Origin of the sequence: Larkinella bovis (assembly GCF_042655385.1) — a bacterium.
GTDB lineage: Bacteria > Bacteroidota > Bacteroidia > Cytophagales > Spirosomataceae > Larkinella > Larkinella bovis.
This window is the reverse complement of record NZ_JBHSMA010000001.1, coordinates 1,326,446-1,441,788: the sequence shown is the minus strand read 5'-3', so window position 1 is coordinate 1,441,788 and position 115,343 is coordinate 1,326,446. Positions and strand designations below refer to the sequence as shown.

General features: G+C 53.8%; 86 protein-coding genes and 2 pseudogenes (2 of these 88 running past the window's edge). 37 read left to right on the top strand and 51 right to left on the bottom strand.

What is annotated here, in order from left to right:
• The 3 genes from ACFPMF_RS06005 to ACFPMF_RS05995 all read right to left on the bottom strand — a co-directional run.
• Nucleotides 1-2,192 carry the 5' portion of an alpha-glucuronidase family glycosyl hydrolase gene (locus ACFPMF_RS06005; protein WP_379842132.1) on the bottom strand. It extends 190 nt beyond the left edge of the window, so only the first 2,192 of its 2,382 coding nucleotides appear in the window; its start codon is at nucleotides 2,190-2,192; its stop codon lies beyond the left edge, outside the window.
• Nucleotides 2,193-2,312: 120 nt separating this feature from the next.
• Entirely contained in the window at nucleotides 2,313-4,184 is a 1,872-nt protein-coding gene (locus ACFPMF_RS06000; RefSeq protein WP_379842130.1) for a hypothetical protein, read from the bottom strand.
• Nucleotides 4,185-4,377: 193 nt separating this feature from the next.
• Nucleotides 4,378-5,517, bottom strand: a complete 1,140-nt coding sequence (locus ACFPMF_RS05995) for an acyltransferase family protein (RefSeq protein WP_379842128.1) — start codon at nucleotides 5,515-5,517, stop codon at nucleotides 4,378-4,380.
• Nucleotides 5,518-5,607: 90 nt separating this feature from the next.
• Between ACFPMF_RS05995 and ACFPMF_RS05990 the strand changes: the two genes are divergently transcribed.
• From ACFPMF_RS05990 to ACFPMF_RS05970, 5 genes are read left to right on the top strand one after another with little or no spacing between them, the layout of a single operon-like run.
• Nucleotides 5,608-8,187, top strand: a complete 2,580-nt coding sequence (locus ACFPMF_RS05990; RefSeq protein WP_379842126.1) for a family 20 glycosylhydrolase — start codon at nucleotides 5,608-5,610, stop codon at nucleotides 8,185-8,187.
• Between the two features lie 53 nt (nucleotides 8,188-8,240).
• Complete coding sequence (locus tag ACFPMF_RS05985; RefSeq protein ID WP_379842124.1) at nucleotides 8,241-9,491, top strand: MFS transporter; 1,251 nt, start codon at nucleotides 8,241-8,243, stop codon at nucleotides 9,489-9,491.
• A 55-nt stretch (nucleotides 9,492-9,546) separates the two neighbouring features.
• Nucleotides 9,547-10,710 (top strand): AraC family transcriptional regulator, encoded by a 1,164-nt coding sequence (locus ACFPMF_RS05980; RefSeq protein WP_379842122.1) that lies wholly within the window; start codon nucleotides 9,547-9,549, stop codon nucleotides 10,708-10,710.
• Nucleotides 10,711-10,755: 45 nt separating this feature from the next.
• Nucleotides 10,756-11,220 (top strand): DUF1440 domain-containing protein, encoded by a 465-nt coding sequence (locus tag ACFPMF_RS05975; protein WP_379842120.1) that lies wholly within the window; start codon nucleotides 10,756-10,758, stop codon nucleotides 11,218-11,220.
• 12 nt (nucleotides 11,221-11,232) lie between these two features.
• A complete protein-coding gene (locus ACFPMF_RS05970) occupies nucleotides 11,233-11,928 on the top strand; it encodes a 3-keto-disaccharide hydrolase (protein WP_379842118.1) in 696 nt (231 codons plus the stop codon).
• A gap of 71 nt (nucleotides 11,929-11,999) precedes the next feature.
• On the opposite strand, the gene ACFPMF_RS05965 is transcribed toward ACFPMF_RS05970, so the two are convergent.
• Nucleotides 12,000-14,333: a hypothetical protein gene (locus ACFPMF_RS05965; RefSeq protein ID WP_379842116.1), complete on the bottom strand. Its 2,334-nt coding sequence runs from the start codon at nucleotides 14,331-14,333 to the stop codon at nucleotides 12,000-12,002.
• A gap of 95 nt (nucleotides 14,334-14,428) precedes the next feature.
• Nucleotides 14,429-15,664: a DegT/DnrJ/EryC1/StrS family aminotransferase gene (locus tag ACFPMF_RS05960; RefSeq protein ID WP_379842114.1), complete on the bottom strand. Its 1,236-nt coding sequence runs from the start codon at nucleotides 15,662-15,664 to the stop codon at nucleotides 14,429-14,431.
• A gap of 257 nt (nucleotides 15,665-15,921) precedes the next feature.
• Between ACFPMF_RS05960 and ACFPMF_RS05955 the strand changes: the two genes are divergently transcribed.
• Nucleotides 15,922-17,205: a hypothetical protein gene (locus ACFPMF_RS05955; RefSeq protein WP_379842112.1), complete on the top strand. Its 1,284-nt coding sequence runs from the start codon at nucleotides 15,922-15,924 to the stop codon at nucleotides 17,203-17,205.
• A 237-nt stretch (nucleotides 17,206-17,442) separates the two neighbouring features.
• Nucleotides 17,443-18,807, top strand: a complete 1,365-nt coding sequence (locus ACFPMF_RS05950) for a sensor histidine kinase (protein ID WP_379842110.1) — start codon at nucleotides 17,443-17,445, stop codon at nucleotides 18,805-18,807.
• A 21-nt stretch (nucleotides 18,808-18,828) separates the two neighbouring features.
• Here the strand turns inward: ACFPMF_RS05950 and ACFPMF_RS05945 are convergent, their stop codons facing one another.
• From ACFPMF_RS05945 to ACFPMF_RS05895, 11 genes are all read right to left on the bottom strand, one after another.
• On the bottom strand, nucleotides 18,829-19,617 hold the full coding sequence (locus tag ACFPMF_RS05945) for a glycerophosphodiester phosphodiesterase (protein WP_379842108.1): 789 nt from the start codon (nucleotides 19,615-19,617) through the stop codon (nucleotides 18,829-18,831).
• A gap of 6 nt (nucleotides 19,618-19,623) precedes the next feature.
• Nucleotides 19,624-21,417, bottom strand: a complete 1,794-nt coding sequence (locus ACFPMF_RS05940) for a purple acid phosphatase family protein (RefSeq protein ID WP_379842106.1) — start codon at nucleotides 21,415-21,417, stop codon at nucleotides 19,624-19,626.
• A 71-nt stretch (nucleotides 21,418-21,488) separates the two neighbouring features.
• On the bottom strand, nucleotides 21,489-22,898 hold the full coding sequence (locus ACFPMF_RS05935; RefSeq protein WP_379842104.1) for a PhoPQ-activated pathogenicity-related family protein: 1,410 nt from the start codon (nucleotides 22,896-22,898) through the stop codon (nucleotides 21,489-21,491).
• Nucleotides 22,895-24,148 carry a hypothetical protein gene (locus ACFPMF_RS05930; RefSeq protein WP_379842102.1) on the bottom strand — a complete coding sequence of 418 codons (1,254 nt, stop codon included), beginning with the start codon at nucleotides 24,146-24,148 and terminating at the stop codon, nucleotides 22,895-22,897. Before ACFPMF_RS05930 ends, ACFPMF_RS05935 begins: the two co-directional genes overlap by 4 nt.
• 212 nt (nucleotides 24,149-24,360) lie before the next feature.
• Nucleotides 24,361-26,001: a SusD/RagB family nutrient-binding outer membrane lipoprotein gene (locus tag ACFPMF_RS05925; protein ID WP_379842100.1), complete on the bottom strand. Its 1,641-nt coding sequence runs from the start codon at nucleotides 25,999-26,001 to the stop codon at nucleotides 24,361-24,363.
• Between the two features lie 18 nt (nucleotides 26,002-26,019).
• Nucleotides 26,020-29,436: a SusC/RagA family TonB-linked outer membrane protein gene (locus ACFPMF_RS05920; RefSeq protein ID WP_379842098.1), complete on the bottom strand. Its 3,417-nt coding sequence runs from the start codon at nucleotides 29,434-29,436 to the stop codon at nucleotides 26,020-26,022.
• Between the two features lie 173 nt (nucleotides 29,437-29,609).
• A complete protein-coding gene (locus tag ACFPMF_RS05915; RefSeq protein WP_379842096.1) occupies nucleotides 29,610-31,304 on the bottom strand; it encodes a SusD/RagB family nutrient-binding outer membrane lipoprotein in 1,695 nt (564 codons plus the stop codon).
• Between the two features lie 27 nt (nucleotides 31,305-31,331).
• A complete protein-coding gene (locus ACFPMF_RS05910) occupies nucleotides 31,332-34,928 on the bottom strand; it encodes a SusC/RagA family TonB-linked outer membrane protein (protein ID WP_379842094.1) in 3,597 nt (1,198 codons plus the stop codon).
• A 122-nt stretch (nucleotides 34,929-35,050) separates the two neighbouring features.
• Nucleotides 35,051-36,091, bottom strand: coding sequence for a FecR family protein (locus tag ACFPMF_RS05905; RefSeq protein ID WP_379842092.1), 1,041 nt, complete (start codon nucleotides 36,089-36,091; stop codon nucleotides 35,051-35,053).
• A 181-nt stretch (nucleotides 36,092-36,272) separates the two neighbouring features.
• Complete coding sequence (locus tag ACFPMF_RS05900; protein WP_379842090.1) at nucleotides 36,273-36,812, bottom strand: RNA polymerase sigma factor; 540 nt, start codon at nucleotides 36,810-36,812, stop codon at nucleotides 36,273-36,275.
• Nucleotides 36,813-36,993: 181 nt separating this feature from the next.
• Entirely contained in the window at nucleotides 36,994-38,388 is a 1,395-nt protein-coding gene (locus ACFPMF_RS05895) for a purple acid phosphatase family protein (RefSeq protein WP_379842088.1), read from the bottom strand.
• A 159-nt stretch (nucleotides 38,389-38,547) separates the two neighbouring features.
• On the opposite strand from ACFPMF_RS05895, the gene ACFPMF_RS05890 reads away from it, so the two are divergent.
• The 5 genes from ACFPMF_RS05890 to ACFPMF_RS05870 all read left to right on the top strand — a co-directional run bounded on the left by ACFPMF_RS05890 (nucleotide 38,548) and on the right by ACFPMF_RS05870 (nucleotide 47,709).
• Nucleotides 38,548-40,800 (top strand): ligand-binding sensor domain-containing protein, encoded by a 2,253-nt coding sequence (locus tag ACFPMF_RS05890; RefSeq protein ID WP_379842086.1) that lies wholly within the window; start codon nucleotides 38,548-38,550, stop codon nucleotides 40,798-40,800.
• 57 nt (nucleotides 40,801-40,857) lie between these two features.
• On the top strand, nucleotides 40,858-41,925 hold the full coding sequence (locus tag ACFPMF_RS05885) for a polysaccharide deacetylase family protein (RefSeq protein WP_379842084.1): 1,068 nt from the start codon (nucleotides 40,858-40,860) through the stop codon (nucleotides 41,923-41,925).
• 3 nt (nucleotides 41,926-41,928) lie between these two features.
• Complete coding sequence (locus tag ACFPMF_RS05880; RefSeq protein ID WP_379842082.1) at nucleotides 41,929-43,140, top strand: sialidase family protein; 1,212 nt, start codon at nucleotides 41,929-41,931, stop codon at nucleotides 43,138-43,140.
• Between the two features lie 36 nt (nucleotides 43,141-43,176).
• Nucleotides 43,177-45,390, top strand: a complete 2,214-nt coding sequence (locus ACFPMF_RS05875; protein WP_379842080.1) for a ligand-binding sensor domain-containing protein — start codon at nucleotides 43,177-43,179, stop codon at nucleotides 45,388-45,390.
• A gap of 99 nt (nucleotides 45,391-45,489) precedes the next feature.
• Entirely contained in the window at nucleotides 45,490-47,709 is a 2,220-nt protein-coding gene (locus ACFPMF_RS05870; RefSeq protein WP_379842078.1) for a hypothetical protein, read from the top strand.
• Nucleotides 47,710-47,853: 144 nt separating this feature from the next.
• Here ACFPMF_RS05870 and ACFPMF_RS05865 read toward each other — a convergent pair.
• The 8 genes and pseudogenes from ACFPMF_RS05865 to ACFPMF_RS05830 all read right to left on the bottom strand — a co-directional run.
• Nucleotides 47,854-48,021: pseudogene (locus ACFPMF_RS05865) on the bottom strand (helix-turn-helix domain-containing protein); the annotation flags it as partial.
• A 3-nt stretch (nucleotides 48,022-48,024) separates the two neighbouring features.
• Nucleotides 48,025-48,507, bottom strand: a pseudogene (locus ACFPMF_RS05860) (SDR family NAD(P)-dependent oxidoreductase); the annotation flags it as partial.
• 196 nt (nucleotides 48,508-48,703) lie between these two features.
• Nucleotides 48,704-49,477: a toxin-antitoxin system YwqK family antitoxin gene (locus ACFPMF_RS05855; RefSeq protein WP_379842076.1), complete on the bottom strand. Its 774-nt coding sequence runs from the start codon at nucleotides 49,475-49,477 to the stop codon at nucleotides 48,704-48,706.
• 134 nt (nucleotides 49,478-49,611) lie between these two features.
• Nucleotides 49,612-50,730: a glycoside hydrolase family protein gene (locus tag ACFPMF_RS05850; protein ID WP_379842074.1), complete on the bottom strand. Its 1,119-nt coding sequence runs from the start codon at nucleotides 50,728-50,730 to the stop codon at nucleotides 49,612-49,614.
• Nucleotides 50,731-50,831: 101 nt separating this feature from the next.
• Nucleotides 50,832-51,215 (bottom strand): OmpH/Skp family outer membrane protein, encoded by a 384-nt coding sequence (locus tag ACFPMF_RS05845; protein ID WP_379842072.1) that lies wholly within the window; start codon nucleotides 51,213-51,215, stop codon nucleotides 50,832-50,834.
• A 141-nt stretch (nucleotides 51,216-51,356) separates the two neighbouring features.
• Nucleotides 51,357-51,521: a lmo0937 family membrane protein gene (locus tag ACFPMF_RS05840; RefSeq protein ID WP_379842070.1), complete on the bottom strand. Its 165-nt coding sequence runs from the start codon at nucleotides 51,519-51,521 to the stop codon at nucleotides 51,357-51,359.
• A gap of 275 nt (nucleotides 51,522-51,796) precedes the next feature.
• Nucleotides 51,797-53,431, bottom strand: a complete 1,635-nt coding sequence (gene groL, locus ACFPMF_RS05835) for a chaperonin GroEL (protein WP_379842068.1) — start codon at nucleotides 53,429-53,431, stop codon at nucleotides 51,797-51,799.
• Nucleotides 53,432-53,533: 102 nt separating this feature from the next.
• Nucleotides 53,534-53,827 (bottom strand): co-chaperone GroES, encoded by a 294-nt coding sequence (locus ACFPMF_RS05830; protein WP_134034078.1) that lies wholly within the window; start codon nucleotides 53,825-53,827, stop codon nucleotides 53,534-53,536.
• A 310-nt stretch (nucleotides 53,828-54,137) separates the two neighbouring features.
• Here ACFPMF_RS05830 and ACFPMF_RS05825 point away from each other — a divergent pair, with 310 nt between their 5' ends.
• On the top strand, nucleotides 54,138-54,869 hold the full coding sequence (locus ACFPMF_RS05825; protein WP_379842065.1) for a hypothetical protein: 732 nt from the start codon (nucleotides 54,138-54,140) through the stop codon (nucleotides 54,867-54,869).
• Nucleotides 54,870-54,958: 89 nt separating this feature from the next.
• Nucleotides 54,959-56,077, top strand: coding sequence for a DUF2911 domain-containing protein (locus ACFPMF_RS05820; protein WP_379842063.1), 1,119 nt, complete (start codon nucleotides 54,959-54,961; stop codon nucleotides 56,075-56,077).
• A gap of 222 nt (nucleotides 56,078-56,299) precedes the next feature.
• Here ACFPMF_RS05820 and ACFPMF_RS05815 read toward each other — a convergent pair whose 3' ends face one another.
• From ACFPMF_RS05815 to ACFPMF_RS05805, 3 genes are all read right to left on the bottom strand, one after another.
• Nucleotides 56,300-57,169, bottom strand: coding sequence for a GNAT family N-acetyltransferase (locus tag ACFPMF_RS05815; RefSeq protein WP_379842061.1), 870 nt, complete (start codon nucleotides 57,167-57,169; stop codon nucleotides 56,300-56,302).
• A gap of 41 nt (nucleotides 57,170-57,210) precedes the next feature.
• Nucleotides 57,211-57,750 (bottom strand): cupin domain-containing protein, encoded by a 540-nt coding sequence (locus ACFPMF_RS05810; protein WP_379842059.1) that lies wholly within the window; start codon nucleotides 57,748-57,750, stop codon nucleotides 57,211-57,213.
• A 102-nt stretch (nucleotides 57,751-57,852) separates the two neighbouring features.
• Nucleotides 57,853-59,028 (bottom strand): S8 family serine peptidase, encoded by a 1,176-nt coding sequence (locus ACFPMF_RS05805; RefSeq protein ID WP_379842057.1) that lies wholly within the window; start codon nucleotides 59,026-59,028, stop codon nucleotides 57,853-57,855.
• 206 nt (nucleotides 59,029-59,234) lie between these two features.
• Between ACFPMF_RS05805 and ACFPMF_RS05800 the strand changes: the two genes are divergently transcribed.
• From ACFPMF_RS05800 to ACFPMF_RS05775, 6 genes are all read left to right on the top strand, one after another.
• Nucleotides 59,235-60,308, top strand: coding sequence for a plastocyanin/azurin family copper-binding protein (locus ACFPMF_RS05800; RefSeq protein WP_379842055.1), 1,074 nt, complete (start codon nucleotides 59,235-59,237; stop codon nucleotides 60,306-60,308).
• An 11-nt stretch (nucleotides 60,309-60,319) separates the two neighbouring features.
• Complete coding sequence (locus tag ACFPMF_RS05795; protein WP_379842053.1) at nucleotides 60,320-61,843, top strand: PQQ-dependent sugar dehydrogenase; 1,524 nt, start codon at nucleotides 60,320-60,322, stop codon at nucleotides 61,841-61,843.
• 142 nt (nucleotides 61,844-61,985) lie between these two features.
• Nucleotides 61,986-64,799 carry a leucine--tRNA ligase gene (gene leuS, locus ACFPMF_RS05790; RefSeq protein ID WP_379842051.1) on the top strand — a complete coding sequence of 938 codons (2,814 nt, stop codon included), beginning with the start codon at nucleotides 61,986-61,988 and terminating at the stop codon, nucleotides 64,797-64,799.
• A 42-nt stretch (nucleotides 64,800-64,841) separates the two neighbouring features.
• Nucleotides 64,842-65,645, top strand: a complete 804-nt coding sequence (locus ACFPMF_RS05785; RefSeq protein WP_379842049.1) for an exodeoxyribonuclease III — start codon at nucleotides 64,842-64,844, stop codon at nucleotides 65,643-65,645.
• Nucleotides 65,642-66,310 carry a nicotinamide riboside transporter PnuC gene (gene pnuC / locus ACFPMF_RS05780; protein WP_379842046.1) on the top strand — a complete coding sequence of 223 codons (669 nt, stop codon included), beginning with the start codon at nucleotides 65,642-65,644 and terminating at the stop codon, nucleotides 66,308-66,310. Before ACFPMF_RS05785 ends, pnuC begins: the two co-directional genes overlap by 4 nt.
• Nucleotides 66,307-66,828 carry an AAA family ATPase gene (locus ACFPMF_RS05775; protein WP_379842044.1) on the top strand — a complete coding sequence of 174 codons (522 nt, stop codon included), beginning with the start codon at nucleotides 66,307-66,309 and terminating at the stop codon, nucleotides 66,826-66,828. The genes pnuC and ACFPMF_RS05775 overlap by 4 nt, the downstream gene beginning before the upstream one ends.
• Here ACFPMF_RS05775 and ACFPMF_RS05770 read toward each other — a convergent pair.
• On the bottom strand, nucleotides 66,820-67,434 hold the full coding sequence (locus ACFPMF_RS05770) for a 3'-5' exonuclease (protein ID WP_379842042.1): 615 nt from the start codon (nucleotides 67,432-67,434) through the stop codon (nucleotides 66,820-66,822). The genes ACFPMF_RS05775 and ACFPMF_RS05770 overlap by 9 nt on opposite strands.
• Before the next feature lie 158 nt (nucleotides 67,435-67,592).
• Here ACFPMF_RS05770 and fumC point away from each other — a divergent pair, with 158 nt between their 5' ends.
• Nucleotides 67,593-68,996, top strand: a complete 1,404-nt coding sequence (gene fumC, locus ACFPMF_RS05765) for a class II fumarate hydratase (RefSeq protein ID WP_379842040.1) — start codon at nucleotides 67,593-67,595, stop codon at nucleotides 68,994-68,996.
• A 119-nt stretch (nucleotides 68,997-69,115) separates the two neighbouring features.
• Nucleotides 69,116-69,982, top strand: coding sequence for a glycerophosphodiester phosphodiesterase family protein (locus ACFPMF_RS05760; protein WP_379842038.1), 867 nt, complete (start codon nucleotides 69,116-69,118; stop codon nucleotides 69,980-69,982).
• A gap of 80 nt (nucleotides 69,983-70,062) precedes the next feature.
• On the opposite strand, the gene ACFPMF_RS05755 is transcribed toward ACFPMF_RS05760, so the two are convergent.
• The 3 genes from ACFPMF_RS05755 to ACFPMF_RS05745 form a co-directional block, all read right to left on the bottom strand.
• Entirely contained in the window at nucleotides 70,063-71,658 is a 1,596-nt protein-coding gene (locus tag ACFPMF_RS05755; protein ID WP_379842036.1) for a GNAT family N-acetyltransferase, read from the bottom strand.
• Nucleotides 71,659-71,746: 88 nt separating this feature from the next.
• Nucleotides 71,747-72,778: a threonine aldolase family protein gene (locus ACFPMF_RS05750; protein WP_379842034.1), complete on the bottom strand. Its 1,032-nt coding sequence runs from the start codon at nucleotides 72,776-72,778 to the stop codon at nucleotides 71,747-71,749.
• A gap of 126 nt (nucleotides 72,779-72,904) precedes the next feature.
• Complete coding sequence (locus ACFPMF_RS05745) at nucleotides 72,905-73,441, bottom strand: outer membrane beta-barrel protein (RefSeq protein WP_379842032.1); 537 nt, start codon at nucleotides 73,439-73,441, stop codon at nucleotides 72,905-72,907.
• A gap of 219 nt (nucleotides 73,442-73,660) precedes the next feature.
• Between ACFPMF_RS05745 and ACFPMF_RS05740 the strand changes: the two genes are divergently transcribed.
• Nucleotides 73,661-74,533, top strand: coding sequence for a sterol desaturase family protein (locus ACFPMF_RS05740; RefSeq protein ID WP_379842030.1), 873 nt, complete (start codon nucleotides 73,661-73,663; stop codon nucleotides 74,531-74,533).
• 70 nt (nucleotides 74,534-74,603) lie between these two features.
• On the opposite strand, the gene ACFPMF_RS05735 is transcribed toward ACFPMF_RS05740, so the two are convergent.
• Nucleotides 74,604-74,915, bottom strand: a complete 312-nt coding sequence (locus tag ACFPMF_RS05735) for an N-acetyltransferase (RefSeq protein WP_379842028.1) — start codon at nucleotides 74,913-74,915, stop codon at nucleotides 74,604-74,606.
• A gap of 331 nt (nucleotides 74,916-75,246) precedes the next feature.
• Here ACFPMF_RS05735 and ACFPMF_RS05730 point away from each other — a divergent pair, with 331 nt between their 5' ends.
• Together ACFPMF_RS05730 and ACFPMF_RS05725 are read left to right on the top strand one after the other, a co-directional pair.
• Complete coding sequence (locus ACFPMF_RS05730) at nucleotides 75,247-75,963, top strand: membrane or secreted protein (protein ID WP_379842026.1); 717 nt, start codon at nucleotides 75,247-75,249, stop codon at nucleotides 75,961-75,963.
• Nucleotides 75,964-75,998: 35 nt separating this feature from the next.
• Entirely contained in the window at nucleotides 75,999-77,078 is a 1,080-nt protein-coding gene (locus ACFPMF_RS05725; RefSeq protein ID WP_379842024.1) for a dipeptidase, read from the top strand.
• A 12-nt stretch (nucleotides 77,079-77,090) separates the two neighbouring features.
• Here ACFPMF_RS05725 and ACFPMF_RS05720 read toward each other — a convergent pair whose 3' ends face one another.
• Nucleotides 77,091-77,660 carry a DUF4126 domain-containing protein gene (locus ACFPMF_RS05720; RefSeq protein WP_379842022.1) on the bottom strand — a complete coding sequence of 190 codons (570 nt, stop codon included), beginning with the start codon at nucleotides 77,658-77,660 and terminating at the stop codon, nucleotides 77,091-77,093.
• 125 nt (nucleotides 77,661-77,785) lie between these two features.
• On the opposite strand from ACFPMF_RS05720, the gene ACFPMF_RS05715 reads away from it, so the two are divergent.
• Nucleotides 77,786-79,546 carry an ABC transporter ATP-binding protein gene (locus ACFPMF_RS05715; protein WP_379842020.1) on the top strand — a complete coding sequence of 587 codons (1,761 nt, stop codon included), beginning with the start codon at nucleotides 77,786-77,788 and terminating at the stop codon, nucleotides 79,544-79,546.
• A gap of 94 nt (nucleotides 79,547-79,640) precedes the next feature.
• Here ACFPMF_RS05715 and ACFPMF_RS05710 read toward each other — a convergent pair whose 3' ends face one another.
• The 6 genes from ACFPMF_RS05710 to ACFPMF_RS05685 all read right to left on the bottom strand — a co-directional run bounded on the left by ACFPMF_RS05710 (nucleotide 79,641) and on the right by ACFPMF_RS05685 (nucleotide 85,355).
• On the bottom strand, nucleotides 79,641-79,910 hold the full coding sequence (locus tag ACFPMF_RS05710; RefSeq protein WP_379842018.1) for a hypothetical protein: 270 nt from the start codon (nucleotides 79,908-79,910) through the stop codon (nucleotides 79,641-79,643).
• Between the two features lie 108 nt (nucleotides 79,911-80,018).
• Nucleotides 80,019-82,580, bottom strand: a complete 2,562-nt coding sequence (locus ACFPMF_RS05705) for a penicillin-binding protein 1A (protein WP_379842016.1) — start codon at nucleotides 82,578-82,580, stop codon at nucleotides 80,019-80,021.
• Nucleotides 82,581-82,813: 233 nt separating this feature from the next.
• Nucleotides 82,814-83,302, bottom strand: coding sequence for a peptide-methionine (R)-S-oxide reductase MsrB (gene msrB / locus ACFPMF_RS05700; RefSeq protein WP_379842014.1), 489 nt, complete (start codon nucleotides 83,300-83,302; stop codon nucleotides 82,814-82,816).
• A gap of 193 nt (nucleotides 83,303-83,495) precedes the next feature.
• Complete coding sequence (locus ACFPMF_RS05695) at nucleotides 83,496-84,368, bottom strand: anti-sigma factor (RefSeq protein ID WP_379842012.1); 873 nt, start codon at nucleotides 84,366-84,368, stop codon at nucleotides 83,496-83,498.
• Nucleotides 84,368-84,913 carry an RNA polymerase sigma factor gene (locus tag ACFPMF_RS05690; protein ID WP_379842010.1) on the bottom strand — a complete coding sequence of 182 codons (546 nt, stop codon included), beginning with the start codon at nucleotides 84,911-84,913 and terminating at the stop codon, nucleotides 84,368-84,370. The genes ACFPMF_RS05695 and ACFPMF_RS05690 overlap by 1 nt, the downstream gene beginning before the upstream one ends.
• 163 nt (nucleotides 84,914-85,076) lie before the next feature.
• Nucleotides 85,077-85,355 (bottom strand): hypothetical protein, encoded by a 279-nt coding sequence (locus ACFPMF_RS05685; RefSeq protein ID WP_379842008.1) that lies wholly within the window; start codon nucleotides 85,353-85,355, stop codon nucleotides 85,077-85,079.
• A gap of 135 nt (nucleotides 85,356-85,490) precedes the next feature.
• Between ACFPMF_RS05685 and lysA the strand changes: the two genes are divergently transcribed.
• Both lysA and ACFPMF_RS05675 read left to right on the top strand, forming a co-directional pair.
• Complete coding sequence (lysA, locus tag ACFPMF_RS05680; RefSeq protein WP_379842006.1) at nucleotides 85,491-86,750, top strand: diaminopimelate decarboxylase; 1,260 nt, start codon at nucleotides 85,491-85,493, stop codon at nucleotides 86,748-86,750.
• Nucleotides 86,751-86,827: 77 nt separating this feature from the next.
• The gene (locus ACFPMF_RS05675; RefSeq protein ID WP_379842004.1) at nucleotides 86,828-87,541 is read left to right on the top strand and encodes a YebC/PmpR family DNA-binding transcriptional regulator; all 714 of its coding nucleotides are present in this window, start codon (nucleotides 86,828-86,830) and stop codon (nucleotides 87,539-87,541) included.
• 15 nt (nucleotides 87,542-87,556) lie between these two features.
• On the opposite strand, the gene ACFPMF_RS05670 is transcribed toward ACFPMF_RS05675, so the two are convergent.
• Nucleotides 87,557-87,796, bottom strand: a complete 240-nt coding sequence (locus ACFPMF_RS05670; protein WP_379842002.1) for a hypothetical protein — start codon at nucleotides 87,794-87,796, stop codon at nucleotides 87,557-87,559.
• Nucleotides 87,797-88,029: 233 nt separating this feature from the next.
• On the opposite strand from ACFPMF_RS05670, the gene ACFPMF_RS05665 reads away from it, so the two are divergent.
• Entirely contained in the window at nucleotides 88,030-89,412 is a 1,383-nt protein-coding gene (locus ACFPMF_RS05665) for an esterase/lipase family protein (protein ID WP_379842000.1), read from the top strand.
• Nucleotides 89,413-89,510: 98 nt separating this feature from the next.
• On the opposite strand, the gene ACFPMF_RS05660 is transcribed toward ACFPMF_RS05665, so the two are convergent.
• The 3 genes from ACFPMF_RS05660 to ACFPMF_RS05650 all read right to left on the bottom strand — a co-directional run bounded on the left by ACFPMF_RS05660 (nucleotide 89,511) and on the right by ACFPMF_RS05650 (nucleotide 95,177).
• Nucleotides 89,511-92,393 (bottom strand): T9SS type B sorting domain-containing protein, encoded by a 2,883-nt coding sequence (locus ACFPMF_RS05660; protein WP_379841998.1) that lies wholly within the window; start codon nucleotides 92,391-92,393, stop codon nucleotides 89,511-89,513.
• Nucleotides 92,394-92,564: 171 nt separating this feature from the next.
• A complete protein-coding gene (locus ACFPMF_RS05655) occupies nucleotides 92,565-93,551 on the bottom strand; it encodes a glycosyltransferase family 2 protein (RefSeq protein ID WP_379841996.1) in 987 nt (328 codons plus the stop codon).
• Nucleotides 93,552-93,692: 141 nt separating this feature from the next.
• Complete coding sequence (locus ACFPMF_RS05650; protein WP_379841994.1) at nucleotides 93,693-95,177, bottom strand: circularly permuted type 2 ATP-grasp protein; 1,485 nt, start codon at nucleotides 95,175-95,177, stop codon at nucleotides 93,693-93,695.
• 216 nt (nucleotides 95,178-95,393) lie between these two features.
• Here ACFPMF_RS05650 and ACFPMF_RS05645 point away from each other — a divergent pair, with 216 nt between their 5' ends.
• Nucleotides 95,394-96,950, top strand: a complete 1,557-nt coding sequence (locus ACFPMF_RS05645; protein WP_379841992.1) for a DUF5723 family protein — start codon at nucleotides 95,394-95,396, stop codon at nucleotides 96,948-96,950.
• Nucleotides 96,951-96,960: 10 nt separating this feature from the next.
• On the opposite strand, the gene ACFPMF_RS05640 is transcribed toward ACFPMF_RS05645, so the two are convergent.
• The 7 genes from ACFPMF_RS05640 to ACFPMF_RS05610 form a co-directional block, all read right to left on the bottom strand.
• Nucleotides 96,961-98,535 carry a hypothetical protein gene (locus ACFPMF_RS05640; protein ID WP_379841990.1) on the bottom strand — a complete coding sequence of 525 codons (1,575 nt, stop codon included), beginning with the start codon at nucleotides 98,533-98,535 and terminating at the stop codon, nucleotides 96,961-96,963.
• A 122-nt stretch (nucleotides 98,536-98,657) separates the two neighbouring features.
• Entirely contained in the window at nucleotides 98,658-99,623 is a 966-nt protein-coding gene (locus ACFPMF_RS05635; RefSeq protein ID WP_379841988.1) for a hypothetical protein, read from the bottom strand.
• 358 nt (nucleotides 99,624-99,981) lie between these two features.
• On the bottom strand, nucleotides 99,982-101,382 hold the full coding sequence (gene hslU / locus ACFPMF_RS05630) for an ATP-dependent protease ATPase subunit HslU (RefSeq protein ID WP_379841986.1): 1,401 nt from the start codon (nucleotides 101,380-101,382) through the stop codon (nucleotides 99,982-99,984).
• Nucleotides 101,383-101,520: 138 nt separating this feature from the next.
• Nucleotides 101,521-102,540, bottom strand: coding sequence for a type IX secretion system protein PorQ (gene porQ, locus ACFPMF_RS05625; RefSeq protein WP_379841984.1), 1,020 nt, complete (start codon nucleotides 102,538-102,540; stop codon nucleotides 101,521-101,523).
• A 69-nt stretch (nucleotides 102,541-102,609) separates the two neighbouring features.
• Nucleotides 102,610-103,332 carry a hypothetical protein gene (locus ACFPMF_RS05620; protein WP_379841982.1) on the bottom strand — a complete coding sequence of 241 codons (723 nt, stop codon included), beginning with the start codon at nucleotides 103,330-103,332 and terminating at the stop codon, nucleotides 102,610-102,612.
• A 3-nt stretch (nucleotides 103,333-103,335) separates the two neighbouring features.
• Nucleotides 103,336-104,100: an LVIVD repeat-containing protein gene (locus ACFPMF_RS05615; RefSeq protein ID WP_379841979.1), complete on the bottom strand. Its 765-nt coding sequence runs from the start codon at nucleotides 104,098-104,100 to the stop codon at nucleotides 103,336-103,338.
• Between the two features lie 44 nt (nucleotides 104,101-104,144).
• Entirely contained in the window at nucleotides 104,145-104,687 is a 543-nt protein-coding gene (locus tag ACFPMF_RS05610) for an LVIVD repeat-containing protein (protein ID WP_379841977.1), read from the bottom strand.
• A 101-nt stretch (nucleotides 104,688-104,788) separates the two neighbouring features.
• Here ACFPMF_RS05610 and ACFPMF_RS05605 point away from each other — a divergent pair, with 101 nt between their 5' ends.
• The 7 genes from ACFPMF_RS05605 (at nucleotide 104,789) to ACFPMF_RS05575 (ending at nucleotide 115,081) form a co-directional block, all read left to right on the top strand.
• Nucleotides 104,789-106,345 (top strand): acyl-CoA carboxylase subunit beta, encoded by a 1,557-nt coding sequence (locus ACFPMF_RS05605; protein WP_379841975.1) that lies wholly within the window; start codon nucleotides 104,789-104,791, stop codon nucleotides 106,343-106,345.
• 165 nt (nucleotides 106,346-106,510) lie between these two features.
• Entirely contained in the window at nucleotides 106,511-107,092 is a 582-nt protein-coding gene (locus ACFPMF_RS05600; RefSeq protein WP_379841973.1) for an RNA polymerase sigma-70 factor, read from the top strand.
• Between the two features lie 109 nt (nucleotides 107,093-107,201).
• Entirely contained in the window at nucleotides 107,202-108,278 is a 1,077-nt protein-coding gene (locus tag ACFPMF_RS05595; RefSeq protein ID WP_379841971.1) for a FecR domain-containing protein, read from the top strand.
• A gap of 74 nt (nucleotides 108,279-108,352) precedes the next feature.
• Nucleotides 108,353-110,329: a peptidase associated/transthyretin-like domain-containing protein gene (locus ACFPMF_RS05590; protein ID WP_379841969.1), complete on the top strand. Its 1,977-nt coding sequence runs from the start codon at nucleotides 108,353-108,355 to the stop codon at nucleotides 110,327-110,329.
• Nucleotides 110,330-110,463: 134 nt separating this feature from the next.
• A complete protein-coding gene (locus tag ACFPMF_RS05585; protein ID WP_379841967.1) occupies nucleotides 110,464-112,821 on the top strand; it encodes a TonB-dependent receptor in 2,358 nt (785 codons plus the stop codon).
• Nucleotides 112,822-113,013: 192 nt separating this feature from the next.
• Nucleotides 113,014-114,102 (top strand): M42 family metallopeptidase, encoded by a 1,089-nt coding sequence (locus ACFPMF_RS05580; RefSeq protein ID WP_379841965.1) that lies wholly within the window; start codon nucleotides 113,014-113,016, stop codon nucleotides 114,100-114,102.
• Between the two features lie 184 nt (nucleotides 114,103-114,286).
• On the top strand, nucleotides 114,287-115,081 hold the full coding sequence (locus ACFPMF_RS05575; protein ID WP_379841963.1) for a DUF2490 domain-containing protein: 795 nt from the start codon (nucleotides 114,287-114,289) through the stop codon (nucleotides 115,079-115,081).
• Here ACFPMF_RS05575 and ACFPMF_RS05570 read toward each other — a convergent pair.
• Nucleotides 115,078-115,343: the 3' end of an outer membrane beta-barrel protein gene (locus ACFPMF_RS05570; RefSeq protein WP_379841961.1), read on the bottom strand. 2,605 nt of this gene lie beyond the right edge of the window; 266 of the gene's 2,871 nt are visible here — the last part of the coding sequence; its start codon lies off the right edge, out of view — the gene reads right to left on this strand; its stop codon occupies nucleotides 115,078-115,080. The two genes, ACFPMF_RS05575 and ACFPMF_RS05570, sit on opposite strands and share 4 nt — an antisense overlap.

The window sequence follows — 115,343 nt, the reverse complement described above, 5'->3', positions numbered from 1 at the left end:
CGGAACCGTCCGGTATAGGCGATGCGCATCCGGTACGAAGCCGCCGGGTCCAGTTCAGTATACGCAATTTTTAGCGGTTGGTCGTATAGCGTTTTCGCTTGCTTCATCCAGACGCGTGGCGTAATCTGGCCTTTGAAACCGGTTGCTTTGATTTCGTCTACCCATTCAACGCCAACCAGGCCGACGCCAAAACCGATGCGGGGGCCGAGCAGACTACCGGGGTCTTTCTCCCAGGGTTCGCCCGGAACGACGCGGTGCCAGCTTTCCGGCGCGCCGAAATGATCGTAAAAACCGCCGGGACCGGGGTCGGTGCGGTGGAGCATTTCGCTGATTTTCGAAAGGCGGGCTTTCTCGTCAGTCAGTTTTTCAACCCTGGCGAACTGATCGAACAGCCAAGGCATATCGTTGAGCGGAATGTCGATGTTGTCGATAAAATTACCCCGGCCCGACATCGCACCGTGCTTTTCGATGGTCAGCTGCGCCCCGATGCTTTTGAATAGCGAATCGGCCAGGGCGAAACATTTCGCCCGGAGGTCGGGCCGGATCGGTTGTTTCCAGGCTTTTTCCAGAATGGTTTTGGCCTGTTGAATGGCCGGCAACGACCCGGTTTTTTCGGCCTGTGTCAGTCGGTCGCGGGCCTGTTGTTCCAGCTCGGTTTCATACAGTAACCGCCGTTGCGTGTACGCATCGAAATAGGCCCGAATCAGTCCCATCTGAAACCGGGGATTCTGCTGGACTTTTAGCGGGACTTGTTTTTCCAGCGCCTGCCACTGCATCAACGTTTGTGGAATGGCCTGGTTGGTTAACAAACTGCCCCGCCAGTTTTCCTCCAGCGACATCACCGCACGGACAAACGGTTCGGTGAAATCCGGGCCAATGAACAGACGGGCGTAGTCGCGCAGGGTTTCGACGACCGGCGTTTCGGGGTTCCAGTCCTGCGAGCTCCAGACAAACTTGTTTACATCGTCATTGGTACCTTCGGAGTAGCTGATGCTGCCGTTTCCGAACTCATCCAGGCTGTTGTGAATTAACTTTTCGTCGTGCGGGCGGGGGTTGATGGTTTCCCGACCCGCAGTCATCGACCAGGTCAGGTCCCAGTGCGGAACCGGGTATTGCGAGCTGTAGTTGTGCGTGATGTCGGGATAATGCCGGATGGGAATCGACGGGTTGACAAGCTTCCTGATTTCCTGAACGGGCAGCTTGACCCACGGCCCAAAAACCACCCCGCCGAACCACGGATAACCGCTGTTCACGTGTTTGAAAAAGGCATTGAACCAGGCCTGGGTGGGGCGGAAAACCTGCGGGGAAACCCAGATTTTAGCGTTGGGATGGTATTGCTGCAACAGGGCGGCTTCCTTTTCCAGCCAGCGAAACATTACATCGGGTTCCAGGTCGCCGGGATCACCCCCCGGAACAAAAACCGCATCCAGTTTCGGGAGGGCGGCAAACACTTCCTTCCGTTCGTTCAGCTCCTTCCGGACTGAATCCGGATGAACATAATCGCTGCCCATGTTGGGATACCACATCCAGACGTCCAGACCGTATTCCTGGCAGATCCGGGATTGTTCCCTGATCATTTTGATCGCGGGCAGTTTCATGTGCGGGCTGGTCGCGTCATCGTCCGTACGCGGGGGCACGATTTCGAAGCTATTGGCCCCGAATAACGCCAGATCCCGAATGTACTGATCGAACTGCGCCACCGAAAACGCATCGTACGCGTTGGTTTTCGGTCGATATCCCAGTTGATGCCCCCGGATTGGATAGCGTGGACTGGTGGATACCGTGGCTTTCTGGGAAATCAAAAACTGACCGGGTCGCATTTCGGCTTTTCGCAGTAATTGCCCCACGCCGTAGAGTAAACCACGGGCATCTTTCCCGATGATGAAAACCTTCTTTTCGTTTTCCAGTACCAGCAGTTTGAATCCTTCCTTTTCGATGGCGGGGAGGGCATCCAGTGCGGTCCGGATGGGGGCGGGTAGGCTGGTTAATTGGTTTTCCGTAGAAAGAAAAATCGTGGGTTGGCCAGCAGCCGGTTGTTTTTGGGCGATGGACAAGCGGATCTGACTGCGCTTTTCCACTTCCTGCTGCAACACCTCCAACGTTCGCAGTCGGATTTTGGGGTCTTTTACCGGACTGTAAATCTGGGCTTTGGCCAAATCCATCCCATCGGCCTGCGTCGGGTTGGATAGCAAGCTAAAAAAGAAACCAAATAGGCACCAAAATAGGGTTAACTGACGCATGTGATTTTGTTCTGGGAAGGATTTAAATGTTCGCTCTGTCATCTCCTGACGACGGAGCGGTGATGAAATACATTACTTGCTGGTGCTGATCCGTACGTCATCTACGTAGAACAGCGCGGGCGAAACCGGTTCATCGGCTCCCGGCAGAGGAGGTTCTGGGTCTTCATTCGGCGTTTTTCGGTTGGGCAAATTCCGGTAGGGTCCCGTCCGGATCGACAGGCGTTCCACCGACTTCACGGCTTCGGCCAGCGCGGCTTTTTCCAGAACGGTTTTCCCGTCAATCGCCAGGTCGTAGCTACCGTTCAGGCTGGCGTTGACGCGGAAGCCAACCTCATACCATTTTCCGGCCTGGTAAGTCTGGATCACTTTTTCCTGGCTACCATTCGTGACGACGATGTTTCCTTTTTCGTCAAACCGCAACCGGACCGGGCGGTTTCCGTAGCGATCCGTCAGATCGATTTCCAGCGTGCCGGTATTGTTCTGGGCCGCCCGGATTTTTAGTTTGGTTTCAATGCGGTTTCCTTCTTCAAAGACCCGAATGGCACGAGCGTAATCATAGGGGTCTTTGTCGGATAACTCGAGGCATTTGCCGGTTCCGTTCGGGCTATTCACCACCGTCACCGGTGCCCATTGCGGGGCGTAGATATTCCAGTCGGTGACCCCGCCGTTGAGCGTCAGTCCATCAAAGTTGTCGGCTACCGGTCCCGAAACCGTGTATCGGATGGGCGTTGGTACGCGGCTAACCCAGATGTCTTCCTTGTTCATGCTGTAGGTAAGCCACATGTCGTTGCCGGGCGGATTGCCGTTGCCTTCTTCAATACCCCGCGTATAACACGGGCCAAAATCTTTCCAGCGACCGAAAAACCGCCGGGGCGGCACTTCGCCCTGCACAATCAGCATGTTATCGTAGAGAATGCCATCATCGCCGGAAACGACAATCAGCGGAAACCGGTGCTCATTGTATTCGGTCGGGTTATAGCAAATAGCGTAGCGACCATCCTCTGTCCGCTGGCCCCACTGCTTCCCGCCCGCCATTACAAAGGTCGGTACCTTGACGGGTTTGGAAAAGGTTTGCCCGTTGTCGGAGGACAATCCACTGTGCGACCATTTCCACAAGGCAACGGTTTTTCCGTCTTTACGGCGGTAATACGAGAGTGCTTCGCGGCCTTCTTTTCCGTTGTAAAAACCGTCTAATCCCCGGTCTTCATCCCACCACTGAAAAGTCATCAGTTTGTCGGATAATAGGGCGTTGCAGGCGTCGATAAAACCGGCATCCGGAGATTTTTTATAGAACGGATAACTCGTATTGGTCTCGTTCCACTGCACGCCATTGACGGTTTTGTGGCTGGTGTAGCGGATGAAGTAAATCGGGCCGTATGAGCCGTCTTTGTAAGCTTCCCGCACCACGCGCCCGATTCCGCCTTCCTTGAAGGGATCTTCGGCATGGCCGTAAAACGCCAGCACCAGCAGTCGGCCATTGGGGGCGACGTAGAAACCCATGCGCTGGTGCATCATGTAACCGTTGGAGCTATCGGGGATCTGGACACCCTTGGGGGGTACATAAGGCGGAAAAACGACCGTGGGTTTGGACCACTGCCGCCCGTCTTTTGACGTCGTGATCAGGGTTTGGCCCGGCGAAATGTGTTCGTCGACGGGGTTGCTGAGGTATTGCTGGTAAAAAGTGTTGTTCCAGTAGCAGAGATTGGGGGCATGGTTATAGGTCCAGCCGTGATCGTCGGCCCATTCGGCGTGCGTACGGTTTACCCGAACGGTTTGCCGGCTTTCCACGCCGATGGCGTACCGCAGGCGACCTTCGTGAACCGTCGGATCGACGGTTTCGCCACCAACGTAGCGAACCGGTTCGGCGGGGCTACCGGTTTGGGCGACCGCGCTCAGGTGGGTTAGTAACGAAAAGAAGAGGATGTGGGTGGTTTTAGGAAACATCAGGCAAGGGTTATTGAGTCAGGGGGTAAATCCGGAAGCCTACGCGCCGGATTTCGGGTTGGGTAGCCAGCCATCAGTCTGCCCGATGAGGAAATCGATCGGGCGGTTTTCAGGCGGACCATCCAGGTGGTTCGGCGGCTTCTCTGATTTTCCGTCGCTGGAATGGTTGGTTCATAAAGCCGACCAGCAGGAATCAGAGCTTGATAAAAATCTTTTTTCGGTACAGCATATACGCCGGGATAAAATTGACCGCTACAAAAAACAGGGCATAGCACATGCTGCTAAACCGGGGGTCGAACCCCAGGCTGGTGATGGATCGGACCGCGTGTTCATTCAGGGATTGGCCGCCGAATTTCAGGTAATAGAAGATGATCGAAAGCAGGTCGGCCATGACATAAACCGCAATGGCATTGGCCCCGAAGATAATACCCGGTCTGGTTCCGCCGGTTCGGCCCAGAATATCAACCAGAAAGTAGACGGCGCCGAGCAATAGGGCCGCAAAACCAGACGTAATCAGGACGAAGGAACTCGTCCAGAGGTTTTCGTTGCAGGGAAAAGTCAGGTGCCACAGATAACCGGCTGCCGCCGTAAATAAACCGACTGTCATCAGATAGGCCACCTTCTCCAGTTGGCTTAGGCCGCTGATCAACAGCCGACCGGCCAACAAACCGGTAAGGCCGGAAACCACCGACGGAAAGGTGCTGAGGATGCTTTCGGGATCCCAGGTGCCTTGCCACATGCGCCCGGGCAGGTAGAGATTGTCGAACCAGGCCACGAGGTTGATCCCTGGCTCCAGCATCACTTTCCCGTACCCCGGCGTTGGAATCTGGGTCACCGCCAGCCAGTAGGCGACCAGCGTCACGATGCCGATCCAGAGTTGCTGTTTCCAGTTGGTATTCAGAAAGATAACGGAGCAGATCAGGAAGACGAACGCGATGCGGTGTAGCGTGCCGGTCCAGCGCAGATTGCTAAAATCGAAGGTCGGCAACAGGTTGAGAAACATTCCGACCGCAAAGATTTTGAGGGAACGCACGATAATCCTTCGGTACAAACCGCCCTTTGGGGCTCCGCTTTCCAGCCGTTTGGAGTAGGCAAAAACGATCGACACCCCAATAATGAACAGGAAAAACGGCGCAATCAGATCCGTGAACGAGAGGCCATTCCAGGTCGTATGCTGAAGCGGATGATACACGTGTTGACCGTCGCCGGGGAAGTTTACCAGCAGCATGGCTGCAATTGTAAAACCGCGAAGCGTATCGAGCGAAATCAACCGATTGGGACCGGAAGACAGCACCTCGGTTGGAGGGATCGATTGATTCGTTGGGGTAATCATCGAAGGAGAAATCTTGAAAAAGTCTTTGAGTGCCAGTGGTATTTTTAATACTGGATTCCGTATTATTAAGGCTACTTAACTGCCCCCCACATGCGTAACTTTTTTTGTCTCACGGCTTTTTTTGCCGTTTTATCTCTTCTAAATGGGTGTAAATCATCCAAAAATGAAGCGAAGGAAATCACCGTCACCTGGGAGCTGGTGAGCAATTTTACCGATGTTCCCAACGGATTCGAAGCCCGGTTTAATCTCGTCAACAACGGCGAAATGACGCTGGATGATAAAAACTGGGCGTTGTTTTTCAATATGTCGCCCCGGCCCATTCTGGCGAACAAAACCCCGCAGCCCGCGACCGTTCAGCACATTAATGGCGACTGGTACAAAATGACCCCGAACGCCGGTTTTTCACTGGCGTCCGGCAAATCAATTGAGGTGCGGTATACGGGAACGGAAGCCATCATCAAACTGACCGACGCGCCCATGGGCCTGTACTTTGTTTTCTACGACAAAGACGGGAAAGAAGAAAACATCGTCGAAGTTGCCAATTTTCAGGTGCTGCCGTTTGTTCGGAAAGACCAACAACTGCGGGGTAAGGACGATCAGGTGCCGCTCCATACCGCAGCCAAACGGTATCAGGACAACCTGGCGTTGAACCTGTTGGGGGCCGACCAACTCCAGAAAATCGTTCCTTCGCCGGTTAAAATGACCGCCGGAGCGGGTACGTTGACCCTCGATAAAAATTATACAATCTATTACGGAACCGGACTGGAGAATGAGGCCAAACTGCTGAGTCAGAAGCTGAAAAGCGTAACCGGTACGGATTTTACGCTCAAGAATACAGCGCCGACCGGCCCGGCTATTTCCCTGCAAACCGGCGCGGTTTCGGTGAACGGGGTGGCCAAAGAAGCCTATAAGCTGGACATCAACGCGAAGGGTGTGACCATTACCGGTAGCGATGCCGCCGGTGTGTTTTACGGTATTCAGAGTTTGCTGGCGCTGGTGCCGACCGAAAACTACCTGAAACCGGCGGCCAGCGTTGCCCTCGGTTTTGTGCAGGTCGAAGATGCGCCCCGGTTCCAGTTCCGGAGTATGCACCTGGATGTGAGCCGGAATTTCCAGACCAAAGAAACCGTGCTGCGGTGGCTGGATTTGCTGGCGTTCTATAAAATTAACCATTTCCTGCTGTATACCACCGAAGACGAAGGCTGGCGGCTCGAAATTGACGGTTTGCCGGAACTGACCCAGGTGGGTGGCCAACGGCAGCATGCTCCGGGCGGCATGGCCGATCCGGTTTTGCACCCGTCGTACGGATCGGGGCCGAAAGCGTATGATGACACCAAACACGGCAGCGGGTTTTACACCAAAGCCGATTTTATCGAAATTCTGAAATACGCCAAAGAGCGTCATATCAAGGTCATTCCGGAACTGAATTTCCCCGGCCACGCCCGGGCGGCCATCAAGTCGATGGAAGCGCGCTACAATCGGTTGATGAAGGAAGGCAAGGAAAAGGAAGCGAACGAATACCGTCTGATCGACCCCGACGACAAATCGGAATACCTGTCAGCCCAGGCGTATAAAGACAATGTGGTGAGCGTAGGGCGGGAGTCGACCTACCGGTTTTACGAAAAAGTGGTGGACGAGATATCCAAAATGTACGCGGAAGCCGGCCTGAAACTGGATACTTTCCACGTCGGAGGGGACGAAGTGGCCGAAGGTGCCTGGACGAAATCGCCCCAGGCGGCTCAGTTGCTGAAGGAAAACCCGTCCATCAAGGATCCGAAAAACTTACAGGCCTACTTTATGGGCAAGCTTCTGGAGCGGCTCGAAAAACGGAATCTGACGATCCACGGTTGGGAAGAGGTGGCCCTGCTGAAATCACCCGACGGAAAATACCTGCCGAACCCGGCTTTTGTCGGCAAAAAAGTGGTTCCCTACATCTGGAACAACATCTACGACCTCGATCTGGGCAACCGCCTGGCGAATGCGGGTTACCCGGTGGTGCTGTGTAACGTCACGAACTTCTACTTCGACCTGGCCTATAACAACGATCCGCAGGAACCCGGTCTCTACTGGGGCGCTTTTGTCGATACCCGGGCCAACTGGGCCTTTGCTCCCTTCGATATGTTCAAGACCACGTACACAACCTCGATGGGCCAACCGCTGAATTTTGCCGGTCTGGAAAAAATGAAACCGGAAGCGCGCAAAAACGTCATCGGTCTAGAATCGCAACTCTGGTGCGAAACCGTTAAGGGGCGGGATATGATGGAGTATTACTCACTGCCCAAACTACTGGGCTTTGCCGAAAGTGCATGGGCGGCCGAGCGTTCCTGGGAAACCATCGAGAACCGGGAGACCCGCGAGAAAGCCATTCAGACGGGCTGGAACCGCTTCGCCAATTCGCTGGCACAACGGGAACTGCCCCGGCTGGCGGTCCTCAATGGAGGCTACAACTACCGGTTGCCGCTGCCAGGCGCTATCGTCGAAAATGGCCAGCTGAAAGCGAACATCGAATACCCCGGTCTGAGCATTCGCTACACGACTGATGGGTCGGAACCTACGGCCGAATCGCCCCTGTATACGGCCCCAGTGAATGTTTCGGGCAAGGTGAAGCTGAAAAGTTTCGATGCCGCCGGGCGGTCCAGCCGAACCATGTCGCCGGATGACGTAAAATGAGTTAGTGGAGGCCGGGCAACCGGCCTCACTTAGTTTGTAAAATAACGGTTGCTATGAAGTCTAACCCGCTGATTGTCATTCTTATATTTCTTATTTTCTTTGTTATTTCCTTTCTGACCAATATCCTGGGGCCGATCATTCCGGATATTATTACCAGTTTTAACCTGAGCATCGGGCTGGCGGGTTTTCTGCCGTTTGCCTTTTTCGTGGCCTACGGGGTCATGTCGATTCCGTCGGGGATTCTGGTGGAGAAATACCGCGAAAAACCGGTGCTGCTCGGCGCGTTTTTTCTGGCCTTTCTGGGAGCTTTACTATTTGCACTAATCCCCGGTTTTTCGATTGCGCTGTTTTCGCTGTTTCTGATCGGGCTGGGCATGGCCATGTTGCAGGTGGTGATCAATCCCTTGCTGCGCGTGGCCGGGGGTGAAGCGCAGTTTGCCTTCAATTCCGTCATGGCTCAGTTATTTTTCGGGGCAGCATCCTTTCTGAGTCCGTTGCTATACAGCTACCTGGTGAGCAACGTCCATTCGGGCAGCACGTCGGGACTCGTTGCGGTTTTTGACCAGCTGGTTCCCGCGAACCTCAAATGGGTCTCGTTGTATTGGGTTTTTGCGGTGACGGCCCTGTTGATGGTCGTGGTGATTTATTTCGTCCGGTTTCCGAAGGTGGAGTTGAAAGATGACGAACGGATCGATACCGGAAATGCCTTCAAAGATTTGCTGGGCAACAAAACCGTCTGGCTGTTCTTTGCCGGAATCTTCTCGTACGTCGGAACCGAACAGGGCATTGCCAACTGGACCTCGCAGTTTCTGCAAACCTACCACGGTGTTGACCCGGCCACCACCGGCGCTACGGTCATTTCCTGGTTCTGGGGACTGCTTACCATTGGCTGTCTTCTGGGCTTGCTGTTGCTGAAGATTTTCGACAGCCGGCGGGTGTTGATGCTATTTGCCGCCGGAGCTATCCTTTCGCTGCTGGCGGGCCTGTTTGGACCGGAGGAGATGGCCATCTATGCGTTTCCGATGACCGGTTTTTTTGCTTCGGTCATGTGGTCGATCGTGGTTTCGCTGGCACTGAATTCAGTGCCCCACCACCACGGAACCTTCTCGGGCATTCTCTGTACCGGGATTGCGGGTGGTGCCGTGGTGCCGCTCGTTGTCGGTGGTCTGGCCGAATTGCTGGGGCTGCGGTTGGCGATGTTGTTCCTGCTGATTACCTTGGGCTATATTTTCAGTATCGGAATCTGGGCAAGGCCGCTGGTAAACAATGCTACGGTGAAGAGCTTGAAAGAGCTGTTTGCGTAGCGTAATAGTTATTTCGCGGGCGGTCTCGTCTGCGAAATAACCTGTTTTTACCGTCATGTATAAGATCATCCTTCTCATTGATTTTGCCGAAGATTACAGCAAAAACCTGCTGAAGGGCGTGACCAAATATTCGCGTGAACACGGCCCCTGGGTGTTTTGCCGGATGCCGTTGTTTTACCGCGAAACGATCGGCATCAAGGGCATTTTGCAGTGGGCGCGAGAATGGGGGGCCGACGGGATTATCGGACAGTTTTACAACGACAACGAAGTTTCCGAATTTATTCAGGCCGGAATTGCTGTGATTGCGCAGGATTTTAAAGAACGGTTTGACGAAATTCCGAACATTACCGGAGCTTACCACGAAGCCGGGGCGATGGCGGCCGATTATTACCTGAAAAAAGGATTTACGCAGTTCGCCTTTTACGGTTTCCGGGATATTGTCTGGTCGCGGGAGCGGGCCGAGGGGTTTGAAACCCACCTCAGAAAATCGGGCTTCGAAGTCCATACTTTCGAACACACCAAGGCACAATCCAGTGAACTCTGGTATTATAAGCCCAGTGCGTTGAGCCAGTGGCTGCAATCGTTGCCGAAGCCAATTGCCATTATGGCCTGCGATGATCGCCAGGGGCAGCACATCACGGAAGCGTGTCGGCAAACGGGAATTCGAATTCCGGAAGAAGTGGCGGTGCTGGGCGTCGATAACGACGAAACGATCTGTGAGCTGTCGGACCCACCGCTGTCGAGCATTGCGCTGGATGCAGAAAAAGGGGGGTATGATTCCGCCAAACTGCTCGACCACATGATTCGAACCGGCGTGACTAATTTTTACGATATCGTGGTCAAACCCATGCAGGTCGTTACGCGTCACTCGACCGATATTTACGCCACCAACGATCATTACATTGCGTCATCCCTGAAATACATTCACCAGAACATCGACAAGAATCTTGAGGTCGATGAGGTGGTCAAACAGGTGCCGTTATCGCGCCGGGCGTTGGAAAAGCGGTTTTTTACGATTACCGGTTATCCGATTTATAAATATATCTTTAACCTCCGGATCGAGAAATTTACCCAGAAATTGCTGGAAACCGATATGACGGTTTTCGAAATTGCCCTGGATATGGGCCTGACCGACAGCAAGAATATTGCCCGGCAGTTCCGGCAGGTGAAAGGGTGTACGCCCATCGAATTTCGGAATAAGTACCGGGCGGGGAAATAGCGGTTTTTCCCTGATAAACTCGGTGTAACGAACCATTCAGACACCATGGCAGCAACGACTACCTCACCGTTCAAGTCCATTCTGCTGGCGGGATTCATCGCCGGCACCCTGGACATTACCGCGGCCATTACCATTCTGGGAAAGATGAACGCGCCGGGTGTTCTGCGCTTCATCGCCAGCGGTTTTTTCGGGAAAGAAGCCTTTACGGGTGGCTCCGAGATGGTGTGGGTCGGTTTGTTCTTCCACTTCCTGATTGCTTTCTCGTTTACAATCGTTTATTATCTGATTTTTCCTTTCGTACCGCTTTTTCGCCATCACCGGATTTTGAGCGGATTGCTGTACGGTATGTTTGTGTGGGGTATTATGGATTTGGTGGTTGTTCCCCAGACGAAGATTCCCCGTGCATCCCTTCAATGGGAGGGGGCCTTACTCAACATGGCGATTCTCATGGTTTGCGTTGGCCTGCCGATTTCGTTTTTTATTTCCCGTCACTATTCCTTTAAACGTTAACCCTTTTTCACGATGCCTTGCTTTTTATCCCTGTTTATTGCGTTCTTTTTGTCAGTAAATACCTCCTCAAATGTGCCGACAAAGCAATCCGGCTGGATCTGGTTATTCAATGGCTCCAACCTGAATGAATGGGTGAGCGCCAAAACCGGGCAGACGCCCCAACAAGGCTGGACGATTGCCGGCAAAACATTGATTGCCAATCCTGGCGGTGATAAATCGAAGCGCGGAGGGGATCTGGTGTCGCGCCGGAAATTCGCCAGTTTTGAATTGCAGTTTGAATTTAAACTCGGTCCGGGCGCCAACAGCGGCTTGAAGTATTTCGTCAAAAAATACCCCGATGGGGCCTGGCTGGGCTGCGAATACCAGATGATCGATGACGTGGGGAATAAAGACATTGCCGCCGACCAGGACGACAAACGCCGGACCGCCGGCCTGTACGAATTGTTTGCGCCTTCGGTTCGGAAGCTGAAACCGATCGGGGAATGGAACGAAGGCCGGGTTCTGGTGAAGGGAAATCACGTCGAACACTGGCTGAACGGCACGAAAGTCGTTGAGTATGAGCGCGGAGATCAGCGGTTTTTAGCCGCTAAAGCCCAAAGTAAATTCAAAGCCATCGAGGATTTTGGCACTATGAAAGAAGGACATTTACTCCTTCAGGACCACGGCGACGAAGCGGCCTTCCGCAATATCCGGATTCGGGAGTTGTAGAACCGGTTTACGGTTTTCAGTTTTGGGGACGCGCCGATTGGACTCAGAGAGCCCGATCGGCGCGTCTGATTTTACTGCTTCAGCAGCCAGATATCCGAAATTTTGGAATGCTGTCGCCAGTTCAGGTGCGACTCTTCCGGTTCGTCGAATGTCACGGAAATCTTGCCGTCCTGCGTGAGCGACAGGGGCACAATCCATTCCTTGAAGGCTTCCATCTCCTTGTTGTATACCGTCGGTTTCAGGCGTTGACCGTCGACCCGCAGCAGGGCGTCACCCAAACCGGCTACCCGGATGATGTAGCGGGCGCCCGGTTCGAGGTTGTCGTATTCCAGGGCCGGATTGTTCTGAAACGTCTGCGTGGAAAGCCGGGTGCGGCTGAAACCGTTGTCCCACCAGGCAATGTCGGTGGCATCGTCGGTTATCGTTTTCACACGGGGGCTTTTGCTGGCGGTCGATACGTCGTCGTAATAGCTGCCGGCGCCGGGGTTTTCCCAGGTAGCGATGACACGGGTCCGCTCCAATTGCTCCTTAGGCGTTTTCATGGCACGGATTTTCTTGAATTCATCGGCCAGCCACCAGCGGTTGTTGAGCGGGAAATTCACGAAATCGAGGAATGCCCCCCGCTCATACCCCTTCGCTTTGTATTTGGCAACGCTGGTTTGCAGGCCGATCGACGCGAACAGGTCGGCGCATAACGTTTCAATTTTCTTCCGCAACTCGGGCGAAACCGGTTCCGAGTCCGCCTTGTTTACCATCGCAAGCGCCTGATTCAGGGCGTTTTCCAGATTCGATTCGGTCGCCTGGGCCAGAATGCTGTTGGCATTCTTTTCCAGGCCCTGTTCGTACACCAACCGTCGACGGGTGTAGGTGTCGTAATACGCCCGCAGCACGAGCATTTGCCAGCGCCAGTTCGATTTCATCAGGGCCGGGTGGGCAGTTTCGAGAGTTTTCCAGAAGGCAAAGGTGGCTTCTACTCCGCCGTTTGAGGCCAGCGGCCCTTTCCAGTTGTTCTCGAGGGCCAGAATGCCGTCAGCCGCCGATTTTTCGACTTGCCAGCTAAAGAAAAACCGGGCGTATTCGTTGAGAATTTCGTTGACCTCCCTGGTCGGATCCCAACCCCGCATGCTCCAGATCACTTTGTTGACATCATCGTGGCAGCCGTCAGAATACGACACAAAGCCGTCGGTGAACGGCGCGTACTTGCCGTGAATACCGGCGAAGAAAACCGGACGGGGGTTGATGGCTTCGCGGCCCAGCGTCAGCGCGTAGGCTTGATCCCAGCGTTCAACTGGAAACTCACTGCGAACGTTGTGCGTCAGGTCCGGGTATTCGCGGTGCTGGTAGTTTTTTGGAAGCCGGTAGCGGGTTTCGGCCATCGGCGGGCTGCTCGGACCTGACACCACGCCCTGCAACCAGGTGGGCTTGTGTTCGGCCAGGTAGCGATAGAAGTAGTCAATCTGCTCCGTGTTAAAACCCTGGAGGGAAATCCAGATTTTAGCCTTGGGGTGGTATGGCATCAGTTTGCCGTGCAAGTCTTTCAGGAATGCCATCACCTCGCGCGGGTGGTTGTGGCCGGGATCACCACCGGGGAAAAAGATATGATCGAGTCGCGGGCAGGCCTTGTAAAAAGCCTCGTGCTTCTGGACCTCGGCACTTCGCCTGGCTTGGTCGGTGAGGTCAAATTCCGCGGGGGTCCAGACCCAGTAATCCATGTCGTATTTCTGGCATAACTCGCCCATCCGGACCATCATCTCGTCCGTAGAAATCGGAAAGTGCGGGCTCGCTTTTTCTTTTTCGTGGAACGGAATTCCTTCAATGGCGTTGGTGCCGAAAATGGCCAGCTCCCGGTAATACTGGTCAAACTGCGCGACGGTCCAGGCGTCGTAGGAATTCGCCGTGGTTCGGTAGCCAAGCTGGTGGCCGCGAATCGGGTAGGCAGGGGCGGTGGCCACTTCGATTGGGCTGCTTAATTCCAGCCGTTTGTTGTCCATCTTCAGATTCCGGAGCAGCCAGCCGGAACCGAACAAAATGCCCCGGGCATCGGCACCCAGCACCCAGACCGTCGTTCCTTTGGCGGTGGCCTCGGTCACGATTCGGTAGCCTTCCGGTTTTTGTTCCGGCAAATTAAACCCGGTTCGGGCCGGAACGGTTTTTCCGGCGACTTCCTTATCCGACGAAAGCGCCAGGACAATAACCGAACCGCTGGGCCAGGATGTAGTCTGTTTCAGGGAGGTAGCCGTTCGTTTCGCAATTTCTTCCGTCAGCATCTGCGGAGCGGTGCTTCGCATGGGGGCCGGAATGGAGGGCGAAACGAGAATAACCGAATTTTTCAGGTCGATGGGTTGGGCGGAAAGCCGGAACGCAAGGGTAATAAGGATAAGACTGGTAATAAATCGAACGATCATCGGGGTTGGGAAAGAAATAGATTGTTACCCAGGGGCGATCAGAGGACATCAGAGGTAACCGGAGAAAGGCCCTGATAAACTCTGATATTTACTGATTAACCCTGTGTAACAACCCGTTGAATTTTACGAATTGCTTCAGCAAAAGCCTGCATGTCATCCTGGCTGCCCAGCATGGCGTGTTGGAAAATCCAGACCGCTTCCTCACGGCACGCGCGTTCGGACACCGGGCAAAATACTGTGGTATAATCCACCGAGTCGGGAATGGCGTAACACATGAAATTTTTGTTCTGGAAAACCGGCTGCTTATAAAGCGGATGCGGATAACCCGTGGAACAGGGGACGCCTTCAGCGGCCAACCGGGCCACGAATTCCTGCCGGGAAAGACCACCAAAGGCCGCGGCATCGTATTTGAAAATGTACAGATGGTAACAATGCCGGATTTCTTCCATCCTTCCGCTGAGGGGTGAAAGGCCGTCAATCCCGGAAAGAAGTTCGCTCAGATACCGTCCGTTGTTGTTTCGCAAAACGGTTTGGTCTTCCAGGCGTTGGAGTTGCTGCGAAAGCAAAACCGCCTGCATTTGCGTGATGCGGTAATTGCAGCCGGGGTTGAAATGGTCGTACCACTGGTGGCCCTCCATCCGGCCGACGTTGCGCAGCGAAGCCATCATCCGGTACAACTTTTCGTCGTTGGTCACCACAATCCCGCCTTCGCCACTCGTCAGGTTTTTCGACGACTGAAAACTGAAACTCCCCGCGTCGCCAATGGAGCCGAGTTTACGACCTTTGTATTCCGCTCCGTGGGCGTGGGCGGCATCTTCAATCACCCGGAGGTTGTGCCGCCTGGCGATGTCCATAATCGCATCCATGTCGCAGGCCAGACCGGCAAAATGAACGGGGATGATTGCCTTCGTGCGGTCAGTAATAGCGGCTTCAATGGCGTTCGGGTCGAGGTTGTACGTAGCTGGGTCGATGTCCACAAAAACCGGTACGCAGTTGACTTCCAAAACTGTTGAGGCCGTGGCAATGAATGTATAGGGCGGAACGATGACCTCGTCGCCGGGGCGCACCCCGCAGGCCATCAGCGCCAGCCGGAGCGAAACCGACCCGTTGACGCAGGTAACCGCGTATTTCGTGCCGCAGTAGGCCGCGAATTCCCGTTCGAAAGCAGCCACATAGTCACTACAATCGGGGTTACCCCATTTTCCGCTGCCTACAACCTCGGCAACGGCCTGCACGTCACTTTCGTCGTAAATCGGCCAGGGGAAGGTCGATTGAACGGTTTTTTCTCCGCCGTCGATGGCCAGAATCTCTTTGAATACTTGCTTTTCCATGCTCTTCGAAGGGTGGTTTATGGATTCGGGATACCGTTATTGGCCTACCGCATTTTTGTTTTCACAGCGAATGATCTGATTCAAAAAGTAAACCCGGATAATCAGACCATAACCGTAAACCGAATACTGAAAACCGAAACCCTACTTTGCTACAGTACGATGGCCAGCGGTTTTCGGGCTATTGAAACGGAGAATTTTTCTGGGGAATAGTCCATTTTCAATTTCCTGCCGTATTACGCCCAAACCCTTTAACCTTTATGAATGTCAAGTTATTATCCAAAAGCCTGCTGGTAGCAGGGATGTCGATGGGCACAGCCTGGGCCATTCGCGGCCAGTTTGGACACGAGCAGGGCGCTGCCTGGGCGGGAAGCATTGGGGCACTCGCCGTTTTACTGGTTGCCAAGCGCGCGGACTGGTATTCACGGTTTTTTCAGGCGGCTTTGGCGGGTGCCATTGGCTGGGGCCTGGGGGGGCTCATGAGTTACGGCATTGTGGTGGGGTATGGTCGGGGTGTCGATTTTATCAATGTCTATTACGGGTTGCTGATGTTATTTGTCATCGGCGCTTTACACGGATTTCTTGGGGGGGGCTTGTTCGGGCTGACGCTGGCCAATTCGCGGCAAAAGCGGGTACCCTGGCACCAATTGATCGTTGAAATGCTGGCGGGCGGCTTTATCGTCTATTATTTTCTGATTGAAGCCTGGGGGTGGCTGATGACTCCTCCGCGTTCCGAAATGTGGGCTGCCTGTTTGGGGATGGCTCTGGCGCTGGCCTGGTTTTTATCCCGACACCAGCAAAAATCGGCCTTGCGCGTGGCGGTTTTTGCGTCTCTGGGAGCCGGTTTTGGCTTTGCTCTCGGCAACTTCCTGCAGGTGATGGGGCACGTGGCCCAGATCAAGTTTAATTTCTGGAATGTGATGGAGTATTCGATCGGTTTTTTTGGCGGGGGCGGCATGGCCTATGGCACGTTTACCTCCAACTGGGAACCCGTCGAAGATCGTCAGAAAAAAAGTACGATCTGGTTTCCCCTGTTGATGGTGGCGCTCTTTATTCCGTTTGTGGTATGGGAGCAGAGCTTCAAACTGAAGAAACTGATGGACAATTACGGCAAAATCGTGTCGGGGGATGCGTCCGAATTAATCTGGGGAGTCAAGCTGGCCGCTCTGGGGCTGGTATTGCTGACCAGCGCCATCTGGTTTATGAAGTATTACCGCAACAAGACGGGTCACTTACTTACCTACGACTATCAGGAGGTTCGGACGTTCTTTATCGGACATTTTGGTTTATATACCTTCTACAGTTTATTGATTACCGGAGCCATCATCAGTACCTACCGGATCGAGCAGTACTTATACATCGTCAATTTGCTGGTGGTGTGGGCCCTGATCGGGAAAGCGAACCCCGGTTTTTCGAACCGGAACATTTATACCGGACGCTGGGCGGTCGGCCTGGGAGTGGTTCTTATTTTTATCGCCTTGCTTACCCTCGTCGCCATTAATTCCCACGAGGGATTGAAAGGGAGTCATTTGCGGTTTGAATAAATCCGCCGACGAAAACCTGCGCAAAAAGACAGTCCGGCTACCTGAGTCGGGCTGTCGTCCTTCTGGGGCGACGTCAGCAAGCAATCGGGGGATTCCACCTTACAGTTGAATGAGTTTGAGGGTTTGTGCTCGGGTGGCGGTGTTCGCTCGGAGTTACCCAACCCGCTCAGCGGAAGACCCCATCCGGTTTCCACCGACACGTGTTGCCCTGCACCCGGGCTGAACACTGAATTCGAAATGCCATTTTTGTTGGTATCTTTACCAGACAAATGCGAGATAAAAGACTGGGTGAAAGCTGGTAAGGAAACGTTTAACAAGCTCTTTGGGAGTCCCGACGAGTTCACACTCGAAGGCCGTATTTTCCATGTAATCTGCGTACTGGTCGTTGCCGTAATGGGCTACAATGTCCTGTTCAGCTTCCTGTTTGGGTTACCCGAAACCGGATGGATTTGCCTGTTTCTTTTTCTGGCCGGTTTTTACATTTACTACCTGTCCCGCATTCGAAAAAAGATTGTCCTGGCTATTTCGCTATCCGGTTTTCTGGTGACGATTATGTTTGGCGTCAACTACTTTTACAACGGGGGCATGGTCGGGGCGTCGCTGCTGAGTTTCACGATCACCCTGTTTCTGCTCCTGATTGTCGGACCCGCCCGACACGCCGTTTTCTGGACGGTTTTTAATGCCGTTGTTGTCATTGGCTTGATGGCGGTTGAATATTTCTACCCCAACAGTATCGTTGAGTCTTATCCCGACCGGCTGGCACATACCATCGATCTGGCCTCAACGTATCTGATCAACGTTTTCTTTTTGTACGTCGGCACCCTCTTTTTTACCAAAGCCTATAAACAGGAACAAAAACGGGTCGAGGAACGGTCGGTCGTGCTGGAACGGCTGAATGCGGAGAAAAATAAGTTGTTTTCCATCGTCTCCCATGATTTACGGTCGCCCCTGGCTTCCGTACAGCAGTATTTTGAAATCCTGAACGAAGTTGATCTGGAGTCTGACGAACGGAAAAAGATCGAGTCGGAATTGCTCAGCAGCATTAACTACACCCAGGATATGCTGTTCAACCTGTTGTCGTGGTCGAGCAGCCAGATGAAAGGCACCACAGTTTCGCTGGCGCCGGTCAATGTTTACACCTGTCTGCAACCCGTCATCGAAATTTATCGACCGCTGGCGGCCAAAAAGGAGATTAAACTGGATTTCCGGGCTGATCTGACGACGGAAGTGCTGGCGGATGCCGCCATGCTTCAGCTAATTATTCGGAATCTGGTGGGAAATGCGATTAAGTTCACAACGACCGGCGGTTTGGTTACGATCGACGTCGTTCTGGAAGGGAAAAAGTGCCTGTTCTCGGTCAAAGACAACGGTCGCGGGATCCGGAAAGAAGAGATCGCGCACGTTTTTTCGCTGAAAGCCCAGCCCACCTTTGGAACCAACCAGGAACGGGGCGTCGGGCTGGGGCTTTTCCTGTGTAAAGAATACGCCGAAGCTCAACACGGGACGATCTGGCTGGAAAGTACGCCGAATGTGGGGACGACATTCTTTTTGGCTTTGCCAGCGGCTGGAAATGGCCTTAGCCCCTTATCCATATCAAAATGAGCGCTCCCGGCTGATCCGGTTTTATTTTTCGGTTTTCAGCGCCTGGTTTACCCGCAGTACAAAATCCGTCTGGATCACATCAACGCCGAGTTGGGCGGCTTTTCGATATTGGTCCGCATTCTCGAAAAAGCCCAGCGCATCCGAAAAAACCTGAATGCCCCGCGCGTGAATTTGCTGCACCAATTCGCTGGTCAGGGCCGTCCAGCGTACATCGAAGGCATACGGGTTGAGTTTTTCAATCTTGGCCGGTAGTTCGTCCGCATTTTTGAGCGCCGGCATCCGCTTGCCCTGCGGAAAAACCGCCTTCAACGCCAGCAGAAACTCATCGGGACCGTAAAAAACCGCATCCCTGAGAAGGCCGAATTCCGCCAGTTCTTCGACCAGGGGTTTGGGCAGAACCTCCTTGCAGTCCACGTACAAATGAACCTTCCGGGGGCTGTTCTGGTTCCAGTCCCGCAGTAGCTGGCAGACTTCTTTCAGCGTTGGAATCCGCTCTTTCGCTACCGTCTCCCCAAACCCTTTTCCGGCCGACAACTGCTTTACTTCGGCCAGCGTCAGGTCCCGGATCGGCCCCGAACCGCTGGTGGTGCGGTCGAGATTGCCATCGTGGAGAATGACCAACTGCCCGTCTTTGGTAGTTCGAACGTCGATTTCAAGGTAACTGACCGGCAGCGCGAGCACCGCCCGGAAGGTCGCCAGCGTGTTTTCGGGTAGGCCGGGTACCGAACCCCGGTGGGCCGAAATCCGAGTTTGGGCGATAGCCGGAAGTTGGCATACCGCCCAAACGAAAAGAAGAAAACGATACCGCATCGCGATTTACTTCGTGATTTTCAGCGCATCTTTTACCTGACCATCTTTGTCATAAACCGTATACACCAGCGTCTTTCCGTCGATTTTCATGTGCTGGTAGAACGGCCCGTTCTTGTATCGAATCTGGGCGTAATCCGCATCCGGCCATACCTTGTGGTCGCTCGGAATCCCGATTGAAATGGTGTAAATGGTGCCCTGAGCGGGGGAGGAAACCGGTTTTTCGGCAAACATCGGTTTGGTGCGCTGGTAGTAATGAACGTGCCCGCTCATTACCATATCGACATGGTATTGGTCGAACAGGCTGCACCATTCCTTCCTAATATCGGTGTAATCTTCCTCAAAAGTATAGGGCGGAAAATGAAAGAAGGCAAACTTCCAGACGGCTTTCGAACGGGACAGCTGCTCCTTAATCCAGGCAGTTTGCGACTCGGTGGGCGAGGTGGCGTCGATCATCAGAAAGAGCGCATTCTGATAGGTAAACGCGTACGTCTGTTCCGCCGGCACATCCGGTTTTTGTGGGCCGTTTTTGGGTAGACTAAACATTTCCTGGTACATCCAGGCGCCCAGCCCATCCTGGCTGTCGTGGTTGCCGGGAATCGGCATCAGCGGTTTTTGCCGGAAGATACCGCCGGAATGCTGCCAGAGGTCGTCCCATTCGTCACGGTGCAACCCGGTGCTGACCAGATCTCCGGCGATGGAATAAAAGGCAATTTCCGGATGGCGTTGCAGCGTCTGCTGGGCCATCGCGCCCCAGTCCGGTGATTTGTGCGTGTCGCCAAACCAGATGAATGAAAAGGCTTCGGGCGAAGCCGCCTGGGTCTGGAAGGTTGCCGGGTTAGACCATAAACCGGTTTTGGAACCGACCTGATAGCCGTACGTACTTCCGGGCTTGAGGCCGGAAAGCTGGGCCGTAAACCGGTTGACGTAGCGATCATTCTGCAACAAACGATCTTCCATCTTAAAAACAGTGGCCGTCGCTGAAAGCGTATCGTTCGAACCGGTTTCCCAGTATTTCACCAGTCCGTCGGAAACCGAAGGGCTGGTTCGCCACTGAAGATCCACGCTGCGGGACGGATCTCCACTCCAGGTCAGCAAGACCTGATCCGGTTTTTCGGACGAGGGCGTAGCGGTTTTTCGAAACGCACCGATCAGGTGGGCTTCCCGCGCCCGGCCCCGAATCGTCTGAAAAAGGGTTTGCCCCCGCAGCGATTCCGGTACGTCGGTCAGGGTCAGATCGCTCCAGTCATGATAGGTGAACGCGCCAATCCGCAAGGTGTCGAGCGTCTGCTGAGCCGGTGAAACGTTGGAAATCCGGACTTTCTCACCCGGTTTTTGCGCCCCCACGCTGATGAAATAAACCGGGCGGTGCTTGTCGAAGCCGTTGATGCCTAATTCGACTTTTCCGGCATCCACGTTTTTCTGCCAGACTTCGTAGGTGAATTCTTCGTTTTTGACGATCAGATCGGTTTTCTTGAAACCGCTGTCTTCGAGCCAGAATGGCAGCACTTTCTGGTCCTGATGCCGCATCAGCGAAACCGTCGCCGGGGTATCGACCTCGAACGTCAGGTACTGGGTCGCCAGGACGTTTTTCTCCGCTTCCGTCAGAAAGCTCAGGACATACGACTGGCTGATGGTGTCGAGCTGCTCGGGTTTGAGCGTGTCGTACAAGCGGGTAACGGCACCGTCCATGACGGTTTTTACGGTCGTGTCGGTGGGGGTAGAATCTTTCTGGCAGGCACTTAAACCGAATAGAAAAAGGGAACTGGCAACGAACGTAGGGGAAAAAAAGGAAAACTTCATGCGGTTGTATTGTTAATTAAAAATGACACTGCCGGGGTGTCAGGTCCCGGCAGTGTCGGAAAAAAACGGATTTATTGAAAGGTACTTGGTTTCAGGAATACTTCGTCATTGTCGGTCACAAACATCCGGGTGCTTTCGGTATAGGTCCCGCCGTTCGGATCGGCGTATTTCAGATCCACGTAAAACGCGCGGTAGCCCGAGGCCGGATACGTTTCGGATACCTCTACTTTTGACTTGTTTTTGATGCCTAAACTCCGGCTCGTCCAGGTTTCGTTGCGGAAATCGGAATCCGGTGAATTCGCCGACCACACAATAACGTCAACCAGCGCATCGGGCGTTGTTTTGACCGAAACCGTCACGTCTTTTTTGGTGGTAGAGATGTCCCATTTGCAGATTGGGTACGGTTTTTTCGCCATTGTCATCCCGAAAAACGCACCCAGCCCTTCGAAAGCTGACTTGCCATCGCCCAGGCTATGGCCCGCGTTTGGCACGTAATGAATCAGGTTCTGGCCCGGAATATCGTCGAAATAGTTCTTGATGTTATCGACCACCCAGTATTCATCATTCGTACCCATGAAAATCATCTTCGGCATGGTCAGGTTTTTACGGTACATATACGGATCGACCATGGTACTGATCGCGTTGCCGTTCTCGGTCCGGGCGGTTTGCGGAATGCCGAGTTTGACGTAATCTTCAATCTGTACGCTATAATCTTTCCAGACTTTAACCTGATAGTCCAGACTCACGGGCATGTTCAGAATATCGATGACCATCGGCGCAATGGCGGTGACGCGTTTGTCGTTCGCGCCCGTCAGCCAGGTCGTCCAGCCGCGTTTGGATGCGCCCGAAACCACAAACCGGTTGAGGTCGTGTTGGAGCGTTTGCTTCGAAAATTCCTGCACGGCATCCATCGCCCGCACGGCACTTTTCACCATCGGAAACAGCAGTGGCCAGGAGTAATCACCGTCTTTTTTGAAGTTGTGGAGCGTAAACGAAATCAGGGCATCTTCCGTCAGGTTGTCATACAGCGGCTGATTGGGCGTTTGTCGCAACAAGGTGACGATGGCTTTGTTTTTTTGGGCAATTCCCGCCAGCCCCTGCACCACCTTGTCGTCCTTGCCTTTGGCATTCCAGTTGGGCTGTTCACTTTTGTTGGAACCGCCGGTGATGAACAACAGGGCGCCGTCGTACTGGTTTTCTTTCGGAACCAGCACCGTCAATTGATGTCGCCAGGTGTGTTCCCGCCACTTCTGCGAGGTGAGCAGCAGGTTGTACGCTTTGACATCGCCCATGTCGAACGAGTCCTTCATTTCCCACTGATACGTTTTATCCCCGTTGTTTAGGTAGCTTTGCAGGGCCGTCGCGGGGGTAATGGGGACTTTTTTTGGGGCATCAAAGGACAAAAAAAACAGGGTGAGCAGAAACAGCAGAGACGTTGACAGGGGCTTCAGCATGGCATTGGTTTTTAGGGTTGGAATCATGGTTGATCCGCTTTGGGACTTTCGGAAACAAACCGGAGCGCCTGATCGATGTAAATTTCACCGGTCATTTCGCCCAGACTCGTCCGGCTGATGTACTCATATCGTTTAAAACTGTTAAAATCCACCTTCGTCAGCATGTATCCGAAGGCGTCGTTGGTCAGCCCGAACAGAAACGGAAATTTCGTGTTCATGTGGCGTTTGACGTAATACCCGATGTTGGGCAGCGCTTCGCCGGGAATCGTCAGAATCTGGGCGGGACCGATGTTGAGCAGATTGACCTGGGCCGTTACGCTGCCGGTAGTACTGATGGAGTACCCGAGCGGTGATTTCCGGATGATGTACTTCATCAGGTCCGACTCGATCGGGAATTCGACCGACCGGGCGGCACAATACACCGACGGATTCGGCAAAACCGGGGCGGTACTGACGATTCGCAGGGCTTCCTCGCCGAGCAGTTCGCCAATCCGGATGCATTCTTCCCAGGTATTTTCTTCCTTGCCGCCCTCGCGCCGGACATCCGCCGTCACCATACCACCCTGCGCGCCGTTCATAAATATCGCCATTCCCCCGGTTTTCGACTCAAGTTTGGAATAGAGTGGCCCGCACAGATCGGGGCTCAAAATGCCGCGGTCGGACCCGATCACCTCGGGATGAATGGCGTAATTGACCAGGGTTACAATGGGTTTTCCGGTTGCGTCAAGCGCCTGAATGACCCCACAACGCGGATCGTATAGCTGGTCGGCGTAGTAATTGAAAGCAATTTTGCCTTTGGCTTCACCCACCGCTACTTTCAGCGTGGCCGGTTGCAGCTTGCGAACGGCTTCTTCCACCGTTTCGGCTAGTTGCTGGACGCATTTTTCGAGGTACGGCAGGTCGGCCAGGGCTTTGCCCGATTGGTCCGGAAAACCGTAGGCATCGGGTCCGCTGTGGGTGTGCGTCGCCCCGATCAGCACGTTTTCGGGCGGGATGCTTTTGATCAGCGCCCGGGATTTATTGCCCAGCACCGAGGGCCAGCCGAGGTTATCGACGCTCACAATGGCCACGCGGGTCGGTCCTTTTTCCAGCACAAAAGCCCGGATAAACAGGTCGCCTTTTTTCTCTGTGGCCTTTTTGGGCGTCCCGATCCCCCCCGAAACGAGCAGCAACGGCTCGGGCGTGATGACCCGAACGGCCGCGCCCGCCCGGAGTGGCTGGGCCTGAACCGAAACCGTCGCAACGAGTGAAAGGAGTGCGAAAAAAAACTTCTTCATGGGGAGAGTTCTGGATAGTCTGGATACTGGATGCTGGATAGTCTGGATGCTGGATAGTGGATGCTGGATAGTGGATGCTGGATAGTGGATGCTGGATACTCTGGATGCTGGATAATTGGATGCTGGATACTGATAGCTGTGCGGTTTCAATTAGTCCATACAAACATCAAACATCTAGTATCTAGTATTCAGCATCCAGACTATCCAGGAGATTACCACGGTTTTCCGGTTCCCTGCAACACCCACGGTTTCGACCACGGGCTGTTTTTGCCATCGGCTTCCGAATAGGTCGTCAGTTCGAGCCGGTTGAGGGCCGCGTCGGCATTGGCTTTGTTCAGGTTCCGTTCGTCGAGCATGTAGAAAAACCGCACGGGCAGCGCTTTCCGCTTGGCGTTGGGGCCCGCCTTGAGTTCCGGGAAACCGGTCCGGCGGTAATCGAACCAGGCTTCGGTGGCAGCGGTCCAACTGGCGATCCATTTCTGCTCGATAATTTGTTTCAGGGTGCCGTTGTATGCCACGTCTTTCTGGGCCAGATAAGCCGTGGCAGCACTGCTTACCCCCCAGGTTTCCAGGGAGGTTTTAATACCGGCTTCGTAACGAGCTTTGGCATCCCCGGCGGCCCAGCCTTTCTGGGCGGCTTCGGCCAGAATGAAGTTCACCTCGGAGGCCGACATCAGCCGGGCTTTCAGCAGCGGTCCTTTCGCCTGGCGGTAAATGTCATTCAGCCACGAAACGTGCGGATTTTTGGCCGCCTGCTCCCCGGTATTGCTCAGGTTATAGGTCGAGCCACCGACGATGGCCGTGGGCAAACCGACGTAATTCGGATCGGTATTGACTTCTTTACCCACCACCATATCCGGGGAGAGATAGCGTTTCCCATCGACGATTTTGTCGGTTTTGGCCGGAAGTGTCGGGTCAACCACCAGTGGAATCTGCACTTTGGCGGCCCAGATGGCTAACCGGGGATCGTTAACGGCCAGTAGGGCTTTGACGAAGGTATCGGCCATTTTTAACCGGCGGTAATTGCTTTCGCTGGCGTCGTAGGTGGCATTGGCGGGCCAGGAGTCGTCGTTGCTGTTACCCGCAAACGGCATGGCTGCGTCATCCGCCGAAGCCGTGATGATCGGATACTGCGCGGCATTGGCAACAATTTTTTCAATCCCGGCTTTGGCAACATCCGGTTTTTTCGCCGAAATCCGCATTAGATACCGCAATGCCAGCGAATTGGCCAGTTTTCGCCATTTGGCCGGGTCGCCTTTGTAATACACATCGGCGGATTCGGCGCTGCTGTTGTAAGCCGACTTGGCTTTGGAGAGCAGGGTGTTGGCTTTTTCCAGGTCGGCCAGAATGCCGGTGTAAATTGCTTCCTGGGAGTCGAAAACCGGGAAGGTGTTGGTGGCTCCGCCCAGTTCCCCTTTCAGCGCCTGGCTGTAGGGGGCATCGCCCCAGAGGTCGGTGATGAGTCCGAACATCATCGACTTCATGACCAGCGCAATGCCCTGGTGCAGTTCGAAATTGAGGGCCACCGCGCGGTCGTAGACGTACTGGTTGTTGCGCAGAATGTCGTAATAGCCGCTCCAGCTCTGGCTGCCGCCCCAATCGTAGTCGTTGTGGCCGCCACTCCAGCCGTCCTTCTGCGTGTGCTGCATCACCCCGGCAACGTCCTGATAACCCAGGTTAACGAAGGCTTTTCCGGTTTCGGTCAGGACGGTCGATAACACCAGATTTGGGTTAGCCGTGGCCGGATTAACGCCGTTGGGGTTGTCGTTTAGTTCGTTCAGATCCTTACAGGAAAAAACCGTCAGGGAGAACAGAACGACGAGCCCGGTTAATTTATGCGTGAAGATTTTCATGTTGTCTCTGATGATCGATTAAAACGTTAAACCCAGCCGGAAACCAATCGGAAGAACCCAGGGCGTGACATTGTAGCGTTCGATCCCCTGTTTGAACTGAATCCCCGAACCTTGCAGACCCGCTTCAGGCTGGAAAGCCATCTCGGGATCGATACCGATTTTGGCCGCCGTCCACAGAATGATGTTACGGCTGTAAACCGACACGTTCACGTTCTGCATGCCCACCCGCTTAACCAGATTCTGGGGCAGATCGTACCCGATCGATACCTCGCGCAACTTCAGGAAGGACGCGTCGAACAGCACGGCCCGCGAAAAGGCCCAGGAGGTGGCACCCGCAAAGGGCAGCATCAACGTGCCGGTCCCGCCCAGATTCTCTTTGTAGCCGGTGGGTTTGCCGGTTTCGTCGTAGCCGGTGGCAATGACACCGGGAATGAACACCCCGCCATGCGGCAGGGTATAGGGACCGTATTTGAACGGATACCCATTGTAGTCGGGCGTCGGGCCACCCACCAGCGGGAAGTTATTGCCGTTGATCAGAATCATTTTGTCCTGATTGGCCACCAGATAATCGCGGAGGGCATCACCGGTCAGACCGTTCGGATTGATGAGTTTGTCGAGGAACAGTTGCGACCGGCCATCTTCTTCGCCGTAGCGATAGGTCTGCGAGACAAAATCCCCGCCGTTCCGCCAGTCAAAGGTCAGGTTCAGGCTAAAGCCCCGGTACGAGAGAGACGTCTGCATCCCCAATAAAAACCGGGGGTTGAAGTTTCCGATCTTGTTCTTGGTGTTGATGGCGTCGATGGCCTGCCATTTGCCGGTCTGGTCCAGAATCGGGTACCCGTAATACGGCGAGTTTTTGTCTTCCACCGTTACTACCTTGGCGTCGTAGATATCCCCGATTTCGTCGCCCACATAGGTCCAGGCGCCCCCTTTGGCGTCGGTCCAGAGGGTAAAGTAGGGGAGGTCATCGGCCAGTTGTTTGATGGTGGTCCGGTTGCGGGTCAGGTTGGCATTGACATCCAGCCGCCAGCCGTTTTTCTCAACCGGCGTTCCGCCCAGCGTGAGTTCAATCCCTTTGCTGACCAGCAAACCAGCGTTGATGTTCTTGGAGGTGTACCCCGACGAAGGCGGCAGTTTGGTGCTCAGAATCTGGTTGCGGTTTTCCGAAACGTAGTAGGTTGCCCCGGCCCGCAGGCGGTTGCGCCATAGGTTCAGATCGACGCCAAACTCGGAGGAAGTTGCAATTTCGGGTTTCAGATCGGAGATCAACAGGGTTCCCGGAACGTTCAGCCGCGGAATGCCATCCCAGGTGCCGGCGTTGCTGAGGGTGCTTAGGAGCATGTACGGGTTCGCATCGTTCCCAACCTGGGCAATACCGCCCCGCAGTTTCAGCAGGCTGATCGTATTCGAAACCGGCAGAATCTCGTTCAGCAGGACGCTTACTGAGGCCGATGGGTAGAAATAGGAGCGGTTGTTGGCCGGTAGCGTACTCGACCAGTCGTTCCGGGCCGTCAGGTCCAGGTACACCATGTCCTTGAAACTCAGGTTGGCCAGACCGTACAGGCTGTAAATCCCGCGCTGGAATTTGGTGCTGTTATAGTCGAGGTTGGCCGGAGCGATGTTCTGGATGGTAAACACGCCCGGAACAATCAGGCCCGTGCCGTTGCGGGTGGCGTTGGTGATGTTGGAGCCTTTCTGATAGCGGTAATTCCCCCCCGCCGAAATCGACAGGCCAAAGTTGCTGATGTCCTTTTTGTAGGTCGCCAGAAAGTCGGCATTGCTCTCGAACGAGCCAATGTTGATCAAACCGTAGGCTCCGCGCGGGTCGTTGGTGTAGCTGTTAGCAATTTTGGTTTCGCGCTGTTCCTGGTAGGTGTCGAGCGAATACCGACCCATGAAACTGAAGTCTTTCGTAATCTGCCAGTCGGCGCGCAGGTTTCCGAAAACCCGGTCCCGCGTAAACCCGTTGTTGACTTCGTGGGCCAGAAAGTAGGGGTTGTTGAAAATCCCGTTGTAGGGTGACCGCTGTTGCAGACCTTCCTGCCCCGGCATCCAGTAGTTTTTCAGGTCCAGGATGTCGATGTGGGGGGAGATGTTGTAGGCCGCCTGCAACGGATTGGCGCCCCGGTTTCCGGCCGGGCGGTTGTTGGAATTGTTCCGGCTGAGGTCGATATTGGTACTCATCCGAAGTTTCTCGTTCAGTTTCAGTGAGGTACTGATGTTAAGCGTGTTTTTGAACAGGTCCGAGTTCGGCACGATGCCCCGGTTTTGCATGTTCGAGTACGAAATCCGGTACGTCACCTGCTCGTTGTTGTTGGCGATGGAAATCCCGTTGGTGGTCGTAATACCGGTTTGGACGAAATTTCTGACATTATTTTTGTGGGAAACGAGCGGCATCGGAATCGGTTTGCCGTTGGCATCCAGCGGGCTGTTCCACTGGACTTCTTCGTAGCCTTTGTCCAGCGCGGCCCCGTAGGTAGCGCCGATTTCTTCCTGTATCAGTTTGCCGAAGGGGTTGGTGAGCGGATTTTTGCTCACCGAAACCGGAATGGCCGAGTATTGGCCCGAACCAAAGCTGGTCTGCCATTTCAGGAACTTGTAAGGCTGGTCGAAAACCGTATTCGAACTGATGTTGACGGTCATTTTTTTGACTTTCGAACCGCTTTTCGTCGTGATCAGAACCACCCCGTTACCGGCCCGGGTTCCGTAGAGTGCAGCCGCGCTGGGGCCTTTCAGAATGGAAATATTTTCAATGTCATCGGGGTTCAGGCTGGAAATGGCGTTCCCGTAGTCAACCTTGTTGTCGGTCCCGACCTGGCTGACGTTGTTAAGCGTGTTGGCGATGGGAACCCCGTCGATCACAAATAACGGCTGGTTGTCGTTGCTGAGCGATTTCGCCCCCCGGATCACCATGCTGACGGAAGAACCCGTACCGCCGGTGGCGCTGATGTTGACCCCGGCTACTTTGCCGGCCATGCTGTTGAGGACGTTTTCCTGTACGACACGTGTCAGCTCCTTGCCTTCAATTTTTCCAACCGAATACCCGAGTGATCGTTCTTCCCGCTTGATGCCGAGGGCCGTCACGACGGCTTCCTGCAGGGTTTCGGCGCTTTCGGTCATCGTCACGTCGATGATGTTGCGGTTTCCGACAACCATTTCTTCGGTTTTGTAGCCGATGTAGGAATACACCAGAACCGGATTGGCTCCGCTTACCTCCATGGAATACCGGCCGTTATTGTCGGAGGTGGTACCGGTTTGGGTGCCTTTGATCAGCACGTTGACGCCCGGAACCGGGGAGTTGTCGGTACCCAGGCGGATCGTGCCCGTTACTCGCCGGGATTGCTGAGCCCACGCAGGAGCCAGGGCAATCCCCAGCAACCAGGTGGTAACAAGCAAACACCGGAGCATGGGTGAATAGATAGATGTTTTGCTCATAAAGTTTGTTCGAGAGGTTTAAGAAATACAGAAAGGATAGAAGAAAAATTGAGTATTCGGTTGGTAACTGTACGGGTTTTATTTAGGAAAATACTCTGCTGAAATATAAATAATTTACGTGAAAAAGGGTGGAAACCTGTCCACCCTTTTTCTTAACATTTTATGTGCGGTGATTACCAGGGTTTACCGGTTCCCTGAATAACCCAGGGTTTGGCCCACTGGCTGTTTTTGCCCCGGATTTTGGTGTGGGCATTTTCTTCCAGTTTGCCCAGCGCACTCACCGAGTTGGCATTGTTGAAGTTGGTTTCGTTATCACCGTAGATAAACCGTACCGGCAACACATTTTCGGGAGCAGCCGGACCTGTTTTGAACGCAGGCAGGCCGGTCCGACGGTAGTCCATCCAGGCTTCGATGGCCGAGGTCCAGCTGGCGATCCATTTCTGTTCCATGATCTGCGCCAGCGTGTTGTTGAATTTCACGCCGTTTTTCAGGATGTGCGTGGCATACGAACTACCGACGCCCCAGGTGTCAAGTGAGTTTTTGACCCCGTTATTGTAGTGCGTTTCAGCAGCACCAACCGACCAGCCTTTCAAGGCGGCTTCGGCCAGGATGAACGATACTTCAGCGGAAGAGATCAGACGGGCTTTCAACAAACCGCCTTTGCTACCCCGGTAGGTTTCCGACAATTGGGAAACGTGCTGGTTCTGTACCACCTGACCCGGCGTCGGGTTGTAGTTGAACGAGCTCGGATCAATCAGACCCGCCGGAACCCCCACATACTCGCGGTTGTCAACTGCTACCGTGAAGGTGTTCGGGTTATAGTGGCGCGTGAACTTGTTGCCCGCTTTCGTTTCCGTTAAGAACTGAGCGTCCGTTAAAGAAACCGTTCCGGTCTGGATAACACCGTTTTTGCGAATAAACTGATCAACGGGCGTTGCCAGCGCCGGATCAGCTACCCAGCGAACGTAGACGGGTTGGAACCACACTTTCAACCGGGGGTCTTCGGTGGCAATCAGTTGATCCATCAACATTTTGGCGGGCTTGCGCCGGCGGAATTCAGAAGGATCGGTATTAAACTCGGCAGCACCCGGCCAGGCGTTGCCCGCTACCCCGCCAGCATAGTCCATGGCGGCATCTTCACCCGATGTTTTGATATAAACACCGGAGGTGTAGATACTCTCGATACCGGCTTTGGCGATATCGGGCAGTTTGGCCGAAACCCGCATGTAATACCGGAGCAGGAGCGAGTTGGCAAATTTCTGCCACTTGACAGGATCCCCGGCAAAATAGACATCGTATCCCGTCCGATAACCGGTTACATCACCGGAGGCAAACAGGGCCGACGCGGCTTTCAGGTCTTCGATGATGCCTTTGTAAATCACTTCCTGGCTATCGTATTTCGGACGAATCAAATCATCCGAAACATCGCCTTTCAAGGCTTCCGTATACGGCGCGTCCCCCCAGAGGTCGGTGATGTTGCCAAACAGGAAGGCTCTCATCGTCAGGGCGACACCCTGGTGGAATTTGTAATTGAGCGCAACGGCACGTTTGTACAGGAAGTCATTGTTCCGCAGCTGGTTGTAGTAGTCACTCCAGTCGGTCGGAGACCAGTCGTAGTGGTTGTGGCCCGAGAACCAGCCGTCTTTCTGCGTATGTTGTACGATACCGGCGGCATCACCGTATCCCCAGTCGAGGTATTTTTTTGCCGCATCGGCCATGACCGTCGGCATGAGCATATTCGGGTTGGCCGAAGAAGGGTCAACCACGTTGGGATTTTCGTTCAGCTCCGTGAGCTTGTCCTCGCAGGAAGAGAACGTCAGCAGCGCCATTACGAAAAGTGCTTTGGAAAAAAGGGTAATTCGTTTCATGATCTTTCGTTTCTAGTAACTTAACGATTACAGGCTGAAACCTAGTTTAAAGCCGACCGGAACCGTCCAGGGCATTACGTTCTGCAACTCGATTCCCTGACGGAACCGTCCACCGTCGGCCTGGAAGGCGCGCTCGGGGTCGATGCCGATTTTAGCGGCTGTCCACAAGATGATGTTCCGCGTATAGAGGGAGATGTTGGCGTTGCGCAGACCAAACAGTTTGGGGACGCTGTAGCCGATAGAGAGTTCCCGCAGTTTAACAAACGACGCGTCGAAGGTAATCTGCTGGTTGTAGCTCCACGGATAGGTGTCGGTGATCGGGTAAACCATCGTGCCGGGGCCGCCCAGGTGTTCGGTGTACGAACCATCGGCGTTCTGAATTACACCCGGGATAAAACCGCCGTCGTATTCCAGCACACCATCGCCGTTGGAATCGAAGCCCATACCACCCGTTTCCTTCGTGTGGCCGCCAACGCGGGGGAAGTTTCCGTTTTCCGGAATGATGTATTTTGCCGGATCTGATTTCAGCAGGGCGGCCAGCTCCGCAGCGGAGTAATTTCCACCCGGAATCAGGTTGTCCAATTGCCGTTGTGACCGCCAGTCAGACTCGCCGTAGCGATACGTATACGACTGGAAGTTACCACCACTCCGCCAGTCGAAGCTGGCATTCAGCGTAAAGCGTTTGTAGGAAAGCGAAGCCTGCATACCCATTACAAACCGGGGGTTGAAGTTCCCCACTTTCACGCGGTCTTCGCGGTTGTTTTTGGCAATCCATTCGCCGTTCTGGCTCAGGATGGGCCAGCGGTAATAGGGAGAGTTCGGATCCTGAACGGTAGCAAAACCGCGGCTATACAGGTTGCCAAGCTCTTCGCCCACGAAGGAGAACGCTCCCCCGTTATTGTCGTCCCACAGTTGGTAGAAGTCGATACCCGGGGCCAGTTCTTTAATCGTGGTCCGGTTGCGGGTAAAGTTGGCGTTCAGGTCGAGGGTCCAGCCGTTATCGTCTTTGATCGGCGTTCCACCAATCATGACTTCCCAGCCTTTGCTCACCAGCGCCCCGGCGTTGATCAGCTTGCTGCTATAACCGGAAGAGTTCGGAGTCGTAACTGACAGAATCTGGTTGCGGTTTTCTGCGTTGTAGTAGGTTCCGTCAAACCGTACCCGGTTGTTGAACAGGTTCAGCTCAACCCCAAATTCGGTTGAGGTTTGAATTTCCGGTTTCAATTGCGGGTTCAACAGGGTTCCGGGGTAGTTGGTGGTGATCAGGCTACCCCAGGTGCCGGTTCCCAGCGCCGGCACCAGCCGGTACGGATCGGTATCGTTACCCACCTGGGCCCAGTTGGCGCGAAGTTTCAGCAGGGAGATTTCCTGCGGCAGGTTGAACGTGTAATTGGCCAGCCAGCTCAGCGATGCTGAGGGGTAGAAGTACGAACGGTTTGCGGCCGGCAGGGTACTTGACCAGTCGTTCCGGGCGGTCAGATCCAGGTAAAGCTGGTCTTTGTAACCCAGGTTGGCGGTTCCCATCAAGCTGTAAATCGCTTTTTGAGACGCGAAGTTGCTGACCGATATGGCCGTATTCGGCACGTTGGAGATCCGGTACAGGTTCGGAATCGTCAGCTGGGCTCCACCCATGTACGAATCCTGGTAGTTTTGGTTCATCACGTTACCGCCCCCGGAAATGCTCCAGTCGAAATCATTGATTTTCTTGCGGTACGTAATCATAGCGTCCACGTTGGTTTCCGTACGGGCAATGTCCTGCAGGTAGTACCCACCGTTTTTACCCCGTGAGTAGCTCCAGGGAATTTTGGTTTCGCGTTTTTCAACAAAGTTGTCGAGTGCGCCCCGGACGTAGGCCGTCAGCTCGGGCGTGATGGTCCAGTCCAGTTTGACGTTTCCGAAAATGCGGTCCCGCTTAAAACCGTTGGTGAGGGCGTAGGCCAGGAAGTACGGGTTATCACCGTTCGTCGACGGAGTCAGTTGCTGAATCCCTTCGCTTCCCGGAATCCAGTAGTTTTTCAACTCCCGAACATCCACGTGCGGATACAGGTAAACGGCCTCCAGCGGGTTCGCGCCCCGGTTGTTGGTCGACGGGCGGTTGTCGGAATTCGAGCGAACGAAATTCAGGTTGGTGCTCAACTTGAAGTTTTTGTTGATATCGAACATTACCGCCGAAGCCAGCGAGTTCCGGTTCAGATCGGAATTCGGAATGAGCCCTTTGTTGGTCATGTTGTTGAACGAGATCCGGTAGGTGGCTTTCTCTCCCGAACCCGCCAGCGCCAGGTTGTTGGTCGACGTAATCCCGGTTTCCAGGAAGTTCTTCATGTTGTCCTTGTACGACAGGAGCGGAGTGGCAATCTTTTTGCCGTCGGGTCCTACCGGGCTGTTCCACTGCACGGCGGTGTTGCCCGCGTCCAGAGCCGGACCGCCCCAGTAGGCCGAACTTTCGTCGAGCCGGTTGTTACGGTCACCGTTGGCGTATTTGTAGTGGAAATCCAGGTACTTGGTGGGCCGCTCGAACACGTTGCTGGTGGAGAAGGTAATGCCCAGGCCTTTGCCTTTTACTCCTTTTTTTGTGGTTACCAGAATAACCCCATTACCGGCCCGTGAACCGTAGAGCGCAGCTGCACTGGGGCCTTTCAGCACCGAGATGCTTTCGATATCTTCCGGGTTCAAATCGGAAATGGCGTTCCCGTAGTCAACGTTGTTCCGATCCCCCATTGACCGGAGGTTGTTCAGGCTGTTGGCAACCGGAACCCCGTCGATGACGAACAGCGGCTGGTTATCGCCGGTGAGGGATTTGGCACCCCGAATCACCACGCTGATCGACGAACCGGCTCCACTGGTCTGGTTGATGGCAACCCCCGGTACGCGGGCGGCCAGGGAGTTCATGACGTTCTCCTGGGCTACTGCCGTGATGGCATCGCCTTTGACATCAGACACGGCATAACCCAGCGAGCGTTTTTCCCGCTTGATCCCTAAGGCCGTGACCACCGCTTCCTGCAGGGTTTCGGCGCTTTCGGTCAGGGCCAGGTCGATGGTGCTGCGGCTGCCCACGGCTACTTCCTGCGTCAGAAAACCGATGTAGGAAAAAACCAGAATTGGGTTTGAGCCACTAACCTCGACGCTATACTGACCGTTCGCGTCGGTATTTGCCCCGAGCGTAGTGCCTTTCAGAACGACGTTAACGCCCGGCAGGGCGGATCCGTCGACGTTCGAGGTCACTCTTCCGCTGACCTTGCGGCCCTGCTTTACGTCGTTTGGGTCGATCGCAGCCCCACTCTTTTTCCGGATAACGATGTTTTTGTTAACGGCTTTAAATTCCAGCGTAGACTGTTGTGAAATGCTGGCCAGGATATTCTGTAAATTGGTTGCATTTTCAATGCGGACATTTTTTTCAAGATCGCTTTTCAGGTTGTCCTCATACAGGAAAACATACCCGGTTGCTTTGGTGATCTTGCTAATAATCGCACTGATTTTTCCCTCCTCGCGGGATAAGTTTACTTTGACATTTTCCAGGTCGATTTCTGGTCGGTCGGCCCAGGCTGCGGAGCCACAATACCCCGCAAGCAAAGCCATGACAAGCAGGTGCCTGAGCAGTTGGCGAAAGATAGAGTTCGAGTTCATACGTAATTTATTTAAGTAATTGTTAGGTCGGTTAAACAGTGGCGGGAAGTAGCTAAAAGACTACATTCCGATTCAACTTACGAGGTGTTGCTGATCGTTATCATCGTTTTTTTTAGATTCTGTTATTTTCTCAGAATAATTGTCCGGCCTTTGATCTCATACTGAGCATCAAGTGCATAGGTGATGGATTCCAGCATGGAATCCAGGTTTTCATTCAGGTGTTTACCGGTTAATGAGGCCTGGTATAAGGTGGGATCTTCGACGATAATGTCAACATCATACCATTTTTCCAGTGTATGTTCCACCTGATTAAGCGGTGTATTGTTGAATTGCAAAGCGCCGGTGATCCAGCTGCTTTCAGACTCGGCATTAACGCCGATAATCGTAAACGTTTCCGTGGTTTTATTGAAGATTAATTTCTGGTCTTTGGTCAGCACGACCGGCGCCGATTGCCCGGAAAGTAAACTGACACTAACCCGCCCCGATCGAACCGTTATTTCCAGTTCCTGTTCATCGTTATAATCCTTGACGTTAAATGACGTTCCCAGTACTTTTATTTTTACGCTATTTACCGAGATAACAAACGGCCGCGATTCGTCCCGCTGCACGTCAAAAAAAGCCTCGCCATTGAGCGAAACGACCCGGCCGGTTTTTCCGAAATTTTTCGGGAAACTGATTTTACTGTCCGAATTTAGCTTGACAGTACTTCCGTCGCTCAACCGGACATTTTTGCGTTTGCCCCGCGGCACCATTTCCTGGTTGGCAAAAACCGGAACGGAGCCGGAAGCCGGATGATACCCGGCAAGATCCGCAGTCGTCAGGCGGTCTGGCTGGTTCTTATTCAGAAAATAGTAAGCCGTACCGAGCCCGAACAACAACGCGAGAAAAGCCGCCAGGCCGCGATAATTGGCGTAAAAGAACTGAATCCGGCGGGTTGGGACGGCCGGGGCCATTCTGTCGCCGGAGTTAATGCGCCATTCCGGCTGCGGAGTGTCCTGATCATGCTGTTCGATCAGGGTATTAAAGTACTGTTCAAGAACTGACGAATACTGTTGCAGCATCTCATCCTTTTCCATCCCCTCCAGCAATTCCTCCAATTCTGTTTCGGATAGTGTATTGCTGATCAGCTTGTTAATTAAATATTCGGCTCGGGACCGTACCATTCCAGTGGGAGTTTGGTAAGTTGCTTATAATACTGCCCCTCGGCTGTAAAAGACTATTGGACAGCGAAATATTTTTTGAAAATAACCAGTTTTAGTAGGGATTAAACGAGAACAGGGTGAGGCTCGATTGGTCGATCGAACCTCACCCTGTTTTCACTCCCCTGACTACAATCAGGTCAAATTATAAAGTGGCCAGATCGACCTTTTCCCGCAGGAATTGTTTGGCTTTAACCAGCTGGTTTTTAACCGTATTTTTCGAAATCATCAGCATTTCGGCAATTTCCTGGTAGGACTTTCCCTGTTCAATATTCAGAAAAAGGATCTGTTTTCTTTTTTCAGATAAGAGGTTCACGGCCGAATATAAGAGCTGAAATTTCATCTCTTTATCCTCGACTTCTTCGTCACGTGCGGCCGCCATTCGTTCGACATACGCCTGCTTTAACTGGTTGTTTTTTTCCATCTTTTTCAGATGGTCGAAGGCCAGATTGCGCAGGCAGGTGAAAAGATAGGAAGTAAAGTTAAGCGACGGGTTAATCTGGGATCGACGGTCCCAGATTTTAATGAATACTTCGTGAATCATATTTTCTGCTTCTTCTTCATCTTTCAGAAGCGTTATGCAGAACTTGAGTGCCGGTGTCCGGTAGTACTTGTACAACTCCGCGAACGCAGCCTGATCACCCTCGATCACTTTGCGGAGAATACGTTCATCAAGACAATCCATTGTAGTGGGCGATTAGGAATCGTTAAAATTACGGGTAATGGGTACTGGTAATTTCTATCTTCGGTATGGACTGCGAGTTATCGGGCGGTTATAAAGCTAATATAGGTTGTTGCGGGAAATAAACATTGCGCAAAATGCGTAAATCTATCCTCACTTTGCGCAATGTGCTTTTTAGGTAGTTTCACTGGGTTTTTCTGGCTTTATAGATCTTGTACCGGCGGTTGTATTCTTCCAGTTGTTCGGGTTTAAAGCGCTTGAGGTATTCGGAGGGCAGATCGAGCCGCTCGGCGGTCTGGGCAGGCACCCGATCGGTCAGCTGGTTTTTCCCTTTGGCGGTTTTGGTCAGCTCAAAAGCATCGTATAAGTCGCCCGTGACCATATAGGACTGGTACAACAGTTTGCCGCCATCGATGGAGATAATCTGGTACAACTGGGTGTTGGAAGCCGCCCGATCCATCCAGTCCTGTAAGCCAATATCATACATTTTCGGCCCACTGACGGAGACGACATAAACCGGGCCATCCGGAAATTTACGGCTTTTGCCCAACGGCATGTTCAACCCGCGCCCGTAGGTGTGATCGTGCCCCTGCAGGACGAGATCCACTTTGTACTTCTTGTAGATCGGCTCCATTTTTGCCCGCCATTCGTCGTTGTCGCGTCCACTTTTGGTCGAATAAATCGGGTGGTGATGCGTAACAATGGTCCAGCGGTTTGGGTTGTTGGAAAGCACCTTGACCAGCCAGTCGGCCTGCGCATCCAGGACCGTGGAATCCAGCAGAGCGCCCTGCGAATCCAGGGAGACAAATCGGACGCCCTGGTAATCCATATAATAGGCGGTTTCTTTTAGCCGATCCGGACCGTTTTCGGGCAGCACGAACGAGGGCCGCCAGTGCCGCGACACTTTCCGCTGGTTGTCGTCGTCCTTGAAATATTCGTGATTGCCGGGGGTTGCCAGCGTCGGGACCATGCCGTTGATCCAGCCTCCCGCTTCGAACCATTCGCCCCATTGCCAGTCGGCGTTGGAGGTGGTGATGAGGTCGCCGGCATGAATCATGAAAGCGGATTTGGGCATGGTGGAGTAGGCCCCCCGGATGGCCCGCGACCAGAGCGAACGAATATCGTTCTGCGCATCCCCGAAATAGATAAAGGAGAACGGAACCGCGCTGTCGTGGGCGGTCGTAAACTGGAACCATTCCGTCCAGATCGTGCCGTTCCCCACGCGGTAATTGTATTTGGTACCCGGTTTCAGATTTTTGAACTGGACGGTATGGTACAATTTTGTCGTGCCGTCCAGTTTCACCCGCTCGGTGGTGCCTTCAACCAGGGTGGCTTTTGAGTCCAGTTCGGGGGACGGTTCGGCCTCCACAATCGCGCCCACGGCCCGGGTCACCGTTGAATCGGTCCGCCAGTTGACAGACTGCGACGTAGCCGGATTACCCTGCCAGCCGAGCGTCAGCCGGTCCGGATACGCAGACGGCAAATAGTCTTTGTGGACCTGGGCGGCTACAAATGGGGAGGTTCCGCAGGAAAGCAGAAAACCGGCAATAACTGAGAGAAAGGTGGGGCGAACGTTCATAAATAGGAGTAATTACCATCGAAAATACTGGCAATACCCCAAAATGGACTATCCGGTCCCGGACGAAATGCGGAATTTAACAAAACCGTAAAATTGCTTTTGCCGCCCGATAGCCCGGAATGGATTCCGTTGAGTATACTAAAAGAACACCGTTCGTAAATGAAGGATTTTCGGTTGACCCACCTGCTTGTATGTTGCTGCCTGCTGGCTTTTTCCGGTTGGTCCTGTGACCGATCGGATCAGGCAGCGGGTGAGCAAACCGTGCATCAGGATCTACCGTTCTGGCAGGAATATCATGAAGGCTATCCGATCAGTACCAATCCCGCCGAAAATCAGGTCCGAGGGATCGCCGTTGATCAGCACAATGTTGTTTGGGTTGCTACGGCTGCCGGGGTGTTCCGGAAAAAGCCGGAGGAACGGCTTTGGACGGGTGTCCTGTCGCCAGCCGACCAGGGGCCGTCTTTTGATGTGGTGGCCGATGCCGACTCGGTGGTTTGGCTGGGGACCTGGAATGGCCTCTATCGTTTCAAAAACGAACGTCTCGAACGGGTAAATGGCCCTAAACCCCCAATTTCGACTCTCTGTCTGGCGCCCGAAGGGGTCTACGCACTGGGGCCAAACGGCGTCTGGCTGAAAGACGGTTCCGACTGGAAAACGGTTCCGTTTCCCAACGTGCGTTCCATCCGGAAAGCCCTTTCCGACGGACGGGGCGGTCTTTGGGTGGCTTCGGACGTGGGCTTATACCACCGCACCGGGGATACTACGGCCTATTTCCACGAAACCAGCACACTGATCAGTGCCTATATCCGGGGGCTGGCCATTGATTCCAGGCGAAACCTCTGGGCAACGGGCCTGGGTGGTGTAAGTATTCTGGCAAACGGAAAACTGGAAAAAACCTTGAAACCCGAAAACGGAATGCCGTCCATCTACACGTATTGTGTTGAGAGGTCGCCCGACCGTTCGATGTGGGTGGGCACCGAAAACGGAGTGGTGCGTTACCAACCCGATGGGCGTCATTCCTTGCGGTTCAGCCGGCGCTGGTTGCTGGACGACAAGGTGAACGATATTGCGTTCGATGCTGGTGGAACGGCCTGGGTGGCAACCGATCGGGGTGTCAGTGCCATTCGCAGACGGACAATGACTCTGGCCCGGAAAAACGATTATTTCTACCGGGTTTTGATGGAGCGCCACATCCGCGCGCCCTGGATTGCGGGGCAGTGTAAACTGCGTACTCCCGGGGATACGACTACCTGGGCACCGGACGATGACGATAACGATGGCGAATATACCGGCAACTACCTGGCGATGGAATGCTTCCGGTACGCGGCAACCCATAATCCGGATGCCCGAGCGAAAGCAGCCAAAGCCTTCCGGTTTCTGAAACTGTTGCAGGAGGTAACCGGCACCGACGGTTTTTTTGCCCGGACCCTGGTTCCGGCTACCTGGTCCGGGGTGCACGATGGAAATCGCACCTTTACCGATCGTCAATTGGCCGATGAACTGGTGAAAGAACCGCGGTTCAAACCGGTTGAGGTGCGCTGGCGAAAGTCGAAGGACGGCCAATGGCTCTGGAAAGGCGATACGAGCAGCGACGAAATGTGTGGCCACATGATCGGGTATTACCTGTATTACGAACTGGTCGCCGACGAAGCCGAAAAGAAAATCGTGCGGCAGCACGTGGCCCGGATTGTGGATTACCTGATGAAAAACCGGTACAACTTCGTCGATGTGGACGGGAAACCGACCCGCTGGGCGGTTTGGTCGCCGGACCAGTTGAACCGGGACCCGGAATGGGCACCGGACAAAAACCAGAATTCGATGGAAATGCTGGCGTTTCTGAAGCTGGCTTACCACATGACCGGGCAACCGAAATACGAAAGCGAATACCGGCGGTTGATCGATCAGGAGCACTACCTCGACAACATGGCGAACATCCCGAAGCAGAATCCGGCCTGGTTCATCTATTTCGATGTGATGCTGCAGGCCTACGTATATCCCATTCTGATCCGTTGCGAGAAGGACCCGAAACTGCGGGCGTTTTACGAACAACACATGGATGCCTGGATGGAACGACGCCGGGAGGACCGGAATCCGCTGGTCAATTTCTTTTACTGTTACGCCCGAAACCAGAAAACCGGGTTGGTGGCCTCGGTCGATTTCCTGGTCGATACGCCACTCGATCTGGTCAACTGGGTGGTTGATCACACGAAGCGGGAAGACGTGACCGTGACCCGCCACCCGGTTTTGGATGAGTTACAAGTTAGTGAATTGCCCCCGGCCAGTATCCGAACGGTGGTGCGCTGGGACAAAAATCCCTGGGCGGCCATCAATGGCGATCCCGGCATCGAGCGTGAGCCGGTTTTCTGGCTGCTGCCGTACTGGATGGGGCGGTATTTAAAAATGATTGAATGAGTTTTCTCTAGAACCCGTTCGCGGATGGCCCCGTCGGCGAAACCAATTGACTACCTGATGAAAAAACTAAAAACTCTTTCGCTCCTGCTGACGTTTTCAGCGCTTATGTATACCACGCAAGCCCAGCCGAAGACCACCTATGCCGAGCAACTCGGCTATCCGAAGGGCAGGAAAATTGTCATCTTCCACGTCGATGATGCCGGGATGTTTCTGACGGCCAACCAGGGCACGATCAAATCCATCGAGCAGGGTGTGGCGACTTCCACGAGTATCATGATGCCCTGTGCGTGGTCGGCCAGCTTTGTAAATTATGTTTTGCAGAAAAATCCGAACATCGATGCCGGGATTCACCTGACGCTGACCTCCGAATGGAAAGATTACCGCTGGGCACCACTCGCGGGGAGCAAACAGGTGCCCAGCCTGATCGACAAGGAAGGGGCACTCTGGCCGTCGGTGGCCGAAGTTGTTAAAAATGGCAACCCGGACGAACTGGAGCTGGAGATGCGGGCGCAGATCGACCGGGCTCTGAAAATGGGTTTGAAACCGACGCACCTCGATTCGCACATGGGAACGTTGTTTGCGACCCCGGCTTTTGTCGAACGCTATATCAAAGTAGGGGCCGAATACGGGATTCCGGTCATGTTTCCCGGCGGGAATAACACGCTGCTGGTCGATAGCGAAATTCAGCCGGTTATCGATAAACTGAAAGCGGAAGGCAAATGGAAGGAAGGCATGAACCTGCCGATTCCCGAATCCTTGAAGCAGGCACCGGCCATTGGCGAAAAAATCTGGAAAGCCGGGTTGCCGGTGCTCGACGATCTTTACGCCGATACGGGCGGCTGGAAACCGAAGGATACCTCCGATCCGAGCCCCGAAGCCTGGGCGAAATACAAAACCCAGCGGTTCAAGGAAATCCTGACGAAAATGAAACCGGGCGTGGCAATGATTATCATTCACAGCAACGAGCAGAACGAAATTTTTAAATTCATTAGTGGCTCGGGCGGCTCCCGGTATGCCGATATGTTGTCGATGATGGACCCCGATCTGAAAGCCTTTATCCAGAAGGAGGGCATTATACTGACCACCTGGCGGGAGATGATGGAACGCCGGAAAGCCGTGAAATAAGCCATGCGTACCTTCTTTCGGATTATTGGAGTATTGCTGCTCACGGGCTGCCGCCTGCTGGCGCAGCCTTCCGGGGGCATTGTCCGGCAAGAGCTGATTTTTTCACCGCAGCCGGAGCACGTTCACGGCAGTACGCTCGTGGCCCTGCCCAACGGCGATTTGCTGGCGGCCTGGTTCCAGGGCAGCGGAGAACGCACGGCCGACGATGTCCGGATCATGGGCGCCCGGCAGCGCAAAGGGCAAACCACCTGGAGTGAACCCTTTGTCATGGCCGATACCCCCGGGTTGCCCGACTGCAACCCGGTTTTGTTTCTGAACGCAAAAGGCAAGCTGTTTTTAGTCTGGATTGCGGTGCAGGCCAACCGCTGGGAACATTCCATTTTGCGGTTTAAAACGGCAACCGACTATGACAAACCCGGCGCGCCGGTCTGGAACTGGCAGGATAATATGCTGCTGAAACCGGATGACCGGTTTGCGGAGGAAGTGGCCAGCCGGTTTAAACAACTGCCGGATAATCCGTCGGGCTGGGCCGAATACGCCCCTCAATACGACGACCTGATTCGGGAAGCCAGCCGCGATGTACGAAAACGCAGCTTCGGCTGGATGACCCGCATCAAACCGCTGTTGTTGCCCACGGGCCGGATTTTGCTGCCCCTGTATTCCGACGGTTTGAATATGTCGCTGGTAGCCATTTCCGACGATGACGGAACAAGCTGGCGCCCGAGTCTGCCGATTGTGGGCCGCGGCCCGATTCAACCGGCGCTGGCCCGCCGAAACGACGGAACAATCGTGGCCTATATGCGCGACAGTGGCGACCAGCCGAACCGTGTACACTGGAGCGAATCCACCGACAACGGCGAAAGCTGGACGGCGACGGCTAAACTGGAGATTCCGAATACGGCCAGCGTTGAACTGCTCCGCCTTCGGGACGGGAAATGGGCTTTTTTCGGCAACGACATCGACGATGGGAGGTATCGCCTGAGCCTTTATATATCCGACGACGAAGGCAAGAGCTGGAAGTGGAAAACCAGGACCGAGGACCGGCAAAAGAATGAAGGCGGTTTTTCGTATCCCTCGATGATTCAAACCGCCGACGGCCTGCTCCACCTGACCTATTCACACCACCTGTCCAAAGGACCCAAATCGATCAAACACGTTGTGGTCGATCCCGGAAAACTGACCCAGTCGGTCAGCACGCAGTCCCCTAAACCCTAACCGGGCTTGAGTACCTATTAACATCCCCAATTATTTATGAGAACACTTTGTTACGTCATTCTACTTGTTTTTACGTCTTGCCGATCGTTCGCTCAGTCCGTCCATCAGGACAAGCCGTTCTGGCAGGATTATAGTGTAAAATACTACGCCGACAAATCAAACGGCACCCTCCAGGCGGTTTTTGCCGACCGCAACGAAGCCATCCAGCTCATTACGGCCAACGGCGATTTGTTAGTTCCCCACGATGGTCAGTTTCTGTATCCCGGCACGTTGAAAGCCGATAACCGCTATCGGTTTACGAAGGATAAAAAATTGACCGCTCTGGGGGTTTATGATCAGCAGTTGGTTTACCTCACCGACAAAGTGGTTTTCAGCAATGCCTGGGCGGGCAAGCTGTTCTGCGAACATGCGTTGCCGAACGCCCGGTTTTTTGCCGGAGGACCTGCCTTCACCTTCCTGGTGTCCGATGGCTCGGCACTCTCGTTGCTGAAAGATTCCAAAAGCCTCTGGAGCGGTACGTTGCCGGGTGACGAGGTAATCGGAATCCGGTATCAGGCCGGTGCCAATCAATTCTGGGTCTTGGGGAAAAAGTCGCTTTCCACGGTTTCGGTAGCCAGCCCGAAGCTGACGAAAGTACTCGACGGGGCCAATTTTACGGCGTTCGATCTGGCGGCTCAGGGCAAAAAAGTGATTGTGGGAACAACGGACGGGTATCTGGAAGTTGACATTGCCACGAAAAAACAAGTCGGCAGCATTCGGAAGAAATTGCCGTGGACCGAACTAACCGCCGTGGCGGAAGTGGACGGGAAAATCTGGTTTGGCTCGACCAAAGGGGCTTTTGCACTGCGTTCCGACGGTAAGTTTGACTACTATAACGGTGAGCGGTGGCTGCCCGGTGACGAGGTCGTTCAGATTTCGAAAGGACCGAAAAACTCGGTGCTCGTGCTGACAAAAGCCGGTTTGGGACAGATCTGCTTCCAGCAAATGACGCTGCAGGAAAAGGCGGTTTTCTTTGATAAGCAGGTGCGAAACCGCCACATTCGGGTGGGTTTCAATGCTTCTTTGGAAGGAATGGAGAAAGGGAATCTGGCGACCGGTTATCTGGACGATTCGGACAACGACGGCCTGTGGACCTCGATGTATCTGGGGGGCGAAATTTTCCGGTATGCAGTGACGAAAGATCCCGAAGCCCTGCAGAATTGCCGGGAGTCGCTGGATGCAATGGAACGGCTGTATACGGTGACGTCGGTGCCCGGTTTTCCGGCCCGGTCGTTCGAGCGGAGCGGCCATATCAAGGAACTTTCCGATCCGGAGCGCTGGCAGCATACCAAACACCCGGATTGGGACTGGAAATCAACGACCAGCAGCGACGAGGTGATCGGCCATATTTTCGCCTTTGGCGCGATGGCTGAACTGATCCCGGATCAGAATTTGAAAAGCCGGGCCATTACGCTGATCGATACGCTGATGAGCCATATCGTTAAAAACGACTGGTATCTGATTGATTTTGATGGCAAACCGACGCAGTGGGGCCGCTGGAATCCGGAATACGTCAATGCGTTCCCAACCAATGTGGGCGACCGCAAGCTGAACTCGTCGAACATCATTGCCATGCTGCAAACGGCCTACCACTTCACTAAGAAGGAGAAATACAAAAAGAAGGCGTTTGAACTGATGACGAAACACGGGTATTACGCCAACATGATGCGGTCGATGGAAGTGATTGGCCGGGCCCCTGCCGATGCGGATGAGCATAGCAAACACATGTCGGATGGCTGGAATCACTCCGATGATGAAATGTACTTCGTCGGCTATTGGGGCCTGTATCGCTACGCCTTCAACGATACGCTGAAAGCGGCCTACAAAAAACAGATTCTGGATCACTGGGAGGCCGAACGCCCCGAGAAAGAAGGGGCCTGGAATATTTTTACGGCCCTGACCGGCGTAAAGAATTTCGACCTGAAAGAAGCGGTCTGGTACCTGCAGGAACATCCGCTGGATCTGATCAACTGGGGCATTCAGAACAGCCACCGGAAAGACATCGAACGGTTACCGGAAAACTTCCGTCGGCAAACCACCAAGGAAGTATTACCCCCGGACGAACGACCGATTCAGCGGCATAATGGGAACATGTTCAGTCTGGACCGCAAGGGGCGGGGTGGAAACGCCGAACACAGCGCCGGGGATATCTGGCTGCTTCCCTACTGGATGGGGCGCTACCTGGGAGTGATCTCGGCACCGGTTAAATGATAAAAATTGACGTGTAGCGTCGGATGGAGAAAAAAGAGTTACGCGAAGTTGCTGCGTAACTCTTTTTTCTTCGCTTACCTCCGCGAAACAGCCTTCCATATGAAACCCTATTTACTTGTTTTTTTAGTATTGACCGTCTGGCAATTGCACGCGCAGCCGACGGTTTACAAAGATGTTCCGTACGCGCAGGACTATAGCGTAAAACACTATTTGAAGGATACGACCGTTCAGCTTTCCAGGGTATACGCCGACCGGAACGGGAGCATCCAGATTTTATCGACCAAGGGGTTGTTGCACCCTTCCGGCGGACAGTTTCAGTATCCGGGCACGCTGGAGTCGTTGCGCGCTTATCGCCCGATGACCGACAAAAAGCTCGTAGACCTGGCCCTTTATCAGCGCCAGTTTGTCTATCTGGACGATAAGGCCGTCTTCAGCAATGCCTGGGCCGGGAAACTGATGGCTCCGCACGAATTACCGCGGGCCCGGTTATTCTGTCCGGCTGCGGATCGGTTTACCTTTCTGGTTTCGGACGGAACTTCCCTGAAAGTACTGCGCGATTCCAGCGTTGTCTGGAGCGGAAAGCTGGATACAGATCGTGTCAAAGACATCCGATTCGATGCCGCTAAGAACCGGTTCTGGCTGCTGAGAGACCAGTCGGTTACGCTGTTTTCGATGTCCGATAAAAAACTAAAAACCGTGTTTCGGCAGCCGAATCTGACCTGCTTCGACATCGTGAAAAACCAGTTGTACATTGGAACGACGGATGGCTACCTGGTCTTCGATCCGGATCTGAACAAAACCGTGTTGCCCTTACAGAAAAAACTGCCCGTTACCGACCTGACAGCTATCGCCTACGTCCACGGCAACCTCTGGTTTGGGTCAAAACTGGGTGCCTTCATGCTGCGGCCAGACGGGAAATTTAACTACTACTACGGCGAACGCTGGCTGCCCGGAAACCGGGTGGTTCATATTTCGGAAGGGGAGGAGAAAACCGTTTTGCTGTTGACCAGCAAAGGCCTGGGGGAGATTCGGTTTCGGGAAATGACACTCCACGAGAAGGCCCTGGTGTATGAGAAACAGGTTCGCCAGCGACACATCCGCTACGGTTTTAACAGCGATGGGGCGACGCTCAAAAACGGCGATTTGTCGACCTTCGAAGTGGGGCAACGCGACAGCGATAACCTCTGGACCTCGATGTATCTGGTGAGCCAGTTGTACCGCTATAAAGTAACCGGCGATCCGGAAGCCTTGCAGAACTGGATGGAGTCGTTTGACGCGATGGAGCGCCTGTTTACGATTACCAGTATGCCGGGTTATTTCGCGCGGGGATTCGAGCGACGTGGTTCCGTCAAGTTTAAACCGGGAAACGACAGCGAAGCGAGCGATGGCTGGACCCACGCGAAGGATCCCAACTGGGACTGGCGCGGCACCACCAGCAGCGACCAGACCGTCGGGCAAATGTTCGCCCTGACGCAGGTGGCCGAGCTAACGGAAGGAGATACCCGCAAACGGGCCATCGATCTGATCGATAAGTTGATGACCACGATCATCAATAACAATTGGTATCTGGTCGATTTTGATGGTAAAATAACGCTCTGGGGGAAGTGGCACCCTGATTACGTCAACGGTTTTCCCACCATGGTGGGGGATCGGAAAATTAACGCATCGAACATCATTGCGTTTTTGCAGGCGGCATATCACTTCACCAAAAAGCCGATTTATAAGGAAAAGGCGTATGAGTTGATGGAGAAACAAGGGTATCTCGAAAACCTGATGCGCCCGATGGGCGAGATTGGCCGGGCCCCGGCCTCGGCCAGCGAACTGGCGCGGGAACTCTCCGAAGAATGGAATCACTCCGACGACGAAATGTATTTTCTGGCCTACTGGAGTCTGTATCCGTACGCTTTTGACAAGGATCTGAAAGCGAAATTTGGCGCGACCATCAAAGAACACTGGGAATTTGAACGACCCGAAAAAAACAGCCTCTGGAATTTCTGTTACGCCATGACGGGGGCTAAATCGTTTGATCTGAACGAGAGCATCTGGCATTTGCAGGAATTTCCGCTGGACATGATCGAGTGGTCGGTCATGAATAGCCACCGGAAAGACCTTGAATTTGTGCCGGTGAATTTCTGGGGACAAAACACTGCTTGGGTGTTACCTCCCGACGAGCGTCCTGAGCTCAAACACAACCGGAATCTCTTCAAACTTGACCGACTTAGGGGCAACGGTATGAGTGAACTCAGCGCCGGAGATACATTCCTGTTGCCCTACTGGATGGGGCGCTACCTGGGCGTCATTTCGGCGCCGGCCAAGTAACGAACAAAAGCAAGGCATACACAGCGTTTATCAGAGATGGACTCTGATTCTCTCTGATGATCTCTGATAAACGCTGTGTAATAACAAAATGTCCTGGTAAACCAAAGCCCCAACCGCTGCGTTTTTCAGATCCGCTCCCTCACCTCAATTGAACGATTGCCGGTATTCCAGCGGGGTCTGCCGGGTTTTGCTCTTAAAAAGCTTGCTGAACGACTGGGGAAATTCAAACCCCAACAAATAGGCAATCTCGCCGACGGATAATTCCGTTGTCGTCACTTTCTCCTTCGCTTTGGCAATGAGTTTCTGGTGGATAGTAAAGGACCGGACAAACATCTTCGAAGCGGCATAAACCGCCATGTAGGGACTCGGGAAAAAAAAAGCCATCGAACCCACATTCAGGATGATCCCGCTTCGACGTTCGACCATACCCGGCAAAAACAGCCGGCAGAGCTCGACCAGCGAATGGTTGTTCAGTTGCAACAGGCTCAGGTCCGCCTGCAAATCATTTTTTGCAAATTCGCCACTCGCTCCGATTTCCGCATTATTCACCAGTACATTTACGAACAGACCCCGGTTTTGGCTTTCGTCGAAAACCGCTTTGGCTGCGCCGGGCTGGCTGAGATCGGCGACGATATACTGTGCTTCTATCCCGTTTTTACCGGCTAAAGTCCGGCAGAGGGGCTGCAATTTCGCTTCGTTCCGGGCCACCAGCAGGAAATTATGCTTTCGTTCCGCTAAGCGTCGAGCCAGGGCTTCACCGATTCCACCCGTGGCACCCGTTATCAAGGATACGTTCATTTCGTTTTTTGAAAAAAAAATTGAGCAGATTCACCGACGGAAAAGTGTCCAAAATGCGGATCGTCGTGTTCATTTTTCCGCGGTGAAGCGGCCATTTCGGGCCACGGAATCGGGGTGCGGACGAAAGGAAGAAGGGGTGAAAAGGGAAATAATCCTGACCGATCAGGAGTTTTGCAAGTCGCTGGTTGTACGAACGTTACAGTAGGTTAATGCCGTAACTTGCGTTGAAAACCTTGCCATTACTAAACTGAATACTAATCAACAAATCGCTCTGGATGGGTTGATCGTCGATGATGAGCGGACGCCAGCGGGGCATGTCATGCAGCGACTCGATCAGTTGGCGGGCCAGGTCTTTTTCCGACTGGGGCCGCTGAGCCATATAGGGCATTGGCCGAAGTCCGAACAAAATGCCTTCTTCCGACAAGGTGCCTTTCAGGGTAATAAATAACGTGGGTTCGGTCGACGGTATGCGGGGAAGCCGTTCTTTCATAAACTGAATGAATTGCTTTTGATTTCCGTCAAATTCGGCTTGCTGGACGAGCGGGTTACAGGCCGTTGGCGTGCCGTCCGGCGTAAAGCACTCGCCTTTGCGGGCCACCCCCTGCCGGTATAGCTCCCGGCGTTTCAGCGTCCCGTCTTCAAAATACGAAAAGTAAGGGCCGTTGATCTGGTTGTTTTTAAAGTCGCAGGCCCAGCGTAACTGCCCGTTCGGATACCAGGCGCTGGCCCGTCCGTGGCGGATTCGGAGGGGATAATTACTAAAATGTTCTTCTGAGATTCGGTGGTTCTCCGGATCAAAAAACCGGACGGTTACCACTTTTTCCCAACGATCATGGTACGTAATTTCCGCGTATGAATCCTGAAACGCTTTGCGTTCGACCCGGTTTTTGGGTCGGCGGTTTTTTTTAGCGCCGTCGTCGGGCTGGATCACCAGCAGCGAGCTCAAAAGAAGAAGGCAGAAACCGTTCATAGCGTCAACAGGTTAGGCGGTTTTAGCATAACCGGGACCAGGGCGGATTGTTAACCCGACTTTGCATCCAGAAGCAAAAACCGGCTTTCATTTACTGATCAATCGGGGCCGACGAAGCCACACCGGGTCGTTGTTCAGGGCAAACCGCCGGTTATTTCCTTCAGGTAGTCAAAAAACGCTTTCTTCCGGGGCGAGCTGATCTGCCAGTTAACGGGCGGTGATTGATACCCTTCGTCGATTCCTTCTCCCTTCATGCGGTAATCGAAAAAGCCCCAGGACGCGTAGGCGCTCGTGGCCGCCTGAAAGTTGTTGGCCGGTTTGTCGAAGTCGAAATGGTCGTCTTCGTTGAAGAGAATCGGCATTTTCCGGTAACCGGGTACGGCCCGCGTTTGCTCAACCATCCCGATGATTCGGGCCGGATCTTTCACACCGTTGCCGTGCAGGATCAGGTAATCGGCTTCCCGCACGACGTTCTCGCGCGGAATTTTGCCCCCGCCATAGCTTGTGCTGACCAGAAACCGGTGCCCCCGGACTTTCTTCGCTTTCACGCGCTGGATGAGTTCGTGCACACGCTCCGGTTTCAGAATGGCGTGGTCATACTTGTTATCGCATTCGTTGTTGATTTCGATAATCACATTTCGATAACCGCCATCGGCCAGAATTTCCAGCGTGTTATCAACCGCCTTGATGACGGCGGCTTCGTTTTTCAGGTAGTGATCCTGTCCGAAATAAAACAGACCCAGCATCACGACCATTTCAAGTTCGTCGGCTTTGTCCAGAATCTTCTTCAACCGGTTGGAATAGGACGGGTCCCAGGAGCCATCCGGGTTGAACATCGAGTTGATCCACGGCTGATCTTTCGAATAACCCTCGGGACTGCCGCCCTGCAGATTGAGGACAAATGACAGCAAACCGTGGGCTTTCCAGACCGGCATGGCCACAATGAACTCATCGGTGTTGCGGTTAGGGTCCCAGGTTTTGGTGTCGGGATACGCCCATTTGGAACGGGTTTCCCGGTTTAGGTCGTCAAAGATTCCCTGCACCATGCGGGAGTTGGGCAATAGCCCTTCAATTTTGTGACCCTTCCAGCTGCGGCCCTGAAACGTCGGTTTTCCGTTGATGTAAAATTGATCACCCACGATGGAAACCGTGGTTTTTCGTTTCGGGGGTTTCATCCGTTGTCCTGAAATCGGGGCGTGAAACAGAAAAGAGCAGACCGGCAGAAGCAGTAGAAAAAGGCGAAATGGACGCATGAAGGGTTAGGAAGAGGGATTCAGCAGCAAGGTATTCATTTCCCGAAAAAAACAAAAGGACGCCCGAAGGTGTCCTTTTCATTCAATCAAGAGGGGTTGTATCAACTCCGGTATTGTTGTTCCAGTTGGCGAAGCCGGTCGCGCTGGCGGGAAGTAAGCACCGAAAGCAGGTCTTTCCGTTTCTGCTGGACTAGCTGGCGGTATTCCCGGCGGTCGTTTCGTTCGGCCCGGGTCAGGCCCCGGCGTTCGTACCGCTCCTGAATCGTTCTGATTTCGCGTTTTTGCCGATTGGTGAGCCTCAACTCGTTCTGCCAGCGTTCCAGTTTATTTTCGAGGGGAACTTCCCGAATACCGGGACCGGGGTTGTCGTACCGGCCATACCGGTCATTCCGGCGATCGTATCGATCATGGGTCGTCGTTTTTTGGGTCGTACAGCCTCCAATCAGTAATCCCAGGGCTGCCACACCGATCATTATCGTTTTCATGTCGTATTGATTGCTAATGATGAATGGCTCTTGGATCGCTTTCGGCGGCAATGGTTTAATCGAAACCCCAAAGGATGCAAATGCAAAAGCCTCCGGAAACTCCGGAGGCTTTTCTGTATACTTTGAGTTGACTGCGTCAGTCTACACGACCCGGTCGCCCCGAATTAATCGTAAAATGATGGCAATCACGGCAATCACCAGTAAGACATGAATGATATTACCCATCCCAAAACTACTAAAGCCTAACAGTCCGACTAACCAGAGGATGATCAAGATCACCGCAATGACATAAAGCAAATTTCCCATGACGTTTCCTTGTTTTGGTGAATGAAACTTGTGTATAGCCATTTCAGGAGAAAAATGTGTGCCAAAGACGAGAAAGGCGGTTTTTAGGCTTAAAATCACCTTTTTTAGAATCGGGTTGTACCGAAAACTGGCACAGTACAGTGTTGATCTGGGGAATTTTATACACACCGGGCAGACCCGGTTTGCATCCAGGACGGAAAGGCACTCACTGCCCGTAACAACAAAAACCCCCGACCACGGGCCGGGGGTTCTGTAAGGTTGACCAGGACGACAGATTACATCATGCCGCCCATGCCGCCCGGATGGCCGTGGCCACCACCAGCTGCCGGAGCTTCTTCCGGTTCGTCGGCTACCACACATTCGGTGGTCAGCAACAGACCGGCGATTGAAGCCGCGTTTTCCAGCGCCAGGCGGGTTACTTTCGTCGGGTCGATAATACCGACACCGATCAGGTTTTCGAACTTGTCTTCGCGGGCGTTGTAACCAAAGTCCGCTTCGCCTTCTTTTACTTTGTTCACGATCACCGAACCTTCGCCACCGGCGTTGGCTACGATCGTCCGCAGCGGAGATTCCAGGGCAACCCGAATGATCTGCACCCCGGTTTTCTCGTCTTCGTTGATGGTGTTAACGCTCTCCAGCGATTTGATCGCCCGGATCAGGGCAACGCCACCACCGGCCACGATACCTTCTTCAACGGCAGCGCGGGTTGCGTGCAGGGCATCGTCAACGCGGTCTTTCTTCTCTTTCATTTCTACTTCCGTCGCGGCACCGATGTACAGGATGGCAACACCACCTGACAATTTGGCCAGACGCTCCTGGAGTTTCTCCCGGTCGTAGTCCGACGTCGTGTTTTCGATCTGCGATTTGATCTGGTTAACGCGACCCGTAATGTCTTCTTTCTGTCCAACACCGTTAACAACAGTTGTGTTGTCTTTGTCGATGATGATTTTTTCAGCCTGACCCAGGAATTCGATCGAGGTGTTTTCCAGTTTGAAACCACGCTCTTCACTGATTACCTGTCCGCCCGTCAGGATGGCGATATCTTCCAGCATGGCTTTCCGACGATCCCCAAAGCCCGGAGCTTTAACGGCCGCTACTTTCAGCGCACCCCGGATTTTGTTCACCACCAGCGTTGCCAGGGCTTCTCCGTCAACGTCTTCTGCGATGATCAGCAGCGGACGGCCCGTTTGAGCCACCTGCTCCAGCACCGGCAGCAGTTCTTTCATCGACGAAACTTTTTTCTCCGAGATCAGGATGAACGGACGCTCCAGTTCAGCTTCCATTTTCTCGGTGTTGGTTACGAAGTACGGTGACAGGTAACCCCGGTCGAACTGCATCCCTTCCACGGTTTTTACTTCCGTTTCCGTTCCGCGGGCTTCTTCTACCGTGATAACGCCTTCTTTGCCTACTTTCTCCATCGCGTCGGCAATCATGTTACCGATTTCTTCGTCGCTGTTGGCCGAGATCGTTGCAACCTGAGCGATTTCTTTCGACGTTTCGATGGCACGAGACTGCTCTTTCAGGTTATTGACAACCACGGTAACGGCCTTGTCGATACCGCGTTTCAGATCCATCGGATTCGCACCGGCAGCCACGTTTTTCACCCCGATCGAGTAGATCGCCTGGGCCAGAACCGTCGCCGTCGTCGTACCGTCACCGGCCGAGTCAGCGGTTTTGGAAGCTACTTCTTTCACCAATTGAGCGCCCATGTTTTCCATGGCGTCTTTCAGTTCAATCTCTTTAGCTACCGTCACACCGTCTTTGGTGATGGCCGGTGAGCCGAATTTTTTATCCAGGATAACGTTCCGACCTTTTGGGCCCAGCGTTACTTTTACCGCATCCGCCAGCGTATCAACGCCCTTCTTGATTTTATCGCGGGCTTCCGTGTCAAAAAATATTTTCTTAGCCATTTTTAAAAGGTAATTAATGAGTTAACGTAATTGGAGTAAACGAATTAACGGCCAGCCGGTTATGGTCTTAGTCGTAAGCGCAAAACCGTCTGAAGCTAATTTTTAGATAATGGCAAAAATGTCAGACTCACGCATGATGAGGTATTCTTTGCCTTCTACGGTGATTTCGGTGCCGGCGTATTTGCCATACAACACCGTGTCGCCTACCTGAACGGTCAGGGGCTCATCTTTTTTACCCGTACCCACGGCCACAATGGTTCCGCGCTGGGGTTTTTCTTTCGCCGTATCGGGGATGATGATACCAAATGCGGTTTTTTCTTCAGCAGGAGCTGGTTCAACCAGCACCCGGTCAGCCAACGGTCTTACGTTTACTTTACTTTCCGTTACTGCTTCCATAATGGGCTTGTGTTTTAGTAGTTTAAATTGTGTTGTGCTTGATAAGGGTTCGACTCCCACGGCAAACCGTCGGAACGGCGGGCTGTTTGAGCCGAACTGACGTGTCGATTTTTGGCATTTATTGTGCCAGAACGGTTTTTGCTGACAAGACTGACAAAATTTCCGGTTTTTAGCGTCATTTTGGTAATCAGCCGCTTAGCATGCATCGGTTTTGGCTGACGAAAAAAAACGCCAAATACAATTTGGCAGATTCTATTTTTTCGGTAACTTACTTAGCAACAACATCCACCATTCTTCCGAATTCGTACCAATGAAAAAACTTCAGAACGATTGGTTGACGCACGGGCTGCTTGATTTGGAATACAAAAAGTTTGTCGTTCTGGCATATCTTCAAACTGTTCAGCGTCGTTTTTCTGCCAAGAAACTGTACCCGGATCTGACGGAGTTGCGCGATCATTATGAGAATGGCCTCCGTTTTCGGAGCCGCAAAGGTAGTCTTTCTGCCTCGTTTCCCAAGGATGTTACCGGAATTGATCCTGAAACTCTTACGGTGCGGTACCGGCCCCGGCAGCAGGATGAAAATTACATGGCCGAAATCGACTCCATTATCAATTTTGCCCTGCCCCGCTTTGGGCAGGCTCTGACGAATGGGCAGGAAATGGCCGACGAACTGGCCACCAACCTGACCCTGACACCGATCGGAATGTTGCCGCTGCGTCGGGATGAAGGCTATCTGTTTCTGCATTGGACCTGTCATTCGCAGACCCACATCTATTATTATAACCTGACCTGGGCGAAACTGGGGCTACCCGGTTTAACTTTTCAGACCACTCCAACCCAACCCATCCGGACGCGCTACCTTGATTCGGTTCGGAAAGGCGTTGGGACGACCTACGAAACGCTAAAGCTGGAGCTGATCCGCCGGCGGCCGTTTCTGCCCAATCCGGCAACCTTCATGGTGGAATCAAAACGACGTCTGCCGCTGGAAGAAACCCTGCTGCCGATCGCCGAGCGACTCGTCGAGCGGGAAGTGCAGGAATAAATCAGTTTTCTGGTTAAATCCCCCAAAGTGGGGGATTTAAGCCCTTCCTTCGTTTCTTTAATTTGGGAATTCACTTTATCAACATTCCCATGAAACGACTGGCTACTTTTCTCTTTGTAGGATTTCTCACGGTTTCGACCCGGGTATCGGCGCAGCAATTAACCGCCATTCCCGACGGCGGCAACAAAAAGGCTTCCGTTTCGGAGCAGATCGGACTAACTACGATCTCTATTCGCTACAGCCGCCCCGGGGTAAAAGGCCGCGAGGGCAAAGTCTGGGGTACGCCGGTGGCGCACTACGGACTGGTAGACCCCGGTTTTGGTAGCAGCAAGGCCGCCCCCTGGCGGGCCGGAGCCAACGAAAATACCGTCATCTCCTTTTCCACCGATGTCAACGTGGAAGGCAAAGGCCTGGCCGCCGGAACGTACGGGTTGCATATGCTGCTGGGTGAAACCGAAACCACGGTTATTTTCTCCAGAAACGCCACGTCCTGGGGTAGCTTTTTCTACGAACCGGCGGAGGATGCCTTGCGGGTCGTTGTGAAAAACCGGTCGCTCGACCAAAGCGTTGAATGGCTGAAATACGAATTCATCGACCAGACCGACCACTCCGCGACGGTGGCCTTGCTGTGGGAAAAACGAATGATTCCGTTCCGGGTCGAAGCCGACGTCAATACCATTCAGGTGGCTTCTTTTAAGAACGAGTTGCGGAATTCACAGGGCTTTACCTGGCAGTCCTTCGTGCAGGCGGCCACGTTCTGCGTCCAGCACAAAACCCATCTCGATCAGGCGCTGGTCTGGGCGGATCAGGCGGTGAACCTCCCCTTTGTCGGCCAGAAGAACTTCCAGACCCTCAGCACGAAGGCGGTCGTCCTGGTGGCGCTCAACAAACCGGCGGAAGCCGACGCGGTGATGAAAGAAGCGGTTCCGTTGGGTAACATGAACGAGTTGCACCAGTATGCCCGCACGCTGCTCCAGCAAAAACGGACGAAAGAAGCCTTCGAGGTGTTCAAAGTCAATTACGACAAGAATCCGAACCAGTTTACCACCAACGTAGGCATGGGACGGGGTTTGTCGGCGCTGGGCGATTTCAGAAAGGCGCTGCCGTATCTGAAAGCTGCCCTGCCGCTAGCGCCCAACGAGCTGAATAAAAACAGCGTAGCGGCAATGATCAAAAAGCTGGAAGAAGGGAAAGATGCGAATAGTTAGGAAAGGATGGGATGTTACACAGGGTTAATCAGAGGACCTCAGAGAAAATCAGGGGACGGCTTTGATCAGCCCTGTGTAACAACACGTTGGGTACGTTTTTTTTATCCCGATCATCACCAGTTACAGGGTGCTGCCGATAAGACTTTTTTCATAGCATGCTTTACGTCGACGCTACAAAATTCGGTCGTTGTCCAGCCAATTGGCTAAAAGAGATAGTTTTTGTCAGGCCAGCGGCAACCGGAAATAATCCTGCCCCATCTGGACGGTGAAACCGGATTTCAGGTACAGCTTCAGCGCGGCCTCGTTGCCCGAATCAACTTCAATACGAATGGCTTTGGCGCGCGCATCGCGCTGCAATAGAGCCAGGGTCTGCAACAGAATCGCTTTGCCGAGTCCGTTTCCCTGCCATTCCGGGCAAACGCCCAGCCCGATAATCCAGGCGTCGTCCTGCACAAAATTGACCGCCACGATTCCGACCGGTTTTTCCTGCCGGACGGCCACATACTGTGTCAGGTGGGGCGAGGTAATGGAGGTTTCCAGAATCTGACGGGCTTCCTGGGGCGTTCCGCCAAAAATCGAGTGGCTGACTTCCGTCAATGATTCCAGATCGGCCAGTGTGGCTTCAACCAGCCGGACGGCTTCCGACGAAACCGGCGGTTTTGCGGAAGGGGAGGGTTGCCACAAAAGCTGATACTCCGTATGGGCGTGGGTGGCCCCGAGTCGCTGCACAAACGCCTGACCGGCAAAGGATGCCTGTTCGGTAATCAGAAGCAGGTGCTGGTAGTTGTACTTCCGGGCTTCTTCCTTGGCCACGTCGAGCAGCAACGAAAAACAACCTTTCCGCCGGGCCTTGGGCAGCGTGTAACCGCCGAATTCGATTTGGGTTGTGGTGGGGGCGAAGGCGGATAAAACGGCGATCAATACGTGCTGGTCGTACAACAGAAACCAGTGGCGCATTGACGGATAAAAATTCATGGTTTTGTCCCAGTGAATGAATCCTTGCAATCCATCGGCGGTTTTGCAGCTAATTTCGAGGGCTTGAGCGGCTAAATACTGTTCCTGGGTTAGCGCAGATAGGGAGAGAATTTTCATGCAGCAAACATACGGGAAAAACCGAAAAGCCAGACTTTCGCTCAGTCCGTATACGGTTTTAATTCCTTCTCATACCGTCCGTCGTCCAGGGCCCGTTGGGCCAGCCAGGCCATCGGGCGTTGCAGCAGGCTGAAAAGTCCCGGAACATTGGTGTCCGATAATCGGATGAGCGTACCCATGTGCCACAGCTTTTTGGGCATGCCGGATTTCGTCATCAGGCCGTCGGCGGCCAGCCCATACGCGATCTTCAGGGTATGTTCAAAACCGACATGACCGGGATCGATCGTAACCCGGAATTTGGCCGGTTCGGCACTGGCATTGAAAAACCGGTGCAGTGAACCCGCCGGGGCCGTGGCGGTTTCGCCGGGTTTAAGCTGTCGTACCAGTTTGCCAACCTGAATCGAGACGATGCCTTCCAGACACTCAAACTGTTCGGCCATGGTTTTGTGAAAATGCAGGCCATTGCCGCCACCGGGTTTCAATTCAACATCAATGATGGTTGCCGAACCGCCGGGTTCGTGGGCAAATTTCGTAAAATGAACGGTGTCGCCAATCAGCGGGTTTTCAAAGGTTCGTTTCATGATTGCTTCGTTGTGTTGTTTACGAAGCAAAAGTAGCCCGCCGGTTCCCAACGAACCTACGCAACCCGGATTCTGATGGCCGCGAAACGGATTTTCAGACCGCTATTCACCGGCCCTGGGATCGGCATCACCGTCCGGGTCGCCCGTGACAAAACCGTTGGTCGGCAGGTGGTTCCCGCGAATGAGCAACAAACCGGCTACGTGCGGTGAGGCCATCGAGGTGCCCGACATCGTTGCGTATTTCCCATTGAGATACGTAGACGTGATGCGAACGCCGTACGCGCAGGCATCCACCGTAGTAGGCCCGTAATTGGAGAATGTCGCGAATTTCCCGGTTTGATCCATGGCCGAAACCGTGAACACATTCGGATGGTTGATGTTGGCCGGGGTGTATTTTTCGGCGGATTCGCCTTCGTTTCCGGCCGCAATGGCGAACAGGATTCCTTTGTCGGCGGCCTGTTTGATGATCCGCTCGAGCGTCGGAGAAGTCCCTTCGCCACCAATGCTGATGTTGACCACATCCCCGGCTTTGCCATTCTGGGAAACGTAGGAAACCGCCTGCACGAGCGCCGATAGTTTGCCTTCGCCTTCGTTGTCTAGCACCCGGAGTGCCACAAGCGTCGCGCCCGACGCCACACCCGTTACGCCAATCGGGTTGTTGAGCGCGCCGATAATACCGGCAATGTGCGTACCGTGACCGTTTTCGTCATCGGCGGTTTTGCCGGTAATAAACGATTGACTGCGGTTTTTATCCACCTTCAGATCGGGATGGTCGAAGTCGATCCCGGTATCGAGCACCCAGGCGGTTTTGCCGGCGTTGAGGTCGCCCCGTCCGTACCCGGTTTGCTTCACATTCCAGGTCAGCGTGGAGGTGACGGTTACATCGACACAACTGCAGAGTGAGATCGTCCGGTCGGGTTCAACGAATTCGACCGCCGGGTCGGCCTTCAGTTGTTCGGCTTCGGCCGCGCTTATATGGGCCAGAAAGCCGGTTTTTTCGCCGGAAAACAGTACTTGTGCGTCCGGATCGTTCAGACTGTGCCGGGTTAGTAATTGCCGGACGGCCACACCGGCCCGCGCCCTGGGTGCCACCGACAGGTCAGGATCCGGTTTGTACGTTATAAGGTATGAATTGGCAATGGCCTGACCGTTCGTCAGCGACGATTTGACCAGACAGTCGCCCGTGGGACCAATGTCCTGCTGATCGGACTGGCAACCGACGAATAGCGAAAAAATAGTGACATGGATAGAACAAGTCGATAAAAATGACCACCGCATACGAGTTTACTGCTAAGAAAGCCGGGAAATGAAAAAGTAGCGGTAGATCGATACAATTCAGGGAGTTACCACAAAAAGAACTACTTAATAAACGAAGGGGAATGCCGAAAATTGCCCGGATCGCCGGGCGTGGTTCGGGAAGAAGGGCGTGGGCTAAAAAAGTAGAAAAAGCCGTAATTTTGCTTTTTTCGCTATAATTTGCCTGCATGAAAAATTTAGTAATCACAGGGCTGCTTATAGCTCTGTGCGGTCTGAAAGGATCGATCTCTTTTGCCCAGGATACCACCTTGACGATTCGAGCCCTTGAAGGCTTAAAGTACGATGTTCCCCGCCTGATTGTGCGCCCCGGTACCCGGATTCACCTGACGCTGGACAATTACGACGACATGGCGCACAACCTGGTCGTCACCCTGCCCAACTCCCGTTTACGGGTCGTCAACACCTCGCTCGCGCTGGGCGATCAGGCCGTGAAACTCAATTATGTACCCCGCACGCCGGATGTGGTGGCCTATACGCCGGTGGTCGAACCCGGGAAGTCCGAGAAAATCAGTTTCAAGCTCGAACAGGAGGGAATTTATTCCTACGTCTGCACCTATCCCGGTCACGGTTTTGTCATGTACGGGGTTATCTATGTCACCCGAAGACCGGCCATGGTGCCACCGTTGGACAAAGATCCGAACGTGGCCGCTAACCGGAAAGACGACACGGCGGGCCACGCTCATCACGCGCCGGACCATCCGTATGAATTGAAATATCCGGCCATATACCGCACCTTCATGCCCGATTCGGGGCCCGCGTCGATCGCGGTCGGACTGACGCCCCAAACCGCTTACTGCTGGGATGCCGGAGCTTGTCGGCTGCGCTACGCCTGGACAGGCGGTTTTATCGACCAGACTGACCATTGGGACGGCAACGGCAAGAAACCGACGCACGTGATCGGGGATGTATATTTCCGCGACCGGGGCGGTTTCCCGATCCGGTTCGGAACGGCCGACCGACTGCCTGAAGTAAAGTTCAAGGGCTATAAACTCATTAATCGCTACCCGGAATTCCGGTACCTGGTCAATGGGGTGGAAGTCCGGGAGATGATCAAACCGCTCGCAACGGGCAAGGGGCTGGTGCGGCATTTCAGTCTGGGTCCGGTGGCCGGGCCGGTTTATGTTGCCTGTAAACCGGGTGATGGGGTGACATACCGCCCGTCCGTTGGCAAAATTCAGGACGGCATGCTGCGGCTGCCCGTAGGAACCAAGAGCTTTACGATAACCATGATTGCTGAATAATGAAGCATACAATGAATAGTGTTGAATATACGTGTCGGGATATATCCCTGATTGCGGTTTTTCTCTTTTTTCTGGCGTTGCCGGGATGGGCAAAACCACTTTTTCCTGCCGATACGATCACGGATTATTACGAGGTGGAAACGATTCAGATGCCGAAAGGGCTGACGGCCGAAACAGACGGTTTGGCGGTGATGCCCGACGGACGGATTGTGGCCGGTTTTCACCGGGGGGAAATCATGATCTATACCCCCAAAACCAAAACCTGGAAACTCTTTGCCGAGGGCATTCACGATCCGCTGGGCATTATGGCGATCAGCAACTCGGAAATTCTGGTGATGCAACGCCCTGAGCTAACGCGTATTAAAGACACCAACGGCGACGGGGTGGCCGATGAATACCTGACGGTGACGGATGATTTCGGACTCTCCGGAAACTATCACGAATTTGCGTTCGGCCCCGTCAAAGATAAAAAAGGAAACCTCTACATCGCCCTGAACTGCGCGTCGAACGGTGCGGGTATTTTTCCGGAAGTACGCGGCAAACTCGATACGCTGGGTCGTCCGGGCCGGATGTATTCGGCGGTGCCGTACCGGGGCTGGATCATGAAACTGACGCCCGACGGGAAATTACATCCGTACGCCAGCGGTTTTCGCTCACCCAACAGCATCGGGTTTGATGCTAACGGGAATCTGTTTGCGGCTGATAATCAGGGTGATTGGTTAGGGACGAGCAAGTTATACCACGTGCAGGAAGGAAAGCACTACGGCCATCCGGCGAGCCTGCTCTGGAAAGAAGGGTTTCCGCGTATTACGCCGATCAAGTTGCCGGTGAAAATGCTGGACAGTCTGCGGACGGTCGAAAGTGTGGCGTTTCCGCACAGCCGGATTGCCAACTCGCCCACGCAGCCGTTGCTGGACGATACCGGTGGCAAGTTCGGGCCGTTTGCCGGAAAAATGCTGATCGGCGAAATGGATCACCCGTATCTGATCCGGCTCATGCTCGAGACGGTCGATGGGCAGATTCAGGGAGCGTGTGCGCCGTTTCTGGCCGGAACCGGTTTACGACGGGGCAACAACCGGCTGGCGTTTGCCCCCGACGGCAGTTTGTGGCTCGGCCAGACTGACCACGGCTGGGCGGGTGCCCGGGGGATGCAGCGCGTGCGTTGGAAAGGCAAAACGCCCCTCGAACTGGCCGATATGAAACTGACATCGACCGGTTTTACACTGACCTTCACGCAACCGCTCGATGCGGCCACGGCCCAGCAACTCACGAATTATCAATTCCAGCGGTATTACTATGAATACCACGAAGCCTATGGGTCGAAGCAGTTTGACAAGCAGCCGGTGGCGGTGACGAAGGCCGAGCTATCGCCCGACGGGAAAACCGTCACGCTGAAACTGGCCGAACTGAAAGCCGGTTACATCTACGAACTGGAGATGGGTAAACTCCGCTCGACGATGCAGCAGAACCTCATGGGCCGGCTGGTTTGCTACACGCTCAACCGACTTCAGCGAAATACGCAGGCGAATCCGTAAGAAAATCCTACTTTTGTGAAGGGAGTTGTTACACAGGGTTAATCAAAGAATATCAGAGATTATCAGGGGAAAACTCTGATCAACCCTGGTGTCCTCTGGTTAACCCTGTGTAACAGCACATTTAATAAAAGCATTAGCTCCAATGTCTGAATACAACCACAAGAAGATTGAAGAAAGCTGGCGGGCGTTCTGGGAAAAGAACCAGACCTACCGCACCACGAACGACGCTTCCAAACCGAAATATTATATCCTCGACATGTTTCCGTATCCGTCGGGGGCCGGTTTGCACGTCGGGCACCCGCTGGGCTACATCGCTTCCGATATTGTGACGCGTTACAAACGGTTGAAAGGCTTCAATGTCCTGCACCCGATGGGCTTCGACTCGTTTGGGCTGCCCGCCGAGCAGTATGCCATTCAGACCGGCCAGCACCCGGCCATTACGACCGAACAGAACATTGCCCGCTACATCGAGCAATTGAAAAATATTGGCTTCAGCTACGACTGGAGCCGGGAAGTCCGCACGTCCGATCCGAAATTTTACAAGTGGACGCAGTGGATTTTCATGGAATTGTTCCGCAGTTGGTACAACAGGGAAACCGACCAGGCCGAACCGATTGAAACGCTGATTGCCAAATTTGAAGCGAATGGTACGAGCGGGATTCAGGCCGTGGCCGACGAAGATGCGTCAAGGTTTACCGCCGACGAATGGAACGCCAAATCGGAACGCGAGCAGTACGAAATTACGCTGAAATACCGCCTGACCTACGTGGCCGACGCCGTGGTGAACTGGTGTGCGGCTCTGGGCACGGTTCTGGCCAACGACGAAGTGAAAGACGGTGTGTCGGAGCGGGGCGGTTATCCGGTCGAGCAGAAACTGATGCGTCAGTGGATGATGCGCATTACGGCCTACGCCGACCGTCTGCTGACGGGGCTGGATACCGTCGACTGGTCGGAATCGCTGAAGGAACAGCAACGCAACTGGATCGGTAAATCGACGGGTGCGGAGGTGAGTTTTCAGATTGAACACCGTGTAGAACGCATCAAAGTCTTTACAACGCGGCTGGATACCATTTTCGGCGTGTCGTTTATGGTGCTGGCGCCGGAGCACGACCTGGTGCCGGAACTGACCACACTCGAGCAGAAAGCCGCCGTGGATGCCTACGTGACGGCGGCTAAAATGCGGTCGGAGCGCGACCGGATGGCCGATGCCAAAACCGTATCGGGTGTGTTTACGGGCAGCTACTGCATCAACCCGTTCAACGGCGAGCGCGTGCCTATTTACCTGGCCGACTACGTGCTGGCGGGCTACGGAACCGGGGCCGTCATGGCCGTGCCGTCGGGCGATCAGCGCGACTGGGCGTTTGCCAAACACTTCGACTTGCCGATCATTCCGATTCTGGACGCCCAGAAGGAGATTGAGAAACAGGCGGATAATACGAAAGAAGGTCGTTACATCAACTCCGGTCTTGTCAACGGTTTGACGTATTCCGAAGCCATGCCGGTATTGGTGCAGTTTCTGGAAGAACGCGGAATTGGGAAGGCCAAGATCAATTACCGGATGCGCGATGCAGTTTTCAGCCGCCAGCGATATTGGGGTGAACCGGTGCCGGTCTACTTCAAGGACGGTTTGCCGTATTTGCTGGAGGAAGCCGAATTGCCGCTGGAATTGCCATCGGTGGATAAATACCTGCCGACCGAAACCGGCGAACCGCCCCTGGCCCGCGCCGAAGACTGGAAATATAAAGGACAGTACGAATATGAATTAAGCACGATGCCCGGCTGGGCGGGGTCAAGCTGGTACTGGTACCGCTACATGGACCCGCAGAACGAAGGGGAATTTGCGGATAAAACCGCCATCGACTACTGGCGCAGTGTGGATTTGTACGTCGGCGGTTCCGAACACGCCACGGGCCACCTGCTCTACAGCCGGTTCTGGAACAAATTCCTGAAAGACCGGGGCTACGTGCCGGAGGAAGAACCGTTCAAAAAGCTGGTGAACCAGGGTATGATTCTGGGCCGGTCGAATTTTGTGTACCGGGTGAAAGACTCGGTAGGTGAGGGGAAAACGCCGGTTTTTGTGTCGAGTGGGTTGAAAAATCAGTATGACGTGACGCCTTTGCACGTTGACGTAAACATTGTCGAAAATGACGTGCTGGACGTGGAAGCCTTCCGGAAAACGCGTCCGGATTACGCAGAAAATGCTGAGTTTATTACCGAGCTAGATGGCAAATACATCTGCGGGGTTGAAATCGAGAAAATGTCGAAATCGAAGTTCAACGTGGTCAATCCCGACACGATTGTGGAACGCTACGGCGCCGACACCCTGCGGTTGTACGAGATGTTCCTCGGCCCGCTGACCGATGCCAAACCGTGGAATACCAACGGTATCGACGGCGTGTACCGCTTCCTGAAAAAGTTCTGGCGGCTTTTCTACGAAGAACCGACCGAAAACCGCCCGGGCCGCTGGCTGGTGACGGATGACAAACCGACGCCCGCCGAACTGAAAATCCTGCACAAAACCATCCGGAAGGTGGCAGAAGACATTGAGAACCTGTCGTTCAACACCTCGGTGAGTGCGTTCATGGTCTGCGTCAACGAACTGTCGGCGCTGAAGTGCAACAAGAAGGCGGTTTTGCAGGATCTGGTGGTCATTCTGGCGCCGTTTGCACCCCACATCACCGAAGAACTCTGGGCGGCTCTGGGCAACGAACCGGGTTCGTTGAGCTACGCCGAATTCCCGGTTTTCAATCCGGCTTTTCTGGTGGAAGATACCATCGAGTACCCGATTCAGATCAACGGCAAAGTGCGCACGACGCTGGCATTCCCGGCGGATGCGGCCCCGAAAGCTATTGAAAACGAGATCCTGGCGAACGAGGTGGTGCAGAAGTGGCTGGAAGGAAAAACGCCGAAAAAAGTAGTGGTGGTGCCGAAGCGGATTGTAAACGTCGTCGTTTAATCCGGCGGGTTACGACCGTTGGCTTTCGAACTGGCTGATTCAATGGAACACGCAATTACTCCGGTACCGTCCGGCGAAACGGTTAAAATTCTGACCTACAACGTCAACGGTATCCGGTCGGCGCTGAACAAAGGGTTGATCGACTGGTTGACGAAAAACCCGTTCGACATCCTATGTTTTCAGGAAGTGAAAGCCACGCACGACGTGGTGGACCTGCTGCCGTTTGAGGCCCTGGGCTACCGTTATCACTGGCACGCGGCCGAGAAGAAAGGCTATAGCGGGGTGGCCACGTTCTCCAAATTACCGCCCGACCACGTGGTGCTGGGCTGTGGCATTCCGGCCTACGACTGCGAAGGCCGGATTCTGCGCACCGATTTTGGCGACCTGACGCTGCTGAACTGCTATTTTCCGTCGGGGACGACCGGCGAAGTGCGGCAAACCGTTAAAATGCAGTTTCTGGACGACTTTTTCGAGTACGTCCGGGAACTGCGCCAAACCCGTCCGAACGTGATTGTGGTTGGCGATTACAACATTGCGCATACGCCCATCGACATTCACGATCCGGTGCGCAACAAAAACACGACGGGTTTTCTGCCGGAAGAACGGGCCTGGATGACCAAGTGGTTCGACAGCGGTTTTATCGATTCGTTTCGGTACAAAAACCCGGACCAGGTTGCCTACAGCTGGTGGAGTTACCGGGCCGGAGCGCGCACGAACAACAAAGGCTGGCGCATTGATTATATTTCCGTCAGCGACTGTTGCCGGGACCGTATTGTGGCTTCCGGGCACCTGCCTGATGCCATTCATTCCGACCACGGGCCGGTTTGGCTGGAGTTCAAACGATGAGGGATTTCTTCGATATTGATTCGATCTTTTTTACGGTGCTCGGTTACCCGATGAGCTACCTCGAATTCGTCGGGACCGTTGTTGGGGCGCTGGCAACCTGGTGGTCGTCGCGGGCCAACATCTGGAGCTGGCCCGCCGGTCTGATCAGCGTGACGACGTTTTTCTTCATGTTTTATCAGGTGCAGCTCTACCCGGATATGTTCCTGCAAATTTTCTTCTTCATCACGAACGGGATCGGCTGGTGGCAGTGGACGCACCCGAAAACCGGCGAAGAGGATCAGAAAAGCGAGTTGAAAATCAGTCAGTTGTCGCGTCAGCAATTCGGGCTAATTCTCATCGCCGGCGGGCTGGCAACGGTTTTGTTCGGAAGCATTGCCGGGAATCTGCACGAGTGGTTTCCGATTCTGTTCAATAAGCCCAGCGCCTTCCCGTATCTGGATTCGTTCACGTCGGTGATGAGCATTGTGGCCACGTTTCTGCTGATTCGGAAGAAAGTGGAAACCTGGTACGTCTGGCTGCTGGTCGATGCCATTAGCGCCTATATGTATTTCGTGAAAGGGCTGAAAGTCGTCGGCATCGAATACGCGGCTTATTGCATTATTGCCATCCTGGGCGCGTATCACTTCACCCGGGAATACCGGAGTTATAACCAGCCCGCCGTATGATGGGAGACATCAAGTTGATCTGTCTGTACGGTCCCGAAAGTGTTGGGAAAACGACGCTGGCGGAACAGCTGGCCGCGCATTACCAAACGGTTTTTGTGCACGAGGTGGCCCGGGACATGATTACGACCAATGCCGCCCTGACGCTGGACGATTACGTCCGGATTGGCCACGCCCAGACTGAAACCGTCCTGAAAGCCGTTCCCCGGGCAAATCGCCTGCTGATTTGTGATACGGACGTGGTGACAACCGCCCTGTATTCCGAAGTTTACCTGAACGACGTCCCGCCGGTGCTGGCCGAACTGGAAAAAGCCGTGCCGTACGACCTCTATTTCCTGCTGAACATCGACGTGCCCTGGGTGGCCGACGGTTTGCGCGATCTGGGCCACCGCCGGGAGGAAATCTACGGGCGATTCAAAACCGCCCTCGAAAACCGTGGTATCCCGTACGTCGATGTATCGGGCACCTGGGCCGAGCGCTGGGCGACGGTCACCGCCGAGATTGACCGGCTGTTAAGCTAATTTCAGCGAATCCGCCAGCTTGAAAACTTCTTTCAGGCACTGCGCCGTCAATATCGCATCTTCCAGCGCATTGTGGTGTTCCGATTCCCGTTCGAAACCGAAATGGCCCGCGATGTCTTTCAAACTGAGTCGTTGAGGAACCGGTTTGCCGTTTTTCTTCAAAATCCGGAACGAGAAATACGCCAGCGTATGCAGATCGACCAGCGTACGCGAGTAGGGCCACTTGAGCTTTTCCAGCCGGTAGGCTTCCTTCAGAAAGTTGATGTCGTTGATGACGCTCTGGCCGCAGATGATGACGTCGCGCAGGTAGGGCGTGTTGTCGGTGGTTTGCTGGGTTTTTCGGATGTTCAGCTTCTCCATAATCCATTCCTCCATTTCCGGCAGCACGTCGTAGATCATCGGCGCATCCTCCAGATCGGCCAGCGAGAGGTTGTGGATTTTTTCGGACGAACTGGAAAACGCTTCTTCATTTTCGGGGTACACATTTGTCAGGTAGCGGCCCCGCTCGATCCAGTTATCATCGAACAGAACAGCACCCACCTGAATAATTTCATTCCAATCCGGTTCGGGGCCGGTCATTTCAAGGTCAAGAACAAGAAAGGGCATAACGGTTTTTGAGTAAATAAAGTCAACATTGGGTAACGGTGCGACAAATATATCATTTTGTTATCCACCATTCGGGCCTGTACCCTACCTTTGCCACCGGAAGGGCCGGTTGAACCCGTCGGCTCTCTTGTCTTAAGTCTAACATCTTTAGTCTCACGATGGAATACCGTATTGAAAAAGACACAATGGGCCAGGTACAGGTACCGGCTCACGTGTATTGGGGCGCCCAGACCCAGCGTTCGATTGAAAACTTTAAAATTGCGCAAGACATCAATAAAATGCCCCGCGAGATCATCCGGGCATTCGCATACCTGAAAAAAGCGGCCGCGCTGACCAACCTCGATGCGGGCGTACTGCCGCAGGAAAAAAGCGACCTGATCGGGCGGGTGTGCGACGAAATTCTGGAAGGCAAGCTGGACGATCAGTTTCCGCTGGTGGTGTGGCAAACCGGCTCCGGCACGCAGTCGAACATGAACGTCAACGAAGTCGTGGCGTATCGTGGTCATGTGTTGCAGGGCGGCCAGCTAACCGACGAAAAGAAGGCCCTGCACCCGAACGATGACGTGAACAAATCGCAGTCGTCGAACGATACGTTCCCGACGGCCATGCACATTGCGGCTTACAAAATTCTCGTTGAAGTAACCATTCCGGGCATTGAGAAACTGCGGGATACGCTGGATGCGAAGGCGAAAGAATTCAAGAACGTCGTGAAAATCGGCCGGACGCACTTCATGGATGCGACACCCTTGACGGTTGGGCAGGAGTTTTCGGGTTATGTGTCCCAACTGAACCACGGTCTGAAAGCGATCAAGAATACACTGGCGCACCTGAGCGAGCTGGCCCTGGGTGGTACCGCCGTCGGAACCGGTATTAACACGCCCCCGAATTATTCCGAAAACGTGGCCAAGCACATTGCCGACCTGACGGGCCTGCCGTTTGTGACCGCCGAAAACAAGTTTGAAGCCCTGGCGGCTCACGATGCCATTGTGGAATCGCACGGTGCGCTGAAAACCGTAGCGGCCAGCCTGATGAAAATCGGGAACGATATCCGGATGCTGTCGTCGGGCCCGCGCGCGGGTATTGGCGAACTGTTTATCCCCGACAACGAACCGGGCTCGTCGATCATGCCGGGCAAAGTGAACCCGACGCAGTGTGAAGCCATGACAATGGTAGCCGCGCAGGTGATGGGTAATGATGTCGCGATCAACTTCGGCGGGGCGATGGGCCACTTCGAACTGAACGTGTTCAAACCGGTGATGATTTACAACTTCCTGCATTCGGCCCGGCTGATCGGTGATGTGTGTGTGTCGTTCAATGACAAATGCGCCGAAGGCATCCGCCCGATTGAGGAAAATATCACGAAGCATGTCAATAACTCGCTGATGCTGGTGACGGCCCTGAACACCAAAATTGGGTACTACAAAGCCGCCGAAATTGCCCAGACCGCCCACCGCGAAGGCAGCACGCTCAAGGAAACCGCCATTAAACTCGGCTACCTCACCGAAGAACAATTCAATGAATGGGTAAAACCGGAAGCCATGGTAGGCGACATTAACGTCTAGCGTAACGACAGATGGACTTTAGTCTGTTCAACCTTTGACTTCTCGAGTCACTGGATTAAGCCGTGCCAGATTGTGAAAAATGGCACGGCTTGCTTTTGCAACTAACCCACTTCACCAACATGAAACGTTTTTTAGTACTGGGCCTAACCACGGCCCTGCTGGCTGGTTGTGCGCCCAAAACCGTCATCAACACCTACCGGGTTCCGGCGGGTGGATTATCCACTTTTTTTAGCTATAAACCGGGAAGAACGCCTATGATCAGCTTTCACCGGGGCGGGGGCGACATCAAAGGGTATCCCGAAAACTGCATTGAATCCTTCGCTTATGCGGCCAGTAAGCTGCCGGTGATCATTGAGTGCGACATTGACCTGACCCGCGACAGTGTGCTGGTGATGATGCACGACCAGACGCTGGACCGGACCACAACCGGCACCGGCAAGCTCATCGAGAAAACCTACGACGAGATTCGGCCATACCGGCTGGAAGATAATTTCGGCAATGTTACCAAATTCAGCGTTCCGACGCTGGAGCAGGTGTTGCGCTGGGGAAAAGGCAAAGTGATTTATACGCTGGATGTGAAGAAAAATGTGCCGTTTGCCAAGGTTGTCGAGATGATTCGGCGGACGGGGGCGGCCGATTATTCGGTGGTCATCACCTACAACGCGAGGCAAGCCGCCGAAGTGTACCGCCTGGATCCGAACCTGATGCTGTCCGTCACCATCATGAAGGAAGAAGATTACCAGCGGCTGCACGATCTAGGCATTCCCGACCGCAATATGGTAGCGTTTGTCGGGGTGAAAGAACCCAGGCCTGAATTGTACCGGTTTCTGCACGCCAAAGGTATTTCCTGCATTCTGGGAACGCTGGGGAATCTCGACAAACACGCCATTGCCCGGGGGGATCAGGTCTATAAGACGTTTGCCCAAAACGGCGCCGACATCATGTCAACCGACCGGCCGATTGAGGTCTATCAGGCCGTGAAATAAAGCGGGTAGCTTTGAAAAGGATTCCATAAAAAAACCGTCACTTCACAAAGCGACGGTTTTTTCTGGCAAACGGTTAAGACTTATTGTACCACAATAACCGGCGGCATGGTTTTCTGCTCCTCCTCGTTCGAAAGCTCCTTTTTCTTTTCGGCTTTCGTGCGGGCGTTCCGCTTGACGGTTACATCGTAGAGGTCAGTCCGGCGGTCTTTCATAATCTGAACGGAACCGTGTTCGTGCAGTTCTTTCAGCAACGACAAATCGACGTCGGTCAGCAGCACCATTTCCGTATTGGGGGTTGATTCGGCTTTGATGGCGTTGTTGGGAAACTGGAAATCGGAGGGCGTGAAAACCGCCGATTGCGCGTAATGAATGTCCATGTTGGCCACGCGCGGCAGGTTGCCGACGCAGCCCGAAATAGCCACGTAACATTCATTTTCAATGGCCCGCGCCATCGCGCAATGCCGAACGCGGGTGTAGCCGTTCTGCGTGTCGGTCAGGAAGGGCACGAACAGAATCTGCATGCCCTGTTCGGCCAGAATCCGGCCCAGTTCCGGGAATTCAACGTCGTAACAGATCAACAATCCAATTTTGCCGCAGTCGGTATCGAAGGCCCGGATTTCATTACCACCCACCATACCGTAGTGCCGGACTTCGTTGGGCGTAATGTGAATTTTTCGATATTCTTCGTGTGAACCATCCCGGCGGCAGAGGTAGGCGACGTTATACAATTTTCCATCGTCCATCAGGGGCATACTGCCGCCCACGATGTTGACATTGTACGAAATAGCCAGTTCAGACAGCCGTTGCCGAACTTCCTGCGTGACGTCGGCCAGCTTGCGGATAGCCGCCGGTTCCGGTAAATCGTTGTAATCCGCCATCAAGGGCGTATTGAAAAATTCCGGGAGTACCAGAAAATCGGCTTTGTAATCACTGACGGTGTCGGCGAAAAATTCAACCTGCTCCAGCAGGGCCTGCATGTTCGGGAAATGCCGCATCTGCCATTGCACCACGCCCAGCCGGATGATGGAGTCGGTATGCGGTTTTTTCTTCTTTTCGTCGACGTAATAGATGTTGTTCCACTCGAGCAGCGTCGCGTATTCCAGCGATTCGCTGTCGCCGGGCAGATAACCGCGCAATACTTTCTTGACGTGGAAATCGTTCGAAAGCTGGAAGGTGAGTGTCGGGTCGTAAATTTCCTTCTGCTTCACCTTGGTGATGTATTCGCGGGGCGACATTTCACCGGCGTATTTGCTATAGTTCGGAATCCGGCCGCCCGCCATAATTCCCTTCAGGTTCAGCGACTCGCAGAGTTCTTTCCGGGCGTCGTACAGCCGCCGGCCCAGCCGCAGATCCCGGTATTCGGGATGAACGAACAATTCAATACCGTATAGCCAGTTCCCCTTCGGATTGTGCGTATCGAAGGTATAACCGCCGGTAATTTCCTCGTAGGTATGACTATCGCCAAAATCGCTGTATTTAACCCGGATCGCCAGCGCACAGGCCACCACTTTGCCGTCGATTTCCACGCAGAACTGGCCTTCCGGGAAGATTTTCAGCAATTTATCGATGAGATTCTTTTCCCAATAATCCCCGCCAATGCCGCTATAGACCTCAATCATGGCCTCTTTCAGGTCGGCGTAATCGGACTTCTGTAGTGTTCTGGTTTGAATGTGCATGGTATGTATTGAAACTGTTACACAGAGTTAATCAGAGAACATCAGGGGGTATCAGGTAAATACGCTGATCAACTCTGGTGTTCTCTGATTAACTCTGTGTAATAACCCCTTCTTTAATTTTTAATGCCAATTGCTCTAGCTGTTCGTCCGTAAAATCCAGGTGGGTGACAAACCGGACGAGGTGCTTGCCAAAAGTAACAGCCAGAATGCCTTTCTCAGCCAATAACGCAACATAATCAGCCGCTAAGATGTTCGGACTCAGTCGAAAAATAACAATGTTGGTATCGACCGGAAAAACCGCTTCTATTTCGGGTAAGTCGAGCAGCAGTTGCCCGATTCTGCGGGCGCGGGCGTGGTCGAGTTTTAGCCGGTTGACGTGATGATCGAGGGCGTAAATTCCCGCAGCCGCCAGATAACCGGCCTGCCGCCAGCCCCCGCCCATGAGTTTGCGAAAGCGACGCGCCTGTTTGATGAAATCCGTTTTTCCCAGCAACAACGACCCGACCGGGCACCCCAGGCCCTTCGACAGACAGATACTGATCGAATCAAACAACGGGCCGTAGGCCGCCGGGCTGTCGCCGGTTTCGATCAGGGCGTTGAACAGGCGGGCACCGTCGAGGTGCAGCAATAACCCGTGTTCGTCGCAGACGGTCCGGATCGCGGCAATTTCCGGAATCGTATAGTAACAGCCGCCCCCTTTGTTGACGGTATTTTCGAGGCAGACCAGGCGCGTGATCGGTTTGTGCAGATCGTCGGGCTGAATGTGTTCGCGGACGAGTTCGGGCGTCAGTTTCCCCCGTTCGCCCTGCGCCAGACTCACCGACGCCAGCGCGTTGACGGCAATGCCTCCGCCTTCGTACAGGTAAACATGGGATAACTGGTCGCAGATCACATCGTCGCCGGGGCGGGTGTGCGTCCGAATGGCCAGTTGGTTGGTCATGGTGCCCGAGGGGCAGAAAAGGGCCGCTTCCATGCCAAACAGCCGGGCGGCTTTTTCTTCCAGGGCTAAAACCGTGGGATCGTCCCCCAATACATCGTCGCCCACTTCTGCGTTGAACATAGCCTCCAGCATGGCTGGCGTCGGCCTGGTAACCGTATCGCTTCGTAAGTCAATTCGCATAAAATTTGTTGAAGAAATGGAAAGCCACAAAGGTCGCAAAGAAAACAAAAAAGCCGTCCCCTAAAAAGGAGACGGCTTTCTAAACAGTAACAACAAATACTACTCTACTCTCACTTAAGCCTTATGTCAAAAGTTTTTGGAAATGCCAAATCCGGCGCCACTTCCAAAATTGAAATCAACGTTCGTAATACTGGCTGAAGCTCCTTTCGGTTTTTGGGAGGAGAAACTCAACCCGCCGAAGCTGAAGTTCAGGGCAAAACCATTTTTCATATTAACACCAATTGCCGGGAAGAAAGTGCCCCCGAACCCACTGGTTTTCACATCACCGGTTTTTCCGGACAGGGCAGTGGCGTTAAATTGTCCATAAACGGCAAAAATATCGGAAAGAGGCACCGCATAGCGGATAAACGGCCCAACGCCCAGAGTTGACGATTTCGTGCCGTTTTTCCAGCTTTGGGACGACAGGGTCAAACCGGCGGTCCAGTGATCGTTGAACTGGTAGCCGACGGCGGGCGAGACGGTGAAACTACTGGTTTTTACGCCGGTCGCTGATTTCTGGGAGGTGGCGGCAATGGAACCGTATATCAGTACCGTTCCGCTCTGGGCATAAACGCCGATGACTGTTAGGGCTGACATCAGCAGACTCATCATTAACTTTTTCATTTTCTTAGCTGGTTGTAGATTTTCTGCTTCGTTTTGAAGCGTTTCCCTTGAGACGTTGAAACTTTTAAAAGTTACATTTCGAGGAGGAAATCGGGTTAAACGGTTTTTTGGTCATATTTACGGATTGTTTTAGGGGACAGCTACGCCCTGTCGTGGTGGGTCGTCGCTTGATGCGTTTGCCGGAAACCGGTATCTTTAGCATAGCTTTCAGACAGATCGATGGATAATCTGATTCATTACGCAATCCCGGCTTTTGTAATTCTGCTGCTGGCGGAAGTCATCATTAATGCCATTCACCAGCACGATTATTACGAAACGAAGGATACGATTAGTAGCCTGTCCATGGGGATCGGGAACGTGATAATCGGCCTGGTGGGCAAACTCGTGGTGTTTGGTGCCTATTCGCTTGGGTATGAATACCGGTTTTTTACGGTCGATCTGACGAATGGATGGGCCTGGCTGTTGTTGTTTCTGGCCGACGACTTCAGCTACTACTGGTTTCACCGGATTAGTCACAGCAGCCGGTATTTCTGGGCGTCACACGTGGTGCATCATTCCTCGCAGAAATACAACCTGAGCACGGCCTTGCGGCAAACCTGGACCGGCAACCTGAGCGGGGCGTTTATTTTCTGGATCTGGATGCCCTTATTCGGGTTTCATCCGGTAGCCATCATGACCATGCAGGCCATCAGTTTACTGTATCAGTTCTGGATTCATACCGAATATATTCACCGGTTTCCGGCAGGGATCGAAGCGGTTTTTAACACGCCCTCCCACCACCGTGTTCACCACGGTTCCGATCTGAAGTACCTGGACAAAAACCACGGCGGCATACTGATCATCTGGGATCGGCTGTTCGGGACGTTTCAGGTGGAAGAGGAGCGGCCCACCTACGGACTAACCAAAAACATTGACACCCACAATCCCATCCGAATTGCCTTCCACGAATGGGTGGACATCGGTCGGGATGTGATCCGGGCGGGCTCGGTGCGCAACGCCGTTCATTACCTGTTTGGTCCTCCGGGCTGGAGCCACGACGGTTCCCGAAAAACAACCCGGCAACTGCGCAAGGCCTCTGCTGGGTCGAAATAGTGGGTCGTAAAAAAAGATCAGGTTTGGAAATTTAGCGGAAATGATCAGGAAAAGGACGTAGCCGAAACCGTTATTTCATCTTGATCCGGTATTCCGGATTGAGTAAATGGAGATATTCGGTATGCTGCTTGAGATAAGCCGCCAAAAGTGTGCAGAGGGGAATGATCGTGAGTCGGTGCTTCTCGATGTATTCCAACATCCCACTGAACAATAACGAATCAACGCCGTTATGAACCAGATTCGGATGAAGTTTGGTGCGTGTCAGGACCAGCGTCTGGTCATCTTTCGGAAAATATGTGATAAACGATAGTTTTCCTTCCATTTCAAGCTCGAAACGGTTTTCTGCACGGTTGATGGAAACGGCCATTTCCTGAAGTATCATGACGAGGAGTTTTGTGGTTTTGTACGAGGGTAACTGTGCTGTGCGAAAAATGTTTTGACTTGGCGGCAATTTGTGAGAAAAAAAATCCCGTTTGTCGAAAAAGGAGCGGAATGCCCCCAAAATGGTGGCCGGAAAGGCCGGTTTTCGGGCCAGGGAACCGCACAAAAACTCAGCACCTTACCGCCTGTTTTTATACTTTTCCTCCCGTCCCTGATCGACTTTCAGGAAATTTGCGGGCGGGAATCGCCGTTTTTCATTTTGGGTAGTTATTTCGTGTATATTTCCCAAAACGGACTTTTATTCTGAAAGACGAACTAAATCCTAACCAGCTATGAAAAGAAAATCGTTGCTTCTGCTTTTAGTAACGGCCTGGATTGCTACGGCATCGCGTCAGGCGGCTCCCTCGCTCGCCGGGGCCTGGCGATTGGTCGATAGCAGTGGGCCGTCGGTCGTTTTTGTTCTTTCGGAAGGCTACATGATGGGGGCATTTTACGAGCCGAACAAGTACCTCGGCGCGCAGGGCGGAACCTATCAAACCAATGGAAAACAGTTGAAAATTACCCTGGAATTTAATACGGAGGATAGTACGCAGGTTGGTAATTCCCAAACGCTTACCATCGAATCGCTCAAAAACAACCGGCTGGTGCTGAGTAGCCCTTCCGGAACGGATACCTATGAACGTTTTGATCAGCCAGCGGCCCAGACGCCCCTGGCCGGTCTCTGGCGGATTACGGGAAACATTGCCGATACCGGCGAAATCCGCCGACGCCCGCGTACAGCCCGGAAAACCCTGAAACTACTGACCGGCACCCGGTTTCAGTGGGCGGCCATTAACCCCGAGACCAAACAGTTCATGGGTACCGGCGGAGGTACCTACACCTTCAAGGATGGAAAATACACCGAAACCATCGAATTCTTTTCCCGCGATAACAGCCGGGTCGGGCGGTCGCTGCCCTTCGACGCGGAGCTGAAAGGCGAGGACTGGCTACACCGGGGCCAAAGTTCGACCGGTGGGAAGGTGAGTGAAGTCTGGAACCGGGAAAAATAACACTTGGAGTTTGATAGAGTTGAACGTCGCCTGCTATGTTTTTAATTGATGCCCACCTGGATATTTCCCTGAACGCCCTCGAATGGAACCGCGATTACCGGCTGTCTGCCCACGAAATCCGGGCGCAGGAAGCGGGAATGACCGACAAGATTGATCGCGGAAGAGGAACGGTTTCGCTGCCCGATCTTCGGCGCGGGGAAATTGGGCTGGTGGTGGCCACCCAGATTGCGCGGTTTAACCAGACGAACGGTAACCTGCCCGGAGCGGGCTGGAATTCGCCCCACCAGGCCTGGGCCATGACGCAGGCGCAGCGGGCCTGGTACGAAGCCATGCAGGATGCGGGCGAAATGATTCAGATCCGGGATCGGGCGGGTCTGGAGCAACACCTGGCATTGTGGCTCGACCCAACCGTCGCCCATGACCAGAAACCGGTCGGCTACATCCTGAGCCTGGAAGGGGCGGATTCGCTGGTTGACCTGTCGTACCTGGAAAAAGCCTACGCTTACGGTTTACGGGCATTGGGACCGGCGCACTACAGCACCGGGCGGTATGCGCCCGGCACCGGTTTATCGGGCCCGTTGACCGCGCTGGGGCGTGAGCTGGTGCGGGAAATGGACCGGCTGGGCATTATTCTGGATGTGACGCACCTGACGGACGAGGGGTTTTCGGAAGCACTTTCGTTATATAAAGGACCGGTTTGGGCCAGCCATCATAATTGCCGGACGCTGGCTCCGCACCAGCGTCAACTTTCCGACGACCAGATTCGGCAGCTGGCCGAACGGGGCGCGGTCATTGGCGGCTGTTTCGATGCCTGGATGATGAAACCCGGTTTTACGCAGCGGACGAGCAATCCGGCCGATTTCGGGATTTCCATTGAAACCATTATCGATCATTACGATCACATCTGCCAGCTAACTGGCAGTAGTCAGCATATCGCCATTGGCAGCGATCTGGATGGCACCTACGGCACGGAGCAATCGCCCACCGACCTGGACACGATTGCCGATTTGCAGAAACTCACGGGATTGCTGGCGAAGCGGGGCTATTCGCCGGCGGATATTGAAAATGTTTTTTACAAAAACTGGCTGCGGTTTTTGCGCAACGCCTGGCCGTAAACCGGACGGTTTTCAGGCCCGCTGCCGGGGTGGGTTTTTCCGGGAAAGCATCAGGCGGATAAAAAAGACAAGAATCACAAAAATCAGAAAAGCCGCCAGAACCGGAAGCAAAACCGCCAGCAACGATAACCCGAAAGAGGCAATGTTCTCGGCGCTGGCGACAACCGGATTGCCCAGACCTCCGGTCGTTGCGGTCGAACCAATCCGTAACAGACTGGTCCCGGCCTGAATCAAACCGGCGGTGCCGCCCCCGGCGATAAGGCCCAAACCCCATTTCAGCATCGGAATGTCAATTTCGACAAACGAGGTGGTCAGGATCGTTCCGGCCACAAAGGCAATGGGGGTAGCCACGGTGTCGAAGGCATTATCGAGCCAGGGAATGTAGTACGCGCCGATTTCGAGGAGTGTGGCCGTTGCCAGCACAAAGAACGCCGTCCAGCTGCTCAGCCATTCAAAACCGGGGCCCACGGATATCCAGCCCAGTTTCAGCGCCAGACAGGCCACCAGCATCGGAACGAAAATCCGGAATCCGCAACACGCACTCAAGGCAATTCCCAGACAAAGACTCATCAGCCATTCCATAAGGAAGTAAGAAGTAAGAGTGAAGAGTTGTAAAGTAAACGAAGTTTTTAACTCTTAATTCTTCACTCTAAACTCTTAACGCAATATTTCTGTTACATCGAAAACCTTCCAACCAGCGTGCCTCTGTGAATACCGAAACTAAGAGTGGTCAGATTTTTGACTGGATTACCCTGCGACGGCTTTATGCGTTTGTAAAACCGTATCAACTTCATTTTTACGGACTCATTTTCATTATCCTGCTGAGTGCGGTTCTGGCTCCGCTGGGCCCGCTGCTCATTCGGTATACCATCGATTCCAAAATTGGCACCGGCGATTATGCCGGTCTGACCACCATGCTGATGATCATGATCGCGGTGCTGGTCATGCAGGGCATTATTCAGTTTTTCAATACCTATCTTTCCGGCTGGCTGGGGCAACACATTATTCGTGATATCCGCGTCCAGCTGTACGAGAAAGTCCTGCAACTCCGGCTGAAATTCTTCGATAATACGCCCATCGGCCGGTTGGTGACCCGCACCATTTCCGACGTGGAAACCCTGGCCGATGTGTTCAGCGAAGGAATGGCGGCCATTGTGGGCGATATTCTGCAACTGGTGCTGATCATTGCCGTTATGTTTTATACCGACTGGCGGTTGTCGGCCATCAGCTTGTCGATGATTCCGTTGATGTTACTGAGTACCTACATTTTTAAAGAGAAAATCAAGGTATCGTTCAACGAGGTGCGGACGGCCGTTGCCAACCTGAACTCGTTTGTGCAGGAACACATCACCGGCATGAACATCGTGCAGATTTTTGGCAGTGAGAAAATTGAAGCCGGGAAATTCAGACAGATCAACAACGAACACCGGAAAGCCAACATTCGCTCGATCTGGTATTATTCGGTATATTACCCGGTGGCCGATATTCTGTCGGCAGCCGCAACGGGACTGGTGGTCTGGTACGGAGCCAAAGAGATTCTGAATCAGGAAATTACGTACGGGACGGTGACGGCGTTCATTATGTTCATCAACCTGTTTTTTCGCCCCATCCGGATGCTGGCTGACCGGTTTAACACCCTGCAAATGGGGATTGTCAGCACCGATCGGATTTTGAAATTACTGGATAGCGACGATTTTACGCCGAATACCGGCACCTTCGAGCCCGCCCGTATTCGGGGTGACGTTGAGTTTAAGAACGTCTGGTTTGCCTATAATGACGATAATTACGTCCTGAAAGACATTAGTTTTTCGGTCAAGGAGGGCGAAACCGTCGCTTTTGTGGGAGCCACCGGCGCGGGGAAATCTTCGATTATCAATTTGCTAAGCCGGTTTTACGATATTAATCAGGGCGAAATCCGGATCGATGGGGTGGAGGTGCACGATTATAAACTGGAGGCCTTGCGCCGGAGTATCGGCGTGGTCTTACAGGATGTTTTCCTGTTTTCAGATACTATTGAAAATAATATTACGCTGGGCAATAAATCCATCAGCCGGGAACGTATTATTGAAGCCGCCAAGCTGGTGGGCGTTCACGAATTCATTGAGCGGTTGCCGGGCGGTTACGATTATAACGTGATGGAACGCGGTTCGACGCTGTCGGTCGGGCAGCGGCAGTTGATTTCGTTTGTCCGGGCCATGGTGCATAACCCGCGCATCATGGTGCTGGACGAAGCCACCTCGTCGGTCGATACCGAAACCGAGGGACTGATTCAGGGGGCGATTGGCAAACTGATGAAAGGGCGAACCGCCATTGTCATTGCCCACCGGTTGTCGACGATTCGGGAAGCCAGCAAAATCATTGTGGTCGATAAAGGGCAGATTGTCGAGCAGGGCACGCACGAAGAACTGCTTCAACGGGATGGCACCTACGCCAATCTCTACCGGATGCAGTATAAAGAGACGGTTTAAAGGAGTTAAGAATTATGAGTTAAGAGTGATGACGGGGCCGCCCGGCGGTTGGCTGACGCACGTTAACTCTTAACTCATCACTCTTAACTCTTACCTATTTTTTGGGTTCTGCCCCCAGCAGGGCGTAAGCGATCTTTTCGTTTAGATTTTCGTCACTGGCCGGATCATCGGTTTGTTGCGACGGAATCCGGCCGACAGCGTTGGCATTCGTTTCCAACCCGGTTTCGTCGGCGCTGGAATCCGGTCCGGTTTGGTCAATAATTTCCTCATCTGCATTCGGATCGTTGTCCATCCCCGAGGGAATAGCCTGCAAAGGTGCCGTGTCCTTCACCGGATGGAGGTTCGGATTTTGGGAGGGTGTCATGAGTCTGCGTTGATGGTATGTAGTGATAACCACCGGGATGCGGGGGTTGTTTCCGGAAACCGGAAACAAAAAGGTCAACCCGCTAAGGCTGACCTGAATGCGTGAAGGTTACTGAGTCCGCGTACTATCGGGCGGTTCTACCTGCTCAGGAGCCGCCGGTACGATAAAGAGCGAATCCGTCGGTATTTCAACATCCAGTGAATCCGATTCCATGTCGTCCTCTTCCGGATCGCCCCCTGGGCAACCCAGGTAGTCTTTCGTGATTTTGACCGTCGGCTTGTCGAATGGACCCTGGTACAGTTTCAGGGATTTATCGCGGTATACTTTCTCCAGAAACCGACCCACGAGTGGCAGGGCGGTTTTGGCACCTTCACCCATGTCCGTGGTTCGGAAGTGAATACTTCGGTCGTCGCCACCGACCCAGGCTCCCACCACCAGGTCGCGGGTAACGCCCATAAACCAGCCGTCGGAGTTGTTGGAGGTTGTTCCGGTTTTGCCACCCACCTGATTCCGGTTTTTGAACAGATCATACGACCACAGATTCTGGGACGTTCCGCCCGATTCTTCCAGGCCACCCCGCAGCATGTGTAACATCAGGAAGGCCGACTCGGGACGAATCGCCTGTTTCTTTTCCGGTACAAATTCTTCAATGAGTTTCCCTTCCCGGTCTTCAATCCGCGTGACAATAATCGGTTCGGTATGAATGCCGTTATTGGCGAATGTGCAGTAAGCGGCCACCATTTCGTAAAGGGACACGTCTGACGATCCCAAGCCGATCGAAGGCACGGCCGCCAGCGGACTCTTGATGCCGATGCGGTGGGCGTATTCAACCACCCGCTGGGGAGTTGCCACGTCGTTGGTTAACTGGGCAGTAACCGAATTAATCGACCGTGCCATGGCCCGCCGGAGCGTCATGTTGGAATAGGAGAAAGTACCGGTTGAGTTGCGGGGAGCCCAATAGTCCTGTTGCCCTTTTTCGTTGATGTACTCCTTGCGGAAGGGCTCATCGCGCCGACGGTCGCAGGGGCCGAGGTTGATGGTCGAATCGTCGATCACTGTGGCATAGACGAACGGCTTGAAGGTTGAACCGGGCTGTCGTTTTCCCTGTTTGACGTGGTCGTACTTGAAAAATTCGTAGTCGATGCCGCCCACCCAGGTCCGGATAAAACCGGTATGGGGGTCCATGGCAACCAGACCGGCCTGCAAAAAATGTTTGTAGTAGGCGATGGAATCCATGGGGGTCATGTATTTTTTCTGCGGACCATTCCAGGAAAAAACCGTCATACTGTCTTTTTTCACTTTCATGTAGTACCGGATCGAATCGGGCTGATTGGGGTACTTTTGGAGTAACGCCTTGTAGCGCTCGGTTCGCTGGGCCACTTTGTCCAGAAAATCCGGGATTTCCTTACCATCTTCATCGGTCCAGGGATTCCGGCCTGCCCAGTGGTTATCGAAAATCCGTTGCAACTGCTTCATTTTCTCGGCCATGGCTTCTTCGGCCAGCGCCTGCATCCGGGAGTCAACGGTCGTATAGATGCGTAAACCGTCGGTGTAGAGGTCATACCCGTTTTCTTCCCCCCATTTTTTTACGACATCGACCACCGCATTCTTGAAATAATTGGCGGGGCCGGAATACGGATTGTCGGGGCTAAACCGGGTAACGAGCGGCAATTTGCTGATGGAGTCGGCCTGGGATTGCGTCAGAAAACCGTATTTTGCCATCTGCGAAATGACCACATTCCGGCGGTTTCGCGACTTGGTAAAGTTTCGTTTGATCAGCGGATTATACGTTGTCGTCGCCTTCTGTAGCCCGACCAGAACGGCGGCTTCCTGCACGTTCAGGCTGTCGGGTGATTTGCTGAAATACGTCCGGGCTGCGGTTTTGATTCCGTACGCATTGCTGCCAAAATCCACCGTGTTGAAATACATCGTCAGGATCTGCTCCTTCGAAAAATTCCGTTCCAGTTTAATGGCCATCAGCCACTCCTTGGTTTTCAGAATGACCGTCCGGATCAGCGGAACATTGTACAACAGACCCCGCGATTGACGGCGCCGGGTTTTAAAGAGGTTTTTGGCCAGTTGCTGCGTGATCGTACTGCCTCCCCCGGCGCTGTTGCCGGTCAGGACGCCGTATGCGGCCCGGCCCAGACTGCGGGTGTCGATCCCGGAATGCTCGTAAAACCGCACGTCTTCCGTAGCAATCAGGGCATTAATGAGTGGGGCGGGCAGGTCCTCGTAGTTGATCGGCGTCCGGTTTTCGGTGAAAAAACGGCCGATCATCACGTTGTCGTAGGAGTAAATTTCCGACGATTGGGAAACTTTGGGATTATTCAATTCCTCCACGCTGGGCATTTCGCCCGTCAGGTACAGGAAGTTGGTTTCCAGGATCAGGATATAAAAAAGCGCCAGAACAAAACCGTAAATGAGTACTTTGGCCGTATGGTAGAAAATCCGGAATCCCAGCGACCGGCTGGCGAAGCGGGCGCTGAGCCAGTTCCGGTACCGTTGCCGCGTGGTTCGGTAGGAACCGGTCAGTGAATCGACACGCTCTTTTCCAAAAAGCCCCGACATCAGGCGGTAGATTAGTTGCCGAAATCGTGCTTTCAGCAAACTGAAAAAGCCAGTGATGCCTTGCCAAAGGGTACGAAGCTGCCCCCAGAGTTTACTCATACCAGGTGTTTTGTCAGTTAAAAGTTGTTCGGCGAATCCGGATTTCTACCGAAATAATCGGCGACAAGCCGGGACGTTCGTCGGGCCTGAAAATACAAATGAATGCACGTACGCAAAAAAGACGGATTGCTCAATCCGTCCTTCAAGCAAATATAACGGAAATTTAGACGATATAATATGATAAAAGCCAGCCCGGCACCCGGGCTGGCTTAAAACCAGCGAGTTAGGTTTACTTATTTCTTCTCGAACGTCAGGGCTGCGCCGTTTATGCAATACCGAAGACCGGTTGGTTTGGGGCCATCGTCGAAAACGTGCCCGAGATGGCCACCACAAACGGCACATTCCACTTCGGTTCGGATCATTCCGTGGCTGCGATCACTTTTCTCCGCCACATTGTCTTTCGAAAAGGGCTGGTAAAAGCTCGGCCAGCCGGTTCCGGATTCAAATTTGTTCTCGGACCTGAAAACCGGCGTCTTGCAGGCGGCACACTTGAAAACACCTTTGTCGTGATTATCGACCAGCGGGCTCGTAAAGGGCCGTTCGGTGCCCTGCTGCCGCAAAATGTAAAACTGCTGCGGGCTTAAAATCTTCTTCCATTCCGCTTCGGTTTTCACCACTTTAGGCGGTCTGTTATCATCGGCGACCTTGGTCAGGGAGATGGAGGCAACGGAGACGGTGAGCACCAGCCCACACAAGGCTCCGAAAAAAAGATTGTGGTTCATGGGGAGTTAACAAATAATTTCGGGGGATAGTTTGTCCTGAAAAACGCCACGAAAGCAGCCGAAGGTGTCTTTTCGGACCGAATCGATCCGGCGGTTTTTACGGTGCCAGCAGGATCAAAACCGTAGGAATGACGCCATTCGACGTTCCAAAGGGTGGTTTTGACGGCCCCCCGTGCGTTCGTTATCCGGAAGGCTATGAATTAACATTGCCCACCACCACCATCGCCGATAGGGTGGGGGTTGGGTTTCCTCCGCGTCGTTCCAGGGTAATGGCAAACGCATGGACCCGCAGAAATTTATGAGTTTGATGAACCAGTTTAACCCCTTCTTCCAGCTCGAAAACGCCGGCATCGACGGGTTTCCCATCTACGATCGCCCAGAGCTGGTACTGCTGGGTTTCCGCTGGTTGGGAAAGGGAGTCGATTTCAAGACTAACCTGACCGGTAGACGTATTCCAATATACGGTTGCCAGGTTTGTCGTGGTGCTATCCGCCGGATTCAGGCGAATCACGCGGGTACCCGGTTCTTTCAGAATCGCCAGCAACTGGTCCGACTGCGCCTGGCGGGCGCGAAACTCCCGGACTTCATTCATGAGCTGCTCGTTGGCGGTGCGTAGCGAACTCAGTGTTTGCTGGCTTGACTGGAGCTGGGAATACAGGAAATAGGCAAAAACCAGGACGATTAAGCCCAGGGAGGCTGCCACCATCCAGGTAATCCGGTAGGTGGGTCTGGAATTCTTAAACTCATCGTCGGCATACAAAGGCTGAACGACTGCGTCCGCGGGTTCATCGATGGGGTCAAGAAAGGCTTTTGGTGCTTCGGCGGTTTCGGGGTGTGCACCGCCAAATTCAAGCTCGTTCAGTAACCGGGCTTTTACTTCCGATGGAGGATCACGGCGTAACGTTTCGGCATACTGTTCCAGCGCGACCGAGAGCTTGTCCAACTCCTGCCGGATTTCGGGGTAGATACTCGACAGGCACTCGACTTCCCGCTTCTCCTGCGGACTGACCGTACCAAGTACATACTCCTCCAGTATACCTGACTCGATGTATTCTTTCGTGTTCATCAGTCGAATAACTTCTTCAATTCCTGTAAAGCGGACCGAACCCGTGTCTTGACAGTACCGAGGGGCAAATTCAATTTTTCCGCTACTTCTTCATGGGTATATCCGTAAAAGTAGACCAGATCAATGACCATTTTGCGGTCAGGATTCAGTTGATTGACCTTATCGGGTAAATCAAGTGTATCGATGCCTGGTTGATACGTTTGCTGATGGAGATCAACACTATCTACGATTTCAGTACTGTTTTGGATTGATTGGCCCGAATGACGCGTCCGAACCGCGTCGATGGCCGTATTGCGGGCAATGTTAAGCAGCCAGGTAAATAACCGTCCTTTCTGAGCGTCATACGACGGAATATTGCGCCAGATTTTAACAAAGGAATCCTGTAAAACGTCACGCGCGGCTTCCTCGTCCCGTACTACTTTCAAAATTACGCCAAACAGAGCCGGTGAATACTGATCGTATAACAAGTGAAATGCCTGCTCCTCTCGCTGCTGGAGTTTACGCACCAGCACGTCTTCCGAAAATGGCAAGTTTGAACGCTTCAAGGTCGTGGAGATATTCAGTAACCAAAAGGGTCGAAGTAAAAATACGAATAAATTGATGTTGGCAAACATATTGCCTGCTAAATCACCTCTTTAGACAAAAAAAAGCTACTTCCGGGAGTAGAAAGTAGCTTAGGACGTTGTATTGGCGCATTTTTAGCGATCTTTAGGAGTCAGAAGGCTTCCTGGCTTTCACGGTTTTCGTGGTTTTTTTCTTCACCACCGTACTTTTTGACTGCACGGCCGAACCCCGCCGGGCGTTGCGGCTCGACTGGGTGCCTTTCACCAGTTTGCCTTTCAAAGAATCCATTCGGGCCGTGGGTTCGCCCTGCGGAAACGTTTCCGATGCCTGTTCGGGCGCATGGGCATTGGGCGACGGAGTTTGAGCCTGGGCCTGCACGGAACACCAGAGCAGTCCGGCGGCAAGAAGGGTTATCGTTTTCATGGTTTTTAGTGCGATGTCAGTATGATTTGAACCCGAAAACCGGCAAATTGTTTAAAACCGCACCGGAAGGTGGTTGCCGGAAGTGGCATAAATTTGCCTATATTTGCACCTCAAATTTGTGCTGAAATCCTGCTTATGCAGCTTGAACAAAACCGTTATCAAATCCAGGGCGTCAATGTGCTGGACATGGCCGAAGAATTTGGCCTCCCCTTATACGTTTACGATGCGGACAAAATTGCCGAGAAAATCGGGCAGCTTCAGGCGGCATTCCGTGGTGTGCCGTTAAAAATCAAGTACGCGGCCAAAGCCCTGACGAATGTTTCGATTCTGAAACTGATGCGCAGCCGGGGCATTGATATCGAAGTGGTTTCGACCAACGAAATCCGGCTGGCACTGCTGGCCGGTTTTGAACCGGGGCAGATCATGTATACGCCGAGCGGGGTGTCGTTTACCGAAATTCAGGAAGCCCTCGATCTGGGTGTTCGGCTGAATGTCGATAGTCTGCCGCTGTTGGAATGGATGGGGCAGCAGTATGGCGACCGGAAACCGGTCGGGATCCGGATCAACCCCCATATTTCGGAGGGGGGGAATGTGAAAATCCAGACCGGCCACATTGACTCCAAATTCGGGATTTCGATCGCGCAGCGGGACCAGATTCGCGCCCTTGTCGAGCAGTACAGCATCCCGATCATCGGGCTGCACATTCATACCGGCTCTGATTTTAAAAATGCCGATGCTTTCCTGAATGGCGCCGAAGTCCTGTTTGAACTGGCCAGTGATTACCCCAATCTGCAATTTCTCGATTTTGGCAGCGGTTTTAAAGTGGCCTACCGGGAAGGAGATCACAGCACCGATATTGTGGAACTGGGCCGGAAAGTAACCGTCGCGTTTCAGGATTTCTGCCATCAATACGGTCGTCAGCTGGAACTCTGGTTCGAGCCGGGCAAGTTTCTGGTCAGCGAAAGCGGGGTGTTGCTGGTCAATGTTAATATTGTCAAGGAAAACCCGGCCCGGACGTTCGTGGCGGTAGATTCCGGACTAAACCACCTGATTCGACCGATGATGTACGATGCGTACCACGAAATTGTGAACGTATCGAATCCGGCGGGCGAGCCGAAAACCTACAGTGTGGTGGGCTATATTTGCGAAACCGACACCCTGGGCTGGGACCGTTCCCTGAACGAAGTTCGCCCCGGCGATGTGCTGGCCCTGAAAAATGCCGGTGCCTACGGGTTCAGCATGAGCTCCAATTACAACTCCCGGTTCCGGCCCGCCGAAGTGCTGGTGTTTGACGGAAAACCGTACCTGATTCGTCGGCGGGAAACGTTCGACGACCTGATGCGGAATCAGATTGAAGTTGATTTTGAAGAAGAAATAAGTGTTAAAAACAATTAAGAGGTAGGAGTTATGAGTTATGAATTATTCGTCAGTGGTAATTCTTAACTCTTAACTTTTAACTCATCACTCTAACGATGGGACGCGCATTCGAATACCGGAAAGCCAGAAAGTTTAAGCGGTGGGGGATGATGGCTAAGACCTTCACAAAGATTGGAAAAGATATTGCCCTGGCTGTAAAAAGCGGTGGCCCCGATCCCAATTCGAACGGACGGCTGCGGGCGATTATTCAGAACGCCCGGGCGGCTAACATGCCGAAAGAAAACGTGGAACGGGCCATCAAGCGGGCCACGTCGAAAGAACAGGAAGATTTTAAGGAAATTACCTACGAAGGCTACGGCCCGCACGGAATTGCGATTGTGGTGGAAACCGCCACCGATAACATCAACCGGACGGTAGCGAACCTGCGGAGTTATTTCACCAAATGCGGGGGGGCGCTCGGCACCTCAGGGATGCTCGACTTTATGTTCGACCGCAAGTCGGTTTTTCGCATTCCGGCGGGAAACATTGATCTGGACGAGCTGGAACTGGAACTGATCGATTTCGGTGCCGACGAAATTTCATTGGACGAGGAAGCCGACCAGATCGTCATTTATGGCGAATTTACGGCCTTTGGGGCCATTCAGAAGCATTTGGAAGAAAGAGGCTTTGAATTGAAACAGGCCGAATTCGAACGCATTCCGAACGACATGAAAGAACTGAGCGAGGACGAAATGGCCGATGTCGAAAAGCTTCTGGAACGGATTGAAGAGGACGAGGATGTGCTGAACGTATTCCACAACATGCGGTAATTGGGGTTTCCCCGATTACCGCATTCTTGCTAATAATTCCTGCCGGGTTGGCCGCCCCCGATCCACTTCATAGGCCAACCCTTCCAGATCTAGGGCATCGACAAAATGCCGGTACTGTTCCCGTTCGACTTCGAAAAGACACAGATTGTGGAACGGTTCGTTGAAAATTTCTACTTCGGTCAAAACCGCCTTTTTTTGGAGCGCCTGATACTGGTCGTTGGTCAACTCACTCTGCCGAACACTGAAATACCACATACGTTACCGAAAAATAATTGCCACAAAGGTATATACGGAAGCCCGAAATGCACGAATGAACGGGCGGTTTTGCAATGGGCCGCCACCGGAACCCCGCCGGTGGGCGATCGTCTGCCGTTAAATAAATAGAAAAATTTTGCCGGTTTTTATTTTTGTACATTCCTGCCCGCCCTACGCCCGCCGGGGCACAGGAGTTAACAAAAACCGTACTAAACCTAGCGCTATTTTTCCTCATGAGTCATCCGATTGTATTGATCCACGGGTATTCGGACGTGCCCGAATCCTTCAAACGGTGGGAAACAATTTTAACCCGGCACGGGCTGGATGTTTCCAATGTTCACATTTGCGGGTATCGGTCGCTGACCAATGAGGTCACCATCAAAGACATTGCGGAGGGCTTTGACCGGGCCCTGCGGTTGCGGGCGGGTTTATCCGCCGATGAGCCGTTTGATGCCATTGTGCATTCGACCGGGATGCTGGTCATTCGGGCCTGGCTGACCACCTACGCCAAACAGGACAAACGAAAACAGCGCCTGAAACGCCTGATTGCGCTGGCTCCCGCCAGTTTTGGTTCTCCCCTGGCGCACAAAGGCCGGAGCTGGCTGGGGGCGATTTTCAAGGGAAACCGGGAACTCGGCCCCGATTTCATGGATGCCGGTGACCTGATTCTGGATGGTCTGGAACTGGCCAGCCGGTATACCTGGGACCTGGCCCACCAGGATCTACTTTCCCGGAAGGTCTTCTACGGGCCGGACCCGGATACGCCCTACGTCTTTACGTTTTGTGGCGCCGATAATTACGGAGGCCTTCAGGGGCTGGTGACCAATCCCAAGGGGACTGATGGTACCGTTCGCTGGGCGGGCTGCTCGTTGAATACCCGGAAGATTACGCTGAATTTGACCGTGGACGAAGATCAGGATACGACTACCCAGCGCGTGCATTTTGGCGACTGGCAAACCGACCACCGCAGCAACCTGAGCATTCCGTTTATCCCGGTTGCCGACCTCAATCACGGGTCGATTATTGAAGAACCGACCGACGAACTGGTGGAGCTGGTCGTGAAAGCCCTGAAGGTGTCGACGGGTGAGGAGTATGCCGAATGGAACCGGGCGGCTATTGAACAAACCCGGACTACCCTGCGGAAAATGACGCCCTGGCAGCAGTTTCTGGTGCGGGCGGTCGATGAACGGGACGATGCCATTACGGACTACCATGTGACGTTTAAGGCCGGGTATGAAAAGAACCCCAGGGACCTGAAGCCCATCGAAGTCGATGTTCACACCTACAGTGGAGATAAAAGTCTGCGGAGTTTTCACTTCAACCTGAAAGACCTGGATCTGGAAAAACTCGTCCGGCTCCGGATTGAAATCATTGCCTCGTCCGGAACGGACCTGGTGCGGTATTACGGCCATATCGATGCGCCGGAAGACAAGAACGAGCGCGAGAGTGCGACCCAGAAATGGACGGCGGTTTTTGATATGGATGAGCTGCTTAAAAACAGGGACGTAAAATTGTTCGAACCCTTCACAACCTCACTGATCGAGTTACGGTTGAATCGGGAACCCGAACCCTGGCTTCCCAACGGAACCCGGGTCACCTGGTTTGTTGAAAAGTAAGCTCACCGATCAGGCAACAGAAAGGGGATGATTCAAGCCCGGTTCGCGTTGAATCACCCCCTTTTTATAAAATCCGCTTCTGCCGAAACGGGCGGTTTTTAATTAGCACCGGTTTCGCGCAGCAATTCCACCCACCCCTTGTAAATCTGCGCGGGGGCGTTGCAATTGACACCGATGAATTTAACCGTGATCTGGTACAGATACAAACCGCCGGGAACCTCTTTCCCCTGACTGTTTTTCCCGTCCCAGTCGAGCGACAGGTTGCTGCTCTGGTAGACTTTTACTCCCCAGCGGTTGACCACCGTTAGTTCCGCCGTTTCGATAAACCGGGGGCAGCGGGTTGGCTGGAACACATCGTTTTTGCCATCGCCATTGGGGGTAAAGACGTTAGGCATTTGCAAATACGGACAATTGTCTTTACAAACCCGGTTGGACGGAGCGCTTTCCCTGCCGCTCCGGCTGACCGCTCTCACCTCGTAACAGCCCGCAAACGACATCAGGTTTTCGTGCCGGTACGTCATCAGCGGAGCATTGACCGAATCCAGCAACGTGAGGTCCTGCCCTTCACAGGGACTGTAGTAAATCCGGTATTTCACGATATTCCGGTCGCAGTCGCCCGTGCTGGGATTCTGCCACGTCAGGGTGTTGGCAAACGTGGTCTGGTTACAGAAGGCGTCGGGCGTCAGGCTGGCACAATTGAGGGTATCGATGGCGAGTTGGGGCGGACAGGGTCGGGTTGTATCAATCGGCATCGCACAAACGCCCTGCGAATAATTGTTCAGCAATAGGGTCGTCAACGGAGCCGAATACTGGCCGACGGTTTCGACGCGGTAACAGTAACTGCTGTCGATGGACATGGTGACGGGTTGTACGCCGTCGGCTGCGTAGGTATCGGCCCCCTGATCGGTATAGGTATACGTGTTGGCCGTGGTGACGGGTACAACGGCTACCAGGTTAAACGGTCCGTTCGGCCCGGTTTTGCTGCGGTAAACTCGGTGTTGTTTGTTATCGTTGCTCCAGGGCACATTGGCCTGCCAGGTCAATTGAATCCGCCGAACGCCACCCGTTGCGGTCAGGCGCACAGAACTCGCATTTTCGGTAGCATCGAGTCGTTGCAACTGCCCGGAAGCCGGATCGGTATAATAAAACTCAATCCGGTAGCGGTAGGCGTTGGCGACGGTGTTAAGGCCACGATCGGTATAAACCGTGTCGCCGACCGTCGGCTGGAGGGTGGTGTTGATCGACGCAATCTGCGTAAAGTTGGTGCCGGTCAGGCCCGTCGCCCGGAATAACCGGTACTGGAACGGGCCGGTTCCATCCTGCGGATTGATGCCCGGAGGACGCGTCCAGCGAACCGTGATCACTCCGCGTGTGTCAAACGTACTGTCGACGGTCACGTGCGTAATCAAGGGAACCTGTTGCGGCAAATTAACGCAGACCTGTTCGGAGACCACGCTCTGGCCGTTGTTGGGCCTGGGCAGTACGACCACAATCCGGTAGCTGTACTGAACCCCCCGCTTCAGGCCCTGATTGTTGTTGTTGTCCGTATACGACGTCTGGCCGATTGCCACATTGCCCACGTTTACGTAACCGGCAGCGGCAAGGGCGCCCGCGTCGGAGCAGGGGTCAAATGTCGCCTGGTCACAGCCTTCTTTCCGATAGATAGCCATTTTCGTCTCTGCCGGCAGCGACGCCGAACCGCAGGAATAGGCGGCCCAGTTCAGGATAATGGCCCGTCCGGCCGGATCGGCGGCCGGGCGGGCGGTGAGGTTCTTCGGCTGCGGGGCGTAAATCCGGATGCGGAATGATTCGAGCGTGGCCAGTTGCGTTTGTCCGCTTCCGCGCGGTAAATCGATAACCCGGAAAACGACATCGTACGGTTCGGCCCGAACGTGTGCGCAATTGGTTTGCCAGCGGAATGTTCCCGTCGCGGGGGTATTCTGGGCCGTAGTCGGCGTAAACGTCGCAAAGTCTTTGGCAATGAGAGCCGGGTTGTACTGCTGACCATCCGGACTCACGTTGAAAGGCCCGCCGAAGGCCGACAGTTCGACGCGGTTATTGTCCGGATCGGTAGCCCGGATCGTTTGCTGAATGAGGGTTCCGGCTTCCACACAAATATCGGCGGGTACCACCAGAGCGGGGCGTTTATTGGGGGATGCCGTCACGATAATCTGCATATCGCGGATGATTTCCCCGATTTTAACGCCGTCACGCCACTCTTCGACAATGAACGCGATATTGTACTGGCCTATTTCGGCCGGGGCATCCCAGCAAACGTCACCGGTTATCGCATCGACGGTCAGGGTAGCCGGTCCGGTTCCGGCCTCGTTTATTCGGTTGACACCGATGGCCGTAGGATCTGAATAACCGGCAACCACCCGGCGGGTACAGTTGCCTTGTTCATCGCCAATTCTTCCGGACGGCACGTACAGGCGATACGCCAGACTGTCGCCGTCGGCATCGAACGCGGCCGGGTTGTGGCACCATTTCTGGCCAACGCGGGCCGAGTCCAGCGGGGGATTCAGCAGGACGGGGGTGCTGTTAAGACCCAGCCCGGCATTCACCACAATAATGGTTTCGAGCTGAAAACTCGTCTGGATGGAATTGGGAATATTGCGAACGTTTTCGTTGCGGTTGGTGATGGTACAGGTAATGCGGTACGTTCCCGGCCCCGGATAGGTAAACGTGGCTCTGTAAATGTTAACCGTCGTTGCCCGGTTAATGGCCCTTCGTTCAGCCCGGGGAACGGCCACTGCCGGTCCGATACCAAAACAAAAATAGGAGGGGTCCTGCTGGTCACTGGCGGTTTTTCCCCCAATTTCGTCGTGGTACGTAGTCATGGTAACCTCGTAGGTCAACGATGTGCTGGAAATCCGGCGGGTTGTAATTTCACCGGCTCGCAAGTGGGTGGCCTGCGCTTCGGTGAGAACAAGGAATCCAAGCAATAAAGCCCACAGTGTTGTGAGGAAATATGTTTTCATAACTCAACAATTTCTATACTTACCAAGAACGTACAATGGCTTTGGTTGTGTATACGACTTTTGACCATTGGGGACAATTATAACAATAATATTTCGGAGTTGATGGCTTTGGGGCGGTCGGGACGAAAACCGCCCCGGAAAGCGGGGATATTGGAAGGACGCGGAAACGTCCTAGACTTTGTAGAAACCCGTTTGGTTGAATAAGGTTTTCCAGAAAAACCGCAGAAAAATACCCACCTGCTGCGCAAAGGCCCGCTGGTTTTCCAGTTCGGTGAACGGATTCCGAAACCGGATGAGATTAATTCCGATTTTCCAGCCAAAAATGACGGGAATCAGCGTCAGGTAGTGGAGGATCAGAATCAGGTATGCCCCAACGCCGTATTGTTTCCGAACCCAGAGCAGATTCGAAACGTGCATTTGCGGTTTGAACCGGTTGATGTGCGTTACCCGGCTTGCCTGGTAATCGGTGCTGCTGCCGTATTCGAGGTGAACATAGAAACCGTCGCGCAACAGCAGCAGTTTGCCCTGTTTGCCCAGCCGCCAGCACCACTCCACATCCTCGGCATACATAAAAAAGTTTTCGTCCAGCCCCCCCGCCTTTTCGACGGTTTCCCGCCGGGTCATGATGAACGAGCCCACCAGCCAGTCCACCTGATCGGGGTCGGCGTAGTGACGGTCGGGCAGCAGCCGGTGGAGCAAGCGCTTGAAAAAACCGGAGGTGGGGAAAATGAAGAAGTACCGGCGAAGCTGCGAAAAACCGGTGAAAGCTTCGGTATGCACTTTTCCGTCGCGGGTGAGCTGCATCGGCCCCACGGCGGCCACATCCGGGCGGGTGTTCAGCAGATCGGCACAGCGTTTCAGAATATTGTCGACCAGCAACGTGTCGGAGTTCAGGAGCAAAACCAACCGGCCGGCCGATTCCGCAATGCCCCGGTTGTTGGCCCGCGAAAAACCGGAATTATACCCCATTTCAATCCAATTGGTGGTCGGAAATTCGGCCAGAACAATGGCCCGGCCCGACGGGTCCGGATCGTTGTTGACCACGATGGCTTCATAGGTCAGTCCGGACGTATGCTTTTCGACGGAGCGGAGGCAATCGACAATGAGGTAGGGAGTTTTGTAATTGACCAGAATAATAGACAAGTCGGGCTGTTGCATATCCCGCAAATTTAAGAATTAAGCCCAAAGCGCAAGCGCAGGATTTTTTGCGGGCCTGATCCGGTTCTTTCCAACCCATCAAACAAAAGGACACGGAGTGGCCGTGTCCTTTTGTTTGATGGGTTGCGGTGTCCTTCGTGTTCAGTACAATACCCACGTATCTTTCCCGCCCCCGCCCTGGGAGGAGTTGACCACCAGTGATCCTTTCCGCAGCGCCACGCGGGTCAGTCCGCCGGGGATGACGTTGATGCCGTCTCCGTACAGGATATAGGGCCGGAAATCGACGTGCCGCCCTTCGGTATGGTCGCCGACGATGGTCGGAACCCGCGATAACGAAATCGTCGGCTGGGCAATGTAATTGCGCGGATTGTCCTTGATTTTCTGCCGGAACAGCTTGTGGTCGGCTTTGGTCGCTTTGGGGCCAATCAGCATGCCGTAACCACCCGCTTCGTTGGCTTCTTTTACCACCAGTTGTTCGATGTTGTCCAGCACATATTTGCAATCATCTTCCTCCCGGCAGATGTAGGTCTTTACGTTCGGGATAATGGCTTCTTCGCCCAGATAATATTTAATAATTCGGGGTACGTACGCATAAATTACTTTGTCGTCGGCAACGCCGGTGCCGGGCGCGTTTGCCAGCGCCACCCGTCCTTTTTTGTACACTTCAAAGATGCCCGGAATACCGATCAGCGATTCGGGATTGAACACGTGCGGATCGAGAAATGTGTCGTCGATCCGGCGGTAAATGACATCCACGGTCTGGAAACCCTTGGTCGTCCGCATTTTGACGTAGCCGCCCGATACCACCAGATCCCGCGCATCGACCAGCTCCACGCCCATTTGCTGGGCCAGGTACGAGTGCTCGAAGTAGGCTGAATTGTAAATCCCGGGGGTCAGCACTACGACGGTCGGATCGGGCCGGTCGGCAATGTGCTGGAGTAATTGCAGCAGGCGGGTCGGGTAATCGGAAACCGGCCGCACGCCCGTTCGCGCCAGCACTTCGGGAAACGTCTGTTTCGACAACTCCCGGTTTTCCAGCATGTAGGAAACGCCCGACGGGCATCGCAGGTTATCTTCCAGCACCATGAACTGGCCGTCATCGCCCCGGATCAGGTCGGTACCCGTGATGTGGCACCAGATTCCTTTCGGCGGTTTCAGGCCCATACAGGCCGGCAGGAAACACTTGCTCGATTCGATCAGGTCGCGCGGGACAATGTTGTCATTCAGAATATGCTGCTCGTTATACACATCGTGAATGAACATATTGATGGCCTGAATGCGCTGGGTAAGCCCCCGTTCGAGCTGGTTCCATTCGGCCGACGGAATCACGCGCGGAATAATGTCGATCGGCATGATGCGCTCGGTGCCTTCGCCCTCCGAGTAGACATTAAACGTAATACCCATCGACATCAGCGACCGTTCGGCCGCGTGCTGGCGACCGATCACGTCTTCCCGGCTTAACTGCTCCACCCGCTGTTTAAACTGCTCATACCCAGAGCGGACCTGCCCCTCTGCCGTGAACATTTCATCAAAAAAATTATCAGTTTGGTAGTCGCTGAACGAAAAGGATGACCCCTGTGATTGTGACTGTGTTTGGTTTCCCTGCGACTGAGATTGAAATTGCATAGGTGGGGTGGGGTTTCTGACAAAGAAAGCTTTAACATTGCAATAATATACAAAATTATATATGGTTGACGTTTTGATGGGGTAGTTTATTATTTAAGGTGAGATTTGAATTCTTGATTTAGCGGTAACATCCGAACGTTTCAATTCAGTAAACATCCTGTATCTTTAGCCGCTCAACAGCATTAGAACGGTTTGCACATTTCTATTAGGACTTGAATGAGAGTACGATACGCTCAGCTTCTGATTATGCTGGCATTGTTGGGTGCGGTTTTACCCTCACGGGGGCAATACCTGACGGGTATTGTGAACAGCAATTATGCCGGGACCCAATCGCTTTATCGACATCCATCGGAAGTGGCCGACTCACGCTACCGGTTTTACCTGAACCTGGCAACAATCGACTTCTACGCAGCGAACAATTACGTTCGGTGGGTGGCTCCTTTTCCGTTTGTCCGGTATCTCTCGGGTACCGTTCCGGCGCAGTACCGGACCGAACGGGGGCGCAGTATCGGCCGGACGGGTTATCTGAAAGAAAAACTGAATGGCAATGACAAACGCCTGACGGTGGGCGGAGAAGTGCGCGGACCATCGGCCCTCATTACGCTCAACGACCGGTTTGGCGTCGCCCTGTCGACCCGCGCCCGGACCGGCGTTTCGTACCGGAATACCTCCGAAGAAACCGCCCGGTTGATGTTGTACGGGACTCAGATCGCGGAACTTCAGCGCATTGAAAATACGGGGCAGCACGGGATGGCCAACGTGAATGGCTACGCCGAACTGGCCGTTACGTTCGGGGCGGTTTTGGTGGACGATGATGACCGGTTCCTGAAAGCCGGCGTGACCATCAAACGGGAAATCGGTTTTTACAACGCGCACGTTCGGGTCGACGATGGTACGCACCAGATCGTCCGGGACCCCGGTCAACCCGGTTTTCAGGCGCTACGCATTCAGAAATTCAACGGGGTTTACGGCTATACCAACCAGGACGCTTTTCAAAAAATGGGCCTGTCGCCGGGCTGGCTTTTCGGGTCGCAATCGGCCGGCGGAGGCTGGGGCTTCGACCTGGGAATTACCTACGAATACCGGCCCGAAATCCGGAAATACACCTACCGGGAGCAGGGCGAAGTCCGCCGGGACCCAACGAAAAACAAGTACCGCTACCGCATCTCGGCCTCCCTGGTTGATATTGGTGGGGTGCGGTTTAAGAATCCACAGATCGTTAACCGGTATCCGGTTTCGGTAGCAAACAAATTAATTACCAATACCACCTTTGTGGGGGTAAAATCACCCGACGAAATCAACAACCGGGTGGTTGACGTGCTGGATTTGCCCCTGCTGGACCGAACCACATCGTACCGATCCGGTTTGCCGACCGCCCTGAACGTCAGTGCCGATTACAAGTACCGGGAAAATGTATACGTAGGCGCACTCTGGACCCAGAGTCTGGTATCGCCCAATGCCGTGTCGATGATTATCCCCTCGATGCTTGCCGTGGTTCCCCGCTGGGAAAACCGCTGGGCGGAAGTGTCGATGCCCCTGGCGTTGCAGGATAATTACAGCATGTTCACGGTTGGGCTGGCGGTGCGGATGGGGCCGGTTTTTGCCGGAACCGATCACCTGGGCGGGTTGGCGAATATCGGGAATCCACGGGGGGCCAACTTCTATGCCGGAGCGACCATTCCGCTGTTCCGCCGGGGACCGCGCAATCCGAACGAATGTTTTTTTCCTCCGCAGGAAGGCGGCTACTGGAAACGATTCGGGCGAAAACGGTAATAACCTGGTTTTAATCAATTGCTTTCCGAAGAAGGTAGCGGTAAAAAAAAGAATCCCGCCGTCCGACGTATTGCGCGGCATAGTCCGTACCGGCGTCGATGGTTTCGTGGGGCCGCATTCGGCTCATGTCGGTTTCTCCAAAGTTCGTGGTGGCCTTTTCCATCGACCGGGTAATCGGTTGCGGGACATGAATGGACCAGAGTTTATACGCCAGGACGCGGCAGGGAACGTACAAACCGATCACCACCCAGGCCGCCAGGAACCAGCCTGACACGGTTCGCTTCGGGGAAAGCAGCCAATGGACAAACCCGTTTGCCAGCACCAGGTAGTACAGAAACTGCGCCGGAATCATGGTCCGGTTTTGAAAATCATTCCAGCGACCCATATACACCAGACTCAACACCTGCATCGAAACCGCTGCGGTCAGGATCATTCGTTCGCCGGTATGCATTCCGCCGGTTTGCCGGTTGTACCAGCGAAACAGGAGCGCCCCAACCCAGAGCTGGAATCCCCAATAAACGATGTACAGCACCGGATCGGCCGGTTTTTCGAACGCTTCGAAAATAAAACCGCGGTACAGAATCGGGAAATGCGCATGGTAAAAACTACCCAGTAATCCCATAAGCAGCAGGCTGCCCGCGAGAAAAACCGGCTGTGATTCGCTCGTCAATCGGTGGAGTTTTTTTTCCGTAAAGAGCAGCCAGAGCCCTAAGCCGATGGTTACGAAAGGCGACCAGAGCAGGGTGGCAACCACGACAAAAGCCAGAGCAACCGGGCTGGCCTTCCGGCGTTGCCAGAAAACGAGTAGGCCCATCGCGATCCAGCCGCCCAGCGCGTGCTGCGGAACGGCCTGCAACTGCATGATGAGCGGGGCGGGGTCGATGCTTTGCGCAAAGTTCTGGTTACTGAACGCCAGCCGGGGTGTTTCGTAGCGCGTATAGCCGGGTATCCGGTTTTGAAAAACCGCCCGTAACCAGGCTGGAAGTTGCCAGTGAAAGTCAATGTATAATGACCAGAAAAGCCGGAGAAGGACTTCAACGCCGGACAGAAACGGCAATCCGACGGCGATCCAGACGCGGTAGTTTTTGCTCAGGCGCGCGGCCCAGCCCAGGGCCAGCCAAACGCCCAGCCAGCCCCACAGGAACGAAACCCATTCGGCGGTTTCGAACGAAAGGTGAAACAGCCTGACCACGGCCGCCGTCGGTAAATAATACGCCAGGTAGTAACACAGAAACGGGTCGTTGAAACGATCATTCTGGTAGACCACCGGCCACGGGTGGGTAATCAGATCATGAAAAACCAGGTTGTGTTTGTCGTAATCGCCATACTGCGGCACAAAGGCGCCAATGCCGCTGACCCAGGCCCAGAATAATGCTCCAGTCGCCAGAATCAGCCATTCAGTTCGGGAAAAAGCGGAACCGCGACTGGCGTTGCAAACCGGTTGCCGGACAAAGTACCGGATGCCAACGGCCAGCAAAACCGTCAGGGGGAGGGCCAGGAACGGCTTGATCCAGAAAATGAGAAACAGGCCGATTGGCACATATAGGTAACAAAGCGATGCGAGCGTTAGCCGGTCGGTTTTCATGAAATGGTCAGGACAGAACGGGAATTACCCCGGGATAGACCCGCAAATACCAAACCAGCCGGTCAAATTTCGACCGGCTGGTTTGAAAATCCCCAAGGAGCAATCCGAAAAAGGGAGAACTTTTAGTAGGAGTACGTAGCTGTCAGGCTGCCCCCGGCCCCCGTGACCGTTTTTTGGGTCGGATACCCCTGTTCGTTGTACAAGTAGCGGACGGTTTCGCGGCTGAGTTCCGTCCCATCTTTCGCCCGAACAATCTTTGTCTGGTAATTATTGGCCCGGAACTGGACGCCCGGAAGCAGCGGGAACAGGGTGAATAAATTTTCGACGTTTTTCTGATTGTCGTATTGCTCGAAATGCGTTACGGTTTCCAGCTTGTAGGTGGCATCCTGCACACTTTTCCAATAAATGGAAAGAGTCGTCAGATTGCCCTGCCCATCATACTGGAACGTTTTTCGGGACTGTTTCTGGCTGTTGTAGTGGGTTTCCTCGATCTGCCGCAACTGGTTTGGGGCCGAATACTGGTAGCTGTAGGAGGCCAGCCGATAGCCGGCGCTGGAAAACTCTTCCGATCCGGTAAGCTGATTTCCCTCATACTGATACAGGGTATACAGCCGGGTGGCCGGATTTTTTCCGATCTGAATCGATTGATCCACCCGGGTCAGGCGCTGGGCGGAGTCGTATTGCAGCTGGTAATCGGTACGGCGTACCTGATCCGTGCCCATCGCATACAGATACTGACTCGTGTAGTGGACGGGGACGCCCGCAGCATCCCGCCGAATTTCCTGGTAGTCGGAGGGAGCCCAGGTGATTCGGGTCCGCTGGTAGACGCTGACCGGATCGGGGTTTTGATCGGTTGGACTACCGGATAGATCGTCCGTGGGGTGTTTATCGGGCAATTGAACGCTCAGCGAATCCTTGGGGCTGCCACCCGAAGGCTGGGGCGAAATCAGGTCGTTGGTGGTCCGGTTGCAGGCCGTTATTCCCAGCAGGAGCGCCAGGGTTAGCATTTTACCAACGGAACGTGGCGTTTGGAAATCCGTTTGGGTGGATGATTTTGTGGTGTGATGGGGATTTTGAACCCTTTTCATGGTCAAACAGTATAGATTTGGTTGTATGGCAACCACCCTACCGTGGGTAGTCTGGTAGAATGACCCACAAAATCCTCCGGCCATTCAGAAACAGCGGCTCAAACGGTAGAAATACCCGGTGAATTGTTAAATAACCGCACTGGAATGAGAACAAGAAGCAGGAAATGTACCGAGCCATCCCGAAGGCGTTAGGTATAAGCGGCAGGGGGAATGCGGGGCGGCTGAGGCCCGGCGGAGCAACGATGGCGTGACGAACAACCCCGAGAACCGGGGGCTGGTGGGTAGAAACTAAAAAAGGGGAAGTATCAGAACTTCCCCTGGATTTCGATTGGGTACTTGCGCTTGCCTGATGAAACCGTTACAGAATAAATTGGCTCAGATCCCGGTTTTTGATCAGCGAATTTAGCTTGTCCTGCACCATTTCTTTCGTTATGACCACCTGGGCGTTGGCCCCGATCACGTCCGGAATGTCGAACATGAAGTCGTTCAGGAGGTGGCTCATCACGGTCTGGAGCCGGCGGGCACCGATGTTTTCCACTTCGGAGTTGACCTGAAAAGCAATCCGGGCAATCTCCCGCAACGACTCCTCTTCAAAGGTTAGCGCCACGTTTTCGGCTTCCAGCATGGCGACATACTGCTTCGTCAGCGCATTTTTGGGGGCTTTCAGAATCTGGAAGAAATCGTCTTCCGACAGACTCTGCAATTCGACCCGAATCGGGAAACGACCCTGCAATTCCGGAATCAAATCCGACGGTTTCGAGACATGAAACGCACCGGCGGCTACAAAAAGAATGTAGTCCGTATTGATGCTGCCGTACTTCGTATTGACCGTGCTTCCCTCGACAATCGGCAGCATATCGCGCTGCACGCCTTCGCGGCTCACGTCCGGTCCGCCCGAACCCCCGCTCCGGCTGGAGGCAATTTTGTCGATTTCGTCGATGAAAATTATCCCGGTATTTTCGGCTTTCCGAATCGCTTCGTCCTTCACTTCATCCATGTCGATGAGCTTGGCGGCTTCCTCTTCCAGCAGGATTTTTTTGGCTTCGGCAATGGTTACTTTGCGTTTTTTACCGCGTTTGGGCATCATACCGCCAATCATTTCCTGAATATTCATCATCGACAGTTCATCGACCGTACCGCCAATCATGCCGATGTTGGGCGCTGCGGTTTGCTGAACGTCGATCTCGATCTTCCGGTCGTCCATCTCTCCCCGGCGGATTTTTTCCCGAAACCGCTCCCGGGTCCGTTCGTTCAGTTCGGCATCGTTGTCGGGCATATCGTTTTTGTTGGCAGGCTCGTCCAGCACAAAACCGGTCGGCTGTTTCATCGGTGGAATCAGAATGTCCAGAATCATATCCTCGACAATCTGCGACGCCCGGGTTTTGACCTTTTCTTTTTTGGCCGCTTTCACCATGTTGACCGACTGTTCTACTAGGTCGCGCACCATGCTTTCGACATCACGGCCGACATAACCAACTTCGGTAAATTTTGAGGCTTCAACTTTGGTAAACGGGGCATCGGCAATTTTGGCCAGTCGCCGGGCAATCTCGGTTTTTCCGACGCCCGTTGCCCCGATCATCAGAATGTTATTGGGTGTAATTTCCTGTTGCATATCGGGCGCGCTATTCATGCGACGCCAGCGATTCCGGAGGGCAATCGCCACATTGCGTTTCGCATCGTGCTGACCGATGATGTATTGATCCAGTTCCGCGACAATTTGCCGGGGGGTTAAATCTTTAAGTTCCTGTTTTGGGGTCATGGTTGGTTTTTTTGCATGGTGCAAAGGACCTTGGGCCCGGAGCCTGGGGGTTGCCCTGAAAGTCACCCGTTGCCCCGGGCTCTAGGCCCCATGCCTTACAAAGAAACGTAGTAAACAGCAATTTGTGCCCGGATGGTGTTATTTTTTTGGCAGGACCCGATTCAAATCAATGCGAACGGACAAATGGCTGCTGCCGCCAACCGAGGGGGTTGCCAGCGCCCGGGCGTAGGTCAACTGAAACCCCTTGGCCTGAACCGCCACGCCAACCGAAAAACCGGCGGCTCCGGTTCCTGTGGTCAACCGGGCTTCCTGCCGGCGCTGGTGATTGTAACCGACGAGTCCATTGACATTCCGGTGAATGAGCAATTCGAAACCGACGGCCAGGTGTCGCATAATTTTTTCCGGCACGGCCACTTTTTTCAAAACCGGGTTGCCATTCAGATCATAGGTGACATTCAGGGCCGGATCGTTGTAGACAACATCAAACTGGTGCAAATGGTGAGCGGTCAGGGTGGCCCGAATGGGCAGATGGTCTGGTTTGACGGTGACACCAGCCTGTAGATCAAACGGCAGATCGGGCGAACCGGCCGCTTGTCCCGGAAAATACTGCTTTAGCCGAAAACCGGCGTTTTTGGCCACCAGACCAAAAATCAACTCTTTGGTGGGATGCCGCCAGGTGCCGCCCAGATCGAACAAAACCGCAAAGGCCGAATAGGTTTCGATCGACGACCCCACGGCTTTCAGCGTAGCCCCGAGCGTAAAATTCCCTTCCGTGCGGGCGTGGGTAATACCGAGCGCATAGTCATTGGCCGTAAACGTCCCGACAATGTTACCGATCGGATCGGTCTGTTCGAATGAGCCATAACCCAGGTATTGCAGGCCCATCGCCCACTGCCCTTTGCTTTTCACCGGCAGGCCATACTGAAGACTGTAAAACCGGGTATCGGCAAAATAGGGCACAAAGGTTAAGGACAAGTGGTTAGATGCCGCCGAATCGAGCAGAGCCGGATTTTGCAGAAAAAATTGCCCCTGTGGTTGCGTATTCGAGGCTGCCAGCCCACCCAGCGCGGCCACGCGGGCATTCGTCGGAATCGTCAGAAAGCCGAAACTGCCCTGTCCACCCGGCGGCTGGGCAACCCCCCGAACAAAAAAAAGCAAAAAGACAGCCAAGAAAGACGGTTTCAAGAAAAGAGCGTTTACGGTCTTCGGTTTCAGGAAACCGTAAACTTACAAAACATATCCCAACTTGATACCGATGGTGGCGCTGGGGAGTATCCCCTGGTAGTGGCGGCTCCAGAGGCCGGTGTTCGTGAATTCAAAAACATCCTCGGAGGTCGTGCTAAAGCGGTACGGCGTAAGGTGCCGGAAGCCAAGTCCAACGAAAAAATCGAGCAAAAACCGGTTGTCACTGGGCATCGTCAGGACATACTGCCGCCCGAACTTGGCGTGAATGCCCCAGACGGTGCGGTACATCGGAAAGGTTCCGCGCTGAAAATAGGCGCAGGTGCCATCGACGCACTCCTGACCAATGGTGGTCGTTTGCAGGGTAGTTACCTGTTTGAAAAACGTTTCGAGCGCAAAGTAGCGGCCAATGGGCGGAACGGCAAAATGCGGTTTTCGAAAGCCGCGATACCGCCCGGAATACCGGCGCCATTCGGCGCGACCCCGCCAGACTTCGAACTTTTCGTAATCATCGCGCCGGTCGGGATAGAGGTTGATCCCGCGCCAGCCGTACCCCAATTCGGCCTGCACCGAATACCGGCGTCCCAACAGCCACTCGGCCCCCGCCTGAATCGTATTGTCGATATCAAACAGGGCCAGGGGGGCCGCCTTGATCACCCAGCGGGGCCGGTGGTTCAGGACGGGTCGGAGCGTATCGGTTTGCAGCGACTGCGCCAGCGTCGACAGCGGAAATACCAACAGCAGCAACCATTTAAACCGTTTGGCCATCTGTTATTCGACGGGTAAGGTGCTGAGATGAACCAGTTCTTTCGACGGCTGCGCGGCATCGTAGCGGTACTGCATAATCCCATCTTTTCCGGTGACAATCAGTACCGAACGGTTCGGAATCACGTCGTAGGAGCGGATGTTGTCGAACATTTTGACCAGCTTCGGTTTCGCCGGATCGGTGGCGTCGAAGATCTTCAGACCGGCGTCTCCTTCCGACACGAACAGCAGGTTGCCGTCGATGCCCAGGCCGTGCGGATTGATCATATCGATGGAGTTGACCCGCACCGGGTTGGACAGGTTCGAAATGTCGACCACTTCCAGCCGGTTCGGCCCGGTATTGCAGGCAGTGCCGTTGCGGAGCGTGACGTAGGCGTAATGGCCCTGCGCCACCACGGGGTCACAGCTGAAAATGTGCCGGTACAGGGCCGCTTGTCGGGGGCTGGCCGGGTTGTCGAGGTTCATGATGTACATGCCGGTCTGGGTGCCGATAAACAGGTGGTTGTTGTACGGAAAAATCGTTTCGACGCCGAAGCCGAGCGAGGCTTTCTGCCGGTAGGTCGGATCGGCGCTTTGGGTTACCTCATAGACCTGCAAACTGTTCTGATTCACCACGTAGAGGTAGTTGCCTGCTACGGCAAACCGGGCCATCGAACCGCCGGTTCCGCTGCCTCCGCCGGGGTTGATGGCCGCGCTGTCTTTGCTGCCGAGTTCCGAACAGCCCGCCAGCGCCATCAGGCTGGCGAGAAGAAGAAATAAATAGTTTTTCATGGGAGTGCGCCCAGCCCGACGGATGGATTTATGAATGGGACAGATTACCGGTAGCATTTGGGATCGGTGAGGGTGGCGGTTTCCCAGCGGACAACGATTCCTTTTTCCGGGTTGGCGCATTCAAACTGCACCCTGCTTTGCTGCGGGTAGGAGGGATACGGGTAAGCCTCTTTCACCCGTTTCAAAACTGTCACCCGGCGCGGGTTGGCGATATCGAGCGCCACCAGATCCACCGAATTGTCGACGTACATTACGGTGTCCTTAATCGCCATATCGAGGTTTCCCGGTATGGATACAAACGAGAGTTTCTTCGGATGGGCCGGATCGCTGTTGTCAACGATATGAATGCCTTTGCCTTGTTCGTTAATGAACAAAAAACCGCCTTTAATGTATATCTTGCCGGGATTCTTAAGCGGTTGCGGAGCCAGCGTTTGAATGGTGCTGACTTCCTCGTAGGACGCATAAACCGGACGAAGTCCCTGAACCTGACGATTCGTGACCTGATCCTGATTCATTTCACAGCCGAAAACCGCCAGAAACGACAACGGGACGGATAAGCGCTTACCGAAAGCGGATAGGTGTTTCATCGATGAACCGAATTATGCAACAAGGATACAAAATCGCCTGATAGCGTTGGATTTAGCAAGAAAAATTAATTTTGTCGCAAGACACTCAACCAAACCCGTGCATGGACGCAGAAATCAAGTCGACCAAAACCGACATTCTCGATCGTAAAAACGCCGAAGCCGAATTGGGGGGCGGCCAGAAACGCATCGATGCCCAACATAAAAAAGGGAAACTGACCGCCCGGGAGCGGATTTCCCTCTTGGTCGATGAAGGGTCATTTGAGGAGATTGGAAAGTTTGTCATGCACCGCACCCGGGATTTTGGGCTGGACAAGGAACACTATCTGGGCGACGGCGTCGTAACGGGCTACGGAACCGTGAACGGGCGACTGATTTATGTTTTTGCCCAGGATTTTACGGTTTTTGGTGGCGCCTTGTCGGAAACCCACGCCGAGAAGATTTGCAAAATCATGGACCTGGCCATGAAAAACGGCGCACCGGTCATCGGGCTGAACGATTCCGGGGGTGCCCGGATTCAGGAGGGCGTGTTGTCGCTGGCGGGTTATGCCGATATTTTCTACCGCAACACGCTGGCGTCGGGCGTCATTCCGCAGATTTCGGCGGTGATGGGGCCGTGCGCCGGGGGGGCGGTTTACTCACCCGCTATTACGGATTTTATTCTGATGGTCGAGAATACCTCGTACATGTTCGTGACGGGGCCGAACGTGGTCAAAACCGTCACGCACGAGAACGTGACGGCGGAGGAATTGGGTGGGGCCAGCACCCACAGCACCAAGTCGGGGGTCACGCATTTTTCGTGCGCGAACGAACTGGAATGCATCCAGTACATTAAAAAACTGCTGAGTTATATTCCGCAAAATTGTGAGGATGAGCCGGTTCGTCTGCCTTATGAGGCCATGGAGGAAGTTCGGCCGAAACTAAACACCCTTATTCCCGAAAACCCGAACCAGCCCTACGACATGCGCGAGGTGATCGAAGAACTGGTCGATGCGGGTAGTTTTTTTGAAATTCACCAGGCGTTTGCCGAAAACATTGTGGTCGGTTTTGCCCGCATCGCGGGGCGCAGTATTGGCGTGGTGGGCAACCAGCCGGCGGTGCTGGCGGGCGTGCTGGACATCGATGCCAGTACGAAAGCCGCCCGGTTTGTGCGGTTCTGCGATTGTTTCAATATTCCGTTGCTGGTGCTGGAAGACGTACCCGGTTTTTTGCCCGGTACGGATCAGGAGTGGAACGCCATCATCACCAACGGGGCCAAACTGCTCTATGCGTTTTGTGAAGCTACGGTGCCGCGCGTGACGGTGATTACCCGAAAAGCCTACGGGGGCGCGTATGATGTGATGAATTCCAAACACATCGGCGCCGACCTGAATTACGCCTGGCCGACGGCCGAAATTGCCGTCATGGGCGCGAGCGGGGCCGCCGAGATCATTTTTAAACGTGAAATTGCCGAGGCCGACGATCCGCAGGCCCGTTTGCAGGAAAAGGTACAGGAGTATACCGAAAAATTTGCCAATCCCTACCGGGCGGCCCACCGGGGCTATATCGATGAAGTGATTTACCCCGACCAGACCCGTCAGAAACTGATCCGGGCATTCCAGATGCTGGAAAACAAAGTGGCAACCTTGCCGAAAAAGAAACACGGGAATATCCCTTTGTAGGGATTCGCGCCACTTTTCTAGTCCTTTTTATAAAAAGGAATGACCGTTCAGAAAATAAATCCGCTGTTCTGTAGGGGGATTGCCTCAATTGAGTGTCCTATTCCTGGTTGCAGTAGAGTGGGTTCAAAAAACTGTGGTAGATTTGCCAAAAATTGACGCAACTACGTGCAACTGACTGATCAGGAACTGATTCATGCGATCCGACTGGGTAACGAACCCGCGTTTGAGGCCGTCTTCCGGCAACATTACGCTTCGTTATGCCAGTATGCCCGCACGTTCCTGCACGATTGGGATGATGCCGAAGAAGCCGTGCAGGCGGTTTTCCTGGCGGTGTGGGAAAAACGCGATACCCTGGAAATTACGGTTTCGCTGAAGTCCTATCTGTTTCGTTCGGTCCATAACCGCTGTCTGAACCGAATCCGGCATTTGTCGGTGCAGGCCGAACACCGGGAGCAGGCCGCTTACGACGTCGGGCTGTATCAGGTGAGTTCGGAGGCACCGATTCAGCCCCTGATCGCGGACGAACTGTCGGATCGGTTGCAGACCGCCATTCAACGGCTGCCGGAACAGTGTCGGCTGATCTTTTCGATGAGCCGTTTTGAGGAAATGAAGTACCAGGAAATTGCCGATCAACTGGGGCTTTCCATCAAAACCGTGGAAAACCAGATTGGCAAGGCGCTGCGTATCTTGCGAACGGAGTTGGCAGACTATCTGCCGATTTTGTGGTTATTGTTATTAATGGATTAGCATTGAGACAAAAGACAAGAGAAAAAAGACGAAAACATACCCGGTTCAGCCTGAATTCCAGATCAATAGTCTTTTCTCGTATGTCCTGACTCTTTACTCATAAAACTAAATGCCTGATCAACCGGAAAACCGAATCGACGACGACCTGCTGGGGAAATACCTGGCCGGGGAGACCGATGCTACCGAGTCGGAACGGGTTCGGCGTTGGCTGGGTCAGGATCATTCGGAGCGACAGGAGTTCGATCGCTTTGAGAAAATCTGGAACACCGCCGGTTCGCTGGGGCAAAAACCGAATGCCCGGATTCCGGTCGATACGGATAGAGCCTGGCAACAAATGCGGGGTAAAATGCGGGCCCAACCCGCAAAGGAGCCTGAGCCGGTGCGGCCTGCCCCCGAACCCTTGATAAAACCGCTGCCCATCGATCCGTCGCCCACGGTTCGGAAAATGAACTGGTGGCAGTCGCCGGTTTGGGCGGTAGCGGCCATGGCGGTTTTGCTGTCGGGCCTGCTCTGGTTTTTCCTGAGAGAGCCCACCGAAGCGCCCGCGGCCCAGCTGATGGCGGTGACGACGGACCAGAAAGTGGAAAAAATCCTGCCCGACGGCAGTAAGGTTCTCCTGAACCAGAACAGTAAACTGTCGTATCCCGAAAAATTTGCGTCTGACAGCCGCGAAGTTCAGCTGGATGGCGAGGCTTTTTTTGAGGTGAAACCCGATCCGACGAAACCGTTCCGCATTCACGTCCGCCAGACGACCGTTCAGGTTCTGGGGACTTCGTTCAGCATCCGGGCGTATACCAATGACGTGCGGGTGGCCGTTCGCACCGGCAAAGTGAAGTTTTCGGCACCGCATCAGGCCGTAACGCTGGTGAAGAATGAACAGGCGACCTTTAATGCGGTGAAGGACACCCTCATCCGGGCCCCGAAGTTTGACGCCAACGCGATGTCCTTCCAAACCGGTCGGCTGGTGTTTGAGCGGGAACCGCTGAGCAAGGTTGTAGAAACGCTCAATGAGGTGTATCACGCTGATATTCACTTAGCTCATGCGGAATTGGGGGGGCGGCAGTTTAATGGGAATTTCAACGATGAAAAGCTGGATTTCATTCTTATGACAACCGCTGATGCCATGCATCTGAATATTTGCCGGGACGGAAAGCGGATCACCCTGGACGATCAGCCCTGTAAATAATCTCGCATAAACGTCCCGCATCCATAGGGGAAATAACCGTTTCGGGGGTCATTTCCCGTCAATACCACTGTAGAATGTACCCTGTTCGTTTTTTACTTTTACTCCTTTGCTGCGGTTGGCTGCGTTCGTCGTTCGCCCAGTCGACACCCCCGCTGGAACGGGTGGTGTCCGTTGATTTCACGAACGAACGACTGGATAACGCCCTGAAAATCATTAGCAGCAAAGGGCAGTTTTCCTTCGCCTACGATGCCGCCATCATCAGTCCGGCCAGTACCTTAAGCCTGCGGGCGACCAATACCGTCCGGGCCTTGCTGAACCAGATTTTCCGGGGAGCCATCGCTTATAAATCGCGCGGCAACCACATTATTCTCGAAAAGGTCGACATTCCGCAGGAAGCGCCCAAAAGCTTTATTCTGGACGGTTACATTACCGATCGGCAAACCGGGGAGAAAATCAGTCAGGTCAGTATTTACGAAAAAACCACACTGGCGTCGACGGTTTCGAATCCGTACGGCTATTACCGCATCAAGCTGTCAACGGCCATTCCGTCCGTTAAACTGGAAGTGCGCCGGAAGTATTATTTCTCGGAAACCGTGTCGATCAATGCCCGGCAGACGCACAAACTCGACATTGGCCTGACGCCCTTACCGTCGCAACTGGCGGTGCAACCCCTGACGGCCCGCAACTCGATCGATACCACCCGCCCGACGCCCATTATTCCCCAGCCGGTGGCCGTGACGATTCCCGTCGACTCGACGCCCGCGCCGAAAACCAGTAATCCCGGTCCTACAATCTGGGATCGCAGCAAATCGGTGCTATCGGAAACCAAGGATGATTTTGCCGACTGGTTCAAAACGACCCGGCAGGCCATTCACGATGCCAACCTGGAAGGCGATACCATTTACCGGGATATGCAATTTTCGCTGTTTCCGTTCATCGGGACGAACCATACGTTGAGCGGCCGGGTCATCAATCAATATTCGTTCAACCTCGTGGGCGGGTATTCGCTGGGCGTGACGGCGTTGGAAGTCGGCGGTTTTCTGAACATGGTGCGGGGCGATGTGAGCGGGGTTCAGGTAGCCGGTTTTTCGAATATAGTCGGAAAAAATGTGAACGGTGTTCAGGCGGCCGGTTTTTTTAACGGCAGTGCAGGCGATGTCCTGGGCATTCAGGCGGCCGGTTTTGGCAATACCGTGGTCGGCTCCGTGCGGGGGATTCAGGCCGCCGGTTTTTACAACATGACGCTGGGCACCATGCCGCAAAGTATTCAGGCCGCTGGTTTTGGAAACATCGTTCTGGACGAAATGAGCGGTTTTCAACTCGCCGGGTTTACCAATGTGGCCGCCCGCTCGATGTCTGGTTTTCAGTTGTCGGGCTACGGCAACATAGCGGGCGGCACGATGAGCGGTTTCCAACTGGCGGGTTTCACCAACATTGCCGTTGGCGAACTACACGGCTGGCAACTCAGCGGTTTCCTGAACTACGCCACGAAAGTGGTGCGGGGGTACCAGCTGGCGCTGGTCAACATCGCCGGTTCGTCGGAAACGACGCCCTTCGGTTTGCTGAGTTACGTGCACACCAACGGGTACCGGCGGCTGGAAATTTCGTCGGATGAAGTCATGACGACCAACCTGACGTTTAAAACCGGCGTTCGGCGCTTTTACAACATTTTTACGGGGGGGACCAATTACGGCCAGTCCGGAAAACCGCTCTGGAACCTGGGCTACGGGTTGGGAACGGCCGTGGACCTGCGACGCGGCTGGATGCTGAATTTCGACCTGACGGGCAATGTTCTGAGTGGCGAAACCCGGTATTACTGGGATGCCTGGAATACCCTGATCCGGCTGAATATGGGCCTTGAGAAAAAGCTGGCGCCCCGGTTGGCCCTGGCGGTGGGGCCGTCGGTCAACTGGTTTCTGAGCGACTATTACCGTTCCAAACCGACCACCCGGTTCGATGTGCCGATTTTCAACAATCAACTGGGTTTGACCAATACATTCTCCACCGGCTGGGTTGGTGTTCAGGTGGCGTTGCGGTTGTGCAACCGGTAGAAACCGGGATCGATTCCAGCGTTCATCGCGCACCCATTTTGGGTGTTCAGTTCAAGCTGTAAAAAAGAGTCGGAACCCGCATAGGGGGAAGTAGCAGGATGGCTGTCCTAACGGCATACTCTACAACAAATTCTATGCACCTTCGAAGCCTCTTTTTTACGGGGGTAATTGGCCTGCTTTTGCACACCGCCAACGCCCAGACCTACACGCAAACCATCCGGGGAACCATCGTCGACCAGAGCCTGCAAACCGCCTTGCCGGGGGCAACCGTTCTCCTGCTGAACACCAATCCGCCGAAAGGCACCACCACCGAATCGGATGGGTCGTTCCGGTTACCGCAAATCCCGGTTGGGCGGCATAGCCTCAAGATCAGTAGCATGGGGTATAAAGACCTGGTTCTGTCGAATATTGTGGTCGATGCGGGGAAAGAACTGGTGCTGAACGTGGCTCTGGAAGAAGCCATTGTGACGGTGAACGAAGTGACTGTAAAACCGCAGATTGAGAAGGATAAGCCCCTCAATGAGATGGCGGCCGTGAGCGCTCGCACCTTTTCGGTGGAAGAAACGCAGAAGTTTGCCGCGGCCGTGAACGATCCCGCCCGGATGGCGACGGCCTACGCCGGGGTGGTGAGTGCCGACGATGGCAGCAACCTGATCGTGATCCGGGGCAATTCGCCGACCGGTTTGCTCTGGCGGATGGAAGGCGTCGAAATTCCGAACCCGAACCATTTTGCCAACCTGGGCTCGGCCGGGGGCGGAATTTCCATCCTGAGTGCCCAGTTATTGACCAATTCCGATTTCATGACGGGCGCGTTCCCCGCCGAATACGGCAACGCGCTCTCGGGGGTGTTTGATCTGCGGCTGCGCAAAGGCAACAATGCCAAACGTGAACACACCGTTCAGGCTGGTGTGCTGGGCATCGACGTTGCCAGCGAAGGCCCGTTCTCCAAAAAGTATAAAGGCTCATATCTGTTCAATTATCGGTATTCCACGCTGGGTCTGTTATCCAAGATGGGCGTGAACGTCGGCGATTATTCCAATGTTTTTCAGGATTTGTCGTTCAATCTCTACTTTCCAACGGCTAAAGCGGGCAACTTCACCGTGTTCGGTTTTGGCGGTTTGAGCTCCAGCGCGGCCGATGCGGTTCGTGATTCGACCCAATGGGAAAACGATTCCGAGCGGTACAACAACCGGTTTTTTGCCCGAACCGGTGCGGTGGGAGCCACGTATTCGATCAACCTCAGCCGAAAGGCTTTTCTGAAATCCGTTCTGCTGTTTTCGGGTTATCAGAATGGTTTCGAGAGCGAATCGCTGGAAACCGGGTATGTACCCCTGTTGCAAATGCGGGAAGCCTATCAGATACGCAAACGCATCGAGTCGACAACGCTAACCTACAAATTCAATCCGCGCCATACGCTGCGGGCCGGGCTGGTTCATTCCACCCTGAATTTCGATCTGGAGCGAAAGGAGCAAACCGAGGACCGGACTACGCTGGAAACCCAGATTCAGTCGAGCGATCAGACCAGCACCCTGCAGGCGTATGGGCAGTGGAATTATCGCCTGACGGAAAAGCTGACCTTCAATGCCGGTCTGCATTACCTGCGGCTGTTCCTTAACGACACCGATGCGCTGGAGCCACGCGGTTCGGTGCGCTGGGCCTTCGTGCCGGGCCATGCCGTGAGTGTGGGCTACGGGTTGCACAGCCAGATCCAGAACCTGGCCACCTACTTTGCGTCGAGACCTTCGGAAGTAGAGGGACCCATGATGCCGAACCGGAACCTGGGTTTCACGCGCTCGCACCACCTGGTGCTGGCCTACGACTGGCTGCTGAACGACCATTTGCGCATCAAAGCCGAATCGTATTACCAATCCCTGTTCAACATTCCGATCAGCGCCGATAAAAAGGATGCTTTTGCCCTCGTCAACAGTTTCGACGGCCTGACCGTGGACCGGTTGACGAATCAGGGGATCGGGAAAAATTACGGGCTGGAACTGACGGTCGAGCAGTTTTTGCACAACAATGTGTACTTTTTACTGTCGTCCTCGCTGTACGAATCCCGCTATCGGGCTTCCGATGGCATCTGGCGCGACACGCGGTTCAACGGGAAATACGCCTTCAGTTTTCAGGGCGGCAAGGAATTCGTACTGGGCGAATCCGGCCGGAACGTGATTGGTCTGAACCTGAAACTGACGTATTACGGTGGTTACCGAACCACGCCGATCGACCTGGCGGAATCGGCTCGGAGGCAGGAAACCGTGTGGATCGATAGTCAGTCGTTTACCCGGAAACTGCCGGACTATTTCCGTACGGATCTTCGGCTGAGCTGGAAACGGAACAAGCTCCATTCGACACGCACTCTTTCGCTCGATATCCAGAATGTTACGAACCGTCAGAATGTCTTCGGGCAGTATTTTGAACCCCGAACCGGGCAAATCAAAACCATCTACATGGCCCCCCTGATTCCGGTGTTGAGTTATCGGGTGGCGTTTTAAAAACCGCAATGCAAAAAAACGGTCGGCAAGATGGGAATTGTCGACCGTTTTTGTTTGGTTTGAAAAATATATGCAGATTAAAGAAGAAAGAGAATAGACAAGCGACTAATTAGTTAAAAATCAATAGAGTACTCTTTCATCTTTTCTCTTTTGTCTAACTGTCTACTATAGCACCTTAATTGTTTTACGCGAATGACAGAAGCGAGTAAGAGTTTTCTCTACGCCTATTTGAACAATGCCTCGCCCACGGGTTTTGAGTCGTCGGGGCAGCAAATCTGGCTGGATTACCTCAAACCTTACATTGACGAGTACATAGTCGATACGTACGGAACGGTGGTTGGCGTCATCAACGGCGGCACGGATGCAACCGATCAACCACCGTATAAAGTCGTGATTGAAGCTCATTCCGACGAAATTTCGTGGTTTGTCAACTTTATTTCCGACGATGGGTATCTCTACGTCCGGCGCAACGGCGGCTCCGATGCCCTGATTGCTCCCTCGATGCGGGTCGATCTGCACACCGCCAACGGCATTGTGAAAGGCGTTTTTGGCTGGCCCGCCATTCACGTCCGGGATCTGGCGAAGGATGTGGCTCCGAAAGTAACGGACCTGTTCATCGACGTGGGTGCGCAAACCAGGCAGGAAGTGGAGGAAATGGGCATTCATGTCGGCACGGTTTGCACGTTTTCCGATGGGTTGTTTGAGCTGAATAACCGGTATTACGTGGGCCGGGCGCTCGACAACCGCATGGGCGGTTTTATGATTGCCGAGGTAGCACGTTTGCTGAAAGAAAACAAGATCCGGTTGCCGTATACACTGTACATCGTCAACGCGGTGCAGGAGGAAATTGGCCTGCGCGGGGCCGAAATGATTGCCCGGCGGCTGAAGCCGGATCTGGCCATCATCACGGACGTGACGCACGACACCCAATCGCCCAAGTACGACAAAAAGGAGCAGGGTGATCTGAAAGCGGGTGGTGGGCCGGTGATCTGCTACGGTCCGGCGGTGCAGAACAAAGTGCGGGACTTCATCATTCAGGTGGCGCAGGAAAACGAAATTGCGTTCCAGCGGCAGGCCGTCAGCCGGTCGACGGGAACCGATACGGATTCGTTTGCCTACGCGTCGGAAGGCAGCGCGTCGGCCCTGATTTCGCTCCCGCTGAAATACATGCACACCACCGTCGAAACCGTTCATAGGGACGATGTACAGGCGGTTATCAAGCTGATTTATGAAACCCTGCTGGCCGTTAAAGGCAACGAGGATTTTCGGTACCTGAAATAAGAAAACCGTTTTTAAAACCGGCTGCTTCGAGACAGGGGCAGCCGGTTTTTCGTTTGGTATATTGGGTTGGATGGGAGCGGGTGAGATCGGTTAGGCCATTATTATCAAATTGTTAAGATTGCGTTACGGGTAAGAGGGATTCGTTACGCCATTGTACATTTGAAGGGTCAACACAATCTCTTTTATGAAGCGGCCCTCAGTCGTTATTGCCCTGACGGTTAGTTTACTGACGTTCTCCCTCCCCTTTTCTTTCGCCCAAACCTCACTGACGCCGTCCGCGCCCTGGGGTAGCTGGTTCATCGGAACGGTTCAATTGCCTGGCGGGGCTGACAAATGGGGCGGTTTTGCCGAAGTTCAGGCACGTAGCAATGCGGTTTTTCAGCAATTCTTCTACCGCGAATTGAAAGGGGGTATCAGCTATGATCTTAGCCAGCACTTTACCTTCACCCTGGCGGGCGGGCATTACGCCACCTACGATTACCATATGGTATCGGATGGACCGTTGAATACCGAAAAGCGGTTCTGGCAACAACTGGTGCTCAATCAACACCTTTCCCGGCTCAAGTTCGAACACCGGTACCGCGTCGAACAGCGCTGGTTTACCAACCGCGACGGTTCCACGCCGTTCCGAAACCGGGTTCGGTACCGGCTAAACATGTTCGTGCCCCTGAACAAGCCCACCATCACCGCCGGAACGGTTTTTCTGTCGCTCTTCGATGAGCTTTTCCTGAATCCGAAAGGACCGACGTTCGAGCGAAACCGGGTGTATGCCGGCGTGGGTTACCAGCTGGACAAGCACTGGATTGTGCAGGCGGGTTGGGTGAACCAGACCAACTACAGTCCGGCGAGTTTCGAAAAAGGAACGTTTACACCCCAGTCGGCAACGGGCAAAAACAACCTGCTGCTTTCGATTACCTATCGCTTGGGCGCCAAAAAGAACGCGGGTTCATCCTACAAACTGCCGTCGCAGGCCGATTAATTGAACCGGCCCGGCCGCTGCATCCCTCGCTGTAGACCATTCGGGCCTCGTTCGGGCCGGTTGGACCGGGAGGACGAGCCGCTGCCGAACCGCCGGAGATTGTACGTGAAGCTGAGCATGAAATACCGGTTCAGGACGCGACTGTTGGTTTCTTCCGTATAAGTTTCGGTGACGTTTCGGTTGACACTGCGGTTTTGATTCAGCAAGTCGTAGACCTGCAAACGGAGTTCGCCCTGCCGGTTTTTGAAGAATTGCCGGGTCA

Excerpts from the sequence above, each read along its gene's own strand:
- ACFPMF_RS06000 (WP_379842130.1), bottom strand. The coding sequence starts at position 4,184 with ATGTTTCCTAAAACCACCCACATCCTCTTCTTTTCGTTACTAACCCAC.
- ACFPMF_RS05995 (WP_379842128.1), bottom strand. The coding sequence starts at position 5,517 with ATGATTACCCCAACGAATCAATCGATCCCTCCAACCGAGGTGCTGTCT.
- ACFPMF_RS05990 (WP_379842126.1), top strand. The coding sequence starts at position 5,608 with ATGCGTAACTTTTTTTGTCTCACGGCTTTTTTTGCCGTTTTATCTCTT.
- ACFPMF_RS05985 (WP_379842124.1), top strand. The coding sequence starts at position 8,241 with ATGAAGTCTAACCCGCTGATTGTCATTCTTATATTTCTTATTTTCTTT.
- ACFPMF_RS05980 (WP_379842122.1), top strand. The coding sequence starts at position 9,547 with ATGTATAAGATCATCCTTCTCATTGATTTTGCCGAAGATTACAGCAAA.
- ACFPMF_RS05975 (WP_379842120.1), top strand. The coding sequence starts at position 10,756 with ATGGCAGCAACGACTACCTCACCGTTCAAGTCCATTCTGCTGGCGGGA.
- ACFPMF_RS05970 (WP_379842118.1), top strand. The coding sequence starts at position 11,233 with ATGCCTTGCTTTTTATCCCTGTTTATTGCGTTCTTTTTGTCAGTAAAT.
- ACFPMF_RS05965 (WP_379842116.1), bottom strand. The coding sequence starts at position 14,333 with ATGATCGTTCGATTTATTACCAGTCTTATCCTTATTACCCTTGCGTTC.
- ACFPMF_RS05960 (WP_379842114.1), bottom strand. The coding sequence starts at position 15,664 with ATGGAAAAGCAAGTATTCAAAGAGATTCTGGCCATCGACGGCGGAGAA.
- ACFPMF_RS05955 (WP_379842112.1), top strand. The coding sequence starts at position 15,922 with ATGAATGTCAAGTTATTATCCAAAAGCCTGCTGGTAGCAGGGATGTCG.
- ACFPMF_RS05950 (WP_379842110.1), top strand. The coding sequence starts at position 17,443 with ATGCCATTTTTGTTGGTATCTTTACCAGACAAATGCGAGATAAAAGAC.
- ACFPMF_RS05945 (WP_379842108.1), bottom strand. The coding sequence starts at position 19,617 with ATGCGGTATCGTTTTCTTCTTTTCGTTTGGGCGGTATGCCAACTTCCG.
- ACFPMF_RS05940 (WP_379842106.1), bottom strand. The coding sequence starts at position 21,417 with ATGAAGTTTTCCTTTTTTTCCCCTACGTTCGTTGCCAGTTCCCTTTTT.
- ACFPMF_RS05935 (WP_379842104.1), bottom strand. The coding sequence starts at position 22,898 with ATGATTCCAACCCTAAAAACCAATGCCATGCTGAAGCCCCTGTCAACG.
- ACFPMF_RS05930 (WP_379842102.1), bottom strand. The coding sequence starts at position 24,148 with ATGAAGAAGTTTTTTTTCGCACTCCTTTCACTCGTTGCGACGGTTTCG.
- ACFPMF_RS05925 (WP_379842100.1), bottom strand. The coding sequence starts at position 26,001 with ATGAAAATCTTCACGCATAAATTAACCGGGCTCGTCGTTCTGTTCTCC.
- ACFPMF_RS05920 (WP_379842098.1), bottom strand. The coding sequence starts at position 29,436 with ATGAGCAAAACATCTATCTATTCACCCATGCTCCGGTGTTTGCTTGTT.
- ACFPMF_RS05915 (WP_379842096.1), bottom strand. The coding sequence starts at position 31,304 with ATGAAACGAATTACCCTTTTTTCCAAAGCACTTTTCGTAATGGCGCTG.
- ACFPMF_RS05910 (WP_379842094.1), bottom strand. The coding sequence starts at position 34,928 with ATGAACTCGAACTCTATCTTTCGCCAACTGCTCAGGCACCTGCTTGTC.
- ACFPMF_RS05905 (WP_379842092.1), bottom strand. The coding sequence starts at position 36,091 with ATGGTACGGTCCCGAGCCGAATATTTAATTAACAAGCTGATCAGCAAT.
- ACFPMF_RS05900 (WP_379842090.1), bottom strand. The coding sequence starts at position 36,812 with ATGGATTGTCTTGATGAACGTATTCTCCGCAAAGTGATCGAGGGTGAT.
- ACFPMF_RS05895 (WP_379842088.1), bottom strand. The coding sequence starts at position 38,388 with ATGAACGTTCGCCCCACCTTTCTCTCAGTTATTGCCGGTTTTCTGCTT.
- ACFPMF_RS05890 (WP_379842086.1), top strand. The coding sequence starts at position 38,548 with ATGAAGGATTTTCGGTTGACCCACCTGCTTGTATGTTGCTGCCTGCTG.
- ACFPMF_RS05885 (WP_379842084.1), top strand. The coding sequence starts at position 40,858 with ATGAAAAAACTAAAAACTCTTTCGCTCCTGCTGACGTTTTCAGCGCTT.
- ACFPMF_RS05880 (WP_379842082.1), top strand. The coding sequence starts at position 41,929 with ATGCGTACCTTCTTTCGGATTATTGGAGTATTGCTGCTCACGGGCTGC.
- ACFPMF_RS05875 (WP_379842080.1), top strand. The coding sequence starts at position 43,177 with ATGAGAACACTTTGTTACGTCATTCTACTTGTTTTTACGTCTTGCCGA.
- ACFPMF_RS05870 (WP_379842078.1), top strand. The coding sequence starts at position 45,490 with ATGAAACCCTATTTACTTGTTTTTTTAGTATTGACCGTCTGGCAATTG.
- ACFPMF_RS05855 (WP_379842076.1), bottom strand. The coding sequence starts at position 49,477 with ATGAACGGTTTCTGCCTTCTTCTTTTGAGCTCGCTGCTGGTGATCCAG.
- ACFPMF_RS05850 (WP_379842074.1), bottom strand. The coding sequence starts at position 50,730 with ATGCGTCCATTTCGCCTTTTTCTACTGCTTCTGCCGGTCTGCTCTTTT.
- ACFPMF_RS05845 (WP_379842072.1), bottom strand. The coding sequence starts at position 51,215 with ATGAAAACGATAATGATCGGTGTGGCAGCCCTGGGATTACTGATTGGA.
- ACFPMF_RS05840 (WP_379842070.1), bottom strand. The coding sequence starts at position 51,521 with ATGGGAAATTTGCTTTATGTCATTGCGGTGATCTTGATCATCCTCTGG.
- groL (WP_379842068.1), bottom strand. The coding sequence starts at position 53,431 with ATGGCTAAGAAAATATTTTTTGACACGGAAGCCCGCGATAAAATCAAG.
- ACFPMF_RS05830 (WP_134034078.1), bottom strand. The coding sequence starts at position 53,827 with ATGGAAGCAGTAACGGAAAGTAAAGTAAACGTAAGACCGTTGGCTGAC.
- ACFPMF_RS05825 (WP_379842065.1), top strand. The coding sequence starts at position 54,138 with ATGAAAAAACTTCAGAACGATTGGTTGACGCACGGGCTGCTTGATTTG.
- ACFPMF_RS05820 (WP_379842063.1), top strand. The coding sequence starts at position 54,959 with ATGAAACGACTGGCTACTTTTCTCTTTGTAGGATTTCTCACGGTTTCG.
- ACFPMF_RS05815 (WP_379842061.1), bottom strand. The coding sequence starts at position 57,169 with ATGAAAATTCTCTCCCTATCTGCGCTAACCCAGGAACAGTATTTAGCC.
- ACFPMF_RS05810 (WP_379842059.1), bottom strand. The coding sequence starts at position 57,750 with ATGAAACGAACCTTTGAAAACCCGCTGATTGGCGACACCGTTCATTTT.
- ACFPMF_RS05805 (WP_379842057.1), bottom strand. The coding sequence starts at position 59,028 with ATGCGGTGGTCATTTTTATCGACTTGTTCTATCCATGTCACTATTTTT.
- ACFPMF_RS05800 (WP_379842055.1), top strand. The coding sequence starts at position 59,235 with ATGAAAAATTTAGTAATCACAGGGCTGCTTATAGCTCTGTGCGGTCTG.
- ACFPMF_RS05795 (WP_379842053.1), top strand. The coding sequence starts at position 60,320 with ATGAATAGTGTTGAATATACGTGTCGGGATATATCCCTGATTGCGGTT.
- leuS (WP_379842051.1), top strand. The coding sequence starts at position 61,986 with ATGTCTGAATACAACCACAAGAAGATTGAAGAAAGCTGGCGGGCGTTC.
- ACFPMF_RS05785 (WP_379842049.1), top strand. The coding sequence starts at position 64,842 with ATGGAACACGCAATTACTCCGGTACCGTCCGGCGAAACGGTTAAAATT.
- pnuC (WP_379842046.1), top strand. The coding sequence starts at position 65,642 with ATGAGGGATTTCTTCGATATTGATTCGATCTTTTTTACGGTGCTCGGT.
- ACFPMF_RS05775 (WP_379842044.1), top strand. The coding sequence starts at position 66,307 with ATGATGGGAGACATCAAGTTGATCTGTCTGTACGGTCCCGAAAGTGTT.
- ACFPMF_RS05770 (WP_379842042.1), bottom strand. The coding sequence starts at position 67,434 with ATGCCCTTTCTTGTTCTTGACCTTGAAATGACCGGCCCCGAACCGGAT.
- fumC (WP_379842040.1), top strand. The coding sequence starts at position 67,593 with ATGGAATACCGTATTGAAAAAGACACAATGGGCCAGGTACAGGTACCG.
- ACFPMF_RS05760 (WP_379842038.1), top strand. The coding sequence starts at position 69,116 with ATGAAACGTTTTTTAGTACTGGGCCTAACCACGGCCCTGCTGGCTGGT.
- ACFPMF_RS05755 (WP_379842036.1), bottom strand. The coding sequence starts at position 71,658 with ATGCACATTCAAACCAGAACACTACAGAAGTCCGATTACGCCGACCTG.
- ACFPMF_RS05750 (WP_379842034.1), bottom strand. The coding sequence starts at position 72,778 with ATGCGAATTGACTTACGAAGCGATACGGTTACCAGGCCGACGCCAGCC.
- ACFPMF_RS05745 (WP_379842032.1), bottom strand. The coding sequence starts at position 73,441 with ATGAAAAAGTTAATGATGAGTCTGCTGATGTCAGCCCTAACAGTCATC.
- ACFPMF_RS05740 (WP_379842030.1), top strand. The coding sequence starts at position 73,661 with ATGGATAATCTGATTCATTACGCAATCCCGGCTTTTGTAATTCTGCTG.
- ACFPMF_RS05735 (WP_379842028.1), bottom strand. The coding sequence starts at position 74,915 with ATGATACTTCAGGAAATGGCCGTTTCCATCAACCGTGCAGAAAACCGT.
- ACFPMF_RS05730 (WP_379842026.1), top strand. The coding sequence starts at position 75,247 with ATGAAAAGAAAATCGTTGCTTCTGCTTTTAGTAACGGCCTGGATTGCT.
- ACFPMF_RS05725 (WP_379842024.1), top strand. The coding sequence starts at position 75,999 with ATGTTTTTAATTGATGCCCACCTGGATATTTCCCTGAACGCCCTCGAA.
- ACFPMF_RS05720 (WP_379842022.1), bottom strand. The coding sequence starts at position 77,660 with ATGGAATGGCTGATGAGTCTTTGTCTGGGAATTGCCTTGAGTGCGTGT.
- ACFPMF_RS05710 (WP_379842018.1), bottom strand. The coding sequence starts at position 79,910 with ATGACACCCTCCCAAAATCCGAACCTCCATCCGGTGAAGGACACGGCA.
- ACFPMF_RS05705 (WP_379842016.1), bottom strand. The coding sequence starts at position 82,580 with ATGAGTAAACTCTGGGGGCAGCTTCGTACCCTTTGGCAAGGCATCACT.
- msrB (WP_379842014.1), bottom strand. The coding sequence starts at position 83,302 with ATGAACCACAATCTTTTTTTCGGAGCCTTGTGTGGGCTGGTGCTCACC.
- ACFPMF_RS05695 (WP_379842012.1), bottom strand. The coding sequence starts at position 84,368 with ATGAACACGAAAGAATACATCGAGTCAGGTATACTGGAGGAGTATGTA.
- ACFPMF_RS05685 (WP_379842008.1), bottom strand. The coding sequence starts at position 85,355 with ATGAAAACGATAACCCTTCTTGCCGCCGGACTGCTCTGGTGTTCCGTG.
- lysA (WP_379842006.1), top strand. The coding sequence starts at position 85,491 with ATGCAGCTTGAACAAAACCGTTATCAAATCCAGGGCGTCAATGTGCTG.
- ACFPMF_RS05675 (WP_379842004.1), top strand. The coding sequence starts at position 86,828 with ATGGGACGCGCATTCGAATACCGGAAAGCCAGAAAGTTTAAGCGGTGG.
- ACFPMF_RS05670 (WP_379842002.1), bottom strand. The coding sequence starts at position 87,796 with ATGTGGTATTTCAGTGTTCGGCAGAGTGAGTTGACCAACGACCAGTAT.
- ACFPMF_RS05665 (WP_379842000.1), top strand. The coding sequence starts at position 88,030 with ATGAGTCATCCGATTGTATTGATCCACGGGTATTCGGACGTGCCCGAA.
- ACFPMF_RS05660 (WP_379841998.1), bottom strand. The coding sequence starts at position 92,393 with ATGAAAACATATTTCCTCACAACACTGTGGGCTTTATTGCTTGGATTC.
- ACFPMF_RS05655 (WP_379841996.1), bottom strand. The coding sequence starts at position 93,551 with ATGCAACAGCCCGACTTGTCTATTATTCTGGTCAATTACAAAACTCCC.
- ACFPMF_RS05650 (WP_379841994.1), bottom strand. The coding sequence starts at position 95,177 with ATGCAATTTCAATCTCAGTCGCAGGGAAACCAAACACAGTCACAATCA.
- ACFPMF_RS05645 (WP_379841992.1), top strand. The coding sequence starts at position 95,394 with ATGAGAGTACGATACGCTCAGCTTCTGATTATGCTGGCATTGTTGGGT.
- ACFPMF_RS05640 (WP_379841990.1), bottom strand. The coding sequence starts at position 98,535 with ATGAAAACCGACCGGCTAACGCTCGCATCGCTTTGTTACCTATATGTG.
- ACFPMF_RS05635 (WP_379841988.1), bottom strand. The coding sequence starts at position 99,623 with ATGAAAAGGGTTCAAAATCCCCATCACACCACAAAATCATCCACCCAA.
- hslU (WP_379841986.1), bottom strand. The coding sequence starts at position 101,382 with ATGACCCCAAAACAGGAACTTAAAGATTTAACCCCCCGGCAAATTGTC.
- ACFPMF_RS05620 (WP_379841982.1), bottom strand. The coding sequence starts at position 103,332 with ATGGCCAAACGGTTTAAATGGTTGCTGCTGTTGGTATTTCCGCTGTCG.
- ACFPMF_RS05615 (WP_379841979.1), bottom strand. The coding sequence starts at position 104,100 with ATGAAAAACTATTTATTTCTTCTTCTCGCCAGCCTGATGGCGCTGGCG.
- ACFPMF_RS05610 (WP_379841977.1), bottom strand. The coding sequence starts at position 104,687 with ATGAAACACCTATCCGCTTTCGGTAAGCGCTTATCCGTCCCGTTGTCG.
- ACFPMF_RS05605 (WP_379841975.1), top strand. The coding sequence starts at position 104,789 with ATGGACGCAGAAATCAAGTCGACCAAAACCGACATTCTCGATCGTAAA.
- ACFPMF_RS05595 (WP_379841971.1), top strand. The coding sequence starts at position 107,202 with ATGCCTGATCAACCGGAAAACCGAATCGACGACGACCTGCTGGGGAAA.
- ACFPMF_RS05590 (WP_379841969.1), top strand. The coding sequence starts at position 108,353 with ATGTACCCTGTTCGTTTTTTACTTTTACTCCTTTGCTGCGGTTGGCTG.
- ACFPMF_RS05585 (WP_379841967.1), top strand. The coding sequence starts at position 110,464 with ATGCACCTTCGAAGCCTCTTTTTTACGGGGGTAATTGGCCTGCTTTTG.
- ACFPMF_RS05580 (WP_379841965.1), top strand. The coding sequence starts at position 113,014 with ATGACAGAAGCGAGTAAGAGTTTTCTCTACGCCTATTTGAACAATGCC.
- ACFPMF_RS05575 (WP_379841963.1), top strand. The coding sequence starts at position 114,287 with ATGAAGCGGCCCTCAGTCGTTATTGCCCTGACGGTTAGTTTACTGACG.